Origin of the sequence: Gulosibacter chungangensis (assembly GCF_008831155.1) — a bacterium.
Taxonomy (GTDB): Bacteria; Actinomycetota; Actinomycetes; order Actinomycetales; family Microbacteriaceae; genus Gulosibacter; species Gulosibacter chungangensis.
In genome coordinates, this window is record NZ_WBKB01000007.1 from 1 (window position 1) to 115343 (window position 115343).

A 115343-nucleotide genomic window follows, 5' to 3' on the forward strand; every position below is an offset into this window, starting at 1 on the left:
TCATCGTTCGACTTGCATGTGTTAAGCACGCCGCCAGCGTTCGTCCTGAGCCAGGATCAAACTCTCCGTAAATGAACAACACTGACATGAACACAAAACGCATCCACACCAGCAAAATTCGAAATACACTGACCCCGAAAGATCAGAGTTCAATCAACTGACAAAACAAACCACACACACTCCCGAAAGAGCATGTACTGGCTCTCTTTATCCAAAATAAGGAACCACAAAAGGGTCCAAAATGGCATTAGACAATAAAAGTGCACACTGTTGAGTTCTCAAGGATCGGATGCTTCCGGCGTCCCGACCCGCTAGACTGCGGATCGTTGCTGCGGGAGCAACTTGGTTAGATTACCGAACTTTCTCGGCTTGTCAACTCGGCGTTTCCGCTCCGTTTACCCAGTTCCGGTAGATCGAAACCGTAGGTCTCGAGTCTAGACCCAGCCAACCGGAGTTAGCAAGTGGGCCAGGAATCTCTCAGTTCTAGTTGAACTAGCTTGCGGATTCCGCCGATCTGGTCGCTGCCTTGGGGCCGAACCACTCTGCGGTGTTTCGTGCCTCGCGGCGACAAGAGAAAACATTACGGCAGACCCACCCCCTGCGCAAATCAGGCCCGAAACTCGGGCGTGTCACGCCCCGAATCTCGGGCCTGAGTGGTAGCAAATCTACCGTTGGCGGCTATTTGATTGTTGCGCCGACCAGCGTCTTCTTGCCGCGGCGCAGCACGATGACATTGCCCGGAAGCAGGTCTTCTGCGACAACGGTGCGGTGCTCGTCCTCAACACGAACGTTGTTGAGCGAAACTCCACCCTGCTTGATCGCACGACGCGCCGCGCTAAGTGATTCCACGGCTCGAGTGTCGGTGAGTACCTGCGCAAGTTCCACGCCAACGGCCGCCTCGGTGTTCGGAAGTTCTGCGATCGCCTGCTGGAGCGTTTGTGCATCCAGTCCGAGCAGATCGCCCTGGCCAAAGAGCGCTTCCGAAGCGGCGATCGCATTTTCGGTTGCTTCCTGACCGTGCACCAGCACCGTTACCTCGCGGGCCAACGCACGCTGAGCTTCCCGGCGGAACGGTTCCTCTGCAACCTTGCGTTCGAACTCAGCAATCTTTTCACGACTGAAGAACGTGAAGACCTTGAGACGGCTCACGACATCAGCATCGTCGGTGTTGAGCCAGAACTGGTAGAACGCGTATGGCGAGGTGAGCTCGGCATTAATCCAAATCGCGTTGCCCTCGGACTTACCAAACTTCGTGCCATCGGAGTTAGTAATCAGCGGCGAGCCGAGCGCGTGCACGCTCGCACCCTCCGCGCGACGGATCAGGTCAACTCCCCCGACGAGGTTCCCCCACTGGTCGGAACCTCCGGTCTGCATCTCCAGGCCGTAGCGCTTGTAGAGCTGCAGGAAGTCATAGGCCTGCAGAATCTGGTAGCTAAATTCCGTGTAAGAAATACCGGCATCCGAATTCAGGCGCGCGGCAACCGCATCCTTCTTGAGCATCGCGCCGACGCGGAAGTACTTGCCGATGTCGCGAAGAAAATCGATCGCGGAAAGATCAATCGTCCAGTCAAGGTTATTGACCATCTGGGCAGCGTGCTCACCATCGAAGTCGAGGTAACCCTCGATCTGATCGCGCAACTGGTTCACCCACTCAGCCACAACCTCGCGCGAGTTCAGGGTGCGCTCGGCGGTTGGACGAGGGTCGCCGATGAGACCGGTTGAGCCGCCAACAACACCGATCGGATTGTTGCCAGCCAGCTGCAAACGACGCAGCAGCAATAACTGCACGAGGTGGCCGAGGTGGAGGCTCGGTGCCGTCGGGTCGAATCCGCAGTAATACGTGATCGGGCCCTCGTTCATCCGTGCACGAAGTTCATCCAGGTCGGTCGAAACGTGGATATAGCCGCGCCACTCGAGTTCATCGAGAATGTGGTCGAACGAAGGGTCGTTCTTCTGCCAAGAGAGATCACGTAAAGTCACGTCGATAACAGTACCAATGTTGTGACTACTGGATTGGTACCGCGCTTGCCTCAACGTGCTTCGTGCCGTGATTGTTTGAGCGTCCGTGCACCGGCGAGGTATCCCGCGATATAGGTTCGCGCGACTCGTTCAATCGCATCCTCGTTCGGAAGGAATGTGGGGTCGTGTAACGAGACGCCGTTGCCTTCGACCCCGACAAAGCACATCACGCTGGGCACTGCCTCGCTAAAGAAGGAAAAGTCGTCGGCTCCGAGCGACCGCATCGGCTCGGTGTGTTCGAGACCAAGGTCCTCAAGCACCGCATCCATCGCAGAGACGAGCGGACCGTCGTTGATGAGCGCCGGCTCCCCCTCGGTATGCGTCAGCTCGGCAACACAGCCAAACGCAAGCGCTTGATGCTCGGCAAAGGATGCAATGGTCTCGGCCAGTCGCCGACCTTCAGTCGAAGAGGTGGTCCGGATGGTCGCAAAGATTCGACCTTCTTTCGGCAAGACATTGGATGCGCCCGAACCGACCTGAATCGTTCCCACGCTCACGAGGGCGGGATCCATTGGGTCCGAGTGTCGGCGCAAGGTTTCCGGAATCCCGGTAACAATCTGCGCGACGGCGGTGGCCACATCCGACCCTTGGTGCGGGTATGCCCCGTGGCCACCTCGGCCGGACACGTGAATATCGAGTTCCCCGGCCGCAGCATTGACGAAACCGCTACCGGTGGCCACGCTCCCCACGGGGACTCCCGGATGCACGTGGGCGCCAATCATGTGCGCAATCGCAAATTGTTCGAGCATGCCTTCCTGCACGATGTCGCGTCCGCCCGAGGGATACGCTTCCTCACGCGGCTGCAACACCGGCACGAGGCCGTAGGGCAACTCAAGCTGTTTCGCGGCACGCACCACCGCGGTCAGTGCTGCCAGGTGCACATCGTGACCGCAAGCATGCATCGCGCCGGTCGTCGATGCCCAGGTGACCTCGGTCGCTTCCCGCACCGGCAGCGCATCCAATTCCCCGCGCAGCCCGATCGCTGGTCCCGTTGTCGGCCCGATGCGTCCGATCCCGCCCGTGTCGGCAACCGGAACCATTTCGATGCCCATGGCACGGGTCACTCGCGAGGTGGTGTCCTGTTCTTCGCCACTGACTCGCGGCTCACGGTGAAGTTCTTCGCGGAGTTCTCGAGCACCGTCAAGTTCCTGGGCCAAGGCGGCCAACCACGCAGTGGTGAGCGCTTCTTCTGCCGGTGACTGTACCTGGGTATCGGTCATGGGCTCCCCTACTGTGTCTACCTACTGTGCCTGCCGTACCAACGGGTCAAACCCATAGAGCCGGGCGGCATTCTCGTAACCAATCATGCGAGCCACCCCCAGGCTCTGTTCGCGAGGCCACGCATCCAATTGCGTAAATCGTTCGAGCGCCGCGGTGAGGCCGCGTCGGAACAGCATCGCGCCGAGATAGTAGAGCTCGGACGCACCCCAGGCGTCGCTACTAAACAGGATCTTCCCGAATGGGGCAAGTTCCAGGGACTCTGCGATGACTGCCTCAGAGCGGGAACCGGTGTAATTGACGCCCAGCCCGACATCGAAATAGACGTGCGGGAAAACATCCGCGAGATAGCCAGCTTCACGGTGGAAGGGATAGCAGTGCAGCAGGGTGAACCGGGCACCCGAATCCACGGTCGCGCGAAGTAGGCGGGTGAGCAGCAGCGGATTGCAGCGGTGCAGATCCACATCATCGTCACCGTAGCCAACATGCACCTGGATTACGCAGGCACGATCGATCGCGAGCCAAATCAGCTGGCGGATCATCACCGGGTCATCAAGACGCAGGCTCCCGGAAGTCGCGAGGAGTCGCGCCGCAGACGCTTCGAGCTCGCTCGCTGCGGGTCGCGCATCCTCGAAATCAAAGCCAATGCGGTAGGCCGCAATCGTCTTGACCCCGACAGCTGTCTCGAGCCGTGCATCCAATTCGCGTTCAATTTCGGCGAGCAACTCCGCGCTGCCGGCGTCCGCGCGATCGCGCACACGCTCGATGACCTGTTCGGCAAGTCGTTCTAGGCGGACGATTTCGCAGGAATGGGCGTCAGCAATTTCGGCCATATCTGCAGGGCCGTTGATTCGGCCGGCATCGTGACCGGTTTCGATGCCGTACACCGCGATGTTGGCAGCCCGAAGCAGTCGCTTGTTGACTTCTGCGGCACCGAGTTCGGTGCGGCGAGCCAAATACTCCTCGGGAGTGCAGAACGACGGGAGGTCCAGTAGCGGGGCGCAATTCGCCAGGATCTGGAAACCGACCTGCGAATCGAAGCGTGTGGTCCCCTCGGTCGCGGGACGCGAAGACTCGGAAATGAGCGCCTCGAATTCATCCCGGTCGACGTCCTTGGTGATTACCCCGTGGCAGTGGTGATCAAAGAGCGGCAGGTCGTGTAGATCAATCGTCGAACTAGTAGACACGGGTGTACACCTCGCAGATTTCGGCGGGGGTCTTGTCCCGCAGCTGGGCAATTTCATCGCGCTTGACGGCGAGGAAGGTCTCGACCCAGTTCGGGGCGAGCCACTGACGGAGTGCCGAACTTTGCTCAAGTGCGGTAAGCGCGGTTTCGAGGCTATCCGGCAACTGGGCGAGGTCGCGGTGCGCGCCGTCAAGATCGAGTTCACCGACGATGACTTCGGCGGGTTCAAGATCTTCTTCGATGCCCGCGAGACCCGCTCGGATCAGCAGCCCAAGCAGCAGCCACGGGTTCGCGCCGATGTCGCTGCCGCGGAACTCGAAGTGGAGCTGCTTCGACGGGTCGCGACCGTTGAGTTCATTGGTCGGGCAAATGCGCAGCAGTGCCTCGCGGTTTTGCAGACCGAAGAATGCCCGCGCGGTTGACCAGTTGTGTGGCGCGAGTCGGTCATAGCTGGTCACCAGTGGCGCGAAAATGGCGGTCATTTCGGGTGCGTATTTGACGATGCCGGCGGCGAATTTGCCGCCGAATTCGGAGATCCGACCGGGACGCAAGGGGTCCCAGAGGAGCGGTTCACAAGTTGGGCCGGTGAGCCCCATGTGCACGTGTACGCCGTTGCCGCCGCCACCGGGTTTGACGATCGGTGCGAAGCTCGCGTGCCGTCCGTGTGCCTGGTAGAGGTCGTACACGAGATCGCGAACCAGAATTGCGCGGTCGGCAGCACGCAAAGGGTCGGTCGGCTTCACGGTGATTTCAAATTGCTGCTCGCCGTACTCCGGGAGCCAGTTTTCTGGTTCCAGTCCGGCTTTGTGGAGGAGTGTCACGAGTTCAGAGCCAATCGGCTCGGCGCTGCGGAAGTTTTGCAGCGAGAACGGGTGCGGATTATTGCTCGCGGTCATATCCACAAACTCGTGCTCAAATGCCGCAGTCAGGCGGATGCCGTGCTCGTCGAGATCGTTGATCGCCTGTTTCAGGAATGACCGGGCGCAGGATTCCCACGGCGTGCCATTGGTCTCGATAATGTCGGAAAACACGATGTTCAAGGGCGTACGTCCCGGTACCGCATCCACTCGGAATCGGGAATCGAGGTCGGGCTTGAGCCGCAGATCCCCCGAGGAGCCATACGGGATGCCAGCGACGATGTGGCCGAGCGGGCCAATTCCGAGGTTGGCCGGGACCCATCCCAGGGTGGTGTCATCCTGAAATTCCTCGACTCGCAGCGAGCGGCCTTTGGTTCGTGCGGCAATATCGGTCGTCGCGAGGAAGATCAGTTCATCTGGTTGATCATGCATTATTCAATGTTCTCCGGTTGTCAGTCTTCCACGGTCAGTCGAGTGCCGATGCGCTTTGCCAGCGCTGGTCTACTCAAGACGATAATGAGCCCGATTACACACCATGCCCCCGCGAGCCATGGGAAGTAGGTATACGGTGCCTCTTGCCCGACAACCTGGATCACATAGGTGTAGCCGAGGAATGCCAGCGCCATGATCGGGAAGATGAGTTCCCACTTGGCGATGCCCGAATTCGGGGTAAAGGTGTGGCGAATCACGCCAATTGAGGTCATGCCATAGGCAATCACCATGCACAGCGTACCCATGGTGGCGTACCAGTAGTACGCGTCGACGCTGGTCGCCTGGAACAGTCCGAGCACGAGCGTCATGATCGTGGTGAGCCCCACCGCGACAATGACCGAGTAGGTCGGCACCTGGGTGGATGGGTTGAGTTTCGCGAATGCCTTGGGGCCGAAGCCGTCGCGGGCAAGCGCGAACATCAGCCGCGATGCTGCCGTGCTCGAGCTCAAGAGGGCCCCGAAGGCAACCAGGAACGCGATGATGGAAATCATGACCGCGAACCACGGGCCGATATAGGTGGATGCGAGGGTGGTCAGTGTCGAGGAGGCTCCGGCAAACGCGGCAATACCGGCCTCGTCAGTGCCGAACCCGATGGTCTGCGCGAACATCATGAACACGTAGACGAGGCCGCCGACAATCACGGCGAGTAGCACTGCCCGCGGTACCACCCGTTTCGGATCGCTCGATTCTTCGGCAAGTGAGGTCCCTGATTCAAATCCCGCCCATGACAGGAAGCCGAACACTGCCGCGGTCATAATGGCAGTGATCGGTGCATCCCCCGGCATTAGGGTCGACACGTCAATGCCCGTCGCGACCGGAGCATCCCCCGCCGCGATCTTGACGATGATGACGACCGCGAGCACCAGCATCGCGGCGATGCCAACGAAGCCAATCGCAAGCAGCGTCCGAGCGACGATTGCCGATTCGCGCAGGTTGAGCACCAGCGCCGCGATCCCGACCGCGAGTGCCGGAATCATCCAAAGGCCCGGGGCGAGCACAATCCCCATCTCGCCGAGCATCGCTTCGAAGAACACTGCGCAGGCGCCGACGATACAGGCCGCGAAGAAAATATAGGTGCCCAAGAGCGCGAAACCGCCGAAGAAGCCGGCGCGCGGCCCTAAGGTCGAGCCCGCGAGCGCATAGACCGATCCCGCGTGGGTGATGCGACGGGTGAGTCGCACGAATCCGTAGGCCACAAGCAGTGTGCCGACAAATGCCACCAAGAAGGTAAACGGCACTGATTTACCGACGAGCGCTGCCACGCCGATGCCGTTGAGTGACATGGCCATCACCGGGCCCATAAAACCGATGCCGATGGCGGTGATTTCGAATGTTCCGAGTGGGCGTTTGGTTTTGGGCGCCGCGACCGGTGTCGGGTCTTGGTTACTCAATGGAGTCAGCTTTCGCTCGAGAAGTAGTGAGGTGGCGGCGCGTGTCGCGGGCGCACCGGGGTGGGTACCAATAGGGTCCGCGCGGGAAGCTCTCCCGCGCGGACCCTGTTGTGGTTCACGGTCGTTCCAGGCAGTTAGTTACTGAGTGCTGCCAGGCGCTCGCGCAATTCAGCGAGTTGTTCTCGCACCCGGTTTGGTGCCGTGCCGCCGCGGCCATCGCGAGTGGCAACGGAACCGTCGATGGTGAGTACCTCGCGCACTTCCGGTGTCAGGTGCAAGGAGACGCCAGCGAAATCTTCATCGGTGAGGCCGTCCAAGTCCACGCCCTTTTGTTCGGCGAGTTTGACGCAACCGCCGGAGATTTCATGCGCGTCGCGGAAGGGTACGTGACGTTTGACGAGCCATTCTGCGATGTCGGTTGCCAGTGAGAAGCCCTGCGGGGCAAGTTCGCGCATCCGTTCGCCGTTGAATCGCATCGTGACGATCATGCCGGTAAACGCGGGCAGCAGCACCTCCAGCTGTTCGACCGAGTCGAAGAGCGGTTCCTTGTCTTCCTGGAGGTCGCGGTTGTATGCGAGCGGCAGCGCCTTGAAGGTCGCCAGCAGCCCGGTGAGGTTGCCGAGTAGGCGGCCGGTCTTGCCGCGGGCAAGCTCGGGGATGTCCGGGTTCTTTTTCTGCGGCATGATGCTCGAGCCGGTCGAGTAGGAATCATCGAGGGTGACGAAGTCGAATTCCTTCGTGTTCCAGATGATCACCTCTTCGCTCAGGCGCGAGATGTCCACCGCGATCTGCGCGAGCACGTAGGCGTATTCGGCAACGAGGTCGCGGGCCGCGGTGCCGTCGATCGAGTTCGGTGAGGAAGCCGAGAAGCCGAGATCTTCGGCGACCTGTGTGGCATTCAGCCCGAGGGTTGAGCCCGCGAGCGCGCCGGAACCGTAAGGCGATTCATCGAGTCGACGCAGCAGGTCCCGGATGCGATCAAGGTCGCGTACCAGCGGCCACGCGTGCGCGAGCAGGTGGTGCGCGAGCAGCACCGGCTGCGCGTGCTGCAGGTGGGTACGGCCCGGCATAATCACGTCGAAGTTCTGCTCAGCCTGACCTGCGATGGCGTCCACGAGCGCCCGGATCTGTGCGCTGAGGCTCTTCGCGGTGTCGCGAATGTACATCCGGATGAAGGTAGCGATTTGGTCGTTACGGCTCCGCCCCGCCCGCAGTTTGCCACCGAGTTCGTGACCGGCCAGCTCCATCAGCCCGCGCTCGAGTGCCGAGTGCACATCCTCATCCGCCTCCGCCGCAACGAAACTCCCGTCGGTCACGCGACGTTCGAGTTCGTTGAGCGCACTCACCATGCCGTCGTATTCGGCATCGGTGAGGTAGCCCGCCGAATTGAGTGCGCGGGCGTGTGCGCGGGAACCGGCGAGGTCGTAGTGTGCCAGCTTCCAGTCAAAGTGCGTGGACTTCGAAAGGCGTGCTAGTTCGGGTGAGGGTCCGCCAGCGAACCGACCGCCCCAGAGGGCACCATCTTCGCTCGCGCGGGACTGCTGTGAGTTGGACATTGAACGTGCTCCGTGTCTTCGGGTCAGAAATCTATGGCCTGGTACGGCCGCGAATAGTTGGGGCGCGGCCTAGTTTCGCAGGACGACCGGCTCGTTACGCGACTTGGCGAGCAGCCAGGCGAGCAGGGCCTTCTGCGCGTGCAGGCGGTTTTCAGCTTCGTCGAAAATCACCGACTGCGGGCCGTCGATTACCTCGGCGTCCACCTCGAAACCGCGGTCTGCGGGCAGGCAGTGCAGGAAGATCGCGTCGGGCTTGCCGAGTTTCATGACCTCGGCGGTGACGCGATAACCTTCGAACGCTGCGATGCGCTCCTGTCGTTCGTCCTCGAGGCCCATCGAAACCCAGGTGTCGGTCACGATCACATCGGCGTCCACCGCAAGCTCTGCGATCGAGCTGCCCACTGCGACCGAACCACCGGTCTGCGAGGCAATCGCCGTCGCATCCGCCACCACGTCTTTGCGCGGGAGGTAACCCTCGGGCGAGATCACGACCACGTGCATCCCCGCCATCGCACCCGCGAGGAGGTAGGAGTGGCCCATGTTCGACAGACCGTCGCCGATGAATACCAGCTTGCGGCCCTTGGTCTCGCCCTTGTGCTCGCGAATCGTGAGCAGGTCGGCCAGCAGCTGGCAGGGGTGGAAGTCGTCGCTCAGACCGTTGACGATGGGCACTCGCGCACCGTCGGCCATCTGCTCGAGGCCTTCCTGCGCATAGGTGCGCCAGACCACTGCCGAGACCATTCGCTCGAGCACCCGGGCGGTGTCGCCCGGGGTTTCTTTGCCGCCGAGCTGGCTGGATGCGGTGGTAAAGATCAGCGGGCTGCCGCCAAGTTCCGAGATCCCCACGTGAAAGGAGACGCGTGTACGGGTCGAGCTCTTATCGAAGATCACCGCGACGGTTTGGGGGCCCTCGAGCGGACGCGCAGCGAAGCGGTCCTGCTTCAGGGTTGCCGCGAGATCGAGGATCTCCGACTGTTCTGCTGGGGTTACGTCATCGTCGCGGAGGAAGTGGCGAATCATGCCGTACCTTTCTAGTGATTGAAAAACGAGTGGAACCTAGTCGGTGACTTCGGTGCCGAAGCCGTCTTTGGTGAATATCTCGAGCAGCGTGGAGTGCGGGACACGTCCGTCGATGATCGTTGCGTGCTTGACCCCACCGTCAATTGCTTCGAGGCAGGCCTGCGCCTTCGGAATCATTCCTGATTCCAGGGTGGGCAGCATGCCGCGCAGTTCCTCTGCGGTGATGCTTGCCGCCAGCGAGCTCTTATCCGGCCAATTCCGGTAGAGGCCTTCCACATCGGTCAACATCACGAGCTTCTTCGCCCCGAGTGCGACCGCGAGCGCCGCAGCTGCTCGGTCGGCGTTAATATTCAGTGCCTTCCGCGGCTGGTCGAGGTCGCTGGCGATCGTGGAGACCACGGGGATGCGGCCCGCGGCGATATCCGCCGAGACCACGTTCGGGTTCACCGCGACGATCTCACCAACCAGTCCCAGATCGACCGGGTTCCCCGCCGCATCCGTGGTCTTGCGCTTGGCCTGGAAGAGGCCCGCGTCTTCACCGGAGGTGCCGGTGGCCACGGGGGCAAGATCATTGATGGCCGAAACGAGCTCACGTGCCACCTGGCCGCCGAGCACCATGCGCACGACTTCCATTGCCTCTTCGGAGGTGTAGCGATACCCGGCACGGAATTCCGATTCGATGCCGAGTCGGTCGAGCATCCGCGAAATGTGCGGGCCACCGCCGTGGACGACCACGGGCTTGACCCCGGCGTAGCGCATGAACGCGATGTCGGAGGCGAACGCTTCGATCAGTTCGGGATCGATCATCGCGTTGCCGCCGAATTTCACGACGATGATTTCATCGTGGTATCGCTGCATCCAGGGCAGGGCCTCGATGAGCGTTTCGACTTTCCCCGATGACTGCGCGTAGCGCGGGTCGACCGAAATATCCGATTCGGTTGTCATATTGCCTTTCGGCCTAGTTCGCTAACGCTGGGGTTAGGAGGAGTAGGCGCTGTTCTCGTGCACGTAGTCGTGCGTGAGGTCGTTCGTGAGGATGGTCGCGGTGGCGTCGCCCGCATGCAGGTCGATGAGCACCTCCGTGGCGCGCGGCGAGAGGTCAACGCTATCGACGGGCGCGTGCGGGGTCCCGGCCTTGCAGACCATGACCCCGTTCATCGACACGTCGATGGCCTGCGGGTCAAACTGCGCGTCGGTGGTACCGATCGCGGCGAGCACGCGGCCCCAGTTCGGGTCATTGCCGAAGATTGCCGCTTTGAAGAGGTTCGAGCGGCTCACCGCACGCGACACGTCCACCGCTTCCTGCTCGGTGGCAGCACCCGTGGTGATGATCGTGATGTCGTGGCTCGCACCCTCGGCATCCTGCTGCAGCATTTTCGCGAGGTCATCGCAGACCTCGGTCAGCAGTCGAGTAAATTCCTCGGTCTCGGGAGTGACGCCGGAGGCACCGGAGGCTAGCAGCGCCACGGTGTCGTTGGTCGACATGCAGCCATCCGAGTCCACGCGGTCAAAGGTGACCCGCGTTGCCTGACGCAGTGCCGCATCAAGCTGGTTCGATTCGAGGTCGGCATCGGTGGTGATCACCACGAGCATGGTCGCAAGACCCGGGGCGAGCATCCCCGCACCCTTGGCCATGCCACCGATCGTGTAACCGGAGCCCTCGCGGGTCGAGACTTTCTGCACGGTGTCGGTGGTGAGGATGCCGTCGGCGGCATTGCTGCCGGCCTGCGCATCCGCGGCGAGGGCGGGATAGGCGGCGTCAATGCCAGCGAGGAGTTTGTCGCGCCAGCCCTGGTCGCCCATGCCGATGAGACCGGTCGAACAGACTATGACATCCCCCGCAGCGATGCCGAGGTGCTGTGCGGCGCGTTCGGCGGTCAGGCGGGTCGTTTCGGCACCAAATTCACCGGTGAAGCAGTTTGCACCACCGGAATTGAGCGCGATTGCCGAGACCGTACCGTCGGCCACGACCTTGCGTGACCAGGTCACCGGGTGCGCCTCGCAGCGGTTTTCGGTGAACACGGCCGCGGCTGCTGCCGAGGGGCCGTCGTTGACCACGAGCACGACGTCGAGGCCGCCGCTGTTTTTCAGGCCGGCTTCGACGCCGGCTGCTCGAAATCCTTTGGGGGCGGTTACGGTCACGGGGCAACTCCATTGATCGGCAGGCTGTGGGCTTCTTCGATACCGAGGGCGATATTGGCCGACTGAATTGCCGCGCCCGCGGTGCCCTTCCCAAGATTGTCGAGTGCACTGATGACAATCAAGCGTCCGGCGCGCTCATCAATGCCAAATCCGATCTGGGTGCGGTTTGAGCCGTTCACATCCGCGGTGCGCGGGTAGGCGCCGTCATCCATGAGTTCGATGAAGGTCTCATCGCCGTAGGCCTCTTCATAGACCTCGCGCACGCGGGCGAGATCCACACCCTCGGTGATGCTCGCCGTGCAGGTCGCGAGAATACCGCGTGCCGTGGGCACGAGCACCGGGGTGAAGCTGAGGCGCACATCCTGACCGGATGCATTGCGCAGGTTCTGGCGGATCTCCGGATTGTGCCGGTGGCCACCGTAGGCGTTATAGGGGGCGGCGTTCCCGATCAGCTCGCTCGCGAGCATCGACACCGAGGCCTTCTTGCCAGCGCCCGAGGGGCCAACGGCGAGCACCGTGGAGATATCTTCATTGCCGATCAGTCCCGCCCGGATGGCCGGTGCGAGCGCGAGCGTCACCGCGGTGACATTGCAGCCCGGGACAGCAATGCGACGGGCGTCGATGAGATTGCGGCGCTGCTTGCTGCCGTCCTGGAGCAGGAGTTCGGGCATCCCGTAGGTCCAGCTGCCGGCCCACTCGCCCGGGTAGTAGTCGGTCCAGTCCTGTTCCCGCTCGAGGCGGTGATCCGCAGCGGCGTCAACCGCGAGCGTGCCCTCTGGTAGTTCCGCTGTGAGTGCGCCAGATTTGCCGTGTGGCAGCGCCAGGAACACTACATCGTGGCCCGCGAGCGCCTCCGGTGTGGTTTTGTCGAGGACGAGATCCCCATAACTCGCGAGATGCGGGTGTACCGTTCGAAGTCGCTCACCGGCCTGCGAGTGAGCGGTGACCGTGCGGACCTCAAACTCGGGGTGCGTAGCGAGCAGGCGGAGGAGTTCTCCCCCGCCGTAGCCCGACGCACCCGCAACTGCTACAGAAAACGTCATACCCACCATCCTACGCCCGGCGCGAAGTCGTACCCTTATTGAGTACCGCTCTACGCATAGGAACCCCTTGACTGATACGCAATCATCGCTTTCATCCCCCGCTCTCACCGATGCTCGTGCGCTCGAACTGCGCGCCGACTTCCCCATTTTGAGTCAGCAGGTGCATGGCAAACCCCTGGCTTATCTTGACTTCGGGGCCACCGCGCAGCGCCCGCAGGCGGTGCTTGATGCCGAGCTGGAGTTCCTCACCCGCCACAACTCTGCCGTGCACCGCGGCGCCCACGAACTCGCGGCTCTCGCCACGGGTGACTTCGAGGAGGCCCGCGAGGTTGTGGCCGAGTTTGTCGGTGCCGACTTCGACGAAATCGCCTGGCAGGCTGGCGCGACGGATGCACTCAATACCGTCGCGAACGGCATTGCCGCGGCCTCGCGCGGTCGCGGTGGGGCTGCATCCGCGCCGCTGCGCCTGGGTGCCGGGGACGAGATCCTCATCACCGAGGCCGAGCACCACGCGAACCTCGTGCCCTGGCAGGAGCTCGCACTCGCCACGGGTGCGACATTGCGCTACGTGCCGGTCAATGACCGCGGCACCTGGACCATTGATGATCTGCGCCCGCTCGTGACCGACCGCACCCGCGTGATCGCGTTCGCGCACGTCTCGAATGTCACGGGTTTGATTGCCCCGGTTGCCGAGATCGTCGAACTTGCCGCATCGGTTGGGGCAATCACGGTCCTCGACGCCTGCCAGTCGGTGCCGCACCGTCCGGTGAACTTCCACGAGCTCGGCGTCGACTTCGCCGCGTTCTCGGGCCACAAGATGGCCGGACCGAACGGGATCGGCGTACTCTACGGCCGCCGCGAGCGCCTCGAGCAGTTGCCACCTGCCCGCACCGGCGGTTCGATGATCGAAATCGTGACGATGGCAGAGACCACGTTCATGGCTCCGCCCACGCGTTTCGAGGCGGGTACGCAGCCGGTTTCGCAGGCGGTCGCCTTGGCTGCGGCCTGCCGCTACCTTTCGGCCATCGGGATGGATGCGATTCGCGATCACGAGGAGGCCCTCGGTGCTCGCATGGTTGCGGAACTCAATGCGATCGAGGGCATCACGGTAATCGGTAATGACGCTTCCGTACCACGGTCAGGGCTGGCAGCCTTTATCGTCGACGGTGTCCACGCCCACGATGTCTCGCAGTACCTGGATGCGGCGAGCATCGCCGTTCGTGCCGGTCACCACTGCGCCCAGCCGCTGCACCGCCGCCTTGGCGTCACCGCCTCGACCCGCGCATCCAGCTACTTGACCACCACCAATGCGGAGATCGATGCGCTGCTCGAAGCCGTGAGCGGAATCCGTAGCTACTTTGGAGCCGACCGATGAGCGCGCTGGACGGCCTTTACCAGGACATCATTCTCGACCAGGCGCGCCAACGCGTCGGCGAGGGCGAGATTGATCCCTTTGATGCCGAACACTTTGAGAAGAACCCGTCCTGCGGTGACGAGATTCGTCTGCGGGTGCGCCTCAACGGCGACACAATCGAAGACATCGGATGGGTCGGTGACGGCTGCTCGATTTCGATGGCCTCCGCCTCGATTTTGGTCACCCAGTTGGTCGGCCACTCGGTGGCGGATGCGCGGCTCGGTATCGACACGATGCGCACGATACTGCGCTCCCGCGGCAAGCTTGAAATCGACCCCGACTCGGTTGAGGGTGAGCTCATCGGCGACGCCATCGCGCTCGAGGGCGTCGGCAAATACGTGATGCGCGTCAAGTGCGCAATGCTCGGCTGGGTGGCCCTCGAAGCCGCGCTGCGAGAGGCCCACGCGGAATAAGTCGCCAACGGCAAAGCGCCGGGTGCATCCAGTGGATGCACCCGGCGCTTTACTGTTACACGTTGCTTGGTTCCGACCAGCGACTATGCGCGAATCGTGGCGCCGAAGAGCTCGGCGGCGCGGGCGGCGCCGGCTTCCTTGGCCTCGGTGGCCTCGGCAGCGGTGAGCGTGCGGTCGGTGGCGCGGAAGCGAAGCGCGAAGGTGAGCGACTTCTGGTCATCCTCGAGGCCACGGCCGCGGTAGTCGTCCACAAGGTGGATGGCTTCAAGCAGCTCACCCGCACCAGTTTGCACTGCTGCCAGCACGTCACCTGCGGGCACCGACTGCGGCACCACCAGTGAGAGGTCCTGTGTCGCGGCCGGGAAACCGACGATCGTGCCGGCCGAAACGTGACGCTCCGACTTCTCAATGATGAGGTCCACGTTCACCTCAACGGCAGCGACCACCCGCGGGAGGTCGCGTTCTTCGGTTACCGCGGGGTGGAGTTCACCGGCGAAGCCAACCGAAGTCTCGTTGCCTTCCGGATCCACGATGTACACCTCGGCACAGCGTCCCGGATGGAAGGCCTGGTGCGAGCCCTGACGCACCCGCAGGTCCGCGGCGGTGGCAAGTCCGATCCGGCCCACCAGCTCGATTGCATCCTGCCAGCCATAGGGCTGCGCGGCGACGCCGAGCTGCTTCGGGGTGCGGTCACCAATCAGTAGCGCGCCGAGGAAGTAAGGCTGCGCGGGAATGCCCGCGTTGAGCTCCGCGAGCGTTTCATCCGATGGACGCTGCGCGAGCGGCGGCAGCTCGGCCACACCGTACTCCACACCCGGTTCGGGCAGGAACACGCGACCGATTTCGAAGACCGCGAGGTCCGTCATACCGCGCGACTCATTGCGGTGTGCCACACCGACGAGCCCCGGAAGCATGCTGCGGCGCAGCCACGCAGCCTTCGCATCCAGCGCGTTTTCGAGCTTGACCTGCGCAACCTCCGAGCCATCCGACGACGAGAACAGCGCGTTTTCGGTCTCCGAGAGGAACGGGTAGCTCAGCACCTCCACGTGACCGGTCGCCGCGAGCACATCGCTGAGCTGTCGCTGCAGGGTCTGTGCGCGGGTGAAGCCGTGGCCCTCGGGCGACTGCGGCAGGATCGAGGGGATGCGGTCAAAGCCCTGTAGGCGACCGACTTCCTCCACGAGGGTGACATCGCTTGTGAGGTCGGGACGCCAGGTCGGCGGGACCACTTCGAGCACCTCGGCGTTGCGGTCGCCACGAATTTCGCAGCCGACGGCTTCGAGGGATTCGAGCACTTCCTCACGCGTGTAGTCGATACCCATGAGCTGCGCCGGGAAGCCGATCGGCAGCGAGACCGGCTCGCGTTCGGTGATTTCGCCAACGATGCTGCCCACCGGTTGGAGTGTGCCGCCAGCGAGTGATACGAGCAGCTCCGCAACGCGAGCGCCGGCAGGCACTGTGACGGCCGGGTCGACGCCGCGGTCGAAGCGGCGCGAGGCTTCCGAAGGTAGCTTGTGGCGACGCGCGGTGCGTGCAATCGAAATTGGCGAGAAGTTCGCGGCTTCGATGAACACGTTCGTGGTGGTGTCCGAAAGCTCGGTCTCCATGCCACCCATCACGCCCGCAAGGCCGATCGGGCCGCGGTCGTCGGTGATCAGGATGTCCTCGTCGGAGAGCGTTCGCTCATTACCGTCGAGAGTGGTGAGTTTCTCCCCCACCTTCGCACGGCGCACGTGAATGCCGCCCTGCAGCGCGTCGAGGTCGTAGCCGTGGATGGGCTGGCCGAGCTCGAGCATCACAAAGTTCGTGATGTCGATCAGCAGACCCAGCGAACGAATCCCTGCCAGACGCAAGTGCTGCGCCATCCAGGCCGGAGTCGGCCGGGACGGATCCATGCCGGTGACCACGAAGCCCGAAAACATCTCGCTGATCTTCTGGCCCCGGACCGCCGGCTCGTCGGCAATCGTGATCGGTACGCGGACCTCGGCGGGGTTGGATGCAATCCCCTGCTCGATGATTTCGGCAAGCTCCGGCCGCAGGGCCGGGTCGCGGAAGGCAGCGCCGGTCGCGTGCGAGTATTCGCGGGCGAGCCCGCGCATCGACATCGCGTAGCCGCGGTCGGGGGTAACGTTCACCTCAACAGCGACGTCGTTCAGGCCCAGGAGCGGAAGCGCCGGGGTGCCGGGCTCCGCGCTGATGCCGCGTTCACCGAGCACGATAATGCCCGCGTGATCATCCCCGAGGCCGAGTTCGCGCTCGGAAGCGATCATGCCGTCCGAGACATGACCGTAAGTCTTGCGAGCAGAGATGTGGAAGTCACCGGGCAACTCCGCGCCGGGGAGTGCGACGACCACGAAATCGCCCGCGTCAAAGTTGTGGGCACCGCAGACAATGCCGCGTACATCCTCGCCGCCGTCAGCCGCCTGTTGACCGGCCGGTGCCACACGCACCTGGCACCAGTTGATCGTCTTGCCGTTCGACTGCGGTTCGGGCGTGCGCTCGAGTACCTCACCAACCACGATTGGGCCGGTCACGCCGGCGGCGTGAATGTCCTCGTCTTCCAGACCGATGCGCACGAATGCATCGAGTACCTCGCGCGGGTCTGCAGTCTCCGGTACGTCAACGTACTCGCGGAGCCAAGAAATTGGGGCACGCATCCCTAAATCACCATTCCAAACTGTTCGCTGAATCGAACATCGCCCTCGACGATGTCGTGCATGTCGGTGAGCTCGTTTCGGAACATAAGCGTCCGCTCGATACCCATACCGAATGCGAAACCCTGGTACTCCTCGGGGTCGAGGCCAGCCGCCTTGAGCAGGTTCGGGTGCACCATGCCGCAACCGCCCCACTCGATCCAACGCGGGCCGCCCTTCGCGAGCGGATGCCAGATGTCCATCTCGGCGCTCGGCTCGGTGAACGGGAAGAAGTTATTGCGCAGTCGAATCTTTGCTTCTTCACCGAACATGGCCTTCGCGAAGTGTTCGAGCGTACCGCGCAGGTGGGCCATCGTGAGGTTCTTGTCGATGGCAAGGCCCTCGAACTGCATGAAGACCGGCGTGTGGGTCGCATCCAATTCATCGGTGCGGAAGGTGCGTCCCGGCGCGAGGATGTAGAGTGGTGCGCCGCGTTCGATCATCGAACGCATCTGCAGCGGCGAGGTGTGCGTACGCAGCAGCAGGTGACGGTCCACGGGCTCGACGAAGAACGTGTCTTGCATTTCGCGAGCCGGGTGATCCGGATCAAAGTTCAGGGCGTCGAAGTTGTACCACTCACTCTCGAGCTCGGGACCGTCAACTACGTCCCAGCCCATGCCCACGAAAATGTCACTCACGCGGTCACGCAGCATGGTCAGCGGGTGACGGGCACCGAGCCGCTCGCGCGTCGGCGCGGCCGTGACGTCCACGGTCTCCGCTTCGAGACGGGCCGCCTCTTCCGCGGCAGCGAGTTCTTCTTCGCGCGCTGTAAACGCCTGATTGATTTCACCGCGAGCGCTGCCGACGAGTTTGCCGGCTTCTTTCTTCAGTTCCTTCGGAACCTCTCGCATTTTGGCGTTCAGTTTGGCAATCGGCGAGCCTTCGCCGACATGCTGCGATCGCACCTGCTTCAACGCTTGTGCGTCGGGAGCCTGTGCGATCGCTTCGAGGGCGGCACTCACGGCGACAGATACAGCCTCCGGAGTGATCGGATTTTCAGTCGAATTGGTTGCAGACACGAGCACCAAGTCTAGTCACTTGGCGGCTACGGCGCGTTGTCCTCTTGCACACGTCCGGTGAGCCCTTCCGGTCGCCCGATGGAGAGTAAGGATGTGTCGGTGCCGAGTTGTCCAGGCGGTGGGGTCGGGGCCTGCCCCTTCTTTCGATTGCCTTTCCGAGTTGCGCCCACGGCTTGGTTACCCGACCGGCGGGCAAGCCATCGCGCAAAGGTACTCAGGGAGAAATTCACGATCAGGTAAATCACCAGTGTGAGGAAGAACAGCGTAAATGAGTACCGACCGGAACCGTAGTAGTCCTTGAGCTGGTACGAGACCCGCAGTAGTTCGGGGTACGCGACGATATAGGCGAGCGAGGTGTCCTTCAGCAGCACAACGAGTTGCGCAACGATGATGGGCAGCATCTGTCGAAACGCCTGCGGGAATTCGATCAAGAAGCGGGTTTGCATGCCGGTAAAACCAAGCGAAGCTGCCGCTTCCGACTGTCCTCGTGGCAAGGAAGCGATACCGGATCGCAACGCCTCACCGATGATTGCACCGTTATAAATTGCGAGCGCCCAGACCACTGCCCAATAGTCGCCGACTTTCAGCCCGAGCAGGATGAACAGCATCATCAGCAGCACCGGCATGCCACGGAAGAACTCGAGCAGGATCGTGGACGGTACGCGAATAAGCGGGTTCTTTGCCATTCGCCCGAGTGCGAAGAGCACCCCGATAATGATCGCCAAGACGGCCGCTAAACCGGCGGCTCGGAGGGTACCGAGCACCAGACCGCGCCAGAGCAGGCCGCGCCAGAGTTCGGGCTCAAGCGCAATGTCCCAGCGGGACGGTGCCCACAGGCCTTCGAGAGTCGCCCCGCCGGCGGTTTCGCGTGGTTGTCCCAAGGCAAAGATGAACCAGCCGAGCAGGATTACCACGATTGCTGTCGAAAGCACCGAAATCAGCCGCGACCGCGCTCTTGTCTTCGGGCCTGGCGCGTCGTAGAGAACTGAAGCACTCATCGGAGCACCGCCACCTTTCGCTCGATATAGCTCGCAAGAATCCCCAACGGTATGGTGATCACGAGGTAGAACAGTGCGATACCGAAGAGAATCCCAATCACCTCGTTACCGTGTCGATTGGCGAGCGTCTTGGAGACCGCGACAAGTTCGACGACCAAGAAGCCCGAGGCAACGGATGTGTTCTTCGCGAGAGCGATGATCACATTGATCAGCGGTGGCACGACCATGCGCATGGCCTGCGGCATGATGATCATCGAAACGGTTTGACCAAAGTTGAAGCCGAGTGATCGGGCGGCCTCTGCCTGCCCGAGCGGCACGCCGTTAATTCCTGATCGCAGCGCTTCGGCAATGAATGGTGAGGTATAGACCGAAAGCGCGATGAACGCACCAATACGTGAGTTCACACCGAGATCGAGTACCGGTAGCACCACGATGATCAGGAAGAACACCAGGGTCAACGGCGTATTTCGAACGAGCTCGGTATACGCCGTTGCCATGGCGCGAAGCGCAGGCACCGGAGAAATCCGCAGAAACGCGATGACCACACCGATAATTGCCGCACCGACGGCACCCACCGCCAGCAGCTGCAAGGTCATCAGGAAGCCATTGAGCACCAGGCTGAAGTTTTCAAAGATCGCAGTCATTGCGTCCCACTTCTTGGAGAAAGGCTATTGAGAGGGTGGCGCCGAGCAGTTGCCCGGCGCCACATACGCGAGGTGAAACTCGCTCCTACTTACCGACTAATAACGGTCGATCGTCGGTGGCTCCGGCAGTGCGAGGTTGTCGCCCACCGTGGAGGTCCAGGCTTCTTCCCAACGACCGTCGGTGAAGGATGCTTCGAGAGTGTCGTTAATGAAGGCTCGGAATTCGTCATCACCGAGGCTTAGTCCGATGCCATAGGGCTCTTCGGTGAAGGTGCCATCCACGACCTCAAACTCGCCATCATTTTGGTCCACGAGACCGGCAAGAATCACATTGTCCGTGGTCAGCGCATCCGCCTGGCCGGAACGGATCGGCTCAATGCAGTCGGAGTACTTATCCACGGTGATGATGTTGTCCGTGTATTCGCGAATATTGTCTTCCGAGGTAGACCCGGTCACCGTGCAGACTGTCGCATCACCGAGGGTGGTCGGGTCTGAGGTGATGCCCTTCGGGTTTCCGGAGGGCACCAGGAACGATTGTCCGGCGACATAGTACGGACCGGCGAAGTCAACGACTTCCTTACGCTCATCATTGATCGTGTAGGTCGCCACTACGATATCGACTTGACCGTCTTGGATGAATGGCTCTCGGTTTTGCGAAACCGTTTCCTTCCATTCGATATTTTCGGGAGCGATACCAAGTTCACCGGCAATGATCTTTGCAATTTCAACATCAAACCCCTCGGGATTTCCGTCAGGGCCCGACAGACCAAATAGCGGCTGGTCGAATTTCGTACCAACGGTAATTGTGCCGGCATCGGCAAGCGCCGCCATTGTGGTTCCCTCGGCAAATTCAGGGCTGTCGGCAACTTCGGGATCTGATCCCCCGCCACCTGCGCAACCGCTCAAGGCGAGGGCGGCAACCGCAGTGAGTGCAATTCCACTGAATGCTTTAGAAATCTTCACGAATACTCCTTTGTTCGAGACAGATACTGTGTTGTTGGTTAATGTGCGTCCGGTCAATTGGTCAGGATCTTCGAGAGGAAATCTTTCGCTCGATCAGACTTCGGCGAGGTGAAGAATTCGTCCGGTTGAGCCTCTTCGACAATGGCTCCTTGATCCATGAATATGACTCGATCGGCAGCCTTCCGCGCAAATCCCATTTCGTGTGTCACGACCACCATCGTCATGCCGTCACGTGCCAGCTCGATCATCACATCCAGCACCTCATTGATCATCTCTGGGTCGAGCGCCGAAGTTGGCTCATCGAGGAGGATTAGCTTCGGGTTCATGGCCAGTGATCGGGCAATGGCCACGCGTTGCTGCTGGCCACCCGAAAGCTGTGCGGGCATCTTATGCGCATGGGCCTCCACACCAACGCGCTTGAGCAATTCCATCGCACGCTTATTCGCGTCAGCCTTGGCTTGCTTGCGAACTTTGATCGGTGCCAGTGCCACGTTCTCAAGCACACTCTTGTGTGCAAAGAGGTTGAATGACTGGAACACCATTCCCACGTCGCTACGAAGCTTGGCTAGCCCCTTCCCTTCCTCGGGAAGCCGCTGGCCATCGATCAAGATCTCGCCCTCTTGGATTGTCTCAAGACGGTTTATCGAACGACAAAGCGTCGATTTACCGGACCCCGAGGGCCCAATTACCACGACTACTTCACCGCGCGCAACAGACGTATTGATGTCTTTGAGCACGTGATTCTCGCCGTACCACTTATTTACGCCGCGCATTTCGACCAGCGGTCGATCATTATTGGCGTCTTTGCCATCTTGCTGCATACGAGCAAGCTTATGGTTTACCAGGCCTTTTGTCAGCACTGCTCACCCAGGTTACGTATTCGTTACCGGAATGCACGAAGTCCACGCGAATTAGTCGGGAGAATTCGCGTGGACTTCGTCAGATTGCTACAAGTTAGGCAGTTCGTTGCGCAAATGCGCTTTCGTAAAGACAAACACTCGCCGCCGCAGCGAGATTCATCGATTCAGCCTGCCCGTATAGCGGAATAGCAAGCGAGGTGTCGCACTGCTTGACGAGTTCGGGAGCAAGTCCCCGCGCTTCATTCCCAAATACCCAAGCAGTCGGCCGTGCAAGCGTGCCGGACTGCCGAGCAGCCAGGAGATCCTCGCCACGAACGTCGGCGGCAATAACTTGCATCCCCGCCCCACGGGCACGCACCACCGCATCCTCGAATTCTGCTTCCACCGCAATGGGCAGGTGAAAGAGCGAACCGGTAGTCGAACGAACCACTTTCGAGTTGTAGAGGTCGACCGAGCGGCCCGTCAGCACAACGGCGTCCGCGCCAGCGGCATCAGCCACGCGAATAATCGTGCCGAGGTTTCCCGGGTCCCGCACTTCCTCCAGAATGGCCACGAGTTTGAGGTCGCCGTCGAAAAGTCGCTTGATTGCGGTCGGGAACTGTTTCGCGACTGCCACGATGCCCTGCGGGTTTCGGGTGTCAGACATCGCGTCAACGGCTTCTTCGCTCGCAAAGACCACTTCGATGCCAGCGTCCTCCGCAAGGGCGGCAACATCCCGATGGCGTTCATACGCCGTGGGAGTAGCAAAGAACTCCACAATCAAGTCCGGGCGGGCCATCAGTGCTTCTCTAACGGCCTGTGGCCCTTCGAGAACGAATTCGGCACGTTCGGTACGCACCGCCTTCTGTGACAGACGACGAACATCGCGAACTCGCTGATTTCGAGCGGACTCGATCATGTTTGAAAGCTCCTAGTGAGTAGGTTGGAAAAGCCTTGAGGGCGGCCGGCCCGGTGGGCTGGCCGCCCTCAAAGCGACAAGTTGGAACTACGCGGCGGCCTTCGGTGCCGAAGTGTCAGCCGGGAGAGCTGCCTTAGCCTGCTCAACGATCGCGGCGAAGGTTGCCGGCTCGTTTACGGCAAGCTCAGCGAGCATGCGACGGTCAACCTCGATGCCAGCCAGGTTCAGGCCCTGGATGAGACGGTTGTAGGTCAGGCCGTTGGCGCGCGACGCAGCGTTGATGCGCTGGATCCACAGGCGACGGAAGTCACCCTTGCGGTCCTTACGGTGGTCGTAGTTGTAGACAAACGAGTGGATGACCTGCTCTTTTGCCTTACGGTACAGACGCGAACGCTGACCGCGGTAACCGGATGCCTGGTCGAGGATTACGCGACGCTTCTTCTGGGCGTTGACCGCCCGCTTCACACGTGCCATTGCAGTGTTCTCCTAATAAAAATCTCGGGTGAAAAGTTTGGGAAGCTGTGGCTACTTGCCGAGCATCTTCTTGATGACCTTGGCGTCCTGCGGAGCGAGGACCTGGTCCTGGTTGAGGCGAGCCTTGCGGTGAGCGCTCTTAACCTCGAGGTTGTGGCGCATACCCGCCTGCTGCTTCATGATCTTGCCGCTGCCGGTGACCTTGAAGCGCTTCTTGGCACCCGAGTGGGTCTTCATCTTCGGCATCAGTTCTCCTTGGTTTCTTCTGATTCAGCCGCAGCGGATTCTGGTGCTGCGGAATGCTTTGCGGCCTTAGCCGCTTGCTTTTGCTCGTTACGGCGCGCGTTCTGCTGAGCCTTCGCCTCGGCCTTGTTCTTCTCCGGGGCGACGATCATCACCATGTTGCGACCGTCAAGCTTGGGACGGTTCTCGGCGTGGCCGTACTCGGCAACATCCTCAGCGAACTTCTGCAGGAGCTTGGCACCCATCTCCGGACGCGACTGCTCGCGACCACGGAACTGAATGATTGCCTTCACCTTGTCACCAGACTCGAGGAAGCCAACAGCCCGCTTGAGCTTGGTCTCGTAGTCATGGTCGTCAATCTTCAGACGGAAGCGCACCTCTTTGAGGGCAGTGTTTGCCTGGTTGCGACGAGCTTCCTTGGCCTTTTGAGCAGCCTCGTACTTGAACTTGCCGTAATCCATGATCTTGGCAACTGGAGGATTGCTATTCGGGGAAACTTCGACGAGATCGAGTTCAGCTTCCTGCGCGAGGCGCAGTGCCATATCGATTTTGACGACACCGACCTGCTCACCACTCGGGCCGACTAGTCGGACCTCGCGTGCGCGGATTCGGTCATTGGTGCGGGGTTCGCTGATGGATGACTCCTTTGCTCGTGTGTGCGTAATCACTAGCTGTGAACTACTTCACCGGGGTGGACAAAAGAACTCACCTCACCGGCGCTGACCGTCGCAATTGTTGCCGACGTCATCACACACGGCTACCAGACCGTAAATAATCTGGCGGCAGACCCGGTAACCTTGAGCGGTAAGCGCGGGTGGGACGAATCCTCTTTGTCATTGAAGCTTGCTCTGCAAACTCCAGCGCCCAGCTTATCAGAGTTTCACCCGAAAGGAACAATCCCCTTGACCGAATCGCACACGCATCCCGAGGAACAGTCCGCGGACGACGAGCACAAGTATGCATTCATGGCTGATCAGCTGGACGAGCAATTGCGGGACATCGCAGAGGTGCCGGCTGTTGAATTGATCACCACCGTGGCCGTTCACCTTATGAGCGCCTCCGCAATTAACCTCGGGCTCGGTGAGGAAGGGGAGGAAACTCTCGATCTGGATGAGGCCCGCAAGCTGATCCAGGCACTCGCTGGCCTCATCACGGCATCCCTCCCCCACCTGGGTGACCACCACGCCCGACCGCTGCGTGATGGGTTGCGGTCGCTGCAACTCGCATTCCGCGAGGCCTCGACAGTACCCGACCCGATCGGCAAGGGCCCCGGTGAGGATCTCACTGGACCGGTCTTCTAAACCGACGGTTCTGAAAGGGCCTGGATTGCTCTGCACGATCCAGGCCCTCTTCGTTGCCCGGATTAGGCGTCCGGCATGCTGCTTTGCTTCGGCGCAAGCGAATTCTCGGCAAGTTCGCGAGCCGCCACGCGCATTCGCCATTGACCGTGCAGTTCGAGCGCCAGGCAACCAAGCACACAGGTGACTCCGACTGCCCACAGCACCGGTGCATCCGGCCAGGCGAAGCCGAAGAACCACACGGTGATCGGCAGGTAGAGCGACACAATGAGCACGCTCACACTGCCGACTATGACTACTGCCAGGATCGGGCGGAACGGTCGGCACACCAGTCCGAGTACCCAAAGGCTCAAGACAGCCAACACGAGGGATGCCGCGGTCTGTTGCTGCGAAGTGGACTGCTCGAACAGTAAGCCCACAGTGACAACCGCAATCACCCCGAGGGTGATGATGATTCCGGCAGGCAGCGCGAACGCCACGGCACGTCGGAAGAACCCGGTGAGGTATCGACGAGTATTGGGCAGCAGCGCCAGGACGAAGGCGGGCAGGCCGATCGAAATGCCATCGAGAAATGACATTTGTCGCGGCTCGAAGGGGTATCGCCATAGGAGTAGCCCGAAAATTATCGCGATCAAGATCGCCCAGGCGGTCTTCGACAGGTAGAGCATCGATAGCCGCTCGACATTGGCGATCGCTTTGCGCCCTTCAAGCACGACATCCGGCAAGGCTTGAAACTGATTGTCGAGCAGCGTCAAGCGCGAAACCGCTCGCGAGGCGCCCGAACCATTTCCCATCGCAATACCGAGATCGGCTTCTTTCAGGGCCAGCACGTCGTTCACGCCATCCCCCGTCATCGCGACGACGTGACCGCGCGACTGCAGCGCCCGAACCATCTCACGCTTCTGCGTAGGACTCACCCGGCCGAATACGCGATTGTTTGTCATCGCGTCAGTGAGCCCCTCACCGTTTTCAGGCAGGCTGCGGGCATCCAATCCCCGTTCCTGTGGCTCAATGAGTCCAACTTGCCGCGCCACGGCCGTAACGGTGCGGGGGTCATCGCCCGAGATAATGCGCAAGTCGACTCCCTCTTCGAGGAAGTACCGAACCGTCTGGGCAGCATCGCTGCGGATGCGTTCGCGCAAGGTGAGAATCAACACACCGCGCCGGTCCTCCGGCAGCCACTGTGCCTTCGCGCGCTCATGAGTGAGCTCTTGCCGCGAGTAACACAGCGCGAGGATGCGCAGCCCGGTATCCGCGAGTTCTGCTGTCTGCTCGAGCAACTCGTCATCCAAGCCCTTGCGCAGAATGACATCCGGCCCACCCAATACCCAGGTGCCCGGCGCTTGATCATGCGCCAGCGCGATCGCCGACCATTTTCGCTGCGAGGTGAATGGGATCTCGCGCAGAATCGGTTTCGCGAGCGAGCTTGGATAGCCACTCGCAAAGCTCGCGGCCGTCGCGTTTGCACCCTCATCGGCAGCCATGGATGCCAGGGCCAGTTCCCAGCCAGCAGGTTGCTCGCGCCCGAAACCGAGCCCGGGCGCTAGGTGCGTTTCGTGATACGTCACCCCGCCTTCGGTGAGTGTGCCCGTCTTGTCGAAACAGAGGACATCCACGCGGGCAAGACCCTCGACAGCGTGCAGCTCCTGTACCAGCACTTGCTGTTTGCCGAGCTTCAGGGCACCAGCAGCAAATGCCACGGAAGTCATCAGGAGCAAACCCAGTGGCACCATGGCGATCGCTGCCGCCACCGCACCGACAGCCGCATCCCGCCAGGCGCCCGAGGTGAACGCGAGTTCCCAGCCGCCAAACGCTTGAATCTGACCGTTGACGACGATCAGCATCACTGGGAAGAGCAGCCAGGCAACGATCCGCAAGACTCGGTTGAGACCGTTGCGGATCTCGGAGTTGACGAGCGAAAACCGCTTCGCTTCGGCCGTAAGCTTCGCCGCAAACGAGTCCGCGCCGATTTTCTCGAGGACCGCGGTGCCCGATCCTGCCACAACGCTGGCTCCTGAGAGGAGCGCATCCCCCGCGACTTTGTCGACGGCGTCTTCCTCCCCGGTCAACAGGGACTCATCGAGTTGCAGCCCGAAAGCGGTCTGTACGCGTGCATCGGCGGGAATCTGGTCTCCCGCTTTTACACTGATGAGGTCGCCGATGACGAGTTCTTCTCGGCGTAGTTCGAGAAGTTGGCCATCACGATAGGCATGTGCGTGCGGTGCGTGCAGCACCCGAAGGTTGTCGAGCTGACGCTTTGCGGAATACTCCTGCCAGACCCCGATGATGGAGTTCGCCACCGCGGAGAAACCAAATACGGCATCCTGCCAACGGCCCATAATCGCCAAGAGTGCGAAGCAGGCCACAACAATGCCGTTGAACAATGTGAACACATTCGATCGGAGAATTCCCCAGATCGACCGACTCGAATTGCTCGGAACGATATTGCTCCCGAATTGAGCGCGGGACCTTGCCACGTCCTCCGCCGAAAGTCCTCGCGGCACTACGACGCCATCAGCGCTAGCTGGCGGCGGAAACTCCGAACGTTCGGCAGTCATTGCTTGAGACTAGCCAGCGTTGCGGCGTCGGAACAGTCCTGGTTTGCGACGAGTCTTCTTGTCGGTTTTGGTCGGCTCGGTGGAAACTCGATCGACGCGCAGGCCAAGCGAGTCGACCCGCTCCACCAATTCTGAGTTCCCCGCCAAGGCCGACCGCACGTTCGTGACGACACTGCCCACGCTTGCCTCGTCCAAGTCAGCAGCAACGTGGAGCGCGATCAACAGTTCCGGTCCGGCGAACACGCACTGCGGGTCCCCCGGTAGCAGATCAATTCCGAGCAGGCGCGGTTCGATGCCCAGGAGCGTTTGCGCCTGTTTCAGCACCTCCGGATCGCGCCAAGGTAACTCGTAGTCAGCAGCTTGCGATATCGCCCAAACGGCCGGCCGACGGACGGCAAATTCCGTCTCCGGGCTTCCCGGGTCGAGGATGAGCAGGTCGTTGTGTTCTTCGACCGCGGCGAGGGCTGCACGGCGGGAATCGACCGGTATCGGCCGGGCGCTTGCATCCCATCGTTGCATCGCTTCCACTGAGGAGAACACTGGAACAATGCCGCGGCCATCCGGGGCTTTCACCGTCACGATCGACAGGTCAGCGGATTTATCCACCTTGATGCCCTGGTCATTGATACCTTCTTCGCCGAGTTCGGCGATGAGCGGCACGAGCAGTCGGGTGTCCCGAAGCGCGTCGACGACCTCGACGGGCGAGCCATCGCCAGCGCGCAATTTGGCGAGTGCCTCCGCAAGTTCAGCCGGTGCCGTGCCGTCATCGTTCTGCCAGGGGTTCTCGCTGAACGTGCGACCCGCCCACGGTTGGCCTGCCGAGTCGGCAAGCCCACCGTGGAGGTGCGGAGGAATCTCGACCATGCTCTAAACCTCGCTGCCTAGTGGCCAGCTACGTCGAGGGCTTCGCGCAGGGTGAAGGCTTTCGAGTACAGCGCTTTGCCGATGATTGCGCCTTCGACCCCGAGCGGCACGAGTTCGCGCAGTGCAGCGATGTCATCGAGGCTAGAAATACCACCGGATGCGATGACCGGGCGGTCAGTGCGCTCAGTGATGCTGCGCAGCAGGTCCAGGTTCGGGCCCTTGAGCGTGCCATCCTTGGTGACGTCGGTTACGACGTACCGCGAGCAATCTGCTGCTTCGAGTCGGTCCAGAACTTCCCAGAGGTCGCCGGCGTCCTTGGTCCAGCCGCGCGCCGCGAGCGTAGTGCCACGCACATCAAGCCCCACTGCGATGAGTTCGCCGTAGCTGTTGATGACGCTTGCTGCCCATTCGGGATTTTCCAGGGCAGCGGTACCGAGGTTTACCCGCTTGACGCCCATCTCTACGGCTTCTTCAAGCGACTCGTCATCGCGAATTCCGCCGGAGAGCTCAACCTGGACATCCTCGCCGAAGGCTTCCACGAGGCGACGAATCACCTGGCGGTTATTGCCGGTGCCGAATGCTGCATCAAGGTCGACGAGGTGAATCCATTCCGCGCCCTGCTCAATCCACTGGCTCGCCGCGTCCACCGGGTCACCGTACGCGGTGGCCGAGTCGGCTTCACCCTGGACCAAACGAACCGCTTTGCCGTCCTTGACATCGATCGCCGGGAACAGCGTCAAAGCTGGCGAATCGTTGAATTCACTCACTGAAAATCCTTGGTTAGAAAGTGTGTATGCAGCGTGAACGCTGACCGCACCAGCGTAGTGGTGCGGCGAGCGCCGGTCAAAGTGTTCCGAGCCAATTGCGAAGCAGCTGGATACCAGCGCTGCCAGACTTCTCGGGGTGGAATTGCGTCGCGGTTAGCGGCCCGTTTTCAACCGCAGCGAGGAAGCGTTCTCCGTATGTTGAATACGTGAGTTTGATGGGCACGCTGTGGGGCAGCACCTCGTCTAGCACCAATTCGGTCGCGGCGAAGGAGTGCACGAAATAGAAGCGTTCGTCTTCGATACCGGCAAACAGCTCGCTGCCAGGCGCTGCCTCGATCTGGCTCCAGCCGATGTGTGGCAGGCGTTCCGCATGTAATTGACGAACCACGCCGGGCCATTGCTCCAGGCCTGCCGTACCGGGAGCGGTAACTTCGGTTTCTTCGTCCCACCAGAAGGAATCTGCGTTTGCGGCGTGGACTCGTTCGAACTCTACGGTTTCGGTGACTACCGGCCCTGCGGCTTCGTCCGCGCCCTCAAGACCCCGATCAAACATGATCTGCATGCCCACGCAAATACCCATGACGGCTCGACCGCCAGCAAGTCGCTGGTCAATAATGCGAGGTCCGTGAGCTTGGTTCAGGCCCTCCATGACGCTCGAAAAGCTTCCCACACCAGGCACAAGGAGCCCGTCAGCGGCGAGCGCCACCTCTGGATCCTTAGAGAGCGTCACATCGGCACCCGCATACTCCAGTGCCTTGGCTGCGGAGTGAACATTACCGAAGCCGTAGTCGAAGACGACGACATTCGGTCGGCTCACAGGGCGCCCTTAGTCGAGGGAACGCCGTCTACTTCGGGGTCGCGTCGCTTGGCTGCCCGGAATGCTCGAGCAAAGGCCTTGAATTCAGCTTCGGCGATGTGGTGCGGATCACGCCCTTCGAGCACGCGGATGTGCACGGTCAGTCCGGCGTGGAAGGTGATTGCTTCAAACACGTGGCGGACCATTGAGCCGGTGAAGTGACCACCGATTCGGTGCAATTCGAAGCCTGCGGGTTCACCGGTGTGCACCAGGTACGGGCGGCCGGATACGTCGACAACGCACTGGACGAGCGCCTCGTCAAGCGGAACCAGAGCGTCACCGTAGCGACCGATGCCGCGCTTGTCTCCCAATGCCTCGCGGATCGCTTCGCCGAGCACGATGGCGGTGTCTTCGATCGTGTGGTGCTCGTCAATGTGAATATCGCCGGTAGCTCGCACCGTGAGATCGGTCAGTGAGTGCTTCGCGAAAGCGGTGAGCATGTGGTCGTAGAACGGGACCGAGGTGTTGATGTCTGCTTTGCCTGTGCCGTCGAGGTTTACCGTCACCTCGACCGTGGACTCGCTCGTTTGGCGCGTCTTTGTGGCGATTCGTGCGTCAGTCATCGTACTGCCTCCTGGGCTTGCAGTTCGGGGCGTTCGCGAGTAATTTCAGCGAGCGCTTCAAGGAATAGCGTGGTCTCTTCCTCGGTACCGGCGGTAACGCGAAGGCAACCGGGAATGCCGACATCCCGGATGAGGATGCTTCGGCGGTAGAACTCTTCAAACATGGCGGCTTGGTCTGATACGCCACCGAACAGGACAAAGTTGGACGCAGATGGGTAGACCCGATACCCGAGGGCGGCGATTTCTTCTACGAGGCGATCACGCTGTCCTCGGATGAGGTCAACCTGCGACAGCATGACCTCGCTGTAGTCGAGCGCCCCGCAGGCGGCCGCTTGGGTGATCGCCGACAGGTGGTACGGCAAGCGAACCAGTCGAACGGCGTCAGTGATCACCGGATCTGCCGCGAAGTATCCGAGTCGAGCTCCCGCATAGGCAAATGCCTTGGACATGGTGCGGGAGATGATTAGCCGCGGGCGTCCCGGTAGCAGTTCGAGGGCCGAGGGCATGCCGTCGGGCCGGAACTCACCGTAGGCCTCGTCGACAATTACGATTCCTTCACTCGCCTCGTAGGCAGCCTGGATGGTCTCCAGCGATAGTGCGGTACCGGTGGGGTTGTTTGGGCTACAGAGAATGAGGACATCAGGCTTGTGCTCCGCAACGGCGTTGCGCGCTGTGTCCGGAGAAATTTCAAAATCACCGTCGCGCTCTGCAGCGATATACGTACTGCCAACGCCCTGCGTCAGCAAGGGATACATCGAATACGTAGGAGTAAAGCCCATGACTGTGCGACCGGGGCCAGCAAACACCTGCAGCAGCTGCTGCAGGACCTCATTGGAACCGTTTGCCGCCCACACCTGGTCTGCGGTGATGCCGTGACCGAGATATTTCGCGAGCTTCTCGCGAAGCACGGTGAATTCGCGATCCGGGTATCGGTTGAGCCCGGGCAAGGCAAGTGCGATCTGCTGAATCACATGGGTTGCCACCTCTTCGGGAACGGGGTACGGGTTTTCGTTTACATTGATCGAAACCCGAACCTGCTCCTGCGGCGCACCATATGGACTGAGGCCGCGCAGGTCATCACGAAGTGGTAGCTCATCTAGGGAAGTCACCGCTCCATCTTAGACGGGCTACGCGGGGCGATTACGACTGGCTCCGCCCCTCGCCTATGCCCTGAGCGAATCCATCAACGGCTGGCGCGCCGAACTCAGCTAAATCAGCAGCGCTCAGTCAAAGCATCCGCGCGCTGGCGGACCAACAACCGATGACCCCGGTCAGAGATTAGGCAGCGCCAGCTGCTGACCAGCCTGGAGCGATGAGCTGGAAAGACCATTCAACCGCTGAATCTCGCTCACAACGTCCCGCACGTCATATGTGTCGTGCCCGTGCGAGGCCACCAGATCCGATGCAATATCCCAAAGCGATTCGCCCGCCAACACGGTGTGTACTTCGAACTGCTCATACACACCGCCGGCCACGACAGCTTCATCACCCGCGAAGGCCGCTGGCAGCTGAGAGATGCCAATACCTATGCCAAGACCGATCGGCGCGAACAGCATTGCTGCCACGAGGCGTCGACCCCGCACCGTGAGCTTCAGCCCAGCATTGCGACGGCCACTGCCATTGAGCGAGATTGCAGTCATGAGGTTCTCCCTTCGGATGCTCGACTTCTCAGGTTTGAGAACCCGAACTAAATTCGATCGAAGAACCCAACTAGAATTCTTCGAACTACCGTTTCGAATTACCGTTCCGAACAGTCGTTCTAAGCGTATCCTCGAACATTCAACACCGCAAGGTTTTCTTCGAAGTGAATTTTCCAACACGCTCGAATATCTGTTTGAACTTTTACTTAAGTCCCAGTAGAGTCAGAAGCAACACAAGGAGAAGACCACGAGCCTCCGACATCCGGCGGCCCTTCCCTGGTAACAAGCCGAGGAGCCCGAATTGAAGCCGACCATTAAGCCCCTCACAAAAAAGCAGGAAGCGATCATTGGCTACATTGCCGATCACATGGGTCGCCATGGCTTTGCGCCCACCATTCGAGAGATTGGTGATGCCGTAGGCCTGGCAAGTTCATCTTCGGTATCGCATCAGCTTGCGCAACTTGAGAAGCACGGCTACCTGCGCCGGAATTCGAACCAGGCCCGAACAATCGAGCTGCTGTACCAGCCGCAGACGGCCGAGACCACCGAAGAACGAGTGCCAGCAGAAACGGCGCTCATTCCGCTCGTGGGCCGTATCGCTGCCGGTGTGCCGATCACTGCCGATCAGCAAGTGCAAGATGTTATGCCGGTTCCCCGCCAATTGGTGGGGCTTGGCGATCTATTCATGCTTGAAGTCTCTGGCGATTCGATGACAGATGCCGCCATCTGCGATGGCGACTGGGTTGTTGTGCGCGAGCAAAAAACCGCCCAGAACGGCGAAATTGTCGCCGCCATGCTCGATGGTGAAGCCACAGTGAAAGTGCTCCGTCAACGCGACGGCCACACCTGGCTACTCCCCCGCAACACCGCCTACGAGCCCATCTTGGGTGATGAAGCAGAGATCCTCGGTCGCGTGGTTGCCGTCATGCGCTCGATCTAGACGCCCCATACCTACCCGAAGCGGGCCCTTCCCAAAATTGGGCCTACCCAAAAGCGGGCCGGGAGGAAGCGAAATACTTCTTCCCGGCCCGCTTCGCCGTTACCGAGCGTGACGGCCTAATTCTGCTCCCGGCGCGGCAACTCAAGCTTGCGCTCTACCTTCGTCTCCGGCTCGAGATTCGGTTTGTGTCGCACATTCGGGCGTCGCCGTTCCGGTGCAGCGGCACCGCCAACACGGAACGGCTCCACCAGTCCGAGTTGATCTGGATGCACCCGGGCGTGCAGGTGCGTGCCATCCGCCTCGTGAGATTCCGAAAGCACGCCACCTTCATCGTGCAAAAACGAGACGATGTCCCCGCGGCTATAGGGGACGACGAGGTCCACCTCAACCTCCGCGACCGGGACCATCTGCGCGATGCGATCAAGCAGTTCCTCGATACCCTCGCCGGTGCGAGCCGAGACAAATACCGAGTTCGGTTCCAGCCCACGCAGTGCGATCTCAGTGTCACCATCGATTAAGTCGGCCTTGTTAAACACGATCAGCTCGGGGATGTGCCGCGAATCGATTTCTCCGATTACCTCGCGAACGGTCTGAATCTGACCGGCCGGATCCGGGTGCGCCGCATCCACCACGTGCACGAGCACATCTGCGTCAGCGACCTCTTCGAGCGTCGAACGAAAAGCCTCGACCAATTGGTGCGGCAAGTTCCTCACGAAGCCAACGGTATCCGCCAGTGTGTACGGGCGGCCGTCTGGAGTTTCCGTGCGGCGGACGGTTGCGTCCAGGGTTGCAAACAGTTGGTTCTCAACCAGCACACCGGCGCGCGTAATTCGGTTGAGGAGCGAAGATTTCCCGGCGTTCGTGTAGCCCGCAATCGCCACCGCGGGGACGAGGTTTCGATCCCGTCGAGCACGTTTGGTGTCGCGCGCCGTCTTCATTCCGGCAATCTCACGACGCAGTTTCGCCATCCGGGTATGGATGCGGCGACGGTCCAGTTCGATTTTCGTCTCACCTGGACCACGCGAACCCATACCGGCTCCCGCTGAACCCACCTGTCCACCGGCCTGGCGAGACATCGACTCACCCCAACCGCGAAGTCGCGGCAAGAGGTAGGACAGCTGCGCGAGTTCGACTTGCGCCTTACCCTCACGGCTCTTCGCGTGCTGACTAAAAATGTCGAGAATAACCGCGGTGCGGTCAATCACCTTGACCTTGACAACATCCTCGAGGGCGCGGCGCTGGGAGGGTGCAAGCTCGGTGTCAGCCACCACCGTGTCGGCCCCGGTCTCCGCCACGATCTCAGCAAGTTCACCCGCTTTACCCCGCCCCAGATACGTGGCCGGATCCGGATATGGGCGCCGCTGCAGCAAGCCTTCCAGGACCCGAGCCCCGGCCGTCTCACACAGCGCTGCCAGCTCCTGAAGTGAGGTTTCGCCGTCCTGCTGCGAACCGGCTGGATACACACCGATGAGCACGACATTCTCGAGCCGAACCTGACGGTTTTCGACTTCGGTAACGTCTTCAAGTTCGGTGGAAAGGCTCTCTACGAACTGCAATGAGCGACGCTCTTCACGCTCAAGCTGCAGGCCATCAACCTGCTCGTCATACGAGGTGTGACGGTCATCTTGCAAGGCCTCAGCGCGTCCCTGTCGGAAGGAACTCGGCGGTTGCGGAGCTTGCCGGAATACGGTCGTGCTGTCCCGTTCGGACTCGCCGCGGGCAAGCACTCGGTCGACGATTGCGTCGTTGCGGTCGTCAGATTCAGGTCGAGCGTGGTCTCGGGAGTCATTTACGTCATTGAGCATGTTCGATCAATCCTAGTCCCTGCGCTACCTTTCTACTCATGGCGGAACACTATTTCGCGGAGAACCCGCAGGCCCAAGAACGCAAACGTGAGATCGAGATCAGTCTTCGAGGTCGGCAGCTCACGGTGACAACCGCCAATGCCGTCTTTTCCGGCGATCACCTCGACCGAGCAACACGAATTCTCCTCGAAGAGGTGCCATCTCCCCCGGCAACTGGCCATGCCCTCGATTTAGGTTGCGGGTGGGGACCGATCGCTATGGCACTCGCCCTCGAGTCGCCGGATCTCAACGTTTGGGCCGTTGACGTCAACGAACGGGCCATCGAACTCACGACAGAAAACACCAAACGGCACTCACTACGTAATGTCACAGCTGGCAAAGCCGAAGACGTGCCCGCTGGCATCGCATTCGACGTCATTTGGTCAAACCCACCGATCCGGATCGGCAAGGCCGCGCTCGATGCGCTGCTCGGAACCTGGTTACCGCGGCTCGCCCCCGGAGGTCAGGCCTGGCTTGTTGTCGGCAAGAACCTCGGTGCGGATTCCTTACAAAAGCGACTGGCCGCATCCCTCGGCACCGAATTCGATGTCAGTCGACATTCAACCTCGGGCGGTTTCCGAGTCCTGCGCGTCACTCGGGTTTGATCCGGGTGCGGCGGTAGTTACCTTGCCGCAACAGTCTGATCGAGTTCGATAGCCCCGGAGAAGACAATCTCAGCGGGGCCAGCTTGACCGAGATGTTCGCCTTCCTCGGTCGGAAACATGCGCACCTGCATGGCTCCACCAACCGCGCTCACGCGCCAATGGTGCGGCGCACCCTCGCCAGCCCAATGCCGAACGGCCAAGGCCACTGCTGCCGCAGCGGTGCCGCTTGAGCGTGTCTCTCCGAGGTCACGTTCGTACGTTCGCACGCGCAACTGACCGACTCCGTTCTTGACCAGTGGCTCTTCCGGCACCACGAAGGCCACGCTCAGTCCGGCAGGATGCGTGGGCTCAATGAGCGGCGCATCCCGCAGGTCGAGTTCGGCAAGTTCTTCCTCGCTCGAGAGCGCCACCACGACGAAGGGGATGCCCACTTCGATACCCAGGCCGGGACGCGCCACACGCAGTCCACCCGCCTGCACGAGCGGTTCTCCGCCAACAAGACGCCAGCGACCCAGGTCGGCCTGAAACCCGTCGGTGGAGTTGCGCTGCACATCCATCACGCCCACGCGCGTGCCGATCGAAAGGGTTTCGCCTTTGGGGAGATCAACAAGGTTTGACTCGGTCAGTACCCGCGCCATCGCCCGCAGACCGTTTGCGCTATAGCCTTCTGTAACCCCGCGGGCGGTGATGTAGTCCATGAACCATTCCGCCTCGGGAACTTCAGCAAGCACCCGAGCGCCCTCGGGCACCGAGTCGCTGCGCACCGCTCGAATCACGCCATCCGCGCCGATCCCCTGATGACGATCGCAGAGCGCACGCACCTCCTCCGCGGTCAGCTCGCTCGAATTGCTGGGGTCGACAACCACCAGAAAATCATTTCCGAGCGTGTGAATCTTGGTGAACTGAATGGGAGGCATGACAGCAATGCTATCGGCGCACGAGCCTCAGTAGGTGCCGACTGTAGCGGCCTGGAGACCGGCGAATCTCACGGTCTTTCCGAGTCTGATGCAAACGCTTTCAGTACCTGCTGTGCCGCCCAGGGGTCATCGCCGCGTACCCGCAGCGCGGTGTCATAGCGGCGGAACCATGACACCTGTCGACGGGAATACTTTCGGGTCAGCAACTGCGCCTCGGCGATTGCATCCGCCTCACTGAGATCGCCGCGCAGCTGACGCGCAGCCTGGGCGTATCCGATTGCCTTGCCCGCAGTCGACGATTCCACAAGTCCCTGTTCGACAAGCGCGGCCGTCTCCGTCACCAGCCCATCACGCCACATCGTCACGACCCGAGCATCCAGCGTCGGGACGAGTTCCTCTCGCGGAATTTCGGTGAGCACCATGGTGGTCGGCCGCCACCAGGAGTCCTGTTCCGGCAGCTGTGCCGAAAATTTTTCCCCGGTGACTCGAATAACTTCCAGTGCGCGGACGACTCGTCGACCGTTCTTGGGGTCGATCTTCGCCGCCGCTTCGGGGTCGAAATCGCGTAGCCGCTTGTAGAGCATTCCCGATCCCCAGGATTCAAGCTCGCGCTCAAGTTCCGCACGAATCTGCGGGTCTCTTCCTGGGAACTGGAGGTCAAACACCACCGAGGCGATGTACAGTCCCGACCCACCCACGAGGATTGGGACCGCACCGCGGCCAATAATTGCAGTGATCGTGTCGCGGGCAAGCGGCTGATACCACGCCACGGTGGCCGTCTCGGTGACATCCAGCACGTCAAACAGGTGGTGTGGGATGCCGCGACGCTGATCGACCGGGAGCTTGGCCGTACCAATGTCCATCCCCCGGTAGAACTGCATCGCGTCGGCATTCACGATCTCCGCAGCACGACCCCCGGCCTGGAGCTGTTCCGCGATCGCGAGCGAGAGTCCGGTCTTTCCCGTCCCCGTTGCGCCCCCGATGACGATCAGTTCGCTGGTCACTGCCACTTCGACGGTGCGCCAGGGGCACCAATTCGAAGGGTTGGCAAGCCCAGGCTCACCGCGCTGCCCTCACTCGCCCCGCCAGTAGGAGCACCGCAGGATTCCGCCTGGGCCGCATCCCAAGCATCCCCCGAACGGGTACGACGAATCCGCAAGGGAGCGCCGGATGGATCATCGGCCACAAGGTAGCTCGGGGCCCCGCGGGTGATCTCAACCGTAACGATATCCCCCGGGCGCGGCGTCGCCGAGCCTTCCGGCACTGAAAAGTGCACAAGTCGATTGTCTTCCGCACGTCCCGTGAGTCGGTGCGTTGCCTCGTCCTTTTTGCCCTCATCCGCTGCGACCATCACCTGCTGGGTGGTCCCGACCAGAGCCTGATTCTCCTCGAGCGAAATGCGCTTTTGCAGGGCTACGAGGCGTTCGAAGCGTTCCTGAACGACTTCCTTGGGGATCTGGTCTGCCATTGTCGCGGCCGGAGTGCCCTCGCGAATCGAGTACTGGAAGGTGAACGCGCTCGAAAATCGCGAAGCCTCGACCACGCGAAGCGTGTCTTGGAAGTCCTCCTCGGTTTCGCCCGGGAAACCAACGATGAGGTCGGTGGTGATGGATGCGTGCGGCATCTTCTCGCGTACCCGGTCGAGGATGCCGAGGAACTTTTTCGATCGATAGGAGCGGCGCATGGCGCGGAGCACACGGTCGGAGCCGGACTGCAGTGGCATGTGCAGCTGCGGCATCACGTTCGGGGTCTCGGCCATCGCGTCAATGACATCGTCAGTGAAGCCAGCCGGGTGCGGGCTCGTGAAGCGCACGCGCTCGAGCCCCTCGATCTCGCCGCAAGCACGAAGCAGCTTCGAGAATGCCTGTCGGTCACCGAATTCAACACCGTAGGAGTTCACGTTCTGACCGAGGAGCGTGACTTCGATTGCCCCTTGATCGACGAGTGCTTGAACTTCCTTGAGGATTTCTCCGGGTCGACGGTCCTTTTCTTTGCCTCGCAAGGCGGGCACGATGCAGAAGGTGCAGGTGTTATTGCACCCCACAGAGATGGACACCCACCCCGAATAGGTCGACTCTCGCTTCGTCGGCAGCGTCGAGGGGAAGGTTTCGAGCGCTTCGAGGAGTTCGATTTCGGCCTCGGCGTTATGTCGTGCACGCTCCAGCAGGGTCGGCAGCGACCCCATATTGTGCGTACCGAACACGACATCCACCTGCGGGGCCCGCTCAATGATCTTGTTCTGCTCCATCTGCGCGAGGCAGCCACCAACGGCAATCTGCATGCCTTCATGCTCGCGCTTGCGGCTTGCGAGCTGCCCGAGGTTGCCGTAGAGCTTATTGGCCGCGTTCTCACGCACCGCACAGGTATTGATAACGATGACATCGGCGTCCTCGGTCTGTGCCTCAACGTACCCCGCGGCAAGCAGTGACCCGGTGATGCGCTCAGAATCGTGCACGTTCATCTGGCAGCCGAGCGTGCGCACGTAGAAGCTACGCGGATTGCCATCTGGCCCGATGGCCGCTGGCGAAGGCTTAATGAGAGTGGCGGTGTCGGTCATAGTCCCTAATTCTACGGCGCCCTTGGCTACGACGAAATCGACGCGTACGATGGGGCGCATGAAGCTGTCCTAAGTCCTCCACTTGCGCCCGCGGCGACCGCAGAATTTGAGTGCGGTGTTCTGATGCCCGGCAAGTGATTCGACTATTGAAGACTCGGTCATATCGTGTCTTCTTGCTGAGGTACTGCTTTGACCCAATCACTTCAATTCATGTCCGCTGCGCATCTTCGTGTTGACGGTGCGACCGTGCTGCGCGGGACCCGACGCGTTCTCGAAGACGTCAGCCTCGCGGTCTCGCCGGGTGAACGCATCGGGCTGATCGGTGCCAACGGTTCCGGGAAATCCACGCTGCTTTCGCTCATTTCAGGCTCCCTCGATGCGCAAGCTGCAAGTGGTTCGATCACGGTGCCGACAACACTCGGGAGTTTGGCGCAGGAGCTCGAACACACGGCTGATGACTCGCTTTCCGAGGTAATTGAGTCGGCGGTCGCCCCGCTACGCGCCATCGGCACGAGGCTCGAGGAGGCAGCGGCACACCTCGCCGATGCGGCCTCCCCGCATAACAGCGCTGCCGAAGACTATGAACAGGCACTTCTCGAAGCCGAGCACAGCGGCCTATGGGAATTGGATGCACAGATTGATTCGATGCTGACCGGCCTTGGCCTCGGTGGCATCGCCCGAAGCCGACCGGTCGCTGCGCTTTCCGGCGGTCAACGTCGTCGCTTGGCCCTTGCAGCGCTATTGCTCAAGCGACCGTCTGCCTTGGTGCTGGATGAGCCGACCAATCACCTCGACGATGGCGCAGTCGCATTTCTTGAGCAGCAGCTACTCGGCTGGACGGGGCCGGTTCTCTTTGCCAGTCACGATCGTTCGTTCCTGGATGCAGTGGCCACCGGAATCGTCGACCTCGATTATTCCTTCGGTCCGGAGGGTCCCACCAGTGGGCTCCAGCAGGCGCGCCGCTACACGGGTGGTTTCAGTGACTACTTAGTCGCCCGCGCTGCTGATCGAGTGCGTTGGCAGCGGGCATTCGAAGAGCAGCAAGCCGAACGCCGCCGTCTCGAGTACGTGATCGCGGTCGACGCTCGGGATGTCTTCCACACCACGAAGCCACGGAGCGAAACGCGGATGGCTGCCAAGTTTGAAGCGGACCGCGCCGCGAAAACCGTTGGCGCTCGACTTCGGCAAGCCCGCAATCGACTCGCAGAGCTTGACCGTTCGCCGGTCCATGCGCCACCGAAACTGCTGCAATTTTCCGGATTTGAGCGCTCCGGGGAAGTCTCGGCGGAGCAAGCTTCGGCCATGCTCACGAGGAACGACCCAATTGCTGTAGTCCACGGTGCAGCGGTCGGGCGGCGACTGGCACCGATTTCCCTCGAAATCGGGCCGCATTCACGCTTGCTCATTGAGGGGGCGAACGGTGCCGGGAAGTCCACCCTGTTGTCGTTACTCTCCGGACAATTGCAGCCCGAGGTCGGCACCGTTGAGCTGCACGGCTCAGTCGGATTACTCGCTCAATACGACTCCTGGCCGGACCTAACGGTCACTGCTGAGCAGGCCTATCGACAAGATCTCGCCAGTGGCGACACGCTCCCGACACCATGGGAACTTGGCCTACTCGATGAGGCGGCCAGCAGACTGCCGCTTGCTGCGCTGTCCTACGGTCAGCGGCGACGAATCGCGCTAGCGCGACTGATTGCTGATCCACCAGACCTATTGCTCCTCGACGAGCCGACGAATCATCTCGCGCTCTCGCTCGCAGAAGAACTCGAGCAGGCGATCCCGGATTACCCGGGTGCCGTGGTCATTGCGAGTCATGATCGGTGGTTGCGTGAACGGTGGCGAGGTGAAGTCCTCCAGCTTCACCCCGCGGCCAGCTAAGTTGAAGCCGTCGGCTGCCCTTGGCCCGGCTGCCAGGGGCCACGCCGAATGTGGCTTCGGGCGTGATCAACCGCATCCTCAAGCGTGTCAAAGGCGTGCCGCCCATCCCGCAGGGCATCCCGCACCCCGAACGCCCCAGCCATCTGTTGGTGACGGGGCTGCAGACCCTTGAGTAGCACCGTCACGCCCCGGTTCTCGAAGGTTTCGATGATCTCGACGAGGGCATTTGCGCCGGTTGAATCGAGACCTCCCAAATGCGATAGCCGAATGATGACCACTTCGATGCCGGTGAACTGATCGAACTCTCGCTGGAGCTTCTCTGCGGCACCGAAGAACATGGCGCCGTCGATCCGTACCAGGGCAATCCGCTCGTCGCCGGCAACTCGATCCCCCGGCAGCTCTTCCCGCCGAACCCCGGCCTGATCGGCCACGTGTTTCAATGCGACAATCGCGGCGGCTATCAAGCCGATCCACACCGCCACGATCAAATCGAAGGCCACGGTGATTGCCGCGGTGACGAAGAAGATGAAGATGTCCGGGCGGCTGGCTCGAAGAACCGAGCGAATGGTTCGACCGGCAACCATGCGCGTCGCGGTCGCCATGAGCACTCCTGCCAGTGCCGCCAGAGGAATGATCGAGACCAGACTCGCGCCCACATAGATCACCAAGAGCAACAGGAGTGCGTGAATCGCCGAGCTCGCGCGGCTCTTTCCTCCCGAACGGACGTTTACGGCGGTGCGGGCGATTGCGCCCGTTGCCGGCATGCCACCAAAAAGGCCCGATGCAATCGACGCCAAACCCTGGCCACTGAGTTCCCGATCCGGGTCATAGGCTCCGGTATCGGCCATGCGGGAGGCTACTCGGGCCGAAAGCAGCGACTCGATTGCGGCAAGCAGGGCGATTGACACTGCTGGTCCCATGAGCGACCCCAGCGTTGCGACGTCAAAGCTCGGCACCGACGGCGCAGGCAAGCTGGACGGTAACTGCCCAATATTTGGGATCGGCATGCTGAAGAGCAGGACCAAAACGGTCACGACGATTACGCCGATGAGGCTCGCGGGGATGGCCGGGTGGATCTTCGGCAGGAGCAGGATGAGCGCCCAGGTAATCGCGACCATGAGCAAGGTCTGCCAGGCTATTGCCCAGTCGGCGTCGCCGATTGCCGCCAACGCGGCAATCGCTGGATTGAGTCCAACTGTTGCAGTGGTCCCGAAGGCCATGGGGACCTGCTGGAGGAAGATAATAATGGCGATCCCGAGGGTGAATCCTTCGACCACTGTCCACGGAATCAGCGACACCACGCGCCCGAGGCCGAACAGCCCCATGATCAGTAGCATCACCCCGGAGATGAGCGCCAGCAGCGGCACAGTTTCGGCGCCGTGCGTCGCCACCACTGGCGCGAGGATGACGGCCATCGCCCCCGTCGGGCCGGAGACCTGCACATTCGAACCGCCGAAGATTGCCGCCACAAACCCGGCGACCACTGCCGTCACGAGCCCCGCAGACGCCGAGACTCCCGAGCTAATGCCAAACGCAAGCGCAAGCGGGAGCGCCACGATGGCAACGGTGACCCCGGCCGTGAGATCGAATCGCCAACTCTTTCTGAGGCCTCGATAATCTGCTGCGCGCGGGAGGACCCGCCCTGCCACTGTGCTTAGAACATTGCGCGACTGGCCCTGGACCAATGCAAAATCGCCTCAAATCTGAATCAAAAACCGGTTTGACCCCTATTTTATGGTGCGCCGTGCTGTCAGTTTGATCGAGCTATTCCAGCGCTGCCTTTACTGCACGCCCGACAATGTCACCACCGAAACCACGACGGGCGAGGTACCCGTAGAGCCTTCTCTGCGCCGTCTCATAATCAAGTCCGCGGAATCGCGAGGCTCGCTCGCGAGCAAGTTCCAATGCGCGATCAAATTCCTCGCTGCCATCAAAGTCGCCGAGGACCGTTTGAATGATCTCGTCAGTAATTCCTCGCTTACGCAGTTCACGGCTCATGCCGCCCCGCCCGAGCCCCTTGCGGCTTAGGGCGCCGGACACCAGCTGTTCAGCCAACGAAGCATCATCCAGATAGCCCAAATCAATCATGCGGTTCACGATCGGCTCACGCTCACGTGGGCCGAGCTCTGTTCGGTTCGCCAGGAACTCTTCGGCCTCACGGACAGATTTTGGGCTGCGAGCGAGCGCGCGGACGAGCAAGTCGGAGGCTTCCTCGACGTCCGCTTCGTCGTGCTCGGCGATACCCGGCATCCGCGCCACATTATTGTCTGACTTTGGACGAAATTGCGGACCAGATCGCTCCGGAGTGCCTTGCTTTGTAGAAGGAGCGGGATTCGGCTCGTTTTCTGCCGCGGTTTCGAGCATTTTTGCGCGCAACTGCGCCAGGTGAGATTCGCGTTCACCTGGCGCAGTCGCATTGCTCGTGTTGAACCCCGGGAACGCGATGACCTCAGCGAGACCGTCTTGTTCTTCGTTCATGGCACTAGTCGCTAAGCACCGAGTTCGAGGACTTCGCCGGTCTCTTCATCAATGAGCGGTTCCGGTTCGCCCTCCCGAATACCAAGCTTGACGAGAATCTTGTGCTCGATCTCATCGGCAATGTCCGAGTTCTCGAGGAGGAAGCGACGGACATTTTCTTTACCCTGCCCGAGCTGATCACCGTCGTAGGTGAACCAGGAGCCCGATTTCTGCACGATGCCGTGCTCCACGCCGTAGTCAATCAGCGAACCTTCACGCGAAATGCCGTGACCAAACAGAATGTCAAACTCCGCCTGCTTGAACGGCGGTGCCATCTTGTTCTTCACGACCTTGACGCGAGTTCGGTTACCCACGGCTTCGCCGGAGTCCTTCAAGGTTTCGATACGGCGAATATCGAGCCGAACCGAAGCATAGAACTTCAGGGCCTTACCACCGGCCGTGGTTTCGGGGCTCCCGAAGAAGACACCGATCTTTTCACGAAGCTGGTTGATGAAGATCGCCGTAGTTTTGCTCGTGTTGAGCCCACCGGTGAGCTTTCGTAGTGCCTGCGACATCAGTCGAGCCTGCAGACCCACGTGAGAGTCACCCATCTCGCCTTCGATCTCGGCCCGTGGCACAAGTGCTGCGACCGAGTCGACGACAATCAGGTCGATCGCACCCGAGCGCACCAACATGTCCGTAATTTCCAGCGCCTGTTCACCGGTGTCCGGCTGAGAGACCAGGAGTTCGTCAATATCGACGCCAAGCTTCTTGGCGTATTCGGGGTCAAGCGCGTGCTCAGCGTCAATGAACGCCGCGATGCCGCCCTCACGCTGGACGTTTGCGATTGCGTGCAGGGCGATCGTGGTCTTACCCGAAGACTCCGGACCGTAGATCTCCACCACACGACCGCGTGGGAGACCGCCGATGCCGAGCGCTGCATCCAACGCGATTGAACCGGTGGGGATGATCTCAACTGGGGCACGCTCTTCGCTACCAAGGCGCATCACCGATCCCTTACCGAAGTGGCGGTCGATCTGGCTGAGGGCGGATTCGAGGGCCTTGTCGCGGTCTTTTTCTTTAGGTGAGGCCATGATGTTGCTCCTTTGAGATAGGTGTTGTCGCCTACAGGCTGTCTTTCGCTGATTGAGAGCGTTCCGACAAGGCGGGCGGTTCGCTTTCGACCTGTGCCCACAGCGTAGATTTAGCCACCGACATTTCCTGCGGCGGAGTCTTGCACTGTGGAAAACCGGTCATCCACAAACCACATGCATGACACTACACCCTATCGAACAGCCGTTCGACCTCATTTTGCGGGCGTGTCGAAACTGCTACAAATCGGCAATTCGCGCTAGCCATTCGCGCGGGGGTCGAGCCGACCCACCCCGTACCAACGATCCTTGGGGATATCCATTCCGACGCAGAGCGCTTCCCACACCGTCCGCGCGTCAACACCTTCGTCGAGCGCTTGTTTTGCCGTGCGGTCCGCCAGGCCATCCAACACAACATCACGAACCACACTCGCGCCGTAGACCTCACCAAATTCGTCGGTCACGGCTCGCTGGAATTCGCTCAATCGCATCCGCCCATCGTACTGCCCAGACAACCGCGTCGGAAACTACGGAACGCCTCGTCGCGGTGGCAGACGAGGCGTTCCGGAAGAGATAGCAGGCTGTTAGTGAGCGCCCACTGGTTCGTGGTGCGAGCTCAGCAGGTCGTCCGGCACGGTGTCGGGAATGACACCGGCAAGACGCTGCTCACGCAGCTCACGTTCTTCGTGTGCGAGGAGGCGATTGCCAACCTCGTGATAAATCTGGGACAGAGGTGTGTCAAGCGCGCCAGCCACCGATGCGAGAATCTCGCTCGATGCTTCCTTCTGACCGCGCTCAATTTCTGAGAGGTATCCAAGCGCTACAGAAGCACGGCCGGCGACTTGCCGAAGCGTGGCTCCCTTACGCAGGCGGACGTTCCGAAGCACCTCTCCCATTTCATGACGGACTAGCACCATACGGAACCTCCTTTTCTCGATGTTGCATAGCTGAGGCTCATGCAGTGTATAACCTGCCCCCGGGAAATTTCATTCCCTGCTACCGGGTAACACTCAGAGTTCTGCCTGAATCGACAAATGCTCAAGGACATTAAAGAGCGCGGCCTCGATGGTTGCGAACCGAATTCGCTGTCGTGAGCCGATCGGGTCTTCTTCCCGCACCAGGTTCGCGAAGTCCAATTCCGCCACGTGCTCACCCCAGAGCGTGGAGATGCCCACGAAAACAGTGCCCGCTGGCTGGTCTTTGGATGAGGGGTCAGGCCCCGCGACACCGGTGGTCGAAACCCCAATGTCTGAGTCCCGTCCGAGCATGACAAATTTTTTACGCACTCCCCGGGCCATCTGCAGCGCCACCTCCGGATGCACGGCCCCGTGATCGTGCAGCACCCGTTTGTCGACCCCCAGCAGCGCGTGCTTGATTTCGTCTTGATAGGCAACGATGCCGCCGAGGAATGTTGCGGAGATTCCCGGGACGCGAACAAGCTCGGCGGCCAATGCCCCGCCGGTGAGCGACTCTGCAGTGGTAATCGTGAGATTCGCTTCAACGAGTATTTTGGCAAGCTCGAGTGCCCGAGCAGAGGGATCGTTCACAGTAGAGTGCACCGGCGGCAGCGCCGGTAATGGCTCGGCACGTTCTGCGTCATCCGCGGTGATCGCAGGAATTACTGCGGGCGGTTCGGCATGGGTATGACCGGCACGGGTGCCCTTAGCTTGTGCATCACCCTCCGCAAAGGGCTGATTATTCGTCACGGCATTCCCCTCTCGTGCATCCGAAGCGTGGTGCGCTGGACTCAGCAGCCTCACGGCCGCTCGGCCACAGACCAACTAGGCCGCGCGCTTCTTAGGAAAGTATGCCTGCACGAGGTAGTCAATTCCCGACCAAATCGTGAGGATAAAGGCGAGCGACATCGCGACCGTATTCACCCAGTGCATCCATTCGCCGAAGATGACCGGGAAGGGCGCGATCGCCAGTGAGATGGCGATCGCCTGCACCACCGTTTTGAGTTTGCCGCCGCGACCGGCCGGCATGACGATCCGGCGCACTTCAACGAGTCGCCAAATGGTGATCCCGATCTCGCGCAGCAGGATGAGGCCGGTCACCCACCAGGGAAGCTCCCCGAGATAGGACAGCACCAACAATGCCGCGCCCGTAAGTGCCTTGTCGGCGATCGGGTCGAGAATTTTGCCAAAGTCACTAATCAGATTGCGGCTGCGGGCAAGGTGACCGTCGATTGCATCCGAACCGATTCCGACTACAAAAAGACCGAGCGCGAGCCACCGCAGCGGGCCGCCCTCGCCCGCATCCGCGATCATTGCCCAGACCAGCGCTGGCACAAAGAGAATTCGCACGATGGTGATGACATTGGGCACTGCCCAGATGCTGACCGGGCCTTCACCCCTGCGCCAGATGCGCTTGTTCACTGCGGTACTCCTCGCGCTAATCGCGGCCCGTGAGGCTCCAGGCGTCCTCGCTATCTTCATCGGCATCGCCCTCGACCTCCTCAAGACCTTCATACTGAGCGGCAACGAGGTCTTCCGGGCCGTCATAGTCGTCAGCCGGGCCGGCAGTCGGGCCGCCCGCAGACGCCCCCTCGGGCGGCAAGTCGCCGCGGATCATTGCGAGCACCTGCGGCAGTTCTTCCGGTGAGCGCAATACGTCTCGAGCCTTCGACCCCTCGGAAGGGCCGACGATGTCACGGGACTCCATGAGGTCCATCAGGCGACCGGCCTTCGCAAAGCCGACCCGCAGCTTGCGCTGCAACATCGACGTTGAACCGAACTGGGAAGTAATCACGAGCTCTGCAGCGGCCAGCAAGGGTTCGAGGTCATCGCCAATATCGGCGTCGATCTCACGCTTCTCGGCGGGCGCGTTTATGTCTGTGCGGTACTCGGGCTGCGCCTGTTCCTTAACGTGGCGGACCACCTTGGTGATCTCATCATCGTCGACCCAGGCACCCTGGACACGAATCGGCTTCTGCCCGGCCGGTGAGAACAGCGCATCGCCCTGGCCGATCAGCGACTCGGCACCAACCTGATCAAGGATCACTCGCGAGTCGGTGGAGCTGGTTACGGCAAAGGCAAGTCGCGAAGGCACGTTAGCCTTGATCAGACCCGTCACAACATCCACCGATGGACGCTGCGTGGCGAGCACGAGGTGAATACCCGCGGCACGCGCGAGCTGGGTGATCCGCACGATCGAATCTTCCACGTCTCGTGGTGCCACCATCATGAGCTCCGCAAGCTCGTCGACGACCACGAGGAGGTACGGATACGGCTTGAGTTTGCGCTTGGAGCCTTCCGGCACCTGCACCTCACCCGCGCGGATTGCCGCGTTGAAATCATCGACGTGTCGGAAACCGAAGTTCTCGAGATCGTCGTAACGCATCTCCATTTCCTTGACGACCCACTGCAGCGCCTCAGCGGCTTTCTTCGGGTTCGTAATGATCGGCGTGATCAGGTGCGGCACACCCGAATACGGGGTGAGTTCGACGCGCTTCGGGTCCACCAGCACCATCCGAACCTCGGAGGGCTTGGAGCGGGTCAGGAGCGACACAATCATCGAGTTCACAAAGCTCGACTTACCCGAACCGGTGGAACCAGCCACGAGCAGGTGCGGCATCTTCGCGAGGTTCGCGAGCACGAAACCGCCCTCGACGTCCTTACCGACACCGATCGTCATGGGGTGGGCTGCCTTGACTGCCTTTTGTGAGCTCAGCACATCCCCGAGGCGGACGACCTCGCGGTCACTATTCGGAATCTCCACACCAATCGCGGACTTACCCGGGATCGGCGACAGGATGCGTACCTGATTGGAGCGGACCGCATAGGCAATGTTCTTCGTGAGCTGAGTGACTTTTTCCACCTTGGTGCCCGGCGCCACCTCAACTTCGTAGCGCGTCACCGTCGGGCCACGCGAGAACCCGGTGACCTTCGCATCCACCTTGAAGGATTGGAAGGTCTGGTTCAGTGCGGCAATGGTTTCGTCATTGGCTTCAGTGCGCGAGCGAGCCGGTTCACCTCGCTTGAGGAACTGCTGCGTGGGCGGCAGCTCATATTCATCGTCTTGCTCCTGCGCCCGGGTATCCCAGTTGGCGGTCTCGTCTTCTTCCACCGAAGCGAGCGCATCCGCTTCGCTTGGTTCCGTGCTCGACCCGGCAGCGGTCGCGGGCGTGGCCGCCTGGGCTGCCGGTTCGGCCTGGGTCTGCAACGGCGCAGTGAGCACCTCAGTGGGATGCTCAGCCGCCGCGTCTGCGTTCTGCTCGCTAAAGTCGAGCGTCGGCTCCGGTTCTGATTTCGCCTTGCGCTTCTTACGCCGACCAGTCGCAGTCGGCATGACTTTGGTCTCCGACTCATCGTCGAAGAGGCTCATCATTTCGTCGACACCCTCGCGGTTTTCAGGGTCCACAAGCGGAGTGTCATAGGCCGGGTCAACCTCGCGACCCGACTCATTACGTCGCCACCAGGGCACCTGGTCACGCTCACGGTCCACGCGAGTCTCGGCATCTTCGCTGGCTGCTCCGGAGGCCTGCTTTCCGCTCGCGTGATCGGCGCCCACGAGCCAGGTCCAGCCCTCGCGGATACGACTTGGCAGCTGTCGCGGTGGTGTCTTGGTGATTACAAAGAGCGAGAGCACAAACACGAGTGCCAACAGGACCGTGGCCGGAATTGGCGTGATCAGGAAGCCCAGTGGTGCCCCGATCATCCAGCCAAACACTCCGCCGGCCCGCGCAAGCTCTGGCATTCCCATGGCGGGTTGCGGTTCACCACCGTGCAAGTGACAAATCGCGCAGGCGCTAAACAGCGCCATTCCGAGCCCCAAAATCACTCGGTTGTTGTCATGCACCGAGGAGGGATTACGAAAGAGCCAAAGGGCTAGGCCCATCAGAATTACCGGCAGCGCATAGGCAACAACGCCAAAGAGTCCACCGAAGGTAAACGCGTTGAGGTTTGCGGCGAACGTGTTCCCGGGGAAGAACCAGACCGTCACGGCGCCAGCGATCGCAAGCAAGAAGAGCACCATCGGGAAGGAGTCGCGGCGATCTTCCTTGGCAATACGCTCCGGCCCCATGGCTCGGACGGCACCGCCGACGGCGTGAGCAAGCCCGTTCCAGGCACGGGTGCCGAGGGCTTGTTCTTCTACTGTGAGCTGAACTTTGGTGTCTTGCTGCTTGGAGGAAGACTTCGCCGACCGGCCACGGGATCCCGAGTTGGAGCCCGTGCTCCGGTTTTGGGCACGCTTCGGCGACGAATTAGACATGGGCTTAACGGTACCCGTGGACTCCGGGCGTGCTGCGACATCCGGCGGAGTGCCCGAAATCCGCAAGGATCTCACGCAAAAAGCCGGGTCCGCCCCGCTACGCGGAGGTCGAACCCGGCTTCTCGCAGTTACCCCTACACCGTGCCACTCATGGTGACGGGCGAAAGAAGATTATTCGTTCGTGGCGGGATTCGCGAAGGTCACAATCGGTACGATCATGGGCCGACGACGCTGCTTCGTCCCCGCCCAACGCCCGACCACGCGGCGCACCGCCTGCGAGAGACGGTACTTATCGCGGACACCATCATCGAGGGCGTCTTCAAGCGCCTGACGAACCTGTGGGATCAGCGGCTCAAACACTCGGTCATCCGGTGCGAAGGCACGCGCGTGAATTTCGGGCCCGGCGACGATCGAAGCGTCAATCGGGTCCACCACGGCGAAGATCGAGATAAAGCCTTCTTCTGAAAGCACTCGCCGATCCTTGATGTCGTCTTCGGTCACCGAGCCGACGGTCTTGCCGTCCACGTACACGAAGCCAACCGGAATCTCGCCGACCTTACGGGGTACGCCCTTGAACATGTCAATCACGCCACCGTTTTCGGTGATGATCATATTGTCCTCGTGAACCCCGGACTTTGCGGCGATCTTCGAGTTGGCGACCAGGTGACGGAATTCACCGTGCACCGGCATCGCAAACTTGGGCTTGATCACGTTGTAGCAAGCAAGGAGTTCATCCGCGAAGCCGTGCCCTGACACGTGCACGAGCGCATTGCCCTTGTGCACCACATCCGCACCTGACTTCATCAGATTATTGATCATGTTCGACACGGGCACTTCGTTGCCCGGTACGAGGCTGGATGCGAGCACCACCCGGTCACCCTCGGTCACCTCGATCGCGTGGTCGTGCTGCGCGATACGGTTGAGCACCGCGAGCGTCTCCCCCTGCGAACCGGTACAAATGAAGACCACTTCATGGCGACGCATGCCGAGGGCCTTCTTGTAGTCGACGATGGTCCCGTCGGGAACATCGAGGTAGCCGAGATCAAGTGCAATGCCCATATTGCGGGTCATCGACCGTCCCACGAGTGCGACCTTGCGTCGGTTCGCAACAGCCGCGTTGATCACGTGCTGCACGCGGTGAATGTGGCTCGCGAAGCTCGACACCACCACGCGACCCTTCGCGGTGCGAATCGCCTCGTGAATGGCAGGGCCCACGCTCAGTTCGCTGCCGGAGTGCCCGGGGATTTCGGCGTTCGTCGAGTCACACAGGAACAGGTCGACGCCCTGCTCCCCCAGCCGACCGAAGGCACGCAGGTCGGTCAGACGACCGTCCATCGGAGTCGGGTCCATCTTGAGGTCGGCGGTGTGAATGAAGTTTCCGGCCTTCGTGGACACGTGCACGCCGAGGGAATCCGGAATCGAGTGGCTAATCGCGATGAATTCGCAAGTGAAGGGCCCGAACTCTTCGACGTCTCCCTCGGAGACCGTGAGGGTATAGGGCTTGATTCGGTGTTCGCGCAGCTTGGCTTCGACCAGCGCGAGGGTCAGTTTTGACCCGATGAGCGGAATATCGGGCTTTCGCTTGAGCAAATAGGGCACGCCACCGATGTGGTCTTCGTGCCCGTGGGTCAAGAAAATGCCGACCACGTCATCGAGCCGGTCCATCACCGATTCGATATCGGGAAGGATGAGGTCTACACCGGGCTGGGTGGACTCTGGAAAGAGCACGCCGCAGTCGATGATGAATATTTTTCCGTTGATCTCGAAGGAGGTCATATTACGGCCAACCTCCCCAAGCCCGCCGTGCGGGATGATGCGCATGGTGTCGCGCTTCAGCTTGGGGAGGTTTGCCGCAGGTGCGGCCTGTGTTGAAATATCGGTCATTCAGTACCTGTCAGTTGGCGGTGACACCCGCTAGCGAGAGCTACCGAGTGGTGCCCGCGACCTTGGGGAGCGCACCGCCAGCGGCAGCGTTCCGGTCGGGGCGGAAGTTTGAGAAGTCAACACCGGCAAGCCCCTGAACCTGTGCGACGTCACGTTCAATGACGCTCGCTTCTGCTTCTTCCGGCCCCACCAGCGGCAGGCGCACGCGGGGCGAGGAGATGCGGCCGAGGCCGTGAAGGATGTACTTGGTTGAGACCGTACCCGGGATATGTGTCATCGTCGCGCGGGCGAGGGGCTCGAGGAGCTTGTGTTCGGCGGTTGCCGTGGCGAGATCGCCGCGGTTGACTGCATCCACAATTGTACGATACGGCTGCGGCGCAATATTTGCGGTGACGCCGATCAGCCCCACCGCACCGATCGCGAGCGAGGGCAGCACCATCGGGTCGTCTCCCGAGAAGTAGAGCAAATCGGTCTCATTGAGCACGCGCGACACCTCAGAAAGATCACCCTTGGCGTCTTTCACCGCGAGGATGTTCGGGTGCTTGGCGAGGCGAAGGAGGGTCTCGTACTTCACGGGAATACCGGCACGGCCGGGGATGTCGTACACGATCATCGGCAGGTCGGTCGCGTCCGCGATCATGCGGAAGTGCGTGAGCACACCGGCCTGGGTTGGCTTGTTGTAGTACGGGGTGACCGCCATGATGGCGTCCGCCCCGGCTTCGGCCGACTGCTGCGCGAGCTGGATCGCGTGGGCGGTTTCGTTGGAGGGGCCACCCTGGATGATCTTCGCCCGGTCACCGGCGACCGACTTCGAGACCTTAATAAGTTTGAGCTTTTCCTCATCAGTGAGCGTCGAGGTTTCACCGGTGGTACCGGAAACAACGATTCCGTCAACGCCTTGTGAGACGAGTGTGTCTACGTGCCGCTCAACGTCGTCCCACGCAACTTCACCGTCGTGGTCCATGGGCGTAATGAGGGCAACGAGCACCTGGCCGAAAGGATTCTCTACAGTCACTCCTCCAGGTTACCGCTGATCAGTCGGTTCAGCATACTGTCACTCGCGAGGTGCGTGGTTCGGCACATCGCGATCCGCCTGCGAAGATAGACGCCATGGAATCCCCGCAAGAGTCTCGCTCAAACCCCGAAGCACGAGCGAAGTACCGCATCCGCTCGTTCTCGATGCGCGGTCACAACCGCATGGCGAAGGACTATGACGAGGTCCTCGAAAAGCACGGACCGACCTACATTATTGATGTCCCGGAAGGTCCGACCATCGCCACGATTGACCCGGCAGCGGTCATTGACCTCACTGCGGAATTTGGCCGTGAGGCGCCCCTGGTGGTCGAGATCGGTCCTGGGAATGGTGAGCAACTGACGCATGCCGCGGCAGCGCATCCGGAATGGAATTTTCTTGCGTTCGAGGCCTGGCATCCGGGCGTGGCGAAGTGCGTGGGTAATTTCGCGCGGGCTGGCCTGAGTAATGTCCGCATTATCGAAGCGGATGTCGCGCAGGCCCTACCAATCGTGTTCGGTCTGGAGATCGCTCACGATGAGCGAGCCGTTCAGGGCGGTTCGGGCGTCGGGGTCGATGGCACCGGTGCGGCCACCGGGTATGTGGATGCATCCCACCAGAATTCGGGAAACCCGCGGGCGCGAGAATTGTGGACGTTCTTTCCCGACCCCTGGCGAAAAGCTCGCCACCACAAGCGTCGCCTCGTGAGCGACCTGTTCACTTATACGGCGGCGGGTGTGCTCGAGCCCGGCGGAATTTGGCGCATGGCAACCGACTGGGAAAACTACGCCTGGCAGATGCGTGACGTCATCGAGGAGGCCGAGTGGTTCGAGAACCCGCACCTCGGTGAGCGCCCAGATCCGGAAGACCGAGAGCCCGGGCGTGGCGGCTTTGCCCCGCGCTACGAGGGAAGGCTCCTCACCCACTTTGAGGAGCGCGGTCAGCTGGCCGGGCGGCCTGCGCATGACGTTGTCGGGATTCGACGCGCGGAGCGCTAGCGACTCGCAGTCGCCTCGAGCACGTAGCCGGTATCGAGGTCGGTGAGCCGTACCGAGGTGATGCCGTTGGCGTCCACGCGAACGGTCTCCTCGATCATCGGCCCGTGCTCTCGACGCTCAACGGGAATCGCTCGCAGGTCCTCGTCGCCCCGCTGCAGTTCCGGGTCGAAGGGCATGACGAGGTCCACAAGCGGCGAGAGATCCCCGGTGGGTTCCCCGGCGCTGTCCAATCCGGAATACTCAACGAAGCGGAACCAGCCAACATTGTGCGCCGCCCGATAGCGGCGCTGCACGAGAATCTCACCGTTGGCGTCCGGTTTCGCGGTGGGTTCAATCTGCGGGTCAAACGCCACGGCACGTCCGGCATCGTGTTCTCGGAACACCCCGATGCCGCGTGCGAGTCGGTCTCGCAGGGCGTAGCCCGAGTCCGGGTCGGCAGCAATCGCTAGCCCGATCGCGGTGGATGCGGCGGGGTGCGGTGAGCGGTGCACGCGCCTCCCGAAGCGCTCGCGCAGCAATCGCGGAATCAATGGCAGCCCAGAAGCGCCACCAACGAGATAGATTCCCGCAATTTCGGTACCGGCGAGGGTCTGGTTAACCTCGCCGCCGAGGAGTTCACCCACCGTCGCAATGGCGCGATCCACGAGTGAGCCAGATTCGGTGTAGTAGTCCTCGACCGGGACGGTGATGTCCTGATCGCCGAATTCGAGGAAGATTCGCCGCGACTGCGGAGCAATGCGTTCTTTGGCGCTGCGGGCTTCATCAAGCAGCCGCGCATAGGCGCGCTCCCCCATTGCATCGTGCTCAAAACCACCGGCTCGGCGCGCCATCGTGGCGAGCACTTCGTCAAAGTCATCGCCCCCGAGGTGGTTAATGCCAAGGGTTCGGACGATCTCGTGGTCGGTCCCCGCGATTCGCACCATTGAGGTGTCGAAGGTGCCACCACCAAGGTCAAACACCACCACTGATGAGCGCTTGGAATTGATGCCGCGAGGGTGCCGGTGGGTGTACTCGAACGCCGCGGCGCTTGGCTCGTTGACGAGCGCGAGTACTTCAAATCCGGCGCGAGAAAATGCATCCAGGGTCAGCAGTCGCTGTCCGGAATGAGCATTTGCCGGCACACCCACCACTGCCTGCAGCGGCTCGTTCGTGAGCTCTTGCGCCCGAATCACCGCCGCGACGTGTCGCGCGAAGGCCGACATGGCATCGCCCAGCGAGACATGGTCTTCACCGATGCGCACGCGAGTCGCGGCGGTGCTACCGGGTGCCGCGAGGAGCCGTTTGAAGGATCGCGCCACGGGGACCCCTACGCGGGCGAGCGCTACCGCTTCCCACCCCGCGACGATGTTGCCGTCGCTGAGGGCGATCTGAGTGGGGATGTAATTCTGGGTGTCGCCCTCGGCGTCATCCACGACGAGGACGGGGTAATTGCCGCGGTCCGCCGCCGCAATAATCGTGCGTGTGGTCCCGAAATCGATGCCGAATCGCATGGCGATAACGGTATCAACCCCGGGCAACGGCCACGCCGAGGCCCACAAGCTCAGCGTCCGAAGCGGCCCCGGACATCGGCAATTGCAGCTGGATATCGCCGGGTTGCTGTTCGGTGAGTCGATGGGTCACACAGACTACCGCGCGATCCGCAAGCGCGATCCGCAGGTCACGCATGAGCGATTGAGCGGCTTCCTCGTCAAGGTGCGCGGTTGGTTCATCGAGCAGGACTACCGGTGCCTTTGTCAGGAGTGTGCGAGCGATTGCCACGCGCTGCCGCTGACCGCCCGAAAGCCAACTGCCGTCAGCGCCAATCCGCGTGTCGAGGCCATCGGCGAGCGAGTCAAAGAACTCACCCAGCCCGACCAGTTGCAAGGTGGACTCGAGTTCCTGATCCGTGGGGCGATCTGCCGAGGGTCTTGCCAGCACCAGATTGCCGCGCAGGGTGGAGTTAAACAGGTGGCTCTCCTGTGGGCACCAGGCAATGTGCCCCGCGGTATCGGCGAGGACTCGCTGCCCGTGGATGAGGACTTGCCCACCTCGCGGCGGCAGGTGCCCCATGACGGTTGCCAGCAGCGTGGATTTTCCTGAGCCGGAAGGTCCGGTCACGGTAAGCCACTGGCCTCGTTCCACGGTGACGCTGAGCTGTTCAAAGACGGCTGCTGATTGTTCGGGCCATTGCCCGGTCACGGCCGCTAGGACCAGGGCGGGCTGTGACTGGTTAGGAGCGCTGTAGGAAGACACCGGGTTAGGCTCGAGCGCCTCTTCGGAGGAGTCTCCAGCCTCGTCCGCGACCGAGACACCAAGGACTCGCTGCACGGAATCGAGCAGCAATTGCAGTCGTGGCCATCGCTGCACCGCCGTCACACCGTCCGTCATTGGCTCGATCAGGGCGAGCATCCCGAGGGCGAAAGCGGTCAGGAGCTTGGCATCCGTGCTCGGGGTGACCCCGCCCGGCGACCACGCGGTTGCGGTGAGCCACAATACGGCGCTGATTGTGGCCGCGACAATCAGTCCATGTGCCGCACCCCGCACCCACGCGCTGCGGCACGATAGCCGCATTGCTTCGACCTCGAGTTCGGCAAGCTCACGAAGCGGAGCGGTCTCCACGCGGTGTACCGCGATCTCCGGGCCAGCTTCCACCAGGGCGGTGAAGCGCTGCGACAGTCGAGCGCGAGCGTGTTCCTCGTCGCTCGTCAGTCGACGGTCCGCAAGCCGGATTAGCGCGGGGGCCAGCAGCAGCGCCACAATTGCGAGCAGCAATACGGGCGCAACCGCTTCGGGCAGCCAGATCGCCGCAGCGATCACCAGGGCAGCAAGCGTTGCCGCGGAGACCAGCTGTGGGAGGACGACGCGGGGTAGTTCATCCCGAATCGCGTCGACCTCGCGCACGAGCAAGTCGAGTGCCGCGGGGCCGGTGCGCAGCCGCTTGAACCGAAGTGCGGTACTCGCCAGTGCATCCCAGAGTCGCCGGCGAAGTTGCCCTGCGAGTCGGAACACGGCGTCGTGAATCTGCAGTCGTTCGAGGTAGCGCAAGACCGAGCGTCCGATGCCGAAAAAGCGGACCCCAACGATTGCCACCATCAATAGCAGGATCGGTGGCTGTTCGGCGGCACGCACGATGAGCCACCCGGAGATCGAGGTCTGGGTGATGCCAAAGATAACCGCCGCAACAGCAAGGAGTGTGCCAAGCGCGAAGGCCCAGCCCGCGGGCTTCAGCAGTCGGAACAATTGCCACAAGCTCGCCCTTGGCGACTGCCCGACGGTTCCGTCTTCCAACGCATCCGGTCGCTGCCCGCTATCGCCATCGGTTTCGAGTTCGCCGAGAACCGGTGCATGATCGTGCGCCGCGGCTCCCAGCTTGTCTGGCTCACTACTCGTGTCCATCTCCAAGCGCATGGTTCCCTCCGCCGCGGCACGCGTGAGTGGGATGCGGTGATCGCACATTGCGTGCACGATTGGGGCGTGCGAGGCAAGGATCATGGTTGCTTTGCCGCGTCGACGTGCGATTGCGGCACGAACAAGATCCGCGGAGTGCCCGTCGAGGTGCGCGGTCGGTTCGTCGAGGAGCGCCGTGGTGGCGCCCGCGTCGATCCGCAGGAGTGCTCTGGCAATCGCGAGCCGCCGGAGTTCTCCCGGGCTGAGTGCGTGCGGCGGGGTCGTTTCTGGGTCGGTGACGGTGGCCGAAAGCCCAAGCTCGTCCAGCATCCGTTTGGCCGCCAGGCGAGCTTCCTGAGTTGTCGACCCGGGGTCAGTCGTGCCCACAAGCCGAGCGTGGAGTACGAGTTCATCGAGCACGGATTCACCGAAGGCGTGGGGGTGCTGCGGTACCCATGCCAGCCGCTGCGGATCAATCCCCGTGATGTTGCCGCTCACAAGCGGCGAGGGTTCCCCGGGTTCAGTGCTCCCGAGCTTGCCCGCGAGTGCGGCAAGGATCGTGGTCTTGCCGGTGCCACTCGCGCCATCCAAAAGCGTCATCGTGCCGGCCGGGGCGGTGAACGCCAGGTGTTCAAACAGCGGTGCTCGACCGAGAAAAGCCACGCGGAAGTCGGTGGCACTGACGGCCTGCGGTACTCCGGCAGCCGTGGTGGATTCCGCCGCATCCCACAGTGGCTCAGGCAGCGGGCTTTCGCGTACCGCTTGCACGCGATCGAGTGCCGCGACACCGTCTTCCGCCGAGTGGTAGGCCGATCCGGCCTGGCGAAAAGGCGCATAGCAATCGGGAGCGAGGATCAGCACCAACAGGCCCACCTCGAGATCAAGACCACCGTAAACCAGCCGCACCCCGATAAATACCGCGATAACCGCCATCGAGATGGTCGAGATCAATTCCATCGCGAGCGAAGACATGAACACAGTTCGAAGCGTGCGCATCGTCCGCTGTCGGTATTCGTCCGAGAGTCGCTCCAGCGCACCAACTTGATCGCGCACGCGCCCGAGCCCGACGAGCACCGGTAGCCCGCGCGCGAGTTCCACGAGGTGCCCAGAAAGTCGCAGCAACGAGTCCTGCGCCTGATCCACGGCATCCCGGGTCACAAAGCCGATGAGGATCATAAAAAGCGGGACAAGTGGAATCGTGAGCACAATGATCAGCGCGCTCAGCCAATCGGCGAAGAGGATCCGCACGATCAGCACGAAGGGGATGATCAGGGCAGAGACCAGCGCTGGGAGAAAGGTCGTGAAGTATTCGTCGAGATCGTCTACCCCGCGGGTGCCGAGGGTTCCGAGAGCGCCAGTGGAGTTGTCGCTGCCGCGGAGTGCTCGCTGCGCGAGTCCGCGACGAATTTCGATCTTGCTCGCCGTGACCGCGCGCGCCGAATAGATGCGATTCGCCCAGGTCGCGCCCGCACGCAACACGACCCCAGCGAGCCCCAACCACAGGAATCCGAGGTCGAAGGCCGCGCCGGCAAATACCCCGCTAATCGCGCGGGCAAGGGCCTCTGCCACCAGCACGAAACCAGCCGCATTCATCGCGGCGACCACGGCGAGCACGCTCAGCGCGCGCTTACCGTCCCGCCCGAGCCCGGCAATCGGCGAACGGGACTGCCGCAGCCGGGTCTTGGTCATGGTGCTCAGTCGTTCGGATTCCGGCTGAGCCGATGGTGTCGTTGTGGTCATGCAGTCTGTTCGGTCTCGCGGTAATTGCCGGATGCGCTGGTCTCAGCGACGGCGGGAACAACCTCGTGTAGCGGTGGGATGTGCTTGGTCGCGAGTCGTTTGGAGAAGATCCGGTAGCTCCACGCCTGGGTCACGATGACCGCCGGGATACCGAACAGGGCGACCACGCTCATTACGGCGAGGGTGTACTCGCCGCTGGCGGCATTCCATACGGTGAGGTTAAACGCGGGGTCAATCGTGGAAGGCAGCACCACCGGGAACACCGCCACAAAAATCGCGGCGACACCGAAGGCAAGGAACACCGCCATCGCGAGGAATCCCGCCTTGGAACGCTTCAGGCCCGTGAGCCAGTAGGACGTAACCAGTGCGACGGCCGCAACCACGACGAATGCCCAGGTCAGCGCATCCCCCGACTGCACCTGCACCCAAATGACCCAAGCCAAAAGCGGCAGGATCAGTAGCGGCGTCCAGCGCAGCACGAAGGTACGTGCGCGATCACGCATGGGGGCGTCGGTTCGCAGCATCAGGAAGACCGCACCATGAATCAGGCTAAAGCCGACCACGCCGAGGCCACCGATGACGGCGGGAACGCTCAGCCAGGCCCAAACTCCGCCGACCCGGTCACCGTTGTCGTTGATCGGTAGGCCCGTGGTGGTGATCGCAAGCATCGCGCCGACCGCAAAGGAGGCAATGAGCGAAGCCACTGCCATCAGCACGTCCCAGGTCTGAGTCCAGCGACCCGTGTGGTGCTTACTGCGATATTCAATCGCAACGGCTCGCACAATGAGTGCGAAGAGCACGATCACCAATGGCACATAGAGCCCCGAGAACAGGGACGCGTACCAGTACGGGAATGCCGCGAAGGTCATCGCACCGGCGGTAATCAGCCACACCTCGTTGCCATCCCACACTGGGCCGATGGTGTTGATGAGCACTCGACGTTCGGTTGGGGTGCGAGCGAGCCCAAATAGGTGCATCAGCACGCCCAGGTCGAAGCATTCAAGCAGCAGGTACCCGAACCACAGCACTGCGATGACGACGAACCAAATAGTAGGTAAATCCACGTTGTCTCCTCAGATCTTGGGTTGGGGCCTAGAAGGCGAAGTCAAGGACATCGTCACGGCGTGACTTGTCCGAGTCGTCGGCATCCTCCGGGCGGTCTGCCTCGTCATCAGGTCGAGTCGCCTTCGCTGCCTGTTCAGTTTCGGCAGCCATTTCCGGCATAGCGCTCGCAACACCACCTCGCACGTAGTTCCGCATCAGGAAGATCTCGACAATCAGCAGCACACCGTAGACCAGGGTGAACGCGATCACGCTAAAGAGCAGCTCTCCCGCCGAGACCCCCGGCGAAACCGCCGCCGCCGTGAACATGAAGATGCCGTTGGTTTCTTCCGGGTTTGGCACCACCACGAAGGGTTGGCGCCCCATTTCGGTGAAGACCCACCCGCTCGAGTTCGCGATGAAGGCCAGCGCAATGGAAGCGAGGGCGGCTCGCATCAGCCATTTCGACAGCGGCACCGTGCCCTTGCGGGTCAGCCACAGGGCAAGCGCACAGGCGAATGCGGCCACGCCACCGAATCCGATCATGATGCGGAAGCCCCAGTAGGTGACCTCCACGATTGGCAGGTAGTCGATTTCTTCGCCGGCACGGTCGCCGTACATCTCGTCGTCGGGGAGGTTCGTGCCGTACATCTCCTCGTACACCGGCAGGAGTTCGTTAATGCCGGGCACCTCAGTGGTGAAGTCGCCCTTCGCGAGGAAGGACAGTACGCCCGGGATCTCCAGAATTGGGGTGATGTCGTCACAGTCCTTCGAACCGAGACTGCCGACGCTCAAGACCGAGAAGGATGTACCCGTGTGGCAAGCGCCCTCGGCACTGGCCATTTTCAACGGCTGCTGCTCGTACATGAGCTTGCCAAGCACGTCGCCGGTACCAAACAGCCCCAGGAACGCGACCAGCCCCAGCACACCCGCCAACCGCAGCGAACGCAGCCAAACCTTGTGGTCGAGCTTGTCGCGACCGACGATCTCCGGTGCCGAACCGACGATGACGTGACCCTTCGCATCCACCGTGTCGATACCGTCGAAGCGGCGACGCCACAGGTGGTAGAAGGAAATCGCGACCACCAGACCCGCGGCCACGGAAAGCGCCCCGAACAGTGCGTGCGCATAGGCGGCAAGCGCGGTGTTATTCGTAAGCACTGCGAAGACATCGGTCATCACCGCACGGCCGTCAACGAGTTCCACGCCAACCGGATGCTGCATCCAAGAGTTCGCGACGATGATGAAGAAGGCCGAGAGGATGCTCGCGAATACCGCGCTGGCAAGGGCGAGGAGGTGGATGCGCTTATTCAGTCGCTTCCAGCCGAAGATCCACATCCCGAGGTAGATGGACTCGAAGAAGAAGGCAAGCAGGCTTTCCATCGCCAGCGGCGCACCGAAGACGTCACCGACGAAGCGGGAGTACTCGCTCCAGGCCAGTCCGAATTGGAACTCCTGGACGATACCGGTGGCCACGCCCATGATGAAGTTGATGACGTAGATCTTGCCCCAGAATTTCGTCATGCGCAGGAACATCTCGTTCCCTGTGCGCATCCATCGCCACTGCCAGAACACGAGCATGGGGCCGAGACCGAGCGTCAACGGAACCATCCAGTAGTGGTAAATGGTGGTGATGCCAAATTGCCATCGAGCGATCAGCACGGGATCGAGTTCCACGCGGTTCCTCTCTTTCTGCGCCAGCCCGCAAGTTCTCTACCAAACCTCAGGCAAAAGTCTTGGCTCCGACCGCGTTCTGTTCTACGCTGTGTCGAAGACGTTTCTATTTCTACAGCAAATAGAACTGGATTTCTACGTGGCGTAGAAGTTGCGCGAGTCACGGTGATCGCAGCACCGTGAACAGCAGCGCTCGGAAGAAGGAGTTCGACAGCAGTGGCACGAAACATGGGTGAGTTGGAAAAGCGACTCATGGAGTTGCTGTGGCAAGCGCAAGCCCCGCAATCAGCGATCGAGCTTCGCGACCAACTCGACACCGGTGAAACCGGTGCCAACGGAAAGCCGTATCCGGCGATCACCACCGTACTTACGGTGCTGAGCCGACTCGAAAAGAAGCAGCTCGTCTCCCGCGAACGGGATGCTCGACCCCACCGCTATCAGCCGGTACGTTCCCAGGCTGACTACCTGGCCGATCTCATGCACGAGGCGCTCGCCACCAGCGGCCAGCGCGACGCCGTCCTCGCTCGTTTCGTTGGGCGCGTTGGCGACGGCGAAGCAGAGCTGCTGCGAAAACTGCTCGCGAAGTAATCACTCAGTGCTACCGCTGTCAATCGGACTGGCGGCGCTCGCGGTAACGCTGGCGTGGCCGGTGCCGATTGCGCTCTCGCGCGCCGAATGGACCACCCGCTCCCCCGCCATCACCCTCGTGCTCTGGCAAACCATCGCCCTTGCGGGTGGTTTTTCGATGCTCAGTTCATTGCTGCTGTTTGGGCTCGCACCCTTTGGTGATTCCCTCGCTCCCGCAATTACCAACTTCTTGGGGCGGACCTTCGACGGCAGCCTCTGGGTGGGTGACTTTCCGCACGGATTTGGCTTTCCGCACGCCGGGGCGCTGTGTTTGGCGGCGTTGCTATTCGCGCATCTCATCTTGAACCTCATCACGACCACCACGCGCACCATTCGTCAGCATCGACGACACCGCCAGCTCATCGAACTGCTCAGCACGCCGGTTCCCGGCCAATACAACACCCGCCAAATTGCCGCTGACGCCCCTTTCGCCTACTGCCTGCCGGGGCTGATGACCGATATGACCGTCGTTTCGGAAGGGCTTGTCCGCCAGCTCACCGACGAGCAACTGGATGCCGTGATTGCCCACGAGCGCGCCCACCTGGAGCAGCGCCACACGGTCGTACTGACGGTGTTTGCGGCGTGGGCAAACGCGCTGCCGTGGTTCCCCATTGCCAACCGCGCGCAGCAGTCGATTGCACTGCTCATTGAAATGCTCGCCGACGATCTCGCATTACGGCACGTCTCACGCCAAGCGCTGATCGAGGCGGTTCAAGTTGTCGCGCTCGGACAGCAAACCTCGCCGGGTGCTGCATTGCACGGCGAGGTCAACACGCGTGCAGTGCGGACCGCGCAGCACACGGGCAGTGCGCCGGAGAGCTGGCTGCGTCGCATGGTGAAACTGCTGTGGGCCGCACCGCCGATAGAAAATCCAGTGGGACGGCGGGTGGAGCGACTCTTAGCCGCTCCACAACCGCTCGAGGTTGGGCCGCGCGTGCTCGTCCTCGGCGGCAGTGTTCTGCTGCTCGCAGTGCCGCCTCTGACAATCTTCTAGCGCCGCGGCACTGCATGCGCGTTGCTCGGCCTACTTGCCCTTGGTCTCCACGTCACCCGAGAGCGCGGCAATGAAGGCTTCCTGCGGCACTTCGACACGACCGACCATCTTCATGCGCTTCTTGCCTTCCTTCTGCTTCTCCAGCAGCTTGCGCTTACGCGAAATGTCACCGCCGTAGCACTTAGCAAGCACGTCCTTGCGGATCGCGCGGATGTTCTCACGAGCAATAATGCGCGCACCAATCGCCGCCTGAATCGGCACCTCAAACTGCTGCCTTGGGATCAGCTTGCGCAGGCGCTCGGCCATCATGGTGCCGTAAGAATAGGCGTTGTCCTTGTGCACGATCGCACTGAACGCATCCACCTTCTCGCCCTGCAGCAGGATGTCGACCTTGACGAGGTCAGCAGCCTGATCGCCAACCGGCTCATAGTCGAGCGAAGCGTAGCCCTGGGTGCGCGACTTCAGCTGGTCAAAGAAGTCAAACACAATCTCACCCAGCGGCAGCGTGTACCGAAGCTCGACGCGCTCTTCCGAGAGATAGTCCATCGAAATCAGGCTGCCGCGACGAGACTCGCACAGTTCCATCACCTTGCCGATGTATTCCTTTGGCACCAGGATGGATGCGCGCACGACGGGTTCGCGCACCTCGGTAATCTTCCCCTCCGGGAACTCCGAGGGGTTAGTGACGTGGTGCGTATTGCCGTCTTCGGTGACGACGTCATAGGTCACCGAAGGGGCCGTGGTGATGAGGTCGAGGTCGAACTCGCGCGAGAGTCGCTCGGTGATGATCTCCAGGTGCAATAGGCCGAGGAACCCCACCCGGAACCCAAAGCCAAGCGCGACCGAGGTCTCCGGCTCGTAGAGGAGCGCCGCATCCTCGAGCTTGAGTTTGTCGAGTGCTTCGCGAAGCTCCGGATAGTCACCCGCATCAATCGGGTAGAGCCCCGAGTACACCATCGGCTTCGGCTCAACGAAGCCAGCGAGTGCGTCAGTGGCTGGGTTCTTTGCCGCGGTGACGGTGTCACCCACACGCGATTGCCGCACATCCTTCACGCCGGTGATGAGATAGCCCACCTCACCGACGGCGAGCCCCTTCGCGGTGCGCGGTTCGGGTGCGGAGACTCCCATTTCGAGCAGATCGTGGGATGCACCCGTCGAGACCATCTGGATCTTCTCGCCGTTGCGCAACTTGCCGTCGATCATTCGCACGTACGTCACCACGCCGCGGTACGTGTCATAGACCGAGTCGAAAATCATGGCGCGAGGGGCTGCATCCAGCTCACCCTTTGGCGCGGGTAACCGATCCACGATGACATCGAGCAGCTCTTTCACCCCGTCGCCGGTCTTCCCGGAGACGCGCAGGACATCCTCTGGCTCGCCACCGATGAGGTTGGCAATCTCCGCCGCGTAGCGCTCGGGGTCGGCCGAAGGCAGGTCGATCTTGTTGAGCACGGGGATGACTTCGAGGTCGTTCTCGAGCGCCAAATAGAGGTTCGCGAGCGTCTGAGCTTCAATCCCCTGGGCCGCATCCACCAACAGAATTGCACCCTCGCATGCCGCGAGCGACCGGGATACCTCATAGGAGAAGTCCACGTGGCCGGGCGTGTCGATCATGTTGAGGATGTAGTCCTCACCCTCGATATGCCAGGGCATGCGCACGGCTTGCGACTTGATGGTGATCCCACGCTCGCGTTCGAGATCCATCTTGTCGAGGTATTGGGCCCGCATGACGCGATCCTCAACGGAACCCGTCAGTTGCAGCATTCGGTCAGCCAGGGTGGATTTCCCGTGGTCAATGTGAGCGATGATGCAGAAGTTTCGGATGCGCTCGGCGGGAGTTTCGAGCGGCTGCAAGATTTTCGGCGTGTTCGGCATGGTGTCTGTCATTGTCCCACGAACTGAGACATGAGTAAGCAACGCACAACAAGACCACTGATTTTCCTATTACTGAAGTAAACTTGACCCTAATTATCCCAGATCAATCGCGAATAGGACGACCATGTCCGACGATGTCCTTCCAGCATCCGCAATCCGATTCAACGCCGAAGCGAGTAACTGGCAACAAGCCATCACGATCAGTGGTGATCTACTCGTCGAAAGCGGCGCCACGACAGAGGACTACACCGCAGCAATGGTGCAGACCGTCGAGGAGCTTGGCCCCTATATGGTCATCGCCCCGGGGTTCGCACTCGCGCACGCAAGACCCTCTGAAGCGGTACACCACACTGGTCTGAGCTGGGTCACCCTCGCCCAGCCGGTGGAGTTTGGTAGTGAGGCCAACGACCCGGTCGACCTCGTGGTTGGCCTCGCCGCGCTCGACCACGACTCACACATTCAAGTGATGTCGAAACTGGCTCGCGTGTTGGCGACCCCGGAAGTACTCGCGCGGCTACGCGCATCCAACGACCCCGAAGAGATCCGCGCAGCCCTGCTCGGTGAATAGCGGGAACAGTAATTAAGGAGCAGCATGAAAATCATCGCAGTGTGTGGCATGGGTATCGGCACCTCGGTACTCCTCAAAATGAACATCGACCAGGCACTCGAAACCCTCGGCATTGAGGGCGACGTCGAGGCCGCCGACATTTCCTCGGCTCGCGGCGCGGCGGCAAGTGCCGACCTCGTCATGACCAGCAGCGAACTCGTAGAGCAGCTGGGCGACATCGACACCCCGATCATCGTGGTCGACAACTTCGTCGACCAGGCCGAGGTGCAAGAAAAGCTCCAGCAGGGGCTGAACCTGTAACCATCCCGGCGCCGGTGAGTTGCGCCAGAAAGTAAAGGTGATCAAGGTGGACTGGCTAGTCGTCATTCTTGAATTCATCGGACAACAGATTCTGAACGTGCCGGCGTACCTCGTCGGCATCATCGTCGCAATCGGCCTTATCGCACTCAAAAAGAGTGCCGGCCAAGTCATTGGCGGGGCGCTCAAGGCCACGCTTGGCTTCCTGATTCTGGGAGCTGGCGCGGGCGTTGTCGTAGCAGCCCTCGACCCGCTCGGCGGACTTGTGCTCGCCGTTACCGGCGCCGAAGGGGTGGTCCCCACCAATGAAGTGATCACCGCAATGGCAGCCGAGCAATTCGGCGCCGCGAGCGCCTATATTCTCGCGATCGGGTTTGTGCTCATGCTGCTGATCGCCCGCTTCACGCCCCTGAACTACGTCTTCCTCACCGGACACCACATGGTATTCATGGCCATGATGTTGGCCGTGCTGCTGTCGATTGGCTTCGGCGCGGAGAACCTGTGGCTCTCGGTCATTGTCGGCGCGGTGCTGCTGGCAATCATGATGGTTGTGATGCCGGCCTTTGCGCAGCCGTGGACGAAACGAGTCACGGGCAATGACACCATCGCAATCGGACACTTCGGGACGGTCGGGTACATCGCTGCAGGTGCCGTCGGTCACGCAGTTGGAAAGAATTCCAAATCCACCGAAGACATCAAATTCCCGAAGGGTTTGGCGTTCCTTCGGGATTCAATGGTCGCGACCGCACTGTCGATGGTGCTGATCTACCTCGTGTTCGCGATCTGGGGACTCATCGCCCTTGGCCCCGACGCATATCAATACATGCCCGGTTCGGAAGACGGCGGTGCGTTCATCATGAATGCGCTCATGCAAGGTCTGATGTTCGGTGTGGGTGTTTCGGTCATCCTCTACGGTGTGCGCACCTTCCTGGGTGAGCTGATCCCGGCTTTCCAGGGCATTGCGAAGAAGGTTGTGCCAGGAGCCAAGGCGGCTCTGGATATCCCGATCGTGTTCCCCTACGGCCAGAATGCCGTGCTCATCGGCTTCATCTCCTCCTTCGTCGGTGGCTTGGTGATGCTGCTCGTGCTGGCGGTTTGGCTGGGCCCGGCCTTCGGCCTCGCGCTCATCCTGCCCGGCATGGTGCCGCACTTCTTCACCGGTGGTGGTGCCGGCGTCTACGGCAACGCAACCGGCGGTCGTCGCGGTGCGGTGCTCGGTGGTTTCGTGAACGGTCTGATCATCACGATCTTCCCGGCCATCCTGTACCAGGTCATGGCAAGTGTGGGCCTGACCGGGTCGACCTTCGGCGACGCCGACTTTGGTTGGTTCGGCTCCCTCATCGGTTTGTCCGTCCAAGTCGATTCGGTGGCCGTTGGTGCCGTCCTCGCGCTCGTGATTGGTCTCGTGCTGCTTGTGCTTGCTATTCTTTGGCAGGTCCGGGTGGTCAACAAGGGCTGGATCCCGGGCGAAGCGCATCAGCAGTTCGTGGATGAGCAGCGGGCAGCAGTGAAGGCTGCGGAGAAAGCCGCGGCCGAACAGGCGAAGAAGTCCCGAGCCTCGGAGAATTGATCACGGAAATGCGTTGCATCGGGCTGGGGTACTGGTAAGATTTTGCTTTGGCTTACGCGTACCCCACTCGACGCGATGCGCCTCGCGGTCCCTCTACCCGCAGGGCGTGAAGTTCATATTTCATTTCCAGGAAAGATTTAACGTTGGCAAACATCAAGTCGAAGATCAAGCGCATTGGCACCAACCGCAAGGCAACCGAGCGCAACCGTGCGTACAAGTCGGAGCTGCGCACCGTCATCCGCAACGTCCGCCGCGCAGTTGAGGCTGGCGAGGTAGAGCAGGCACAGACCGCTCTCGCACTCGCTTCGAAGAAGCTCGACAAGGCAGTCTCGAAGGGTGTCATCCACAAGAACCAGGCGAAGAACCGTAAGTCGGCAATCGCCAAGCAGGTTGCTGCGCTGAGCAAGTAAAGCTGAGCAAGTACACAGGTACTTTTCGGTGGGGCCCCGGTCACTGTGACCGGGGCCCCACCGTTTTCCCATTGCGGCAGGTGTGTTTTCACGTCTCCGCAGACGGGTTTTTCATTTCCGGGCCGAATCTAGAGATCCTCAACCGCGATTAGCTGCGACCAGGTTTGACCGGGAATTCCCGTTCGCGCGACCAGGGTTCGGCCCAGCCGACACCGTCGAAGATGCTCGATAACAGCATCCCGGTGAAGCCCCACACAATGTCGCCACCAAACCGCGCCGGCAGCTGGAAGGCTGCCCCACGGAATGTGCGGGATTCGTGTTGCAGCACCGATACTCCCCGCGCTGCCGGGTTCAAGAGGTCTGCTACTGGAACTCTCATCACCTCGTGCGATTCGCTTTGATCGGCACGCACCGGGCTTGTCCTGCGCCACCAACCAATCACCGGGGTGACGAGGTTATTGCTCACCTGCATATAGGTCGGGGTGAGTGTGCCAAGTATGTCCACGCCCGCGGGGTCGAGCCCGGTTTCCTCTTCTGCTTCGCGCAACGCGGTCGCAATTTCATCGGCGTCACCGGGTTCTGCGCCGCCGCCTGGAAACGCGATCTGCCCCGGATGATGGCGCATGTGCGCGGCCCGGCGAGTGAGCAAGACATCGAGGTCATCCGAGACACTGCTGCAGTGCGCCTCGGCATCGACATCATCGAGCTCGCCAAAGAGTATTAACACGGCAGAGTGTCGCGGCGATTCGCCGGATGTCGGTAGCCCCTGGGACGAGTAGTCAATACCACAGGTGCGCTCGAGGCCCTCTTCGAGCTGGATGCGTGCGGCTGGCTTGCTGATGGTCACTCCCCCACCATAATTCCCCGGGCGTCAACGACGGCTGCGGCCTCCGACCTGCGGCGTGGCTGCACCGAGCTACGCGCGGCTGAAATCCCTCGAGGCGACGCAGCGCACGAGCCGCTCGACGGCGTACTCCGGCGACCGCGAACCACCTTTCACGAGGTGATCGGTTTCGGCCACAAGCATGATTGCGTTTGCAAGTTCTGGCTCGCTCCAACCGCGAGATTCTCGACGGGCCTGGCCGATCTGCCAGGGTGCACCGCCGACGAGCTTGGCGACCTGCGCATCCGAACCGCCGAGACCGTAGACCTTTGCCATCATCCGCAGTTTCATGGCGAAGGCGGCGACGATCGGTACCGCATTGAGTCCGGTGTCAAGGCCCGACCGCACCAACAGCAAGGCCTCAGCGAGACGCCCGGCGATCGCGCTGTCAGCGATCTTGAACCCGGTGGTCTCGACGCGGCCACCGTAGTAGCGCTCGACGAGTTCCGCGGTGATATCCTCATCACCGGAGACGCTCATCAGCTGTCGGCACGCCGCCGCAAGCTCGGCGAGGTCGTTGCTGAAGGCCGCGACGAGCGCCTGCACCGCCTGCGGTTCGGCACGCCGCCGCTGCGAGCGGAACTCCGCCATCGTGAAGTCAAAAAGTTCATTCGCTTTAAGTGCGAGACAGGGAATTTCGATCGCATCCGGCATTGCGCGGACGGTATCGAGCAGCTTTTTGCCGCGCACTCCGGAGGCATGGCGAAGAATGAGGGTGGTGCCTTCAATGGGCGCTTCGACGTAGGCCAATGCTTCCTGCAAGAACGCATCCACCGTCTGATGCACCCGGTCGGCGATCACAAGTCGCGGCTCCATAAATAGCGATGGGCTCACCAGAGTCGTAAGTTCACCTGGTGCATAAGAAGAAGCATCCAGTTCGTGAACCTCGAGCGATGGGTCCTCGGTGCGCAGGATCGTTCGCAGTCCGGTGATCGCTTCGGATGCGAAGAAATCTTCGGGCCCCGAAACAAGCACCACCGGTGCCGGTCGCACCTCACGCCAATGCACCTGCGGGATGCGCGATTTTGTGCTCGCCTTGCCGCGCCCCTTTGTTGCTGCCACTTGGCCTCCTAACCGACCTCAATGGTACGGGAGGTGCCGACATCATCGGATCGCTATCCACACTGGGACTCACCAAGAATGTCCGTGGCTTGTGGCACGCTTGAGACAAGGCACAGTGAGCGTCGTAGCTCGCTGCAGGACGCGAGGGGGCAGCAGGATGAACGATCGGGTTTTCGACGCCGCAAGCGACTATTACGATCTGTTTTCGGATGTCACGGGTGAGGATGCTGCGGCTTGGGCCCGTGCTCGCCAGTTCGGCGCAGAGATCCTGCCGAGCATCAACGATCACTGGCAGCACGGCGAGTATCCGCTGGAGTTTGTTCGCCGGATGGGTGAGCTGGATCTGTTCATTGACGGTCTCGATATTCCCGGTCACGCGAAGCTTTCGCCGCTCGGCGCGGGGCTCGTGACCATGGAGCTGTCACGAGCGGACGGTTCTATGAGCACGGTGCTGGCGGTTCAGGGTGGGCTGGCGCTGCGCTGCGTGATGCTCTATGGCACGCCGGAACAGCAGGCGAAATGGGCAAGCCCCATCGCATCCGGTCGAGTACTCGGGTCGTTCGCGTTGACGGAGCCACAACACGGTTCGGATTCGGTGAGCCTCGAAACTTCCGCTCGGCGCGAGGGCGATGACTGGATTATCAACGGCGAAAAACGTTGGATCGGCAACGGTAGCTCGGGCGGTGTGACCGTAGTCTGGGCCCGCGCATCGGATACCGGCGAGGTCAATGCCTTCCTCGTGGAACAAGACCTGCCCGGGTATGACGCCGAACGCATCCGCGGAAAAGCTGCGATGCGCGCGATCGATCAAGCCGCGATCACCTTCCGTGATGTGCGGGTGCCGGAGTCGGCCCGGCTCCCCGGTGCAACGTCCTTCAAGGACACCACCCGCGTGCTATCAGCCACCCGCAGCAGCGTTGCCTGGTCGGCACTGGGGCATGCCACCGCCTGCTTTGAGATCGCACTCGAACATGCCAAGACCCGCGAGCAGTTCGGCCGACCCCTCGCGAAATCGCAGATTATTCAGCAGCGGCTCGCCAATATGTCGATGCAGCTGACGACCATGCAACTGCACTGCCGTCGGATCGCTGAGCTCGAACGCGAGGGCAAGCTCGATGCGACCCGCGCATCCATGGCGAAAGTGAATAACACCCGGCTCGCGCGAGCCATCGCATCCGATGCCCGCGACATGCTCGGCGGCAACGGCATCCTGCTCGAACGGCACGTGATCCGGCACCTGCTCGACATCGAAGCTATCCACACTTACGAGGGCACCGACACGGTGCAGTCGCTGATCGTGGGCCGCCAGCTCACGGGGATGAGCGCGTTCGTATAGGTCGGCACTACTCGTCTACCGAACCCGGCTTCGAGACCCAAACGCGCAGGGCATCGCCGTCGCCAAAGACCGCGAGGTGGCCCTGGGTGTCGGTCCTAAAGTGAGTTGTACCTGCGGCGGTCAGCATGTCGAGTGCTTCTTCGGTGGGATGGCCGTAGCCGTTTCCCGCACCGACGGAAATCAGTCCGACTCGGGCGGCAATGAGTGCGTAGAGCGCCGCGTTTTGGTCGCGGGAGCCGTGATGAGAGACCTTGACGATATCGGCGGCCACCGGCAGCTCAAGAAGTGGTGCTTGCGCAGATTCTCCGAGATCGCCAAGCGCCACCAGACTGAGACAGCTACTCGTGCAGGATGCGGTGGGCTGTGCCAAGACCGTGAGACTGGAGTCATTGCCAGTCGCGGAGGACGGTGCCCCGTCAGCTTTCCGTTCGGGGCTCAGCACCTGCCAGGACATATCTCCCAGCGCCAACGAGTCTCCTCGTGCGCCGAAATACACGGCAATCCCCGCAAGCTGCAGCGTGGCGGTGACGGGTTCCGCCCGGGCTTCGTTGGTGTCGGGGAGCCAGGCTGCGGTGACGGGGATGCGCAAATCGGCCACGGCACCGGAATGGTCGCGATCGAAATGGCTGAGGATGAGCAGGTCTAGCTGATCGACTCCAAACTCAGCGAAGCATGCGTGAAGTGCCTCAGCATCCTCACCGGTGTCGATCAACACGGTTGCGTCCCCACTGCGGACAAGGAGTGCATCCCCCTGCCCGATATCGCACGCGACCACTCGCCAATCTGTCGGCCGCTGGAGCATTGCAAGAGTCGATTGGGTGATGACGATCAGCAGTGAGAAGCTGAGGCCGACCACGATGGCTTGCTTCCAACGGATTGGCACGCGCTTGGGTGCAAGTAATGCGAGTGCGGTACAGAGCACGACCCAGCTCAATACTCCAAAGGTTCCTGAGAACCACGGCACCGCGGCGCCCGGAAGGCGTTCCACAGTCTGTGCGATGAGTGCGATCCATTGGGCGGGTAACCACGCTACCCACGCGACTGCCAAACCTATTGGCGGTACCAGGGCGCCAATGAGGCAGGCAAATAGCCCAACCACGGTCGCGACAGGAGCGGCGGGCGCGGCAAGTAGATTCGCAATGACGCCGTAAACGGGAAGCCTTGGATCGAGCATCAGCAGGATGGGCTGACAGGCCAGTTGTGCGACCAACGGCACGGCAATGAGCAACGCTATCGACGGCGGCAACCAACGTTCAAGCCATTTGGCGACCGGACGAGTGCCGATCAGCAGGCCCGCGGTGGCTGCTGCGGACAGGGCGAACCCGTAGTCGTGGGAAATCCAGGGGTCGGCAACCAACAAGGCGATCACCGCGAGCCCCAACACGGGCACACCCGATACCGGCCTTGAGAAGCTTTCCAATGCGAGCACGATCACGGCCATCGCAGCGGCCCGAATCACCGAGCCTTGGGGAGTCACAAGCAACACAAACCCCGCGAGCGCGAACCCCGCGGCGGCGATTCGCACCGGTCGAGACCAGCCGAGTAATCGTCCGAAGGCGACGATTCCGATCACGATGAGCGCGATATTCGAACCGGATACAGCGGTCAAATGAGACAGTGAGCTCACTTTCATGGCTTGATCCAGTTGGTCGTCCACGAGGGATTCGTCGCCCACGGCAAGACCGGGAACGAGCATGGCGCCCGCTCCGGGAAGCTGCTCTGCGAGCGCAATAAACCCGGCCCGCAAGGTATTGCCGACTTCAAGAATGGGATGCGGGTGAGCGAAAAGTTCAGGGGTTTCGTTTGCGAATGCCATCGCCACAACATCGTCCCCGGTGGCCGTCGGCTTGAGCGTCGTCTCCACCACCATCTCCGTGCCAATTCCGGGACGTTCCTCCGGCAGTTCCGCGAACACCAACACCGGGGCTTGCGTGGTGACGCCGTCGATTGCGGTGACCGTGGCGGGAAGCCGATGCCCATAACTCCCCTCACGGGGTAACCCCGCCAGCACAAATCGCAGTTCCACGCGATCTCCGGAGTCCAAGGCAGCAGAGATGACTTCGGGCACGCGCGCTTCAGCTCGAACCGAGACCGTGCCCGTTGCCAATGCCGCGGCGGCAGCGACCACGCAGACCGTGGCGAACCACGCTCGCCGGCGGATCAAGAGCATGGCGAGCAATGTCACCGTCAGAAGCACGACGGTGAGGGCCATCGCGGCGCTGGGAAACTCCGTTGCCAGCCAAGCTGCGAGCCAGGCACCAACCGCCGGTAATACCAAGCGCCAGTCCGGCGCTCGCTCCCAGGTGACGGTGCTCATACGGTGACGAGCGGTTCGAGTTGCTCGAAGGTCGCATCCCCGATGCCGCTGACTTCTTTCAGCTCATCGATCGCAGAAAAGCCGCCGTTGGCGTCTCGATAGTCGATGATTCGCTGGGCCATCGCCGGGCCAATTCGAGGCAGGGTCTCGAGTTCTGCTGCGCTCGCGGTGTTGAGGTTTACGAGGCCACCGTCACCCGCCCCGCTACCGTTCGCGCCGCCATTTGCGCCGCCGTTTGCTCCCGGTTCGGCGGCCACCCCCGGAGCTTCGGGTGGTGTCTCGCCCACCTTGGGGACGTAGATTTGTTCCCCATCGACGGCGGGACGCGCAAGGTTGATCTGCGCCGTATCAGCATCATCCGCTAGACCCCCTGCCGCCGCAATCGCGTCGACAACTCGAGCGTCAGGCCCCAGTTCGTAGACACCGGGTGATTCCACCGCGCCGAGGACATGCACCAAGGTTCCCGCAGCGGGCACGTCCATGGACACTTCTGGCGCAGCGGTCGGAGTTGGTGTGGCGAGGCCGGCTGCCGCGGGAACGCCCACTGCAGAGCGCGGCTGCAGAGCGAGCATCAGCACCACGATCGCGCAGGCGACTAGCCCCAGCACCACCGCAGCGCCGGCGCTCAACTTCCAGCGCGGGCGCTGCGGATCTGCAAAGAGCTGCGCAAGCTCCTCGTCGCTGACCTTAATGTTCTCGTCCACGCGGGCAATGTAGCGAGCGTGCGGGTGGCAGCGGTGAGTGACTCAAGTCAGCTGTGGATAGGTAACTTTCCACAGCCGCAAAGCACGCCAGGAATCGAGCAGCTAGCCCTTCACGACCACGTTCACGAACTTCGGGGCCTTCGCGATGATCTTGACGACCTGCTTACCCTCGATATTGCGCTGTGCACCGGCAGTTTCGAGGGCGAGCTTCTTGAACTCTTCCTCGTCGATGTCCGGGGCAACGTCGAAGGAGTCACGTACCTTGCCGTTAATCTGCACGATGGCCGTCACCGAGTCTTCCACCAGCAGCGCCGGGTCCGCGGTCGGCCACTCAACGAGCGCCACCGAAGGTTCGTGCCCGAGCTGCTGCCACATGTCTTCGGCAACATAGGGCGCAAACATGTCGAGCATTATCGCGACCGTCTCGGCAGCCTCGCGCACGGCAGGATCCGCCGCACCCACGCCACCGTCAATTGCCTTGCGGGTAGCGTTCGTGAGTTCCATCAGCCGCGCGATAATCACGTTGTACTTGAACGTCTCACCAAGCTTCGGCACCTCGTCGAGGATGCGTGCGGTCACCCGGCGCAGCTCCAGAGCCCCCGTGGTGAAGTCCACGCCAGGCTCAGAAGTCACGTCATGCGCAAGTCGCCAAGCGCGGGCGAGGAACTTGCCGGAACCTGACACCGACACGTCGGCCCAGTCCACGTCCTCCTCGGGAGGCGAGGCGAAGAGCATCGTGGTGCGCACCGCATCCACACCGTGTTCGTTCAGCTCGTCGCCGAGCTTGACGAAGTTACCCTTCGACTTCGACATCTTCGCGCCATTGAGCACCACCATGCCCTGGTTCAGCAGCGCGCTGAACGGCTCGGTGAAGGAGACGTAGCCGAGATCGTAGAGCACTTTGGTGATGAAGCGCGCGTAGAGCAGGTGCAGAATCGCGTGCTCGACACCACCGATGTACTGGTCGACCGGCGCCCACTTCTTCAGCTCTTCCTGGTCGAAGGGCTCGGCATCGTTATTCGGCGAGAGGAAGCGCAGGAAGTACCAGGAGGAGTCCACGAAGGTGTCCATGGTGTCGGTGTCGCGCGTTGCCGGGCTGCCATCGGGCAGCGTCACGGTCTTCCACTCGGTCGCAGCTCCCAGCGGCGAAGAGCCCTTGGGCTTGAGGTCGAGTCCCTCGCCGTCAGGCAGGCGCACCGGTAGCTGTTCTTCGGGCACCGGGATTTCGTTGTCCGCTTCGTCGTAGACGATCGGGATGGGCGTACCCCAGTAACGCTGGCGGGAAATCAGCCAGTCGCGCAGACGGTAATTCTTAGCCGCGCGACCGGTGCCGCGCTCAGCGAGAATCTCGATTGCCTTCGCGATCGCGTCGTCCTTGGTGAGCCCGTTGAGCTCTTCCGAGTTAATCAGCTGGCCGTCGCCCGCGAGCGCCACCCCGGTGACTGCCGGGTCGTATTCGACGCCCTCTTCAACCTCGGTGGGCTCAACCACAATCTTGATCGGCAAGTCGAAGGTGCGCGCGAAGTCGAGGTCACGCTGGTCGTGCGCGGGCACAGCCATGATCGCGCCGTGACCGTAGTCGGCGAGGACATAGTCTGAGGTCCAAATCGGCAGTCGCGAGCCGTCAAGCGGGTTGATGCCATAGCGCTCAAGGAACACACCCGTCTTCGGGCGGTCCGCGTTCTGGCGGTCAATTGCGCCCATCTGCTGGGTGTGAGTGAGGTACTCGCGGAAGCGCTGCTGAGTTTCCTCGGAGGCACCTGCGGCGAGTTCTTCAGCGAGGTCGCTATCGGGAGCGACCACCATGAAGGTCGCACCGTAGAGCGTGTCGGGGCGGGTGGTGAACACCGAAACCGGCTCATCCCGGCCCTCAATCGCGAACTCCACATCGGCACCGTAGGAACGGCCAATCCAGTTGCGCTGCATCGTGAGCACCTTGTGGGGCCACTTCCCCTCAAGCTGGTCGAGGTCCTCGAGCAGTCGGTCGGCGTAGTCGGTGATCCGCAGGAACCACTGCGTCAGCTTCTTCTTGACGACCACCGCACCAGAGCGCTCACTCGTGCCGTCCGCAAGCACCTGCTCGTTCGCGAGCACGGTCTGGTCGACCGGGTCCCAGTTGACGCTGGATTCCTTGCGGTATGCCAGCCCCTTCTCGTACATCTTGAGGAAGAGCCACTGGTTCCACTTGTAGTACTCCGGGTCGGAGGTGTGCAGCACTCGGTTCCAGTCGAAGCTCGCGGCGTAGCGGCGCATCGAGTCGCGCTGCTGGGCGATGTTTTCGTAGGTCCATTCACGCGGTTCGCCACCGCGCTTAATCGCGGCGTTTTCCGCCGGCAGACCGAAGGAGTCCCAGCCAATCGGGTGCAGCACCTGAAAACCGCGGTGGCGCCAGTAGCGCGCGACCGCATCGCCGAGCGCGTACTGCTCCGCGTGCCCCATGTGCAGATCACCCGAGGGGTACGGGAACATATCCAGCACGTACTTGCGCGGGCGATCGTCCTCGAACTTCGAGGTATCAAAGGGGTCGAGCTCGTCCCAGACCGGACGCCACTTCGCCTCTAGGCGGCGAAAATCGTAGGTCTCTTCGGGTTGGACGTCGTCTCGTTCAACGGTCACTGCAATTCTTCTTTCGACAGAAAAGTGGCGTTCGAAAGGTAAGCGGCTTTCGACAAGTGCGGATGCAACCTATCCAGTTTAGCGAGGTGACGGCGCTATTGCGCAGGTGTTGGCAACCTCAGCGAATCATCCAGGTTCCGCTCCTAGGCTGAACTGATGATCAACACTCTGCTCGACTGGATCATCGGCACCGTGCAGCAGATGGATCCGGTCGTCGTCACCCTCATCGCGGGCCTGGCGATTCTGCTTGAGACGAGCATCCTGATCGGCTTGGTGGTGCCCGGCGATTCGGTGCTGCTGATTGCTGCGACCGGAGTCACGAGTTGGGGAATGTGGGCGGGCCTTGTTGCGGCGGGGATTATTGGCGCGTTGATCGGCGAAACGATCGGCTTTTGGCTGGGGAGACTCCTCGGCGAACCAATCAAGAAATCCTGGTTTGGCCGCAAAATTGGTCCGAACGACTGGGTCAAGGCCGAGGCCTTTCTGGAAAATCGTGGCGGCCTTGCGGTCTTCGTGTCCCGTTTTCTGCCCGTGTTTCATTCACTCGTACCCGCCACCGCGGGAATTGCCGGGATGAGCTATCGCAAGTTCATGGCCTGGACCGCGCCGGCCTGCATCATCTGGGCACTCGCCTATGTGTCCGTCGGCGCTCTCGCGACCGCAAGCTATCAGCAGCTGAGCCAGCAGTTAAGTTGGGCGGGGTACATCTTCATCGCGATCATCGTCCTGTTCTTTGTGGTGGTGTGGCTCGTCAAGCGCTGGCTCAGCCGCCGCTTCGCGGATGACATCACAACTTCGGATGCGGATTAACACCTGTCGCGTTACGCTGACCTCGTGTGTGGCAGATTTGTGGTGGCCCGTGCGAGTGCGGAACTCGCCGTAGAGCTCGAGGTTGAGCAGGTTTCGGAAGAGCCGATTCCGCAGTCCTATAACGTCGCCCCGACCAACCGCATCCCGCTCGTGGTCGATGCCAAAGGCATCCGCCGACTGGAGCTTGCCCGTTGGGGCCTTATTCCACGCTGGGCAAAAGATATTTCCGTCGGGGTGCGCGCTATCAATGCCCGCAGCGAGACAGCCGCCGCAAAACCAACTTTTCGTGAAGCGGTGAAGCAACGTCGCGGGGTGATTCCCGTCGATGGTTACTACGAGTGGCGTAAACGCGCGGATGGTAAAAAGCAGCCGTATTTCATCTATCCGGCGGACAAATCGCTGCTGCTCTTTGCCGGTCTCTATGAGTGGTGGAAGACCCCGGAAGAGGAGTGGTTGCTCTCCGCCACGATCCTCACGCGTGATTCGGTCGGTGAACAGATGGTGAATCTGCACGATCGGATGCCGGTGTTCATGGCAAAGCAGGATGTTTCCGAATGGCTTTCGGAAACTACCCTCGTCGATCAAGCGTTGGTGGAATCTTTCGCTGACCGCGCCATTTCCGTCGCGGATCAGCTCACCATGCATCCGGTGGACCCCAGAGTGGGGAATGTTCGAGCCTCCGGTGAAGATTTGGTTTCCGCAATCGTGGAAGACTGACCGGGTGACCCCCAAGCACCGCCCCCGCCGCACCCTCGGCGAATTGATCGCCAGCATCCCGTTTATTCGCGTGTTCGTGAATAACGCTTTTCGCATTGAAGATTCAATAAAGCGCTTCCGGATGCGCCGGGCTCGGGAACGCGGGCACCTGGAAGTTGTTGAGTCATACACGGGTATCGGTTCGACCACGCGTGTGCGTGTGCTCGGCCGGGTGCAGATGATTCCGACTGCCTTGCGGCGAACTGGGCGGCGCCGTTTCCCTTCGCTGCTGCGCGGGCAGAAAGAACAGCTCGTGCGGGGGTGGCGCAGTTTTGTGCGGGTAGCGGTACCGTACAGCATGGTGAAAGTGCACCTGAACGGTCACGTCCACGAATTTGAGGCGGACCGCGGCGGGATCATCGACCAGACCATTGAGGTGAGCTTAGAACCGGGCTGGCGCACCATCAAGTTTGAAAGTGCTGACGGACAATTTTCGGAGGCCTCGGTATTCATTAAGCCAGCCGAGCAAAAAGTCGGCATCATCTCGGACGTGGATGACACGGTAATGGTCACCTCGCTCCCCCGTCCGCTGCTGGCCGCATGGAATACCTTCGTGCTCGATGAGCATGCACGCGCGGCAGTCCCCGGCATGAACGTGCTGTATCAGCGGTTGGCGGCGAAGTTCGGGCAAGAAGCTACGCCCGTGGTCTACCTCTCGACCGGGTCTTGGAATGTCGCACCCACGCTGAACCGTTTTCTTGGCCGCAATCTCTACCCCTTCGGCCCCCTGCTACTGACCGACTGGGGCCCCGTACCGCAGCGGCTGTTCCGTTCTGGCACCGATCACAAGCGTGCCAATCTCCGGCGCCTGGCCGAAGACTTCCCCGATGTGAAATGGCTACTGATCGGTGATGACGGCCAGCACGATGAAAAGCTCTACGGCGAATTCGCGCGCGACTACCCCGACTCGGTGCTCGCCATCGCCATCCGGCAGCTATCCAATACCGAATCAGTTCTCGCTGGTGGCCGTGCGAGCACCTCGGCACGCTGGCGTCGGCACCACCGCAATGTTCCCTGGGTGCACGGGCCAAACGGCGCGAAGCTCATTCAAGAACTCGCTCGCATCGGCATTCTCGACCCCGACGCCGCTGCGGCCGAACTCGTCGACCTCTCCGAATCCCTCGCGGATGTGCGCCGCGCCGTCCCCTATCCGCCAGCGGAAATCTCCGACTAAGACCCGGCGTTCTCGCTCGGTAGCCGCAGGATGAACCGCGTGTGCCCGGGTTCACTGCGCACCGAGAGAGTGCCGGCGTGGGCGGTCACGATTGCGTGACTGATCGATAACCCCAAGCCGGTGGAACCGGTGCTGCCGGAGTCACCGCTAGACCGTTCCCGCGAGGCATCCCCGCGCACGAACCGGCCAAAGATTGAGGAAATAATTTCCGGGTCGACACCGGGGCCATTGTCCTCCACCCACACCTCGACCGCATCCTGCTCGCGCCGTGTCGAAACGGTCACGACGGTGCCGGCGGGTGTGTGCGTCCCGGCATTTCGCAGCAGGTTTGCGAGCACCTGGTGGAGCCGCAAGGCATCACCGCGGACGGTGAGTTCCTCCGGAAGCACCTCGAGAACCCACTCGTGATCGCGGTAGGTGGCCTGCGCATCCTCAATCGCGTCAATCACGATCCGGGTCAGGTCGGTGGCTTCCAGCCGAAGCTGTTGCCCGGCATCCAATCTCGCCAGTAGCAGTAGGTCTTCGACCAGGTCGGTCATGCGCACCGAAGCGGAGTTGATTCGCTCCAAGGAATGCCGCTGCGACTCGTCCAGATTCTGGTCACCGCGACGCACCAGTTCCGAATAACCCCGGATCGCAGCCAGCGGCGTGCGCAGTTCGTGACTCGCATCGGCCACGAACTGACGCAGTTGCTGCTCGCTGTACTCGCGAGCAGTGAGCGCCTCTTCAACGCTGTCGAGGAGCAGATTGAGGGCAGTTCCGACCTTGCCCACCTCGGTTCCGGGATCAGTATCTGCCTCGGGCACACGATCTGCGATGGTCACTTCTCCGTCGGACATCGGCTGCGCCGATACTTTGGTGGCGGTGGCGGCCACTCGATCGAGCGGCCGCAGGGCACGGCTCACGAGGTTCGACGCGAAGAGCGCGAACAGCCCGATCGCAATGGCCGCGGCAATCGCATAGAAGAGTGTCAGGTTCCAGGTCGTTGACTGCGCGTCGGAGGCGTCCAAGCCCGCGATCACCACGAGTGTGGTGCCGGTCGAGTCGGTAAGCGACTCGGCCTGCACTCGCATGGGGCCGAGCCCGGTCACCGACACCGTCATGGGGCGTGTCGACGCTCCCGCAACGATCTCGCGAGCCTGCGCCTGGGTAAGGTTTACGGTCTCACCATTCGCCTCGGTGTATTCGGCGCGAAGGACCTGATCATCAAGCACCATAAGCGAGAGCGTGCCGATTCTCGATTCTGGCCGGTCCAGCCCGAGTCCGTCACCGAGGTCTTCGCCCGATGGCGGCATCATGAATTGCGAACGGAGTGTCTGGGCCACTTGCTGGTCGAGACGTTCGAGCTGATCCCGGTGGAGTGCGGTCACCGAGACCGCCCCCACCACGATCGCGAAGAGCGCCACGAGGCCGACGAAGCTCAACACGAGCTTCCGGCGCAGTGTCATGCTTCCTCGCGGATCGTGTACCCAACACCGCGAACCGTGTGGATGAGCGGCCCACCTCGCGAGTCAATTTTCTTCCGCAGATAGGAGATGTACAGCTCGACGATGCTCGATTTTCCGCCGAAGTCATAGCCCCACACTTCGTCAAGGATTTGGCTTTTCGACAGCACGTGGCGGGGGTTCTTCATCAGGTAGCGCAGCAGGTCAAATTCGGTGGAGGTGAGCGTAATGCGCTCGTCGCCGCGAAACACTTCGTAGGTGTCCTCATTCAATTCGAGATCCGCCACGCGCAGCACGTGGGCCTCTTCCTCGACAACAGTCTTGACGTGCCGCCGGACCAGCGCTCGGAGGCGCACCACGACTTCTTCGAGGCTGAAGGGCTTGGTGACATAGTCATCGCCGCCCTCGGCGATACCGGCAATGCGGTCATCGAGGTCGTCTTTTGCGGTGAGAAAGAGCACCGGAGTATCGTCTTTTGCTTCCCGAAGGCGCTTGAGCACTGTCATCCCGTCCATGCCGGGCATCATGATGTCGAGCACGATGATGTCGGGCGAGAACTCATGGATTGCGTCGAGTGCTTGGCGTCCCGTCGCGGCAACTCGCACCTCCCAGCCTTCCGCGCGAAGTGTCATGCGAAGCAGGTCGGCGAGGTACTCCTCGTCATCGGCCACGAGCGCCCGGATGGGGCTGCCATCCGGGCGGCTCAAGGGAGTTGCTACCGGGCTCATGGCCTCATTCAACATCATCTGCACTCACTTTGCGTGGTGACGGTGCCGCATTAGTTGCCATCACGGCCCGGCGCAAAGTCACCCTGACCGCCACCCATCGGGCCACCGCCCATACCACCCGCGAGGGCTTCACCTGCGGTGACTTCGGTCTCGGTGCCGTCCACGCTCAGGACATAGCTTTCGCCGGTCACGATGTCGGAGGTTGAGATGACCACGGTGGCGAAGTCCTTGCTGGCTTCCCATTCGATCAGGCTCGTCCCATTCGCGTCCAACAGCTCGATAGTGCTCCCCGCGGTACCGGATGCGGTGGCCGCGACCCAGCCCTGCGAGCTTTCGCTATTGGGCGACTCGGCCATCCCGGCACTGCCGACGGCGATCAGCGTACCCCCGGTAACTTCCACACCGGATGCACTGTCGAGTGCACCGTTGCCGCCATCAAGCGGACCGTTGATGACCAGGGTGCCGCCGCTGACAAGTGCCGTACCGTTTGAATCGAACCCGTCACCTCCTGCATCGATGGTGACGGTACCGCCAGCCATCGTGAGCGAGACGCCGTCTTCCGCAGCCATCGGGTCCATCGAGGTCGCGCTGGTGCCCGAGGATGCGTTGATACCGTCATCGCTCGCCACGATATTCGTGTCGCCACCGGTGATTTCAATCACCGCGGCTTCGAGTCCCTCATAGGATTCGGTGACGTCAACGGCTCCCCCGGCAATCTCCAATAGCAGGTCCGCGTGGATGCCATCGTCAGCACTTGCGAGCGTGAGGTCACCACCGACCACATGAACTTCGCCGTTGCTGTGGACCGCGTCATCGGCGGCATCCACCGCCAGGCTGCCACCGGCGAGCACGACTATGGCCGAACCCTTGACACCCTTGGCCGAAACGTCTTCGGCGGCTTCTTGGCTACTGCCACCGCCCGAAACTACCGAGACCGTCGCTCCGGTGAGCACCACGTCGGTTTCGGCCGAGATGGCGTCGCCGTCACTAGTCACCGTGATGGTACCGCCGGCGAGGTTAATGTATCCGCGGGTTTCATCTTCGTCGTTATTGCTCTTAATGCCGTCACCGCCCGCGGTCACGGTGGCTTCGCCACCGGTCATCGCGAAGGAATCTTTGCCGCGCAGCCCCTCGTCAACCGCGGTAACGGTGATATTGCCGCCAGTGATCGCGAGATCGTCATCGCTTGAAATACCGTCTTCCACCGTGCCGGTCACGGTGAGCGTGCCTGTGCCTTCTCCTGCTGCGGCGATGGTGAGATCGGCTTCGGATGCAATGGCCGCGTTCTCCTCGGTCGACTCGCTTGAGCCTTCATCGCTGACGGTATTGCTGCTGCCATCCGCGAGGAGGAGAGCCACGTCATCCGCCGATTGAATATAAATCGCGGGACCGGCGTCGCTCGAAATAGCAACCCCGTCGAGAATCAGCGCGACAGTCGCATCCTCAGCAGCCGAGACGATGACCTGACCCTCAAGCGAACCGGAAAGTTGATACGTGCCGGCCTCGGTGATTTCTACGGTGCCGGATTCGTCATCGAGATCAATGGCGGTGGCATTCGCCGCGTCCCAATCACTGTCATCAAGGATCGTCGTGGCGTCATTGTCGGCAAGCACCTGGCTTGCGAGCTCGTCGACGGCGATATTTGAGTATTCCGCGGTAGTGGATTCGGTCGTGCCCGAGACGTCGGAAGGTTCCGAGGTGCCGGTGGCGCAGGCGGTAATGAGTGCACCGGTGCCAATCAGCGCGGTTATGGCGGTAGCTGTCCGTCGCAGGTTCATGCGTTTTCCCTAACTATTTGCTGCGCGGCCGTAGCGGACACCGTGATCGGGTCCAGCTGTGTCGGCTGCGGCGAGTACGTGGTGGAGTGTTCTTTGAGCTGGCGCAGTGATCGAGTCCAGCGGTTTGCGTGTAGATCAGGCCGCAGTGCCGCGAGTCCGGCAGCAAATTTGCTCATTCGGTCGGGCCGGTAGCCGCGATGCCAGAGCCACTGGTCAACCGAGCTGATCCCGCCGCCTGATGGAGACTTCGTCTCCACAATGGCGAGCGAGGTGCAGCGCATCCGATTGATTTCGCTCTGCCGGGTACGACAGCTCGCGGGGATGCGCCACTCGAGGTTCAAATCAACCGTGAAGCGGGTGCGTTCGTCGGGCAGCAGCTGGGTGGTGCGCAAGTAGCTGTTGTGCAGGCAGGGCCGCAGCGCGGCAATTTCGGAGCGGTCAATGAGGTCTTCGCCGATTTCGCTGGCGAGGAAGGCTTGCCCGGCACTTGAGATCGTGGCATCCTCGACGGCTGCCAGCGGAATTCGTTTTTTCTCTGTCGCGCCGCGGAAGCCTTTGAGCTTGACCTCTAGGTACACGCCGCCCGTATCGACATAGCGCCTGGTACGAACTTTGTAGCGACGGCGGTGCTTATGCGCGGCAAGGTAGTAACTATCAAACTCGGGAGTGTCAAAGTACGTCGACTCGTAGCGGAAGGCGGTGCGGTCATTGATCTGCAGCACCTTCGTATTGCGCGGGCAGTCGGCGAGAAGCTCCTGCACCACATCTGTCGGCAACACATACTTGCGGTCGATACGGGTTTGTAGCGCAGCCTGGGCATTGAGTTCTTCGAGGCTGATCGTCTCAAACACCCGCATTATCGCCTCACTTCAACGAGCTGCTCGATCGTCACCGGTGCGGCCTCAATGTTCTGCCTCGCGGTCTCGCGATAGCGAACTTCCACCAGGGTGGAGTCGTTGATGAGGTCCAACCGCTGCACGTTCACATGCGTGATGTTCGGACCGAAATGCTGTGCGAGTGCCTCGCGCAGTTCCTGCGGGTGCGCAATCGCCCGGTCGAGCTGGATCACCGTGCTGCGGCGCCCGCGGGTGATCAGCGAGCTGTCACCAATAAAGAGCGCCAGCAGTACGAGTGCGAGCAGGCTCAGCTGCAAGTAAGGCTCTGCCGTCGGGAAACCTGCAATGAGGCCGAGGGCGAGCGAGGCAAAGAAATAGGCGACCTCGCGCTGACCGATTTCGGTCGAGCGAAGTCGAATGATGGAGAGCACGCCAAACAGGCCAAGCCCAACGCCCATGCCGATCTCTGCGCTCGACAGCAGCGTGGTGACCGCGAATACGCCCACGTTCACGGCGAGGTACGCGGGGACCAAATCGTAGCGGTGGTGACGGCGCACGAAGAGTGCGAACACCAGAATTCCGATGGCCAACAGGTCTGCGCCCAGCAGGATCGCGGTAGTCATAGGGATTGTTTCCTTTCGTTGTGAACATTTGGCGTCTTTTCCCTATGACGCGCCTATGAATGGGCTTGGTCACAGTTGAGTGAACCCCACTGGTGACTTTTTCGAATATGTCGTAGGCTCATCCTAGCTTCTTTCTCGAACATGTATTCGAGCTAGTGAAGGAGCCTGACCATGATTGTTGGCGAACCGATTGAAGTTGAACTTTCCCCTGATGGGGCGCCCGTCCGTTTCCTGTGGCGAAACGTACGGTACGGCGTCACGAGCGCACCCGAACCCTGGTTGGGTCGGACTGCGTGGTGGCGCTCCACCACCCGGGCACCTCGCGGTGCCGGGGTGCGATTTGAACGTGAAATGTGGCGGGTGGATGCGGTCCCGCTACAGGGCACTCGAGTCCGTCTCGACGGCAGTTTTGACCTCGCCCGGCTCCCCGACGGCAGTTGGCAGCTTGACGAGGCCTGGGATGACGAATTGGAAGTGAGGTTATTCGCCTGAGATGAGCGTGTTTCCACATCTGCATGTTGCTTCGGCGCACTCCAACCACCACGGCACGGCGCGTCCCGAAGAGCTCGTTGCCCGGGTGGCGCAGTGGGGTGCGTCCGAGGCGGCAATTACCGACCGTGACGGTCTCTACGGCGCGGTGCGGCACATTCGTGCCTGCATCGCGGCCGGAATCGCGCCGGTGGTTGGGGTCGATCTTACGCTTCGCTCCCCCGAAGGTGAGACCACGGATGCTCGAGTCACGGTGCTTGCGCACGGTGGCACTGCCGGGCTCGGCTGGACGGCGCTGTGCCGACTCGTATCCGCCGCGCACGTACCACCGCGGAAAGCGAGCGCCGCGGCCAAGCGGGAGCATCGCGCATCCCTCGAACCCAAGCGGTTTTCCCCGTTCCTACTCGGGGAGCGTGAATTACTCGGCACGGTATTACTCGGCCCACACTCCAACGTCGGTAAAGCACTCTCGACCGGCAGAAAAACGCAGGCTCGGGCACTCCTGCAGCAGTGGCAGCAGCGGCTCCCCGGCGCTGTCGTGGTCGAGGTGGTCTGCCATCTCACCGAGCCGGGCACGACCGCCTCCGTATCGCACGCCGCTTCGATGCTCGAGCTTGCGCATGACCTCCGGGTTCCGGCAATTCTCACCAATCAGGTGCGCTATCTCGAGTCCGATGATGCGATTACCGGGGATGTGCTCGACGCTGCCGCGGCGCTCAAACCGCTCGGCGAATTTCTGCCGCAGCCGAATGCGCAAGCTTGGCTCAAGCCTCCCGAGCGGATGCGTGCCCTCGCCGATCTCATTGTCTCCCGGACTTCCCTCAGCTCGGTCGCTCGCGAACAGCTGCTCGGCCACACCGCCGAACTCGCGGCACGGTGCCGACTCGACCCGGACACGGATATCCGCTGGCGACAACCGAAAGTGCCCGAGCCCGGAGTCCTTGGGATCTCTGGAGACAGCAACCAGGTGCTGCGTAACCGTTGCCTCGCGGCGCTCAATGAGCGTTTCGATTCCCCCATCGGGAAGGAACGCGAGCAGCTCGAGAACCGGCTCTATCAGGAACTCGACACGATCTCCGGGTTCGGTTTCTCCACCTATTTTCTTGCGGTCGCAAATGTTGCTGAGCTCATTCGAGAGCTCGGAATTCGCAACCAGGCTCGCGGTTCGGGGGCATCCAGTCTGGTGAACTACCTGCTGCGGATTTCCAATGTGAACCCGCTGGAGCACGATCTGCTTTTTGAACGCTTCCTCGGCAATAAACGCTCCACGCTGCCCGACATCGACATCGATGTGGAGTCCGCTCGACGGCACGAAATCTACCGCGCGATTTTCAACCGCTACGGCAGTGAGCGCGTCACGCTGCTGTCAATGCATTCCACCTATCGGGCTCGCGGCGCAGCCCGGGATGCGGGGCTCGCGCTCGGTCTCGAAGATGACCGCATCGGCGAAATCGCAAAGTCGCTGTGGCGATTCAACGCGGGACAGTTCCGCGCGGTCCTCGACCAAAAACCGGAGCTGGCCGAACTCGCACAGAAGGCTCAGACCGATCGTGACCTCAACCTGCTGATCGATCTCACCGAACGACTCGACCGGCTTCCCCGACACCTTTCCATGCATCCCTGCGGTGTGCTGCTCGGCGACTCGACGCTGCTTTCCACCACCCCGGTGCAACCAAGCGGTATCGACCTGCCGATGAGCCAGTTCGATAAGGACGATATTGACGATATGGGACTGCTTAAACTCGATGTGCTCGGAGTGCGGATGCAGTCCTCGCTCGCGTATGCGGTCAAGGAAGTCGAGCGAGTACACGGCCCTCAAGCAGCAATTCGCGGCGGTCTGCGCCCCGATGTCTCCTACGTATCCCCCACCGGCCACGTGGTGCTTGATGAGATCCCCAAGGATGATGAGCGCACCTTCGAGGCGATTCGTTCCACCAATACACTCGGGATGTTTCAGATCGAATCCCCCGGGCAACGCGAGCTAATCGGTAAGCTCCAACCCGATGTCTACGAGGATCTGATCGCCGATATTTCGCTGTTCCGGCCCGGTCCGATGAAGGGCAATATGGTGGGTCCCTTCCTCGACGTCAAACACGGTTACGCCTCACCAACGTGGTTGCACCCAGATTTTCGACCATTCCTGCACGAGACCTATGGCGTGGTCGTCTACCACGAACAGGTGTTGCGGATCTTCCACGAATGCATGGGCATCACCCTCGCTGAGGCGGATGAACTCCGGCGTCTAATGGAGCGCTCGGGCGAAGGAATCGAACAGCAGTTCCGCACCAAAACTGCGCAAAATCGGGATGCGGCTGGACGTCGCCGCTTCACCGACAAACAAATCGATGAGATCTGGGAGGTACTCAAGGGCTTCGGTTCCTTCGGCTTCTGTAAAGCACATGCCGCGGCTTTTGCCCTACCCACCTGGCAGAGTGCGTGGCTGAAAGCCCACTACCCCGCAGAGTTTTTTGCGGGGCTACTCACCCACGATCCCGGCATGTACCCAAAACGCCTCTTGCTCGGCGACGCGCGCAGAATCGGGATCCCGATTCTGCCGATTGACGTGCAGGTCTCCACCGAAGATTTTCTCGTCGAACGGGTACGGAAGACCCCTCCGGGCTGGGCCACTCGCATCGGAGATCTCGGCATTCGTCTGGCACTCGCCGAGATACGCGGTATGAGCGAGGCCGAACAAAAGCGCATCATCGGTGAATCCCCCTATGACAGCCTCGGCGATTTTCTCACCCGGGCGCGGCCTTCGCGGCCCCTCGCCGAGCGCCTCGCATTGATCGGTGCGCTCGACACTCTTGAGCCAGGTCACCCGACCAGAGGCGAACTACTCGCAGCAATCCGGCGTCGGCCCCGCATCCGACCGAAACCCGCGTCCCCAGACGCGGTGGAGCTGCCGCTCACCCTCGGCCATGATGGCCATGCTCCCGTGGAGCACACCGGTGAACCCGAGCTCACCTCTCGAGAACGCGTACAAGCCGAGCTCGATGTCCTCGCACTGGATCTGTCCGAACACGTCATTGACAGCTACCGACCGCTGCTCGATGAACTCGGTGTTACTCCCGCCGGAGACCTACTTGGCCTGCGGGGTGGCACCGAAGTTACCGTCGCTGGCGTCCGCGTCGCCACGCAAACCCCACCGATGCGTTCCGGCAAACGCGTCGTGTTCATCAGCGTGGACGATGGCAGCGGCTGTGCCGACGCAACCTTCTTTGAGGACGCTCAAGCGCAAAGTAGCAATGTGTTATTCGGCACTCCACTGCTGCTGATTCAGGGCAAGGTCAGGCGAACCGGCGAACGCGGGGTTTCGGTGCAAGCTACCGCGGCGCAGGATCTCAAGCGGGTGTGGGAGGAGTGGTCGTCGATGCGCGCTGGCGCACTTGCCACTCCGACCACAGCCGATTAACTTCTCGCTCCACCAGTGCGTGCAACCGCTCATCGCTCAGAAAACGATTGTGGCCCAGGGCACTCACCGCCCGGTTCGAACCGCCACGCACCCGTCCGCGAATCCCCACAACCTCGTCGTATAGCGGTGAGATCGAAGAGATTCGACTGTCTTGCGCATCCATGTGTTCAAGCTCAAGCTGCGAAGGGGTGCCCGGCCGTAGCGTGATGATCTCTTTGCCAAACTTCGTAAGTCCGCGAATATGGCGAGCGGAAGTAGCCCCCGCGAACGGTGCTGCAAGCACCACCGCGCCCACTGCGTAGCGCCAATCCGGATCATCAAGAAGCACTCGCTTAGCGATCAGGCCGCCCTTCGAATGGGTCACGAACATCACCGGCGACAGGTCGTCGTGGGTGCGCAGGAACCGTTTCACGTACTCAGCGAGCTCCGGAACCGAGCTCAAGTTGTGCCCCAATTGCGGCAATACTGCGACCTGAAACCCACGCCGAGTGAGTCCATCGATGAGAGGGGTCAGGAATTCCCAGGACGTCGCGAGTCCCGCGAGCGCCACAATCACCGGCTTATTCGGATCCACCTTCGCCGGCGCCGTGAGCAAGGTTGCCCGCCTGCCCCACAACGCCCGCCGCAACCGCAAGCCCGAAGCGCGCACCTGCCAGAGTGCCCAGTACAGCGAGTCCACGATCGAAGCCCAGCCACGCAGCGACACCCACCAAGCAAGGCGGTACCACTGCAGCCACTTCCGCTGGCGACCCACTGACGACCTAACGTTGCCCAATCACACGCTCTTCGAGTTCCAGTAATTCGTGTTTCATCGCTTCCCCGCCGCCGTAAAAGCCAACGCTGCCATCGGATTTCACCACGCGGTGACAAGCCGAAAAGATCGGCAGGGGGTTCTTCGAGCATGCCGTACCCACCGCTCGAGCGGCGCGCGGGTGGCCGAGACGATCCGCCATCTCGCCATAGCTGCAAGTCTGACCGTAGGGAATCTCCGCAAGCGCTCGCTGCACCTCGCCGGTGAACCCCGAAGTGGCCTGCGACCAATCCAACGTCACCGTGAATTGTTCCCGCTCGCCCGCGAAATACTCGCGCAATTCTCGCTCGGCTTGATCGAGGTGGCGCTCTTGCGCCGCGGAACCCGCAAGGCTGCCAAAACCAAGCGGCAGCGAACCGGGAAGCCAGAGCCGGGTGAGCCCCGCATCCGTCGCCTCAAGGCCCAGCTCGCCAAACGTGGTTTCGATTCGCCGCAGTCCGGTCATGGTGTCAGTCTGACACATGGGTTACCCCCTTTGCTGCCTCGAGGCGCACTATGGGTGGATCACCATCGACACCAACAGAATCACCGGCACCGAAAGAATCGTCGTTACCAGGATTGATTCCCGCGCCAAGGATTCGCCAACGCGATAATTCGCCGCGTACGTATAAATATTCTGCGCGGTCGGGAGCGCCGCGGTCACCACCACAGCCAGGAGGGTCGCATCGTCCAAACCAAAGACGAACACCCCAAGCAGCCAAGCGAGTATCGGATGCACGAAGGACTTCAACACTGTGCTCGTCGCAACCTGCCATTTGTCGCCACCGGTGAAGGGCACCTTGTTATCTCGCAGCGACATGCCGAAGGCCAATAGCACCGCGGGCACACTCATACCGCCCACCAAGGCGATCGGTTCGACCACGAAGGCTGGTGCCTGCACATGAAAAATATTGAGGAGCAGTCCCAAGAGCGAGCCGACCACCACGGGGTTTGTGAACGGCCTGACCACAAACTGCCACGGCTTGAGGGTGCGCCCCTTCCGAGCTGCCGAGGTCACATCCAGAATGGTGAGCATCACCGGCCCCATCACAAGCTGCTGAACGAGCATCACCGGCGCGACCAAGGAACCGTCGCCAAGCACATAGACCGCGATTGGAATGCCGAGGTTGCCCGAGTTCACATAACTTGAACTCATCGCTCCCACCGTGGTCGGGCCGAGTCCCCAGCGAAAAATGGCGCCGAAAACGCAATAGATGGCGGCCACGGCCACCATACCGATCGCAGTTGCCGTGAATTGCGCGCTAAACAGCACCTCGAGTTCGGCCTCGTACATGAGCCCGAACAAGAGTGCGGGAGTTGCTACGTGGAAGGCGAGCCCGTTGAGGACTTGCCGTCCGTGGGTACCGAGCCAGCCGGTGCGATCAATCAGAACACCAATTGCGATGATGATCCCGATGACGCTAAAGCCCTCGAGCACTCCTACCACGCACGCCTCCGATCCGCTGGTGCCCAACTGCCATCGGGCGCCAGCGGATCACGTGGCTAGGTTCGCCTGATATCCGCCGACTGGGCAGCCTCTCGCGCAAACTTACGATACTCGCGTGGCGACTTCTCGTAGGCCAGGCGGAACGCATTGGAGAAGTGTGTGGCGTCGGCGAAGCCCCAGCGAAGACCAATCTGACGGATTGGGTCTTTGCACAGCGGATCGATCAAATCGCGTCTTGCCATCTCCAGCCGCCGCTCGCGCACCCAGGTCGAGACCGTCGCACCCTGCTCCTTGAAGAGGGCGTGCAGCGTCCGCACTGAAATATAGTGCGCATCGGCAATTCGTTGGGGGTTGAGATCGAGGTCGCCGAGATTCGCCATAATGTATTCGCGAATCTTCATCAGTAATTCGACTTGCGAGTTCGAGCGACCCGAAACACTCAAATTAAGTCGTTCCATTACGCTCGCAGAAATCATATCCACAATCGCTTGCACGACGACCAAACCGCTTGGTTTCTCAAGTGCACTGAGGTTTGTGGAAACCCCGGTAAGCAGCGGAGAAATGATTGCACCAAGACCGGAATTTCCCGAAATGTGCAATCCACCGATTTGTGCAAATCCATGCGGCGGTAACGAAATGAGCTGTTGAGGAATCATCATCAGCATCGTGCTGCCCTCGACAAACTCACGCCGGTACGGCATCAGCGTGTCAAAAATCGCCATGTCGCCGCGTTCGAGCTCCGCTGAGCGCTGCGCTTGAAAGAGACGCGATCGACCGGTGACCTGGTGCACCATCACGTAATAGGGTTCACCACCGCTCTGCGTCAGCTGCTCCAGAGGAGCAGAACGATGTTCAGTGGCCGAGACGGTGAAGAACCGCACCCCGCCCACCGTAAGGCTCCGCATTCGAGCTCGGAATTTACCGCTTAAGGACTCGATAGCCAACGGAAGTCGCAGCGACGTTGCTGCTTCCCGCCAATCTTCCACACTATGGATATCAAGTTCGACCATTTTGGATTGTTCAGACATAGCGCCTCCCTCGCTGGGGCATGTATCCATTCTATGGAAACTTTGTTGTAAACGCATTGGGTTCCCGATTCTTATTTAAAACCGGTACCCGGTTCCACTACTTGAGGAAGCATACTAACTACGGAAGCCAGATTCATAGGCCCAAATCACCACGTGCACCCGATCAGGCAATTCAAACTTTTCCAAGATCCTGCCAACATGTGACTTCACCGTTACTTCAGCGAGGAAAAGCCTGGCAGCAATTGAAGAATTTGACTCGCCCTGAACAAGGTATTCAAGCACATCGCGCTCCCGCGCGGTGAGCTTCGCCAGCATTTTGTTACGTTTTTCGTCACGATCCGCAGTCTGGGTGGCTTCGCCGCTGGGCCCCGGTCCCGATAACCGCTTGAGTAGTGTCTTCGTCATCGACGGGTCAATAATCGCATTCCCGGCATGTACCGTGCGAATCGCACGCACAAGATCTTCCCCCGGCGCATCCTTGAGCAAGAACCCGGATGCCCCCGCTGCGAGCATCCGAACCGCAAAATCTTCTGAGTCGTAGGTGGTCAACGCAATGACTCGAATCTCGTTTGCTTCCCCGTCGTGCTCAAGCAATTTGCCGGTCGCTTCGATGCCGTCCATCACCGGCATCCGAACATCCATGAGCACGATGTCTGGCCGCAGCTGCAGAGCCGCCGCGAGCCCCGCCCGACCGTCTTCCGCCTTACCGACCACTTCAATCCCGGCATCAGAACCGGCAATCAGCGCCAGCCCTTCCTTCACCAACGATTGGTCATCGACAATAAGCACCCGAATCGGTGCCGCTTCCGACAGCTCGGTCAACGTTTCTGCGTTCAATATTGACTTCCTTCCGGATACGGCCATTCTGCGAACACTTCAAACAGGTGTGCCGTTCGTGTCACGCGCAACTGACCGTTGAAGATTTCTGCGCGCTCGCGCATCCCGACGATCCCCTTCCCCGGAATGGGCTCAGACTGCTCCGCGAAGTCCTCAGGAACCGTATTCCGCGTTAGCACCGAGAAGGATTCCTGGCCCCACGTCACCAGCATCTCGCTGTGCTGCCCCGGTGCGTGTTTCAGCACATTCGTAATTGACTCCTGCGCGACTCGATAGACCGCCAGCGAATGCCCCGCAGGGATCGGGCGCGGTTCACCTTGCACGCTAAACTCCAGCGGCAGCCCAGCCAGCCGTGCGTTTTCGGCAAGGTCAGCAATGTCGGCCAAGCCATACGCCGGAGCGTCACTTTGGGCTTCATCAACCTGCTTCAACAGCACTTTAACCTCGCCCAAGGCCGAGCGAGACGCGCCGGCAATTTTATTGAACAGCTCGTGAGAGTGCTCACTGCCCGCTTGCTTCGTGCCCATCCTGCCGCCTTCAGCGAGCGTAAGAATCGAGGCCAGCGAATGGGCGATGATGTCGTGCATTTCGCGAGAAATTCTTGTCCGCTCTTCTGTCACCGCAAGCTCTGCTAACCGATGCGCATCCCGCTCGAGGAGGTCGGCGCGTTCCCGTTGCCTGGCGACATCCTTAAGCTGGCTCCGACGGAGCATCCCGAGCGCCCACGCTGCAACGAACGCGATGGTCGAAACAACACTCATCGAGGCCACCATGGTCCAGCGTTGCTCCGGCGCCAGCTCCGAGCTATAGAAAAAATTGCTCCCAGAATCGGGCAGCAGGCCCAATAGCAAGTCGAGCACCATGACCAGCACTGCGAGGAAAAGCGGCACGAACCCTAGCAGCTGCATCCGTTTCGGTGTGAACGCAGCGGCACCATAGACACCGACAAGCACGACCAGATACACCATCATTTCCAGTGCGAAACCGGTGCCGTAACTCGCCCCTGCCAAGACCGTCGCGAGCCACAGGAACGTGATCGGTGCGGTCCGGCGAATGAGGAAGAGCAACACCACCGGTGAAAGCAGCAACCAGCTTGCTGCCGGTTCATAACCACCGAAGACAAGGAGCACGCATGGCAGAACGCAGAGGCTGGATATTGCGTCCATCAACAGCACCCGTCTGGGGCGCTCATGTGTCGCAATAAAGCTCTGGTTCATGACACCCATGGTAGGAGCCACCCGTCAGGCTGACCCCCTCCAAAGGTATGGGTATCCCTCCCCGAATGGGTCCGTTGGCACCATGTGCGAGGGTAGATCTTCGCCATAGGTTCGGTGTCAGCATCCCGATTTGGGTCGTACATCTTGAAGGAGCCAAGACATGTCGCAACCGCTGTCCCCGTCCCACACGGACCAAGAATCTCGACCATCAGGCGCTAGCCAAGCCGTCGCGTGCCGTGGCCTCACGCGGATCTATGGTCAGGGCGATGCCACGGTACACGCGGTCAACGGCGTTGACGCCACGTTCAATACGGGTGAGTTCACTGCCATCATGGGCCCCTCCGGCTCCGGTAAATCCACGCTCATGCACTTGCTCGCCGGACTCGACAACCCCACCTCGGGCGACATTGTGATTGAAGGTCGATCGATCGTCGGGATGCGTGACCGAGAGCTCACGACGCTGCGTCGCGACCGCCTCGGGTTCATCTTCCAGTCCTTTAATCTTGTGCCCACGCTCACCGCTCGCGAAAATATTTCTCTCCCGATTCGGCTTGCTGGTGGTCGCCCCGATAACGGCGAGATCGAGATGCTCGCGTCCCGACTGGGAATTCTCGAGCGACTCAACCATCGACCACACCAGCTTTCCGGAGGCCAGCAGCAGCGGGTCGCGGTGGCTCGTGCTCTCGTTACCCGCCCGGCGGTGGTATTCGCCGATGAGCCGACCGGTGCCCTGGACCTTCGCACCGGCCGTGAGCTCCTTGAAAGCCTGCAGGCCGCCGCACGGCAGCGCCAACAAACGGTCATCATGGTGACCCACGATCCCGCCGCCGCGGCCTTTGCCGACCGGGTGCTCATCCTTGTTGATGGCCGCATTGCGCACGAACTGCGCGGTGCCAGCTACGAGACCATCGCCGCGACCATGGCGGAGGTGGGAGCGTGAGCGCCACACTCTCCCTCGCCACGAAGCAGATTCGTCGGAGTCCGCGACGGGTCCTTGCGATTTTGCTCGCGGCACTCCTGAGTTCCATGGCCATCACAGCCACGGGCACCTTTATCACTTCCCTCAATCAGTCCCTGCAGAACGAGTTAGCCGCGCCGACCTCGCACGCGGATGTGGTGATTTCTGCGCCGGATGAAGACACGTTCAGTGCCGTGGAAGCCAATTCGGCGGTCACGGCGGCGGAGCAGCTGTACACCGGTTACGCCAGCGCAACGGTCGGCCAGCGCGATGTTTGGTTTGACGTGCAGGTGGTGCCCGAGACCGAATCCCTCCGCTGGTCAACTCTGACTAAGGGCGCTTGGCCATCAACCGGCGAAATCGTGTTGACCCAGAAAACTCTCGAAACCCTTGAACTTTCGCTCGGTGATTCCCTAGCGGTGACAATCATGTCTGGAGACGAACCCAGCGAGCGCAAATTCACCATCTCGGGAATAGTAGAACTCGAGCCAGGCGCGGAAGGCACCACCTCAGCGATGTATATCGCCGCGGCCGATGCGCCAGAGATCGCGCTACCCGCTGAAATCATCGTGCAGACGGTGGACGGCACGAATGCGACGGCCTTTGCCTCCGAGCTCAATAACACCTTCGGGGACGCCGAGGAAGCACCGCATGCCTACACCACTGCGCAATACGTGGCGATGCTCGTCGACAGCCTTGCCGGCGGCACGGACCTGCTGGCGACGCTCTTCCTAATCTTTGTGGTCATTGCGCTCTTGGCTGCCGCCATGGTGATTCGCAACACCTTCCAGGTGCTGCTTGCTCAGCGGATGCGCGAGAACGGATTGTTGCGACTCGTGGGTGCCGGCGGAGCCCAGGTGCAGCGCACGGTGCTTGCGGAAGCGATGCTCTTGGGACTTTTCGGCGGCGCTGCGGGTCTGCTGGTCGGCCTCGCACTCGGATGGGCCGTGGGGAGGTTAGCGGGCATCACCACGGTCGGGGTGCCGATTGCTTGGGGATGGATGCTCGCGGCACTCCTCGTGACGCTCCTGCTCACCGTGATCTCGGCTTGGGCACCCGCTCGCAGCGCCAGTCGGCTCACCCCCATGGCCGCGCTCACGGCTTCTGCAACCACGGAGGAAACCGTCGCCCGACGACGCGTCGGCGCTTGGGTGATCGGTGGGATCCTGACGGTGATCGGGACTGTTGGGGCCGTCACGAGTGCGCTCGTGACTAACTTCCTGCTGCTTGTGCCTTCCGGCATTGTGCTGGCAATTGGGCTGATCGTCCTGGTGCCGTTACTGGTCACGGTAATCATGCCGCTCATTGCCCGCAGCACTTCGCGGGCCGGTGCCGTGACGAAACTCGCCGGCGAAAATCTCGTGCGCACTTCACGCCGAACCGGCACCGTGGTGCTCGCAATTGCACTAGGCGGCAGTCTCGTGATCGGTATGCTTACCGCGCTTCAGTCAGCCTCCAATTCAATGCAAACCATGCTTACCGAGAACTACCCGGTCGATCTCGTCCTCGCGAGCGAAGACGGTAGTGAGCTGCCATCCGAGGTGCTGGCCACTTTGGAAGAGTCCTCTGCCACCTCTGCGGTTGCCACGGTGCGATCCGTACCCATTGAATTGTCCGGTGATGTCATTCCGATCAGAACTGCGGTAGGCGTCCCCAATGAATGGAATGGTGTGCAGGTGGATTCCGTATCCAATAACGAAATACTCGTCCCGACTTGGCTCGTCGCGGATCCGGAGGAGATTGACGGCACTCGGGTTGAAATCGCCGCGGCTAATGGTGAAACGTTGACGCTTACCGTGCGCACTTCCCCACTGGCGGATGCCATCCAGAATTCAATGGGCTTCGAAAGCTTCGGAGTCGTCAGTGAAAACACCATCAAAAAGCTCAACAGCGTGGGCAGCCCAAACTATGCCTGGGTAATCGCTATGGATGGCGATTCCGCGACGCTCATGAGTGAAGTATCGGAGTTGCAAACCACGTATCCGTCACTCGACGCATACGGGGCGCTCACCACAGTACAAATGTTTGAGCAAATATTTGCGATGGTGGCAACATTTGTAATTGGGATGCTCGGACTCACGATCGTCATTTCAGCTATCGGCCTTGCAAGTGTCGTCGCGCTTGCAGTTGCCGAACGCGGACGAGAGATCGCACTATTGCGCGCACTCGGCCTTACTCGGAATAAGACTCGTCGAATGGTCCTATTTGAGTCCGTTTCACTTGCCGGTCTTGGCGCCGCGTTCTCTTTGATCATCGGCATTCCCCTAGGAATAGCTGCGGTCTATAGCGCACTCGGATCAGAAAGTGTGGTCATTTCGCTTCCCTGGCTGGGAATTGCCGCGGTCATCATAACTGCCGCGGTGCTCGGCATAATTGCGGGTCTTGGTCCGGCACAACGGGCGACTCGAATAGCCCCAGCGCAGGGTTTGGCTACCGATTAGCTGCAAAATAGAACAAATCACGACTGCAACGATAATTGTCGGACCCGGACTAGGTATCCCTACTGCGATCCACTCAGGCAATTCACTGTGTGCTGATTTGCAATTCGCGCGATAATTGCAAACAATTAAACGAACTCAACACGAGGTTCATTCGTTGAGCACAGTCTTCGAATCCCACAAAGCAACCAGCTTAGGAGCAGTCACAATGGCGCGCAAAGTCGTGTATCAGATTATCGATGACCTTGATGGGTCTGTCCTTCCTGATGGATTGGGCGAGACCGTAAAATTCGGCCTTGACGGTGTTGAGTATGAAATTGATCTGAGCAATGAAAACGCAGCACTCCTGCGTGAACAGCTCGGTGAGTACATTCGCAAGGCCCGCCGCGTCGGCGGTCGCGCTCAGCGCGGTACCCGCACGCAGCTCCCCGCAACCGGCCCGAAGCGTGACCTCACTGCAATTCGCAAATGGGCAAACGCAAATGGCTATGAGGTTGCTGACCGCGGTCGCATCCCCCACTCGGTGCTTGACGCATACGATCAAGCTCAAGAAGGCTAATCAATAGTTATTCACAATGCCGCAGTGACTCGTATTTTGAGTCACTGCGGCATTGTGTTCTCGGCAAACACCCTAGAAAGGTTTCGATCGCTGGTATTTCTATTCGTATTCACGTAAGCACTCCGATTGCGCATCGGCTGTTTGTCGGCGATCCCCGCACTTACACGTTGGTTAGCCTGCAGACCTGGTCAAGTTCATCCGTCAGCATTGCGGTTGCGCGCATGATCCGTCGTATTTCCCGCACAATAGGAGCGCTTCATGCAAAGCTTTAATCCGGTGACCACTAAACTGCCGATGCCTACCATCCTGTCGGTAGATTGCAAAGGAGTACCATGCCCGGGTCGCGTGTCGATGTTGACGAGACTCTCATAGAGGCTCTGCGCGCTGATCCTCGCGCGAGCGTACTCTCGCTGTCTCGCACCACGGGCTTCCCTCGAGCACTCATCGCAACGCGGCTGAAGGATCTCATTGACGATGAATTCGTTCGAGTAAAAGGTGTGATGCATCCGCAGTATCACGGCCCCACCATCATCGCGCATGCTTCGGTGACCACCATCGGCCCGGTGGGCCCCATCGCCGAATTGGTTAGCGAACTCGCGGAGACCATTTTCGTCTCGATCGTTGCGGGTGAGTATGACTTGATCTTTGAATCTCGAGTATCCGACAACGCTCACCTTCACCGACTTCTCGCCAAGGTGCGTTCGCATCCAAACGTAGCCAAGATCAACACGATTGTGTTTTCTACGGTGTACAAGGGGTATCTCGAACACGACCCGTTGACTCCCATAAGCATCGATGACGTCGACGTAGAGCTACTCCGGGAACTGGAACAAGATGGCCGACGCAGCTGGCAGGAACTCGCGCAGATCGTCGAACTCTCTCCCTCAGCAGTCCGTGCGCGAGTCCACCGCATGCTGGATGCGGGCATCGCGCAGATTATCGTCGTGCAAGAACGCGGTCGTTTTGGCCCCGCTATTACTTGTGGCGTAGGACTAACGCTCAGCATCGACGCAGCATCGGTACTGCCGCAACTCGCCCAAGAGCGCTACGTTGAGTTTGCGGTCTCAACGGTTGGTCGCTTCGACGCGCTCATGACACTGCGCGCCGCGACTCCCGTCGAACTCTTTGAATCATTTGAGGTCATCCGCGCGTATCCAGAGGTAACGGGCATGGAATCTTGGGCACATCTCAATGCCGTCAAAGAGGACTACACCCGTCGTATTGATGGAAGTTCGAGCCAATATGACACAAGTTTTCCGGATTTTCTCCTCACTCACGATTCAACTGCAATTGCCAAACATAAATGAGCAAGTATCATTTTCTAGTTGCCTGCACTCCCCGCAAGGTACCGTCCAGCTCGCTGGCCCGGACCTAGTACGGGCCAATCCCCCTAAGGTGTGACGATGTCTGATTCCCGGACTGAGCTTGACGAGCGCCTCGTGGCGGCGTTGAAGACCGAGCCCCGAGCTACTGTGCTCTCGCTCGCTGAAACAACCGGATTCCCCCGCGCAGTGGTTGCTACCCGGTTGAAGGAACTCCAAGAGTCCGGCGACGTCCGTGTCGTTGGCGCAACCCACCCCATGCTCAGCGGCGCGCGGCTCATTGCGGCCGTATCCATCGCGGTGACTGGGCCCGTTATGCCCGTAATTGAATTCCTCAAAACAATTGAAGAAGCGGTATATGTCTCGACGGTGAGCGGCCCATTCGAGATCGTCATGGAACTTCGCGTCGCAGATCAGGATGAGCTTCTGCAAGTGCTCGAAGAGGTTCGTGCCGCACCGGAAATCAACCGAATCGAAACGCTCACCTACGGACGCGTCATCAAGGGATATCTTTCCCAAAACGAGCTCGCCGAGATTTCTCTCGACGTCAAGGACCGACAACTCATTGGTGCCCTCGGCGAAGACGGTCGTAAATCCTGGCAGGAGCTCGCGGACATTGTGAGTCTCTCGCCATCAGCGGTGCGCACCCGCGTGAACCGACTACTCGAATCCAACGCAATGCGCATTGTTGTTATGGAACGCGGCGGAAGATACGGACGCGTGATCTCGACGACAGCGTTCCTTACGCTTAATGCCGACGGCGATGCCATACTCGCGAAAATCAGCGAAGACGATGCCGTTGAATTCGCGATCACTGCTTTCGGAAAGTGCGATGCGGTGCTCGTCATTCGATCTCGCTCTCAGGCCTCGCTCTTCGAAGCTCTCGAGCGAATTCGGTCAATGCCGGAAGTCACCAAGGTCGAAACTCGCACGCAACTGCAACAGTTCAAGGAAGTATTCAGCCGCATTCTCTGAGCGAGTATTCGCTGAAGTCACAGAATTCTGTATGTTCGGTGATTCCTCGTATCCGTTCGTCACAATGGGGTTATGACCCCTTCCGCAAGTGCCGTTACGGTCTCCGTGCTTGATCGCGCCAACGCGAGAGCAGGAGCCGATGAATCCGAGATCCTGTGGGATGTTATCGCGCGCGCAAGGCGCCTTGAAACTCTCGGCTATGAGCGCATTTGGGTCGCTGAACACCACGGCGTCCCCGGCATTGTCGGTTCGGTCCCGGCACTGCTCATGGGGGCAATCTGCGCGGCTACGAGTGACATTCGAGTGGGTTCTGCTGGTATCATGCTCCCGGCTCACACCCCGCTGTCGGTAGCCGAACAAATCTCCACGCTCGAGGCGCTCTACCCGGGACGCATCGATATCGGCCTCGGCCGTTCGGTCGGGTTCACCCAAGGCGTTCGCGAGGCACTTCGACAGCGGAAGGATGCGGGAAGCGACTTCCCGGAAGATCTCGCCGAAGTGCAAAGCTACCTGGCTGCAAAGGCGGACATCACCCTGCAACCTCCGAATGCTGCTGCCACACCGCTCTATGTCTTGGCACACGGTGCCAGTCTGGAATTCGCAGCCGCTACCGGACTCGGTGTGGTGGTTGGTGGGCCGTCGCTCCTGCATGCGGAACCCGGTAAGCGCCACCTCGGCCTAGAAAAATATCGTCGGGAGTTCAAACCTTCGCTTTGGTTCGCGGAGCCCACCGTCATCGTTTCGGTTCCGATTGCGGTGGCCGACACCACCGAAGCGGCGCAGCAGCTGCTGTTGCCCGAGGCCTGGACTCTCGCGATGTCCCGAACCACCGGTTCCTTCGCCCCGTTGCAGCCCGCTCAAGATCTTGATCTCACAACCATCGGAGATCGCGAGCGCGAGCGCGTCGAGGCGAATTTTGCATCCGCGATCTACGGCACACCCCAGGAGGTTCGCGAACGCATCCTCACCCTCCTGCACTACACCGGCTCAACCGAAATTCTCGCCAGTGGCGGGATGCACGACCAGGCCGGCCAGGAACGCTCGGATGAGCTTTTGGCAGGTTTGTTTGGCTAGCTGGCGCGGAGATTACTAGTCCCGGAGGACCCGGGCGCGCTTATAGGCCGATACGGATTTCTCCCCGGCCACCCAAAACCGCCAAGGCTCCTGATGTGCTCGAGAGACGCCCACCCGTGGACCGCAAGCAACCTCGGCGATGCGCAGTTCTGGCATCGTGAGCGTGACCGCGCTGCCGTGGGCGAAGAGGGCCGTGCCGTAATCGGCCATGGTGATCCCAAGGGCCCGCGTGAGGTTCCCAGGGCCGCGCGCCAACCAGTCGTCTTTGACTCCCGCCCGCCGCTCGCGGGCAACGTCAATCCCTTCCATGATGCGCCCCGCCCGGATGAGCACTGCCGCGGCATCACCTTCGGGGCTGCACACGACATTGCAACAGGTGTGACCGTGCATTGAATAGCAGTACAGATGACCCGGCGGGCCAAACATCACCCGATTGCGGTTGGTTGGCCCACGATACGCATGGGACGCCGGGTCGCGAATCCCTTCATAGGCCTCGACTTCAGTGATCATGAGTGCCACGGGGCCGCGTCGGAGGGTCGCACCGAGCAATAACGGTGCGGTTTCGATAGCCGAGTCTCGCAGGTGCAGCATGGTGCCACCATAACTTGATCACTTGCCGGGGCTACCGTTTGCAATAACAACAACGCCAACGCATTTGATCGGAGCCTCGTATGTCTATCGACCCTCAAGTCTCAGCCCATGCAATTCGCGAGCTTCGTAACGGTGAACGCGACGGCTCCGCGACAAAGATTGCCAGCATCCGCATCACATTGCCAACCGGACAAACGGATCTTTGGGGTGCGATTACCTCCGGTGACCGCATCCCAGACTGGTTCTTACCCATTGAGGGTGACCTCGAACTTGGCGGCTCATTTCAGACCGAAGGGAACGCGGGCGGCAAGATTCTCGCTTGCAATGCGCCGAATTCCTTTGCCAGCACCTGGGAGTTTGGTGGCCAGCTCTCCTGGATTCGTGTCGACCTTTCGCGGGGCGAAGACGGCACGGAGCTCCTCCTCACTCACGAAGCCCCGATCGGTGATGGCGAGTTCTGGAAACAATACGGTCCAGGCGCAACCGGAGTCGGCTGGGAGCTCGCATTCCTTGCGCTGAGCGTCTATGTCGACCAAACCACGGTGCTCGATCCCACCGATGTGGGTCTGTGGTCGCAGAGTGCCGAAGCGCACCCCTACGTGCAGAACGTTGCCGCCGCGTGGGCGGATGCCGCGATCGCCGATGGTGAAGACCCAGAGATCGCGCGTGCTGCCGCGGCAAATACCTACGCGTTCTACACCGGGGCAGCCCAGGAGTAGACAACTCCACAGCGGGAGCTGGGCGGAGGAATCAATCCAACTCCCGCTGTGCCGAAGCCCCTTAGGCCTCGAGAATTACTTTGAGTGCCTTCGTTTCGGCTGCTCGCGAGAAGACGTCATAGGCCTCCTCGATTTCATCGAGCTTGAATCGGTGGCTGATAAATCCAGCGATGTTGAGCTTGCCCTGTGCGAGCAGTCGCGTGAGCATCGGCGCGGTGTTCGTGTTGACGAGCCCCGTTGTGATGGTGAGGTTCTCGATCCACTTATCCTGGATCGGGAAGTCCACCGACGTACCGTGCACACCGGCATTGGCCACGTGGCCGCCTGGCCGCACGATGTCGAGCACCATGTCCCAGGTGGTGGGAATACCGACCGCTTCGATCGAGACGTCCACACCGAGTCCATCGGTCAGCGCGAGCACCTGTTCCTTCCAATCGGGGTCAGAACTCAGCACACCGTCGGTGGCACCGAGTTCCTTCGCCTTTTCGATTCGGTTGGCATCCAGATCAATCGCAATTACGCGTGATGGCCCATAGAGGTTCGCCGTGGCAATAGCGGCAAGACCGACCGGCCCAGTGCCCACAACTGCGACGACATCGCCGGGCTTAACCGCACCCAAGACCACGCCGATTTCATGACCGGTGGGCAGAATATCGCTGATCAGCACACCCAGCTCATTCTTCACGCCCTCGGGGAGCAATTGCACGGAGTTTTCCGCGAAGGGCACGCGCACGTATTCTGCCTGGGTGCCATCGATAAGGTGGCCGAAGACCCATCCGATCCCCGATGCGCCCTCGTCAGCAAGGCAGTGTGAGAAGAGCCCCTGCTTGCAATAGGAACATTTTCCGCAAGACGAGACGCAAGAAATGATGACGCGGTCACCGACCTTCAATGTCGTGACCGCGTCACCGACTTCGGTAATGACACCGACGCCCTCGTGACCGAGGATGCGCCCCGGAGTTACCGCGGGAACATCACCCTTGAGGATGTGCAGGTCGGTGCCACAAATTGTGGTGGTTTCGATTTTTACGATGACATCGGTCGCCTGCTGAATTTGCGGGTTGGGGACTTCCTGCCACGCCTTTTCGCCTGCGCCTTGATAAACGAGAGCTTTCATCTACGCACCTTTCATCGGGTGACGCCGACGGTGGCGTCACCACAGAAGTTAGGTGAATTCGCTACAAGTCTGCTGTCAGAGCATGCCGGAGTGCGTCACGCACGAAGATAGCGCCTGAGGTTCCGCCATAATTTGCGGCAAAGCGCTCATCCAAAACATACATATCGGCAAGCGCGAGGACGTATGTGCGAAATTCTTCCTCGTTCTTGGTCTGTGCCCCGGGAACCGAATGCAACCAGGCGATGTGCCTTTGCGCGAGGTCCTGCGCGGCAGCCGAGTCCGCCGCGCATCCGGGATCGATCGCGGCAGCCTGCCACGCATCCATGAGCGATTGCGTGCGCGCCTTGAAGTCGGCCTGCTCGTCGTCGCTGAGTTCCCGCCACCAGGTATCACCGCGTGCGTACGACTCCTTTCCCCAGCGGTCTTCGACTTCTTCCCGGTACTGGGTGTGATCAAACCCATCAAACATTTGCTCCGCCATGAGCGTCTCCTGTCCTGCTAATGCGCGTATCGTGTGCTCGACGGCGGCAATCTGCCGGTCAAGTTGCTGCTGTTGCTGCTGCAGCAGTTCAAGGTGACGGGCCAACACCACGGGTTCTTCGGCATCACGCTCCAGGATCTTTCCGATTTCTGGCAGGCTGAGACCGAGCTCCCGCAGCAGCAGGATGCGCTGCAAGCGGATGAGCTCCTCCTCGCCGTAATAGCGATATCCGTTGTGGCCGATCCGTCGCGGTGGCAACAGCCCCAGTTCGTCATAGTGCCGCAGCGTTCGACTTGTCGTCGCGGCGAGCTTTGCGAGTTCCTGAATCGACCATTCCTGCGTTGTTCCGTCCATGGAAACAACGCTAAAGCTTGACGTTACGTCAAGGTCAAGCGGCTAGCTTCGTTCCAGACCAGATTCTTCGATGACTGTTTCGGCAGCCTGCGCAAATCGGATATCCCGATCGCTGAGTCCTTGAATGTCATGGCTCATCACCCGCAGCCAAATCCGGTTATAGCGGACGTTAAAGTCAGGGTGGTGCTGCTGTGCCTCTGCGAGTTCGGCAATCTTGGTGAGGAAGTCGAAGGCCTCCCGGAAGTCTTTCGCTTTCAGGTCCACTTCCAGGCCGTCCTCGCCAACCCGCCAGTTTGGTACCGCACGCTGGGCTTCCTCGGTCGAGATCCTCGCCATAATGTTCTCCCTCGTCGATCTGATCTTGTCAGTGTCACACCGAGTGCTGGGAGTGTCGAGGGCAGATCAGCGGATTCAAATGTCTCGGATGGCTTCGGGCGGCTGCAGGTGGCGTCGGATGACTGCCAAGATGGAGCCATGAAGACCATTCTTAACATCATTTGGCTCGTGCTGTCCGGGTTCTGGCTATTTCTGAGCTACATGGTGGCCGCGCTGGTCATGTTCATTTTCATCATCACTATCCCCTGGGGCATTGCCGCCGCGCGTATTGGGGTCTACGCACTGTGGCCCTTCGGCCGAGAAGTGGTCAGCAAGCCCACGGCCGGTCTCGGTTCCCTGCTTGGCAACATTATTTGGGTGGTGCTCGCAGGCTGGATTCTCGCGCTCGAACACATCATCAGTGGGGTGCTGCTGTGCATGACCATCATTGGGATCCCGCTCGGTATCGCAAATTTCAAACTCGTACCGGTTTCACTTATGCCGCTCGGGAAAGAAATCGTCGACGGGCGAGATCTGCGGGCACGCTAAATTCGCGGCGAACTTGGCCGAAATCAAGAAGTGACTCGGCGGCGCCAGGAATAGCGTTATGGACATGAACATCAACATTCACTACGCATTCTTACCCCACACCGATGCGGATGCGGCGCTCAAGTTCTATCGCGATACTCTCGGTTTCGAGGTTCGTCAAGACGTTGGCTACGAGAACATGCGCTGGCTCACGGTCGGTCCCCCGAATCAGCCCGAGGTCGGTATCGTGCTCACACCACCCGCGGTACTCCCCGGCATCACCGAGCATGAGCGGGAGGTGATCTTGGATCTGATCGCGAAGGGAGCGTATGGCGCGCTTACGCTCGCGAGCGATGATCTCGACGGGCTCTTCGCAAAGCTTGAAGCCGCCGGGGCCGACGTCGTCCAAGAGCCGATCAATCAGGACTACGGTGTGCGCGACTGCGCCTTCCGAGACCCATCCGGCAATCTCATTCGCATCAACCAGCTCTAATCATGTGTCACCCCGCCCGCAGGGTTACCTGGAACAATCTCACCATGGCCAACTCACGCTCCGAATCCGAGCGGCTACGAGACCTCGTAACCCTGCGACGGGTGCGCGACCGCATCGACCGCGACTATGCCAAGCCGCTTGATGTCGAAGCGCTCGCGCGCGGGGCCAATATGTCGGCACGACATCTCGGACGCGAGTTCAAGCGTGTCTACGGCGAAACACCATATTCCTATCTCATGACGCGGCGCATCGAACGAGCCATGACACTGTTACGGCGCGGGGATCTCAGCGTGACCGACGTCTGTTTCGAAGTCGGATTCTCATCGCTCGGTACGTTCAGCACGAGATTCTCCGAGCTCGTGGGCATGTCACCGAGCGTCTATGCTCTCACCGAGGTGGATGCGCTGGCTGGCATCCCGCCCTGTCTTGCGAAGCAAGTTACACGGCCCATTCGTCACCGGTAGACCTCAGCGGTGGTCAACCGTTTCACCGAGCAGATCCTGCACCAGTTGCGTACTGCCTGCCACCGCGGCGGGCATGGTGATGATTGCACCAAGCGGCACCAGGAACAGTGCGCTTGTTGCCGCGCCGAAGCCAAGGACGCGGCCCCGATTCTGGCGAAGCAGCTCAGCCCGGTCTCGAGGTTCGATCCCGCGAGCAGTCAGAGCGCGCGAGGTGTGCTCATCCGCGAGTACCCAGCCGCTGAGAAGAACCCCAAGCGTTGCACCAACAAACCCACCGATTAGAGGAATCAGCCCACAGACTGCCGCCAATATGGCAATGCCGATGCCCTTGAGGATCAGCACGATTGAGTCGCCGATTGCTCCCCACAAGCTGTAGTTGGAATCAGGCACCCGACCGGCTCTGGACTGCTCGACGCTCTGCCAGATCCGATCGTAAAAGGGTTCACCCACCATGAGCGTGAGCGCGGTGAAGGTGAAGATGGCGATCACTAGGGCACCGGCAAAGATACCTACGCCAATCGCGATCTGAACCACGACCGCCAACCAGGCGGCCCAGCCGTCGGTCCACGGTGTAGCCCAGGACACGATATCGTCCAGCGCAAAGGCCAAGAATCCGAGCCCGACACCGAGCAGCACCGCCACTATGAGTGCGGGAACCAGTCCCGCTGCCATCACGGCGGGGTTGACTCGCCACCAGCCGAAGCCAGCGATGAGCGACCGTACTCCGAGCCAGAATTCACGCATCTAAGGATTAAATCAAACAGGATTAAATCAAGCCGGAGCATGAAACGAACCCACGCGGCAGGTAGTCGGTTCCTCGGCAGTCCCAACCCTTGCGTAATCGAATGGGCTATTCGCTCAGTGGGACCACGTCGAAGCCGAGCAGCTCAACGCTCATGTCGCGACGCTCATCATCAGCGTGGTTACCCTTGGGTCGCGCGGCTGACCACTTTTCTTAGTTCTCACGTGAGTCCCAGCGCGTGACGACGAAGTAGCGGGTCTCACCGAAGGCCGGGCGAAGCAACTCGAAGCTTTCAAAGCCTTCAGCCGTGTCAACGGCCTTCTTCCGGGCCGCAAAGCGCTGTTCAATTTCGGCCGCGGCGCCTTCCGGGAAGGTCAGCGCAGTGATGTTGACGAACGACATGAATTCTCCTTCGATCTGCGGGCGAATCGTTTACTTAGGCTAGCCTAAGGCGCTGCGCAGCGGTCGATCAGCCTGGTACGAGGTTTCGCAACCCTGACAATGCTGTGTAAAGCGCATCCACACTCACGGAATTGCGCGTTCTGAGGCCTACCCTGGCGGCACATCCTGCCCGAAACCATCAAGGGAGTTGCCATGCGAACCATTGCCGACACGATCGTCGAAACCATCAAAGATGCTGGGGTTGAGCGCGTATATGGCCTTCCGGGTGATTCATTGAATGGGTTCACCGACGCGCTGCGGCGTGACGGCGAAATCGCCTGGCAGCATGTACGTCACGAGGAGTCGGCTGCATTTGCTGCCGCGGCCGAAGCAAATCTGACCGGAAATCTGACGGTCTGCGTCGGCAGCTGTGGCCCCGGCAATACTCACCTGTTGAATGGGCTCTTCGATGCGAACCGTAGCCGAGTCCCGGTACTGGCGATTGCCGCGCAAATTCCAGGGGCGGAAATCGGTAGTGGCTATTTCCAGGAAACCCACCCGCAGGAACTCTTCCGTGAAGCATCCGTCTATTGCGAAATGGTGAGCTATCCCGAGCAGCTGCCCTATGCCCTAGAGATCGCAATCCGGACTGCCGTTGAGAAGCGTGGGGTTGCCGTGCTCGTGGTGCCGGGAGAGATTTTCTTGAAGGAGGGTGGCGACCGGCGGCGTTGTGCCCCAATTACGCAAGTCGCGAAGCTGGTACGCCCTACGGATGAGTTCCTTGAGCAGGCGGCGGAGCTCCTGAATGATGCGAAGAAGGTGACGATCCTTGGCGGGGCTGGCGTGGAGGGTGCTCATGGGGAATTGATTGCGATTGCCGAGCGGCTCAAGGCCCCTGTCGTGCATGCCTTACGCGGTAAGGAGTTCATCGAATACGACAACCCCTATGACGTTGGCATGACGGGGTTGATTGGGTTTTCTTCTGGCTATCGGGCGATTGAGGATTCGGATGCGCTGCTGATGCTCGGTACCGATTTCCCGTACCGGCAGTTCTACCCGTCCAAGGCGAAAATTGTGCAAGTCGACATTCGAGGAGAAAACCTCGGTCGCCGCGCGCCAGTGGATCTCGGGCTCGTCGGAAGCGTCAAGGATACGGTGCAGGCGCTACTACCGCTGTTGAAGGAGCGAAAGAACAGTAAACATCTCGAGTCTTCGGTGGCTGACTATCAGAAGGCCCGTAAGGGGCTTAACGATCTGGCGAATAACGATCGCAATCGACAGCCTATCCACCCGCAATATGTCGCGAAGCTAATCAGTGATTTGGCGAGCGAGGATGCGGTGTTCATTCCCGATGTCGGTTCCCCCACTGTCTGGGCTGCGCGCTATCTCAAGATGAACGGCGAGCGTCGGCTGATTGGCTCCTTTACTCATGGCAGCATGGCGAATGCGCTGCCGCAGGGAATCGGCGCACAGTCGGCGTTCCCCGATCGGCAGGTGATTGCGCTCTCTGGCGATGGCGGGCTCGCGATGCTGCTCGGTGAATTGATCACGCTGCAGCAACTCAAACTCCCGGTGAAGATCGTGGTGTTCAATAATTCTTCCCTCAATTTTGTTGAGCTGGAGATGAAAGCAGCCGGGTTCGTGAACTACGGCACGGGGCTGGCGAACCCCAACTTTGCCGATCTCGCGAATGCGATGGGTATTCTCGGCCAACGAGTTGAGGAACCGGATGATCTCGAAAACGCACTTCAAGTCGCGTTTGCTCACGACGGGCCCGCCTTGGTAGATGTAGTGACGGCTCGTCAAGAGCTCTCTATCCCACCCACGATCACGGCCGCGCAGGCTAAGGGCTTCACCCTCTACTCGCTGCGGACCATCATGTCTGGTCGAGGCGAGGAGCTGCTCGACCTTGCTGAGACGAACTTGTTCCGACGACTGTTTAGTTGAGCCCTCGGTTCGCGTACGCGCACACGATTTTGCGCTGTGTCAACGGCGGGTAGCGGGTTCCCGTTGCCCTTCGTGGGGTCGGGGTTCCCGCTACCGCCGTGTTTGCTTGGATGCGTTGGGTGGCTTGGGTCATGCCGATGGCGATGTTCGGGACGACCTTTAGAACGGGGGTGGCCCGTATTCCCAAGTCGGTACGAACACCGGCCCGTACGGTCTCGGTCGGGTGGTCGCGACCTGGCCTTGCGGGGTGCGCCATTCGAGCACGCCACCGCCGAGGTTAGTGACAGTCCAGGGTTTGTGGTGTTTTTGGACGTGGTGCCCGCGGCACAGATGGGCGAGGTTCTCAACGTCGGTGAGACCGTGCTCGCTGTATGGATGGGTGTGGTCCGCGTCGCATCGTTCGGCGGGGCGTATACAACCCGGGAACCGGCAGGTGCGGTCGCGGATTTCCAGGAACCGACGCATGCCGAGGCACATCTCATATTTATCGACCGCGGTCACTTGCCCGGTGATCGGATGAATCAAGATGCGTTGAAGGAACGAGGAATCGGACGCGAACTGGCGGGCTTGTTCGATACTCATCGGGACCATGCCGTTCAACAGTGCGGGGCCGTGCCCATCAGCCCGCCAACCAGCACCAGCAGCGCTATTTACGGTGCCGTTCGCAATGGCTTGCTCGGCAGCGCGTTCGGCGTCCAGTAGGGAGAGCGCGGGCACGGTGACGCTCACGGTGGTGGTGACGCGGGACTCGCCGGGTGCTGCGCACAAGAGAGTCTCGATGAGCAGGTCTGTGCGCAGTTGCGCCATCGTGCGAGTGTCTGGTTGGAATGGCACGGGCTCTGGCAGTCCGTGCTCACGTGCATGTGCGACTGCTCGAGCGTGCTCCTTGGCGGCTTTATTGTCCAGTTCACGTAGTTCACGGGCACCGCGTTCGAGGAGCTCTACTGCAGGGGTGGCGAGTTCGCTGGGGATATAGGCGGTGAGCGCGGCCATGCCGAGCCCGTCGTGGCGCACGCTCACGTTTCGGGCGGCACGGGCGTTGGCGTGGGTTTCTTCGAAGGCGGTGGCGGCGATAGTGGCGGCGGCTTCTTCGGCGAAGTGGCTGGTTTGCCGAGGAGTGTTGGCGAGCGCAAACTCGAGCACTACGGCCCCGTATTCGGGTTGGTGCTCATTCGGGAGTTGCCGGCCGTGTTTGAGTAGGCCCTGAATATGGCGCAGGTCGATGCGCCCAGCTTCGAGTGCGTCGAGCCAGGCGGGGAACGCGGTGGTGAGGAGGTTTGCGTCGCCGGCCCGGCCGCGGAGGGCTTGGTCAGTGTCATTGGTCGCGATGGCGTATTCCCCGATGATTGAGGTGAGGTGCCAGGAGAACACGCGTTGTTGGTCTTCGTCGTCGAACCGCACCTCTTGTTTCTTCCCCGTGGTCGGAGTGAGTTCGGCGATGGCGCGTTCGAGCGCGATCTCGTACGCGTTCGCAAGGGCCCGGAGTTGGCTGGCGTCTGCGGCAGCGCGGGCGCGGTAGGCGTCGGTGAACGTGGCCAGGCTGCTGGTGATCTCCTCGTGCCGGATCGTGTCCGCGGGCGTGGAGGCACCGGTGTTCGCACGCGGACCTCCGCGACGATCACCACTACCTTGGTGGTCTGATCGTGGCTTCGGGCCTGCCGGGCTGATGTCACCGCGACACGCAGGGCTAGGCGCAGACGCATCGGCCGGAATGGTTACGGGACCTGGGACCGCTGGAGCGCCTGGTGAAGGCACCGCAGCACCCGAGCCCGTGGGCAGCTGCTGGTGCTGCGAAGTTTCGGGCTGGTCGTGCTTCGCGGCCAACTCTGCCTGTTGTTTGGTTTTCTTGGCGGCTTTACGGGCAGCTTTCTTCGCCTTCTTCTCTGCCTTCAGTTGTGCCTGGTAGGCAGCACGAAGGTTCTCCACCGCGCGAGTGTAGCGAGTCCTGCGCGGCTGGGTGGGAGCTTTCGGAATAGCCGTGCTCACGGTGGGTTGACCGAATGCGGGTAGGTCAAGAAACTCGGCAGAGTTCAGCACCCGCCCATCCACGGTACGAACGAAGAAAGATTCACCCGCACCAACGCGCTGATCGCAGGAAGCCGCTTCGGCACCCGCTGCAGAACCGGTCTCGCTGGAAATAGCGCTGTCGATTGCGGTCATGAGCACCCTCACCTCCCGTCACTGAACTGAGCCTCGCACGAAGCAAAGTTTCGAACCCGTACTGAGTACTTTATAGCACAAAGAATCGAATATCAATAGCTGCGGGAATCGCTTTCTCGTTCGAAGCTGGAGTTTGCGAAGCCACGGACTCGCCCCATTGCAAAGCTAGCTTGAGCCACCGACATTCCTCGCGAGGATGCCTAGCTTCACCCCAACAACGGTGACCTCAAGCTGCGAAAAATGCGCTGATTCGATCCTGCGCCTGTGGCGAATCAAGGTGTGGGCAATGCTTTGCGTCCGGGTCAACCCAAAGCTCAGCTTCTGGAATGTATGCGGCCATTCGTTCCGCACTTGCTACGGACGTTACCTGATCCGCAGCCCCGTGGACGATCAAGGTTGGGCAACTCACGAGAGGCAACTGATCCCAAGCATCGTGTGCCTTGCTTGCCAGAAAGTGGTCCCGGCGAGCCGAAATGCTCGCATCCCTCGCGAAAAACTCCTCGACAACCCCAGGATGCCGCTCGCGAAACTCGTCGCTAAAGAACAGCGGCGCCATCTGCTCCGGACTGCCGGACGCGAGCAGCGCATCCACCCCCGCAGGCCGCGGACCGTCCATCCGGCCACCACCCGTAGTGCTAACAAGTGCCAGTCGCTCAACCCGTTCCGGACTGTCAATTGCGAGCCACTGCCCAACACGACCACCCATCGAATGCCCGTAGACGGCTGCCGACTCGACTCCTGCCGCCTCAAGCACCGTGACTGCATCCTGTGCAAAGTCTCGTGTCGTGAAACGAGACCTGTCCCCGCTGGTGCTGCGACCAGTGCCTCGATGGTCGTAGAGGATTACCCGATGATTTTCCGCGAGCCCAGGAAGCACATGCAGCCAACCGCGATGGGTCGTTGCTTGACCGGCAATTAGCAACAGTGGCGCACCGGAACCGGTACTCCACCACGAGATTTCTGCACCGTCATTCGTCAAAACCATGCGTTCATTCAGCGTCGAATTGCTCATTATTCCCCTTGTAGGCATTGTCAGAAAACTTACCGAAATGACGCGCCAACCACCGCACCAAAACCGAACTGAGACTCAAGGTTCGTTAACAGGCAGCTGCCGTTCCCGATCACGACCGCCTCACTGACCTCGAGTAATCCAGCCCGCATTCAACTCCCCACCGCTTCCTGCGCATCATGAACGATGGAATGTGCTGCGCCGCCCACAAGGCGCGTTCGCAGTCATCCGCATAGCACTCACATGGCCACGACAGATATTCGCCAAGGTCTTTTCCGTAAGCGGGCCTATCTTTGCTCCCAAATACGGCAGGAATTGGGATCGCAACTGCGGCCATTCCTCGAACTACGTGCAATTCTCCTAAGCTAGATCACCTCACTGCTTGGGAAAATTGGAGCCACTTCCCCGCAGCCTTCAGCGCGAATGCTGATGGCAACGGTCGATGGTTTAGTACTTCATCGCGTGACGGTCGACCCGGATGCACCGATCGGCCCCGCCATTGAGCGCGCGATCACGGCGTGCTTGAACTGAACCAACAACCGCTGGCGAGCGCGCGCAGATCTACAGGAATTCGAATTCGAGTCGAACGTCTGCATCGATCGACTCAACCAAGTTCTCGAAGAAGTTGATCGTCTGTTCTTGAAGTTGCCCCTCATATTCAGTGATGTATTCAGATTTTGACTCACTGTTCAGGATCTCATTAGCTACTTCAGACTGATCGATCTCTGGAGTTGTCCAGGCAAGCGCACCGTTCTGTTCAATCGCGGATTTGAACTCGATCTCATCGTGCCCAATAAAGATGAAATCAGGCACGGTGACCAAGAACTGATCGGGACTAGTCTGCTCGATATTGATGTCCTTACCTTCAACCCCGAGCTTGGCTTTGAACGAATAGCCCACGAACATGACCCGCTCGGAACCAGGAACCTTCCAACCGAAAATCTCTTTCTGGCTCTGTTGCCGTTCTTGGAGACCTTCAATCCCGAGACTCAACAGAACAATCTGCTCTTCGGGCATCACAGCGAGAACTTCTTCATAACTCGAGGGCCCCGCGGTCGGCTCTTGAGAACTACTAGAGAAGACGGAAGGCCAGGTGCCCGCTCCGATCACTAGCCCCGTGCCAAGGCCCAAGACAAGACAAACAACACCGGAAACTATCGCCCAAACCAACTTTTTCACGCAAGAAACCCCCACGGCTAGGCCATGTTCAGCCCCGAATTTGGATTTACCGAAACACTAAAGAACGAACAAAATGCGGATGAACCCAAATGCGGCGAGGTCATCATTCCCAGAAAGATTATCACCGGAATTGCGCTTCACTTGCACCATCGCATCGTCGTTGAACGTAGCCGTGCAACTTCGCGATCAAACCGCGAGTTGAGGACAGTGTTGAGTATGCCGAATCTCGAAGTCACTAATCTTGAACGATTCGACTTCAACTACTTTCTCGACTTTCGCGTCAGCCTAAAGGCTCAACTCCACCCGGTCCAGCCAAGACCTCGTGGGTTTATTTCCCTCGCAGGTCTTCTGCCAGCATGACAAGGATGTCGCTGGGCCCGCGGAGATAGGTGAGCTTGTACACGTCCTCATAATTAGCCACACCTCGCAGTGGATAGCATCCATGCTTCGCCGCTGCCTGCAGCGCCTCATCAATGTCGTCTACCGCGAAGGCAACTCGATGCATCCCAATCTCATTCGGAAGGATCGGCTCCCGCTCAATAGCCAGGGGATGGATGTACTCGAAGAGTTCGATTCGCCCGTCTCCGTCTGGCGCAGCAAGCAGCGCAATCTTTGCGTGATTCCCATCCACGCCAACCGCGGTATCCGCCCATTCGCCGCTAACGGTATCGCGGCCGAGCAGCGTCATTCCGAGATCGGAGAAGAACGCGATCGCTTGGTCTAAGTCCCGGACAGCAATGCCTACGTTCTCGAGCTTTAAGTGCATGCGAGAAGCCTAGGGCGGGGTGATGAGAGCTGGCGAGCTATCTCGATGGCGAAACGGCCGCCCACAATGAGCCACACACTAAAAAAACCACCCTTGACCAAACTAAAATGCCTGATCAGAGGTGGTTTCCGAGTGGAGCTAAGGGGATTCGAACCCCTGACCCCCTGCATGCCATGCAGGTGCGCTACCAGCTGCGCCATAGCCCCGTATTCACTTAGCTGCTTCGCTCGAAGCAACTCCACGACTATAGCCCAGATTTTCCATCGACTGCAAATCGGCGCGGAGATCTGGCGAAGAAGCCCAGTGAAATGAACCTACTTGCTCTTGCGACGAGGCCAAGCATCCACAGCCATACGAATCATCACCAACACAAGGAAACCCGCGAATGTGATGTTGGCAGCCTGCGGGGACAGGGCTCCGGCCAGCCACACACCGAAAGGCGTCACTACAGCGGCACCCAGACCAATGGCAAGCGAGGCGCGAAGATCGACATTTCGGCGTCGAGTATTCGCAATTGTCCCGGACAACCCCGTCGCAATGATCATGAGCAGCGAAGAACCCTTTGCGATGAGGTCACTCGTACCGAGCAGCAGCACCATCGCGGGCACGACAATCACTCCCCCACCGATGCCAAGCAATCCGGAAGAAATCCCCGCGAATAGCCCGATGGCAACAAGCGCCAAGCCATGCCAGAAGTCAACGTCAACGGCCGTGTCTCGCGAAGGGATCACGAGAAAGAGCGACACAATGACTACGACGAGGAACACAATGAATGCCCACTGCAGTGTGCGTTTTGCAAGCCTCGCGAGCAACCACGCCCCAATTGGCG

The 115343-nt window shown here is 60.9% G+C and carries 104 protein-coding genes, 1 tRNA gene and 1 rRNA gene (1 of these 106 running past the window's edge); 31 read left to right on the forward strand and 75 right to left on the reverse strand.

Features of this window, described 5'->3' with window-relative positions:
- The 11 genes from F8O05_RS10920 to argC all read right to left on the reverse strand — a co-directional run.
- Positions 1-72: ribosomal RNA gene (locus F8O05_RS10920) — 16S ribosomal RNA — on the reverse strand; the annotation flags it as partial.
- Positions 73-678: 606 nt separating this feature from the next.
- Complete coding sequence (tyrS, locus tag F8O05_RS10925) at positions 679-1980, reverse strand: tyrosine--tRNA ligase (RefSeq protein ID WP_158052788.1); 1302 nt, start codon at positions 1978-1980, stop codon at positions 679-681.
- Positions 1981-2030: 50 nt separating this feature from the next.
- Positions 2031-3239 carry a M20 metallopeptidase family protein gene (locus F8O05_RS10930; RefSeq protein ID WP_158052789.1) on the reverse strand — a complete coding sequence of 403 codons (1209 nt, stop codon included), beginning with the start codon at positions 3237-3239 and terminating at the stop codon, positions 2031-2033.
- A 21-nt stretch (positions 3240-3260) separates the two neighbouring features.
- A complete protein-coding gene (locus F8O05_RS10935; protein WP_225735865.1) occupies positions 3261-4424 on the reverse strand; it encodes an amidohydrolase family protein in 1164 nt (387 codons plus the stop codon).
- Complete coding sequence (locus tag F8O05_RS10940) at positions 4414-5712, reverse strand: type I glutamate--ammonia ligase (RefSeq protein WP_158052791.1); 1299 nt, start codon at positions 5710-5712, stop codon at positions 4414-4416. The genes F8O05_RS10935 and F8O05_RS10940 overlap by 11 nt, the downstream gene beginning before the upstream one ends.
- A 20-nt stretch (positions 5713-5732) precedes the next feature.
- Entirely contained in the window at positions 5733-7163 is a 1431-nt protein-coding gene (locus tag F8O05_RS10945; protein ID WP_158052792.1) for an APC family permease, read from the reverse strand.
- 134 nt (positions 7164-7297) lie between these two features.
- The gene (gene argH / locus F8O05_RS10950) at positions 7298-8719 is read right to left on the reverse strand and encodes an argininosuccinate lyase (protein ID WP_158052793.1); all 1422 of its coding nucleotides are present in this window, start codon (positions 8717-8719) and stop codon (positions 7298-7300) included.
- Positions 8720-8788: 69 nt separating this feature from the next.
- The gene (argF, locus tag F8O05_RS10955; RefSeq protein ID WP_158052794.1) at positions 8789-9739 is read right to left on the reverse strand and encodes an ornithine carbamoyltransferase; all 951 of its coding nucleotides are present in this window, start codon (positions 9737-9739) and stop codon (positions 8789-8791) included.
- A 36-nt stretch (positions 9740-9775) separates the two neighbouring features.
- Positions 9776-10684 carry an acetylglutamate kinase gene (gene argB, locus F8O05_RS10960; RefSeq protein ID WP_158052795.1) on the reverse strand — a complete coding sequence of 303 codons (909 nt, stop codon included), beginning with the start codon at positions 10682-10684 and terminating at the stop codon, positions 9776-9778.
- Between the two features lie 33 nt (positions 10685-10717).
- On the reverse strand, positions 10718-11881 hold the full coding sequence (gene argJ, locus F8O05_RS10965; RefSeq protein WP_158052796.1) for a bifunctional glutamate N-acetyltransferase/amino-acid acetyltransferase ArgJ: 1164 nt from the start codon (positions 11879-11881) through the stop codon (positions 10718-10720).
- Positions 11878-12924 carry an N-acetyl-gamma-glutamyl-phosphate reductase gene (gene argC / locus F8O05_RS10970; RefSeq protein WP_158052797.1) on the reverse strand — a complete coding sequence of 349 codons (1047 nt, stop codon included), beginning with the start codon at positions 12922-12924 and terminating at the stop codon, positions 11878-11880. Before argC ends, argJ begins: the two co-directional genes overlap by 4 nt.
- A 67-nt stretch (positions 12925-12991) precedes the next feature.
- On the opposite strand from argC, the gene F8O05_RS10975 reads away from it, so the two are divergent.
- Both F8O05_RS10975 and sufU read left to right on the forward strand, forming a co-directional pair.
- Positions 12992-14299, forward strand: a complete 1308-nt coding sequence (locus F8O05_RS10975) for a SufS family cysteine desulfurase (RefSeq protein ID WP_158052798.1) — start codon at positions 12992-12994, stop codon at positions 14297-14299.
- A complete protein-coding gene (sufU, locus tag F8O05_RS10980) occupies positions 14296-14751 on the forward strand; it encodes a Fe-S cluster assembly sulfur transfer protein SufU (RefSeq protein ID WP_158052799.1) in 456 nt (151 codons plus the stop codon). The genes F8O05_RS10975 and sufU overlap by 4 nt, the downstream gene beginning before the upstream one ends.
- Positions 14752-14834: 83 nt before the next feature.
- Here the strand turns inward: sufU and pheT are convergent, their stop codons facing one another.
- The 10 genes from pheT to infC all read right to left on the reverse strand — a co-directional run bounded on the left by pheT (position 14835) and on the right by infC (position 24211).
- Complete coding sequence (gene pheT / locus F8O05_RS10985; RefSeq protein WP_158052800.1) at positions 14835-17408, reverse strand: phenylalanine--tRNA ligase subunit beta; 2574 nt, start codon at positions 17406-17408, stop codon at positions 14835-14837.
- A 2-nt stretch (positions 17409-17410) separates the two neighbouring features.
- Positions 17411-18463 carry a phenylalanine--tRNA ligase subunit alpha gene (gene pheS, locus F8O05_RS10990; protein WP_158052801.1) on the reverse strand — a complete coding sequence of 351 codons (1053 nt, stop codon included), beginning with the start codon at positions 18461-18463 and terminating at the stop codon, positions 17411-17413.
- 26 nt (positions 18464-18489) lie between these two features.
- The gene (locus tag F8O05_RS10995; protein ID WP_158052802.1) at positions 18490-19461 is read right to left on the reverse strand and encodes an amino acid ABC transporter permease; all 972 of its coding nucleotides are present in this window, start codon (positions 19459-19461) and stop codon (positions 18490-18492) included.
- Complete coding sequence (locus tag F8O05_RS11000; RefSeq protein ID WP_158052803.1) at positions 19458-20105, reverse strand: amino acid ABC transporter permease; 648 nt, start codon at positions 20103-20105, stop codon at positions 19458-19460. Before F8O05_RS11000 ends, F8O05_RS10995 begins: the two co-directional genes overlap by 4 nt.
- Positions 20106-20201: 96 nt before the next feature.
- Positions 20202-21068 carry a glutamate ABC transporter substrate-binding protein gene (locus tag F8O05_RS11005; RefSeq protein WP_158052804.1) on the reverse strand — a complete coding sequence of 289 codons (867 nt, stop codon included), beginning with the start codon at positions 21066-21068 and terminating at the stop codon, positions 20202-20204.
- A gap of 53 nt (positions 21069-21121) precedes the next feature.
- Entirely contained in the window at positions 21122-21889 is a 768-nt protein-coding gene (locus F8O05_RS11010) for an amino acid ABC transporter ATP-binding protein (protein WP_158052805.1), read from the reverse strand.
- A 133-nt stretch (positions 21890-22022) separates the two neighbouring features.
- A complete protein-coding gene (locus F8O05_RS11015; RefSeq protein ID WP_158052806.1) occupies positions 22023-22826 on the reverse strand; it encodes a TrmH family RNA methyltransferase in 804 nt (267 codons plus the stop codon).
- An 87-nt stretch (positions 22827-22913) separates the two neighbouring features.
- Positions 22914-23300, reverse strand: coding sequence for a 50S ribosomal protein L20 (rplT, locus tag F8O05_RS11020; protein WP_158052807.1), 387 nt, complete (start codon positions 23298-23300; stop codon positions 22914-22916).
- Between the two features lie 51 nt (positions 23301-23351).
- Positions 23352-23546: a 50S ribosomal protein L35 gene (gene rpmI / locus F8O05_RS11025; protein ID WP_158052808.1), complete on the reverse strand. Its 195-nt coding sequence runs from the start codon at positions 23544-23546 to the stop codon at positions 23352-23354.
- Complete coding sequence (gene infC / locus F8O05_RS11030) at positions 23546-24211, reverse strand: translation initiation factor IF-3 (RefSeq protein ID WP_225735866.1); 666 nt, start codon at positions 24209-24211, stop codon at positions 23546-23548. The genes rpmI and infC overlap by 1 nt, the downstream gene beginning before the upstream one ends.
- 297 nt (positions 24212-24508) lie before the next feature.
- Between infC and F8O05_RS11035 the strand changes: the two genes are divergently transcribed.
- Complete coding sequence (locus tag F8O05_RS11035) at positions 24509-24844, forward strand: DUF1844 domain-containing protein (RefSeq protein WP_158052913.1); 336 nt, start codon at positions 24509-24511, stop codon at positions 24842-24844.
- Positions 24845-24906: 62 nt separating this feature from the next.
- On the opposite strand, the gene F8O05_RS11040 is transcribed toward F8O05_RS11035, so the two are convergent.
- From F8O05_RS11040 to F8O05_RS11070, 7 genes are all read right to left on the reverse strand, one after another.
- Entirely contained in the window at positions 24907-27399 is a 2493-nt protein-coding gene (locus tag F8O05_RS11040; RefSeq protein WP_158052809.1) for an HAD-IC family P-type ATPase, read from the reverse strand.
- A 9-nt stretch (positions 27400-27408) separates the two neighbouring features.
- Positions 27409-28263 (reverse strand): SseB family protein, encoded by an 855-nt coding sequence (locus tag F8O05_RS11045; RefSeq protein WP_158052810.1) that lies wholly within the window; start codon positions 28261-28263, stop codon positions 27409-27411.
- Positions 28264-28280: 17 nt separating this feature from the next.
- Entirely contained in the window at positions 28281-29030 is a 750-nt protein-coding gene (gene priA, locus F8O05_RS11050) for a bifunctional 1-(5-phosphoribosyl)-5-((5-phosphoribosylamino)methylideneamino)imidazole-4-carboxamide isomerase/phosphoribosylanthranilate isomerase PriA (RefSeq protein ID WP_158052811.1), read from the reverse strand.
- A 76-nt stretch (positions 29031-29106) separates the two neighbouring features.
- On the reverse strand, positions 29107-29847 hold the full coding sequence (locus tag F8O05_RS11055; RefSeq protein ID WP_158052812.1) for an imidazole glycerol phosphate synthase subunit HisH: 741 nt from the start codon (positions 29845-29847) through the stop codon (positions 29107-29109).
- Positions 29844-30449 carry an imidazoleglycerol-phosphate dehydratase HisB gene (gene hisB / locus F8O05_RS15320; RefSeq protein ID WP_158052813.1) on the reverse strand — a complete coding sequence of 202 codons (606 nt, stop codon included), beginning with the start codon at positions 30447-30449 and terminating at the stop codon, positions 29844-29846. Before hisB ends, F8O05_RS11055 begins: the two co-directional genes overlap by 4 nt.
- A complete protein-coding gene (locus F8O05_RS11065; RefSeq protein ID WP_158052814.1) occupies positions 30446-31558 on the reverse strand; it encodes a histidinol-phosphate transaminase in 1113 nt (370 codons plus the stop codon). The genes hisB and F8O05_RS11065 overlap by 4 nt, the downstream gene beginning before the upstream one ends.
- A gap of 162 nt (positions 31559-31720) precedes the next feature.
- Positions 31721-32089, reverse strand: a complete 369-nt coding sequence (locus F8O05_RS11070) for a LysM peptidoglycan-binding domain-containing protein (RefSeq protein WP_158052815.1) — start codon at positions 32087-32089, stop codon at positions 31721-31723.
- Between the two features lie 301 nt (positions 32090-32390).
- Here F8O05_RS11070 and lexA point away from each other — a divergent pair, with 301 nt between their 5' ends.
- Complete coding sequence (gene lexA, locus F8O05_RS11075; protein WP_158052816.1) at positions 32391-33029, forward strand: transcriptional repressor LexA; 639 nt, start codon at positions 32391-32393, stop codon at positions 33027-33029.
- A 116-nt stretch (positions 33030-33145) separates the two neighbouring features.
- Here lexA and hflX read toward each other — a convergent pair whose 3' ends face one another.
- Positions 33146-34834, reverse strand: coding sequence for a GTPase HflX (gene hflX / locus F8O05_RS11080; RefSeq protein WP_158052817.1), 1689 nt, complete (start codon positions 34832-34834; stop codon positions 33146-33148).
- A 38-nt stretch (positions 34835-34872) separates the two neighbouring features.
- Between hflX and F8O05_RS11085 the strand changes: the two genes are divergently transcribed.
- A complete protein-coding gene (locus F8O05_RS11085) occupies positions 34873-35478 on the forward strand; it encodes a class I SAM-dependent methyltransferase (RefSeq protein WP_158052818.1) in 606 nt (201 codons plus the stop codon).
- A gap of 17 nt (positions 35479-35495) precedes the next feature.
- On the opposite strand, the gene F8O05_RS11090 is transcribed toward F8O05_RS11085, so the two are convergent.
- The 3 genes from F8O05_RS11090 to miaB form a co-directional block, all read right to left on the reverse strand.
- Positions 35496-36395 (reverse strand): diaminopimelate epimerase, encoded by a 900-nt coding sequence (locus tag F8O05_RS11090; protein ID WP_158052819.1) that lies wholly within the window; start codon positions 36393-36395, stop codon positions 35496-35498.
- A gap of 68 nt (positions 36396-36463) precedes the next feature.
- Complete coding sequence (gene miaA / locus F8O05_RS11095; protein WP_158052820.1) at positions 36464-37399, reverse strand: tRNA (adenosine(37)-N6)-dimethylallyltransferase MiaA; 936 nt, start codon at positions 37397-37399, stop codon at positions 36464-36466.
- Positions 37396-38952, reverse strand: a complete 1557-nt coding sequence (gene miaB, locus F8O05_RS11100) for a tRNA (N6-isopentenyl adenosine(37)-C2)-methylthiotransferase MiaB (protein WP_158052821.1) — start codon at positions 38950-38952, stop codon at positions 37396-37398. The genes miaA and miaB overlap by 4 nt, the downstream gene beginning before the upstream one ends.
- Positions 38953-39162: 210 nt before the next feature.
- Here miaB and F8O05_RS11105 point away from each other — a divergent pair, with 210 nt between their 5' ends.
- The gene (locus tag F8O05_RS11105) at positions 39163-40833 is read left to right on the forward strand and encodes an ABC-F family ATP-binding cassette domain-containing protein (RefSeq protein WP_158052822.1); all 1671 of its coding nucleotides are present in this window, start codon (positions 39163-39165) and stop codon (positions 40831-40833) included.
- Here the strand turns inward: F8O05_RS11105 and F8O05_RS11110 are convergent.
- The 10 genes from F8O05_RS11110 to dapA all read right to left on the reverse strand — a co-directional run bounded on the left by F8O05_RS11110 (position 40830) and on the right by dapA (position 52494).
- The gene (locus F8O05_RS11110) at positions 40830-42482 is read right to left on the reverse strand and encodes a SulP family inorganic anion transporter (RefSeq protein WP_158052823.1); all 1653 of its coding nucleotides are present in this window, start codon (positions 42480-42482) and stop codon (positions 40830-40832) included. The genes F8O05_RS11105 and F8O05_RS11110 overlap by 4 nt on opposite strands.
- A 115-nt stretch (positions 42483-42597) precedes the next feature.
- The gene (locus F8O05_RS11115) at positions 42598-43311 is read right to left on the reverse strand and encodes a regulatory protein RecX (protein ID WP_158052824.1); all 714 of its coding nucleotides are present in this window, start codon (positions 43309-43311) and stop codon (positions 42598-42600) included.
- Between the two features lie 11 nt (positions 43312-43322).
- Positions 43323-44384 (reverse strand): recombinase RecA, encoded by a 1062-nt coding sequence (recA, locus tag F8O05_RS11120; RefSeq protein ID WP_158052825.1) that lies wholly within the window; start codon positions 44382-44384, stop codon positions 43323-43325.
- 257 nt (positions 44385-44641) lie between these two features.
- On the reverse strand, positions 44642-44872 hold the full coding sequence (locus F8O05_RS11125) for a DUF3046 domain-containing protein (protein WP_158052826.1): 231 nt from the start codon (positions 44870-44872) through the stop codon (positions 44642-44644).
- A 93-nt stretch (positions 44873-44965) separates the two neighbouring features.
- Positions 44966-45298, reverse strand: coding sequence for a helix-turn-helix domain-containing protein (locus F8O05_RS11130; protein ID WP_158052827.1), 333 nt, complete (start codon positions 45296-45298; stop codon positions 44966-44968).
- A gap of 93 nt (positions 45299-45391) precedes the next feature.
- Positions 45392-46087, reverse strand: coding sequence for a CinA family protein (locus F8O05_RS11135; protein WP_225735867.1), 696 nt, complete (start codon positions 46085-46087; stop codon positions 45392-45394).
- Between the two features lie 75 nt (positions 46088-46162).
- Positions 46163-46759 carry a CDP-diacylglycerol--glycerol-3-phosphate 3-phosphatidyltransferase gene (pgsA, locus tag F8O05_RS11140; protein WP_225735868.1) on the reverse strand — a complete coding sequence of 199 codons (597 nt, stop codon included), beginning with the start codon at positions 46757-46759 and terminating at the stop codon, positions 46163-46165.
- 16 nt (positions 46760-46775) lie between these two features.
- Positions 46776-49595, reverse strand: coding sequence for an FtsK/SpoIIIE family DNA translocase (locus F8O05_RS11145; RefSeq protein WP_158052828.1), 2820 nt, complete (start codon positions 49593-49595; stop codon positions 46776-46778).
- Positions 49596-49766: 171 nt separating this feature from the next.
- On the reverse strand, positions 49767-51479 hold the full coding sequence (locus F8O05_RS11150) for a ribonuclease J (RefSeq protein WP_158052829.1): 1713 nt from the start codon (positions 51477-51479) through the stop codon (positions 49767-49769).
- A gap of 40 nt (positions 51480-51519) precedes the next feature.
- Entirely contained in the window at positions 51520-52494 is a 975-nt protein-coding gene (dapA, locus tag F8O05_RS11155) for a 4-hydroxy-tetrahydrodipicolinate synthase (RefSeq protein ID WP_158052830.1), read from the reverse strand.
- A 95-nt stretch (positions 52495-52589) separates the two neighbouring features.
- Between dapA and trmB the strand changes: the two genes are divergently transcribed.
- Positions 52590-53489, forward strand: coding sequence for a tRNA (guanine(46)-N(7))-methyltransferase TrmB (trmB, locus tag F8O05_RS11160; protein WP_225735869.1), 900 nt, complete (start codon positions 52590-52592; stop codon positions 53487-53489).
- On the opposite strand, the gene F8O05_RS11165 is transcribed toward trmB, so the two are convergent.
- From F8O05_RS11165 to F8O05_RS11180, 4 genes are read right to left on the reverse strand one after another with little or no spacing between them, the layout of a single operon-like run.
- The gene (locus F8O05_RS11165) at positions 53486-54979 is read right to left on the reverse strand and encodes an Hsp70 family protein (RefSeq protein WP_158052831.1); all 1494 of its coding nucleotides are present in this window, start codon (positions 54977-54979) and stop codon (positions 53486-53488) included. The two genes, trmB and F8O05_RS11165, sit on opposite strands and share 4 nt — an antisense overlap.
- A 13-nt stretch (positions 54980-54992) precedes the next feature.
- Positions 54993-58544, reverse strand: coding sequence for a thiol reductant ABC exporter subunit CydC (cydC, locus tag F8O05_RS11170; RefSeq protein WP_192497147.1), 3552 nt, complete (start codon positions 58542-58544; stop codon positions 54993-54995).
- A gap of 47 nt (positions 58545-58591) precedes the next feature.
- Positions 58592-59659, reverse strand: coding sequence for a cytochrome d ubiquinol oxidase subunit II (gene cydB / locus F8O05_RS11175; protein WP_158052833.1), 1068 nt, complete (start codon positions 59657-59659; stop codon positions 58592-58594).
- 28 nt (positions 59660-59687) lie between these two features.
- Positions 59688-61313: a cytochrome ubiquinol oxidase subunit I gene (locus F8O05_RS11180; RefSeq protein ID WP_225735870.1), complete on the reverse strand. Its 1626-nt coding sequence runs from the start codon at positions 61311-61313 to the stop codon at positions 59688-59690.
- Positions 61314-61538: 225 nt separating this feature from the next.
- Here F8O05_RS11180 and F8O05_RS11185 point away from each other — a divergent pair, with 225 nt between their 5' ends.
- Together F8O05_RS11185 and F8O05_RS11190 are read left to right on the forward strand one after the other, a co-directional pair.
- Complete coding sequence (locus F8O05_RS11185; RefSeq protein ID WP_158052918.1) at positions 61539-61898, forward strand: BlaI/MecI/CopY family transcriptional regulator; 360 nt, start codon at positions 61539-61541, stop codon at positions 61896-61898.
- 7 nt (positions 61899-61905) lie between these two features.
- The gene (locus F8O05_RS11190) at positions 61906-62931 is read left to right on the forward strand and encodes a M56 family metallopeptidase (protein ID WP_158052834.1); all 1026 of its coding nucleotides are present in this window, start codon (positions 61906-61908) and stop codon (positions 62929-62931) included.
- A gap of 30 nt (positions 62932-62961) precedes the next feature.
- Here the strand turns inward: F8O05_RS11190 and lepA are convergent, their stop codons facing one another.
- Positions 62962-64806, reverse strand: coding sequence for a translation elongation factor 4 (lepA, locus tag F8O05_RS11195; protein ID WP_158052835.1), 1845 nt, complete (start codon positions 64804-64806; stop codon positions 62962-62964).
- Between the two features lie 124 nt (positions 64807-64930).
- Here lepA and F8O05_RS11200 point away from each other — a divergent pair, with 124 nt between their 5' ends.
- The 4 genes from F8O05_RS11200 to rpsT all read left to right on the forward strand — a co-directional run bounded on the left by F8O05_RS11200 (position 64931) and on the right by rpsT (position 67651).
- Positions 64931-65374 (forward strand): PTS sugar transporter subunit IIA, encoded by a 444-nt coding sequence (locus tag F8O05_RS11200; RefSeq protein ID WP_158052836.1) that lies wholly within the window; start codon positions 64931-64933, stop codon positions 65372-65374.
- Between the two features lie 24 nt (positions 65375-65398).
- Entirely contained in the window at positions 65399-65674 is a 276-nt protein-coding gene (locus F8O05_RS11205) for a PTS sugar transporter subunit IIB (protein WP_158052837.1), read from the forward strand.
- A 46-nt stretch (positions 65675-65720) separates the two neighbouring features.
- Positions 65721-67241 (forward strand): PTS ascorbate transporter subunit IIC, encoded by a 1521-nt coding sequence (locus tag F8O05_RS11210; protein WP_158052838.1) that lies wholly within the window; start codon positions 65721-65723, stop codon positions 67239-67241.
- Positions 67242-67384: 143 nt separating this feature from the next.
- On the forward strand, positions 67385-67651 hold the full coding sequence (gene rpsT, locus F8O05_RS11215; RefSeq protein ID WP_158052839.1) for a 30S ribosomal protein S20: 267 nt from the start codon (positions 67385-67387) through the stop codon (positions 67649-67651).
- 148 nt (positions 67652-67799) lie between these two features.
- On the opposite strand, the gene F8O05_RS11220 is transcribed toward rpsT, so the two are convergent.
- Positions 67800-68498: an NUDIX hydrolase gene (locus F8O05_RS11220; RefSeq protein ID WP_225735871.1), complete on the reverse strand. Its 699-nt coding sequence runs from the start codon at positions 68496-68498 to the stop codon at positions 67800-67802.
- 69 nt (positions 68499-68567) lie between these two features.
- Entirely contained in the window at positions 68568-69596 is a 1029-nt protein-coding gene (gene holA, locus F8O05_RS11225) for a DNA polymerase III subunit delta (RefSeq protein ID WP_158052840.1), read from the reverse strand.
- 157 nt (positions 69597-69753) lie between these two features.
- On the opposite strand from holA, the gene F8O05_RS11230 reads away from it, so the two are divergent.
- A complete protein-coding gene (locus F8O05_RS11230; RefSeq protein WP_158052841.1) occupies positions 69754-70932 on the forward strand; it encodes an acyl-CoA dehydrogenase family protein in 1179 nt (392 codons plus the stop codon).
- Between the two features lie 7 nt (positions 70933-70939).
- Here F8O05_RS11230 and F8O05_RS11235 read toward each other — a convergent pair whose 3' ends face one another.
- The 3 genes from F8O05_RS11235 to leuS form a co-directional block, all read right to left on the reverse strand.
- On the reverse strand, positions 70940-73249 hold the full coding sequence (locus F8O05_RS11235) for a ComEC/Rec2 family competence protein (RefSeq protein ID WP_158052842.1): 2310 nt from the start codon (positions 73247-73249) through the stop codon (positions 70940-70942).
- On the reverse strand, positions 73246-73953 hold the full coding sequence (locus F8O05_RS11240) for a helix-hairpin-helix domain-containing protein (RefSeq protein WP_225735872.1): 708 nt from the start codon (positions 73951-73953) through the stop codon (positions 73246-73248). The genes F8O05_RS11235 and F8O05_RS11240 overlap by 4 nt, the downstream gene beginning before the upstream one ends.
- A 102-nt stretch (positions 73954-74055) precedes the next feature.
- Positions 74056-76569 carry a leucine--tRNA ligase gene (gene leuS, locus F8O05_RS11245; RefSeq protein WP_192497148.1) on the reverse strand — a complete coding sequence of 838 codons (2514 nt, stop codon included), beginning with the start codon at positions 76567-76569 and terminating at the stop codon, positions 74056-74058.
- Between the two features lie 156 nt (positions 76570-76725).
- Between leuS and F8O05_RS11250 the strand changes: the two genes are divergently transcribed.
- From F8O05_RS11250 to F8O05_RS11260, 3 genes are read left to right on the forward strand one after another with little or no spacing between them, the layout of a single operon-like run.
- On the forward strand, positions 76726-77379 hold the full coding sequence (locus F8O05_RS11250; RefSeq protein ID WP_192497149.1) for a DedA family protein: 654 nt from the start codon (positions 76726-76728) through the stop codon (positions 77377-77379).
- A gap of 24 nt (positions 77380-77403) precedes the next feature.
- Positions 77404-78096 (forward strand): SOS response-associated peptidase, encoded by a 693-nt coding sequence (locus F8O05_RS11255; protein WP_158052844.1) that lies wholly within the window; start codon positions 77404-77406, stop codon positions 78094-78096.
- Positions 78097-78100: 4 nt separating this feature from the next.
- Entirely contained in the window at positions 78101-79309 is a 1209-nt protein-coding gene (locus tag F8O05_RS11260) for an App1 family protein (RefSeq protein ID WP_225735873.1), read from the forward strand.
- Here F8O05_RS11260 and F8O05_RS11265 read toward each other — a convergent pair.
- Genes F8O05_RS11265 through F8O05_RS11285 form a run of 5 tightly spaced genes read right to left on the reverse strand, consistent with a single transcriptional unit; the run spans position 79306 to position 84719 of the window.
- Positions 79306-80757: a sensor histidine kinase gene (locus F8O05_RS11265; RefSeq protein ID WP_158052846.1), complete on the reverse strand. Its 1452-nt coding sequence runs from the start codon at positions 80755-80757 to the stop codon at positions 79306-79308. The two genes, F8O05_RS11260 and F8O05_RS11265, sit on opposite strands and share 4 nt — an antisense overlap.
- Complete coding sequence (locus F8O05_RS11270) at positions 80754-81482, reverse strand: response regulator transcription factor (protein WP_158052847.1); 729 nt, start codon at positions 81480-81482, stop codon at positions 80754-80756. The genes F8O05_RS11265 and F8O05_RS11270 overlap by 4 nt, the downstream gene beginning before the upstream one ends.
- 50 nt (positions 81483-81532) lie before the next feature.
- Positions 81533-83260, reverse strand: coding sequence for a carbohydrate-binding domain-containing protein (locus F8O05_RS11275; protein WP_158052848.1), 1728 nt, complete (start codon positions 83258-83260; stop codon positions 81533-81535).
- The gene (locus F8O05_RS11280; RefSeq protein WP_192497150.1) at positions 83257-84111 is read right to left on the reverse strand and encodes a polyphosphate polymerase domain-containing protein; all 855 of its coding nucleotides are present in this window, start codon (positions 84109-84111) and stop codon (positions 83257-83259) included. Before F8O05_RS11280 ends, F8O05_RS11275 begins: the two co-directional genes overlap by 4 nt.
- A gap of 5 nt (positions 84112-84116) precedes the next feature.
- Positions 84117-84719, reverse strand: coding sequence for a DUF4956 domain-containing protein (locus F8O05_RS11285; protein WP_158052850.1), 603 nt, complete (start codon positions 84717-84719; stop codon positions 84117-84119).
- A gap of 171 nt (positions 84720-84890) precedes the next feature.
- Between F8O05_RS11285 and F8O05_RS11290 the strand changes: the two genes are divergently transcribed.
- A complete protein-coding gene (locus F8O05_RS11290; RefSeq protein ID WP_158052851.1) occupies positions 84891-85211 on the forward strand; it encodes a DUF6504 family protein in 321 nt (106 codons plus the stop codon).
- A 1-nt stretch (position 85212) separates the two neighbouring features.
- Entirely contained in the window at positions 85213-88623 is a 3411-nt protein-coding gene (locus F8O05_RS11295; RefSeq protein ID WP_158052852.1) for a DNA polymerase III subunit alpha, read from the forward strand.
- Here F8O05_RS11295 and F8O05_RS11300 read toward each other — a convergent pair.
- The 6 genes from F8O05_RS11300 to F8O05_RS11325 all read right to left on the reverse strand — a co-directional run bounded on the left by F8O05_RS11300 (position 88553) and on the right by F8O05_RS11325 (position 93942).
- Positions 88553-89377: an esterase/lipase family protein gene (locus tag F8O05_RS11300; RefSeq protein WP_192497151.1), complete on the reverse strand. Its 825-nt coding sequence runs from the start codon at positions 89375-89377 to the stop codon at positions 88553-88555. The genes F8O05_RS11295 and F8O05_RS11300 overlap by 71 nt on opposite strands.
- Before the next feature lie 7 nt (positions 89378-89384).
- Complete coding sequence (locus F8O05_RS11305) at positions 89385-89879, reverse strand: methylated-DNA--[protein]-cysteine S-methyltransferase (protein WP_158052854.1); 495 nt, start codon at positions 89877-89879, stop codon at positions 89385-89387.
- Positions 89880-89927: 48 nt separating this feature from the next.
- Positions 89928-90860: an AEC family transporter gene (locus tag F8O05_RS11310; RefSeq protein WP_158052855.1), complete on the reverse strand. Its 933-nt coding sequence runs from the start codon at positions 90858-90860 to the stop codon at positions 89928-89930.
- Between the two features lie 56 nt (positions 90861-90916).
- Positions 90917-91888 (reverse strand): AraC-like ligand-binding domain-containing protein, encoded by a 972-nt coding sequence (locus F8O05_RS11315; protein WP_192497152.1) that lies wholly within the window; start codon positions 91886-91888, stop codon positions 90917-90919.
- Between the two features lie 114 nt (positions 91889-92002).
- Positions 92003-92725 carry a response regulator gene (locus F8O05_RS11320; protein WP_225735874.1) on the reverse strand — a complete coding sequence of 241 codons (723 nt, stop codon included), beginning with the start codon at positions 92723-92725 and terminating at the stop codon, positions 92003-92005.
- The gene (locus F8O05_RS11325; protein WP_192497153.1) at positions 92722-93942 is read right to left on the reverse strand and encodes a sensor histidine kinase; all 1221 of its coding nucleotides are present in this window, start codon (positions 93940-93942) and stop codon (positions 92722-92724) included. The genes F8O05_RS11320 and F8O05_RS11325 overlap by 4 nt, the downstream gene beginning before the upstream one ends.
- Positions 93943-94102: 160 nt before the next feature.
- Here F8O05_RS11325 and F8O05_RS11330 point away from each other — a divergent pair, with 160 nt between their 5' ends.
- The 6 genes from F8O05_RS11330 (at position 94103) to F8O05_RS11355 (ending at position 101268) form a co-directional block, all read left to right on the forward strand.
- Positions 94103-94882: an ABC transporter ATP-binding protein gene (locus F8O05_RS11330; RefSeq protein ID WP_158052859.1), complete on the forward strand. Its 780-nt coding sequence runs from the start codon at positions 94103-94105 to the stop codon at positions 94880-94882.
- On the forward strand, positions 94879-97341 hold the full coding sequence (locus F8O05_RS11335) for an ABC transporter permease (protein WP_158052860.1): 2463 nt from the start codon (positions 94879-94881) through the stop codon (positions 97339-97341). Before F8O05_RS11330 ends, F8O05_RS11335 begins: the two co-directional genes overlap by 4 nt.
- A 205-nt stretch (positions 97342-97546) precedes the next feature.
- Entirely contained in the window at positions 97547-97897 is a 351-nt protein-coding gene (locus F8O05_RS11340) for a histone-like nucleoid-structuring protein Lsr2 (RefSeq protein ID WP_158052861.1), read from the forward strand.
- Positions 97898-98229: 332 nt separating this feature from the next.
- Positions 98230-99204, forward strand: a complete 975-nt coding sequence (locus tag F8O05_RS15255) for an Lrp/AsnC family transcriptional regulator (protein WP_158052862.1) — start codon at positions 98230-98232, stop codon at positions 99202-99204.
- Positions 99205-99300: 96 nt separating this feature from the next.
- Complete coding sequence (locus F8O05_RS11350; protein ID WP_158052863.1) at positions 99301-100194, forward strand: Lrp/AsnC family transcriptional regulator; 894 nt, start codon at positions 99301-99303, stop codon at positions 100192-100194.
- Between the two features lie 72 nt (positions 100195-100266).
- Positions 100267-101268: an MsnO8 family LLM class oxidoreductase gene (locus F8O05_RS11355; RefSeq protein ID WP_158052864.1), complete on the forward strand. Its 1002-nt coding sequence runs from the start codon at positions 100267-100269 to the stop codon at positions 101266-101268.
- Positions 101269-101283: 15 nt separating this feature from the next.
- Here the strand turns inward: F8O05_RS11355 and F8O05_RS11360 are convergent, their stop codons facing one another.
- Positions 101284-101859 (reverse strand): DNA-3-methyladenine glycosylase, encoded by a 576-nt coding sequence (locus tag F8O05_RS11360; protein WP_158052865.1) that lies wholly within the window; start codon positions 101857-101859, stop codon positions 101284-101286.
- An 80-nt stretch (positions 101860-101939) separates the two neighbouring features.
- Between F8O05_RS11360 and F8O05_RS11365 the strand changes: the two genes are divergently transcribed.
- On the forward strand, positions 101940-102578 hold the full coding sequence (locus F8O05_RS11365; protein ID WP_158052866.1) for an SRPBCC domain-containing protein: 639 nt from the start codon (positions 101940-101942) through the stop codon (positions 102576-102578).
- Between the two features lie 61 nt (positions 102579-102639).
- Here the strand turns inward: F8O05_RS11365 and F8O05_RS11370 are convergent, their stop codons facing one another.
- The 3 genes from F8O05_RS11370 to F8O05_RS11380 form a co-directional block, all read right to left on the reverse strand.
- Positions 102640-103695, reverse strand: a complete 1056-nt coding sequence (locus F8O05_RS11370) for a zinc-dependent alcohol dehydrogenase family protein (RefSeq protein ID WP_158052867.1) — start codon at positions 103693-103695, stop codon at positions 102640-102642.
- 61 nt (positions 103696-103756) lie between these two features.
- Positions 103757-104530 (reverse strand): MerR family transcriptional regulator, encoded by a 774-nt coding sequence (locus tag F8O05_RS11375; RefSeq protein WP_158052868.1) that lies wholly within the window; start codon positions 104528-104530, stop codon positions 103757-103759.
- Positions 104531-104572: 42 nt separating this feature from the next.
- On the reverse strand, positions 104573-104866 hold the full coding sequence (locus F8O05_RS11380; RefSeq protein WP_158052869.1) for a 4a-hydroxytetrahydrobiopterin dehydratase: 294 nt from the start codon (positions 104864-104866) through the stop codon (positions 104573-104575).
- Positions 104867-105004: 138 nt separating this feature from the next.
- Between F8O05_RS11380 and F8O05_RS11385 the strand changes: the two genes are divergently transcribed.
- From F8O05_RS11385 to F8O05_RS11395, 3 genes are all read left to right on the forward strand, one after another.
- On the forward strand, positions 105005-105394 hold the full coding sequence (locus F8O05_RS11385) for a YccF domain-containing protein (protein ID WP_158052870.1): 390 nt from the start codon (positions 105005-105007) through the stop codon (positions 105392-105394).
- Between the two features lie 64 nt (positions 105395-105458).
- Positions 105459-105866 carry a VOC family protein gene (locus F8O05_RS11390; RefSeq protein ID WP_158052871.1) on the forward strand — a complete coding sequence of 136 codons (408 nt, stop codon included), beginning with the start codon at positions 105459-105461 and terminating at the stop codon, positions 105864-105866.
- Positions 105867-105910: 44 nt separating this feature from the next.
- On the forward strand, positions 105911-106330 hold the full coding sequence (locus tag F8O05_RS11395; RefSeq protein WP_158052872.1) for a helix-turn-helix transcriptional regulator: 420 nt from the start codon (positions 105911-105913) through the stop codon (positions 106328-106330).
- A gap of 3 nt (positions 106331-106333) precedes the next feature.
- On the opposite strand, the gene F8O05_RS11400 is transcribed toward F8O05_RS11395, so the two are convergent.
- Positions 106334-107074, reverse strand: a complete 741-nt coding sequence (locus F8O05_RS11400) for an EI24 domain-containing protein (RefSeq protein WP_158052873.1) — start codon at positions 107072-107074, stop codon at positions 106334-106336.
- Positions 107075-107285: 211 nt separating this feature from the next.
- Complete coding sequence (locus F8O05_RS15080; RefSeq protein ID WP_225735875.1) at positions 107286-107474, reverse strand: antibiotic biosynthesis monooxygenase family protein; 189 nt, start codon at positions 107472-107474, stop codon at positions 107286-107288.
- Between the two features lie 192 nt (positions 107475-107666).
- On the opposite strand from F8O05_RS15080, the gene poxB reads away from it, so the two are divergent.
- Complete coding sequence (gene poxB / locus F8O05_RS11410; RefSeq protein ID WP_158052874.1) at positions 107667-109400, forward strand: ubiquinone-dependent pyruvate dehydrogenase; 1734 nt, start codon at positions 107667-107669, stop codon at positions 109398-109400.
- A 159-nt stretch (positions 109401-109559) separates the two neighbouring features.
- On the opposite strand, the gene F8O05_RS11415 is transcribed toward poxB, so the two are convergent.
- Both F8O05_RS11415 and F8O05_RS11420 read right to left on the reverse strand, forming a co-directional pair.
- Entirely contained in the window at positions 109560-111560 is a 2001-nt protein-coding gene (locus F8O05_RS11415; RefSeq protein ID WP_158052875.1) for an HNH endonuclease signature motif containing protein, read from the reverse strand.
- Positions 111561-111786: 226 nt separating this feature from the next.
- Positions 111787-112572: an alpha/beta fold hydrolase gene (locus tag F8O05_RS11420; RefSeq protein WP_225735876.1), complete on the reverse strand. Its 786-nt coding sequence runs from the start codon at positions 112570-112572 to the stop codon at positions 111787-111789.
- A 375-nt stretch (positions 112573-112947) separates the two neighbouring features.
- Between F8O05_RS11420 and F8O05_RS15325 the strand changes: the two genes are divergently transcribed.
- Entirely contained in the window at positions 112948-113100 is a 153-nt protein-coding gene (locus tag F8O05_RS15325; protein WP_404811372.1) for a hypothetical protein, read from the forward strand.
- A gap of 30 nt (positions 113101-113130) precedes the next feature.
- Here the strand turns inward: F8O05_RS15325 and F8O05_RS11425 are convergent, their stop codons facing one another.
- The 4 genes from F8O05_RS11425 to F8O05_RS11440 form a co-directional block, all read right to left on the reverse strand.
- Positions 113131-113748 carry a hypothetical protein gene (locus tag F8O05_RS11425; protein WP_158052876.1) on the reverse strand — a complete coding sequence of 206 codons (618 nt, stop codon included), beginning with the start codon at positions 113746-113748 and terminating at the stop codon, positions 113131-113133.
- A gap of 328 nt (positions 113749-114076) precedes the next feature.
- Positions 114077-114514: a VOC family protein gene (locus F8O05_RS11430; protein ID WP_158052877.1), complete on the reverse strand. Its 438-nt coding sequence runs from the start codon at positions 114512-114514 to the stop codon at positions 114077-114079.
- A 133-nt stretch (positions 114515-114647) separates the two neighbouring features.
- Positions 114648-114720, reverse strand: a tRNA-Ala gene (locus F8O05_RS11435).
- A 108-nt stretch (positions 114721-114828) separates the two neighbouring features.
- Positions 114829-115343 carry the 3' portion of a sulfite exporter TauE/SafE family protein gene (locus F8O05_RS11440; RefSeq protein ID WP_158052878.1) on the reverse strand. 349 nt of this gene lie beyond the right edge of the window, so only the last 515 of its 864 coding nucleotides appear in the window; its start codon lies off the right edge, out of view — the gene reads right to left on this strand; its stop codon occupies positions 114829-114831.

Excerpts from the sequence above, each read along its gene's own strand:
- trmB (WP_225735869.1), top strand. The coding sequence starts at position 52,590 with ATGGAATCCCCGCAAGAGTCTCGCTCAAACCCCGAAGCACGAGCGAAG.
- F8O05_RS11115 (WP_158052824.1), bottom strand. The coding sequence starts at position 43,311 with ATGAACGAAGAACAAGACGGTCTCGCTGAGGTCATCGCGTTCCCGGGG.
- F8O05_RS11325 (WP_192497153.1), bottom strand. The coding sequence starts at position 93,942 with ATGAACCAGAGCTTTATTGCGACACATGAGCGCCCCAGACGGGTGCTG.
- hflX (WP_158052817.1), bottom strand. The coding sequence starts at position 34,834 with ATGCTCAATGACGTAAATGACTCCCGAGACCACGCTCGACCTGAATCT.
- F8O05_RS11045 (WP_158052810.1), bottom strand. The coding sequence starts at position 28,263 with ATGGTCGAGATTCCTCCGCACCTCCACGGTGGGCTTGCCGACTCGGCA.
- recA (WP_158052825.1), bottom strand. The coding sequence starts at position 44,384 with ATGGCCTCACCTAAAGAAAAAGACCGCGACAAGGCCCTCGAATCCGCC.
- argB (WP_158052795.1), bottom strand. The coding sequence starts at position 10,684 with ATGACAACCGAATCGGATATTTCGGTCGACCCGCGCTACGCGCAGTCA.
- F8O05_RS11275 (WP_158052848.1), bottom strand. The coding sequence starts at position 83,260 with ATGAACCTGCGACGGACAGCTACCGCCATAACCGCGCTGATTGGCACC.
- poxB (WP_158052874.1), top strand. The coding sequence starts at position 107,667 with ATGCGAACCATTGCCGACACGATCGTCGAAACCATCAAAGATGCTGGG.
- F8O05_RS11145 (WP_158052828.1), bottom strand. The coding sequence starts at position 49,595 with ATGTCTAATTCGTCGCCGAAGCGTGCCCAAAACCGGAGCACGGGCTCC.
- F8O05_RS11355 (WP_158052864.1), top strand. The coding sequence starts at position 100,267 with ATGACCCCTTCCGCAAGTGCCGTTACGGTCTCCGTGCTTGATCGCGCC.
- F8O05_RS11285 (WP_158052850.1), bottom strand. The coding sequence starts at position 84,719 with ATGACTACCGCGATCCTGCTGGGCGCAGACCTGTTGGCCATCGGAATT.
- F8O05_RS11305 (WP_158052854.1), bottom strand. The coding sequence starts at position 89,879 with ATGACCGGACTGCGGCGAATCGAAACCACGTTTGGCGAGCTGGGCCTT.
- F8O05_RS11085 (WP_158052818.1), top strand. The coding sequence starts at position 34,873 with ATGGCGGAACACTATTTCGCGGAGAACCCGCAGGCCCAAGAACGCAAA.
- F8O05_RS10995 (WP_158052802.1), bottom strand. The coding sequence starts at position 19,461 with ATGAGTGCTTCAGTTCTCTACGACGCGCCAGGCCCGAAGACAAGAGCG.
- F8O05_RS11385 (WP_158052870.1), top strand. The coding sequence starts at position 105,005 with ATGAAGACCATTCTTAACATCATTTGGCTCGTGCTGTCCGGGTTCTGG.
- F8O05_RS11390 (WP_158052871.1), top strand. The coding sequence starts at position 105,459 with ATGAACATCAACATTCACTACGCATTCTTACCCCACACCGATGCGGAT.
- F8O05_RS11375 (WP_158052868.1), bottom strand. The coding sequence starts at position 104,530 with ATGGACGGAACAACGCAGGAATGGTCGATTCAGGAACTCGCAAAGCTC.
- F8O05_RS11350 (WP_158052863.1), top strand. The coding sequence starts at position 99,301 with ATGTCTGATTCCCGGACTGAGCTTGACGAGCGCCTCGTGGCGGCGTTG.
- F8O05_RS15080 (WP_225735875.1), bottom strand. The coding sequence starts at position 107,474 with ATGTCGTTCGTCAACATCACTGCGCTGACCTTCCCGGAAGGCGCCGCG.
- F8O05_RS11415 (WP_158052875.1), bottom strand. The coding sequence starts at position 111,560 with ATGACCGCAATCGACAGCGCTATTTCCAGCGAGACCGGTTCTGCAGCG.
- F8O05_RS11365 (WP_158052866.1), top strand. The coding sequence starts at position 101,940 with ATGTCTATCGACCCTCAAGTCTCAGCCCATGCAATTCGCGAGCTTCGT.
- miaB (WP_158052821.1), bottom strand. The coding sequence starts at position 38,952 with ATGACCGACACCGCCACTCTCATTAAGCCTTCGCCAGCGGCCATCGGG.
- F8O05_RS11430 (WP_158052877.1), bottom strand. The coding sequence starts at position 114,514 with ATGCACTTAAAGCTCGAGAACGTAGGCATTGCTGTCCGGGACTTAGAC.
- F8O05_RS11205 (WP_158052837.1), top strand. The coding sequence starts at position 65,399 with ATGAAAATCATCGCAGTGTGTGGCATGGGTATCGGCACCTCGGTACTC.
- argF (WP_158052794.1), bottom strand. The coding sequence starts at position 9,739 with ATGATTCGCCACTTCCTCCGCGACGATGACGTAACCCCAGCAGAACAG.
- F8O05_RS15255 (WP_158052862.1), top strand. The coding sequence starts at position 98,230 with ATGCCCGGGTCGCGTGTCGATGTTGACGAGACTCTCATAGAGGCTCTG.
- F8O05_RS11125 (WP_158052826.1), bottom strand. The coding sequence starts at position 44,872 with ATGCGATTGAGCGAATTCCAGCGAGCCGTGACCGACGAATTTGGTGAG.
- F8O05_RS11070 (WP_158052815.1), bottom strand. The coding sequence starts at position 32,089 with ATGACTGCAATCTCGCTCAATGGCAGTGGCCGTCGCAATGCTGGGCTG.
- F8O05_RS11165 (WP_158052831.1), bottom strand. The coding sequence starts at position 54,979 with ATGCGATTCGGCATCGATTTCGGGACCACACGCACGATTATTGCGGCG.
- F8O05_RS11000 (WP_158052803.1), bottom strand. The coding sequence starts at position 20,105 with ATGACTGCGATCTTTGAAAACTTCAGCCTGGTGCTCAATGGCTTCCTG.
- hisB (WP_158052813.1), bottom strand. The coding sequence starts at position 30,449 with ATGACTGACGCACGAATCGCCACAAAGACGCGCCAAACGAGCGAGTCC.
- F8O05_RS11295 (WP_158052852.1), top strand. The coding sequence starts at position 85,213 with ATGAGCGTGTTTCCACATCTGCATGTTGCTTCGGCGCACTCCAACCAC.
- rpmI (WP_158052808.1), bottom strand. The coding sequence starts at position 23,546 with ATGCCGAAGATGAAGACCCACTCGGGTGCCAAGAAGCGCTTCAAGGTC.
- F8O05_RS10930 (WP_158052789.1), bottom strand. The coding sequence starts at position 3,239 with ATGACCGATACCCAGGTACAGTCACCGGCAGAAGAAGCGCTCACCACT.
- F8O05_RS11150 (WP_158052829.1), bottom strand. The coding sequence starts at position 51,479 with ATGACCGATATTTCAACACAGGCCGCACCTGCGGCAAACCTCCCCAAG.
- sufU (WP_158052799.1), top strand. The coding sequence starts at position 14,296 with ATGAGCGCGCTGGACGGCCTTTACCAGGACATCATTCTCGACCAGGCG.
- F8O05_RS11420 (WP_225735876.1), bottom strand. The coding sequence starts at position 112,572 with ATGAGCAATTCGACGCTGAATGAACGCATGGTTTTGACGAATGACGGT.
- F8O05_RS11330 (WP_158052859.1), top strand. The coding sequence starts at position 94,103 with ATGTCGCAACCGCTGTCCCCGTCCCACACGGACCAAGAATCTCGACCA.
- F8O05_RS10940 (WP_158052791.1), bottom strand. The coding sequence starts at position 5,712 with ATGCATGATCAACCAGATGAACTGATCTTCCTCGCGACGACCGATATT.
- F8O05_RS11230 (WP_158052841.1), top strand. The coding sequence starts at position 69,754 with ATGAACGATCGGGTTTTCGACGCCGCAAGCGACTATTACGATCTGTTT.
- F8O05_RS11270 (WP_158052847.1), bottom strand. The coding sequence starts at position 81,482 with ATGAGCCCGGTAGCAACTCCCTTGAGCCGCCCGGATGGCAGCCCCATC.
- F8O05_RS11090 (WP_158052819.1), bottom strand. The coding sequence starts at position 36,395 with ATGCCTCCCATTCAGTTCACCAAGATTCACACGCTCGGAAATGATTTT.
- F8O05_RS11130 (WP_158052827.1), bottom strand. The coding sequence starts at position 45,298 with ATGGTGCTAGTCCGTCATGAAATGGGAGAGGTGCTTCGGAACGTCCGC.
- F8O05_RS11395 (WP_158052872.1), top strand. The coding sequence starts at position 105,911 with ATGGCCAACTCACGCTCCGAATCCGAGCGGCTACGAGACCTCGTAACC.
- lepA (WP_158052835.1), bottom strand. The coding sequence starts at position 64,806 with ATGCCGAACACGCCGAAAATCTTGCAGCCGCTCGAAACTCCCGCCGAG.
- argH (WP_158052793.1), bottom strand. The coding sequence starts at position 8,719 with ATGTCCAACTCACAGCAGTCCCGCGCGAGCGAAGATGGTGCCCTCTGG.
- F8O05_RS11105 (WP_158052822.1), top strand. The coding sequence starts at position 39,163 with ATGTCCGCTGCGCATCTTCGTGTTGACGGTGCGACCGTGCTGCGCGGG.
- argC (WP_158052797.1), bottom strand. The coding sequence starts at position 12,924 with ATGACGTTTTCTGTAGCAGTTGCGGGTGCGTCGGGCTACGGCGGGGGA.
- F8O05_RS11400 (WP_158052873.1), bottom strand. The coding sequence starts at position 107,074 with ATGCGTGAATTCTGGCTCGGAGTACGGTCGCTCATCGCTGGCTTCGGC.
- F8O05_RS11265 (WP_158052846.1), bottom strand. The coding sequence starts at position 80,757 with ATGACACTGCGCCGGAAGCTCGTGTTGAGCTTCGTCGGCCTCGTGGCG.
- F8O05_RS11035 (WP_158052913.1), top strand. The coding sequence starts at position 24,509 with ATGGCTGATCAGCTGGACGAGCAATTGCGGGACATCGCAGAGGTGCCG.
- F8O05_RS11200 (WP_158052836.1), top strand. The coding sequence starts at position 64,931 with ATGTCCGACGATGTCCTTCCAGCATCCGCAATCCGATTCAACGCCGAA.
- F8O05_RS11040 (WP_158052809.1), bottom strand. The coding sequence starts at position 27,399 with ATGACTGCCGAACGTTCGGAGTTTCCGCCGCCAGCTAGCGCTGATGGC.
- F8O05_RS11290 (WP_158052851.1), top strand. The coding sequence starts at position 84,891 with ATGATTGTTGGCGAACCGATTGAAGTTGAACTTTCCCCTGATGGGGCG.
- cydC (WP_192497147.1), bottom strand. The coding sequence starts at position 58,544 with ATGACCAAGACCCGGCTGCGGCAGTCCCGTTCGCCGATTGCCGGGCTC.
- rplT (WP_158052807.1), bottom strand. The coding sequence starts at position 23,300 with ATGGCACGTGTGAAGCGGGCGGTCAACGCCCAGAAGAAGCGTCGCGTA.
- F8O05_RS11015 (WP_158052806.1), bottom strand. The coding sequence starts at position 22,826 with ATGATCGAGTCCGCTCGAAATCAGCGAGTTCGCGATGTTCGTCGTCTG.
- F8O05_RS11370 (WP_158052867.1), bottom strand. The coding sequence starts at position 103,695 with ATGAAAGCTCTCGTTTATCAAGGCGCAGGCGAAAAGGCGTGGCAGGAA.
- F8O05_RS11250 (WP_192497149.1), top strand. The coding sequence starts at position 76,726 with ATGATCAACACTCTGCTCGACTGGATCATCGGCACCGTGCAGCAGATG.
- F8O05_RS11010 (WP_158052805.1), bottom strand. The coding sequence starts at position 21,889 with ATGCAGCAAGATGGCAAAGACGCCAATAATGATCGACCGCTGGTCGAA.
- F8O05_RS11235 (WP_158052842.1), bottom strand. The coding sequence starts at position 73,249 with ATGAGCACCGTCACCTGGGAGCGAGCGCCGGACTGGCGCTTGGTATTA.
- F8O05_RS11185 (WP_158052918.1), top strand. The coding sequence starts at position 61,539 with ATGGGTGAGTTGGAAAAGCGACTCATGGAGTTGCTGTGGCAAGCGCAA.
- F8O05_RS11340 (WP_158052861.1), top strand. The coding sequence starts at position 97,547 with ATGGCGCGCAAAGTCGTGTATCAGATTATCGATGACCTTGATGGGTCT.
- pheT (WP_158052800.1), bottom strand. The coding sequence starts at position 17,408 with ATGCGTGCCCCAATTTCTTGGCTCCGCGAGTACGTTGACGTACCGGAG.
- F8O05_RS11360 (WP_158052865.1), bottom strand. The coding sequence starts at position 101,859 with ATGCTGCACCTGCGAGACTCGGCTATCGAAACCGCACCGTTATTGCTC.
- F8O05_RS11315 (WP_192497152.1), bottom strand. The coding sequence starts at position 91,888 with ATGTCTGAACAATCCAAAATGGTCGAACTTGATATCCATAGTGTGGAA.
- F8O05_RS11380 (WP_158052869.1), bottom strand. The coding sequence starts at position 104,866 with ATGGCGAGGATCTCGACCGAGGAAGCCCAGCGTGCGGTACCAAACTGG.